General features: G+C 42.7%; 111 protein-coding genes, 6 tRNA genes, 1 other RNA gene and 1 pseudogene (2 of these 119 running past the window's edge). 46 read left to right on the top strand and 73 right to left on the bottom strand.

Features of this window, described 5'->3' with window-relative positions; genetic code table 11:
* The 4 genes from BHC43_RS07360 to BHC43_RS07345 all read left to right on the top strand — a co-directional run.
* Positions 1-199: the 3' portion of an HLGFF motif protein gene (locus BHC43_RS07360; protein WP_100156951.1), read on the top strand. The gene continues 128 nt to the left of window position 1, outside the view; the window shows 199 of its 327 coding nt (coding positions 129-327); the start codon falls outside the window, past its left edge; it ends in the stop codon at positions 197-199.
* A 31-nt stretch (positions 200-230) separates the two neighbouring features.
* Positions 231-1,556, top strand: a complete 1,326-nt coding sequence (locus tag BHC43_RS07355; protein WP_257378000.1) for an MFS transporter — start codon at positions 231-233, stop codon at positions 1,554-1,556.
* A 118-nt stretch (positions 1,557-1,674) separates the two neighbouring features.
* A complete protein-coding gene (gene uvrA / locus BHC43_RS07350) occupies positions 1,675-4,503 on the top strand; it encodes an excinuclease ABC subunit UvrA (RefSeq protein ID WP_100157083.1) in 2,829 nt (942 codons plus the stop codon).
* A gap of 144 nt (positions 4,504-4,647) precedes the next feature.
* On the top strand, positions 4,648-5,490 hold the full coding sequence (locus tag BHC43_RS07345; RefSeq protein WP_100156950.1) for a MetQ/NlpA family ABC transporter substrate-binding protein: 843 nt from the start codon (positions 4,648-4,650) through the stop codon (positions 5,488-5,490).
* A gap of 80 nt (positions 5,491-5,570) precedes the next feature.
* Here the strand turns inward: BHC43_RS07345 and BHC43_RS07340 are convergent, their stop codons facing one another.
* The 6 genes from BHC43_RS07340 to BHC43_RS07315 form a co-directional block, all read right to left on the bottom strand.
* Positions 5,571-6,140 carry a pseudouridine synthase gene (locus tag BHC43_RS07340; protein ID WP_100140243.1) on the bottom strand — a complete coding sequence of 190 codons (570 nt, stop codon included), beginning with the start codon at positions 6,138-6,140 and terminating at the stop codon, positions 5,571-5,573.
* Between the two features lie 69 nt (positions 6,141-6,209).
* On the bottom strand, positions 6,210-7,004 hold the full coding sequence (locus BHC43_RS07335; RefSeq protein WP_100140138.1) for an ABC transporter ATP-binding protein: 795 nt from the start codon (positions 7,002-7,004) through the stop codon (positions 6,210-6,212).
* Complete coding sequence (locus BHC43_RS07330; RefSeq protein ID WP_100140137.1) at positions 7,001-7,903, bottom strand: ABC transporter permease; 903 nt, start codon at positions 7,901-7,903, stop codon at positions 7,001-7,003. Before BHC43_RS07330 ends, BHC43_RS07335 begins: the two co-directional genes overlap by 4 nt.
* 99 nt (positions 7,904-8,002) lie before the next feature.
* On the bottom strand, positions 8,003-9,007 hold the full coding sequence (locus BHC43_RS07325; RefSeq protein ID WP_100156949.1) for an ABC transporter substrate-binding protein: 1,005 nt from the start codon (positions 9,005-9,007) through the stop codon (positions 8,003-8,005).
* 287 nt (positions 9,008-9,294) lie between these two features.
* On the bottom strand, positions 9,295-10,101 hold the full coding sequence (locus BHC43_RS07320) for a squalene/phytoene synthase family protein (protein ID WP_180297441.1): 807 nt from the start codon (positions 10,099-10,101) through the stop codon (positions 9,295-9,297).
* Positions 10,102-10,226: 125 nt separating this feature from the next.
* Entirely contained in the window at positions 10,227-10,892 is a 666-nt protein-coding gene (locus BHC43_RS07315; protein ID WP_100156947.1) for a DUF421 domain-containing protein, read from the bottom strand.
* A gap of 368 nt (positions 10,893-11,260) precedes the next feature.
* Here BHC43_RS07315 and rlmB point away from each other — a divergent pair, with 368 nt between their 5' ends.
* Genes rlmB through BHC43_RS07300 form a run of 3 tightly spaced genes read left to right on the top strand, consistent with a single transcriptional unit; the run spans position 11,261 to position 13,444 of the window.
* Entirely contained in the window at positions 11,261-12,010 is a 750-nt protein-coding gene (rlmB, locus tag BHC43_RS07310; protein ID WP_100156946.1) for a 23S rRNA (guanosine(2251)-2'-O)-methyltransferase RlmB, read from the top strand.
* A gap of 43 nt (positions 12,011-12,053) precedes the next feature.
* Entirely contained in the window at positions 12,054-12,488 is a 435-nt protein-coding gene (locus tag BHC43_RS07305) for an NfeD family protein (protein ID WP_100140132.1), read from the top strand.
* Between the two features lie 2 nt (positions 12,489-12,490).
* Entirely contained in the window at positions 12,491-13,444 is a 954-nt protein-coding gene (locus tag BHC43_RS07300) for an SPFH domain-containing protein (RefSeq protein WP_100152506.1), read from the top strand.
* 178 nt (positions 13,445-13,622) lie between these two features.
* Here the strand turns inward: BHC43_RS07300 and BHC43_RS07295 are convergent, their stop codons facing one another.
* Positions 13,623-14,000, bottom strand: a complete 378-nt coding sequence (locus BHC43_RS07295; RefSeq protein ID WP_100152505.1) for an Mth938-like domain-containing protein — start codon at positions 13,998-14,000, stop codon at positions 13,623-13,625.
* 139 nt (positions 14,001-14,139) lie between these two features.
* Between BHC43_RS07295 and BHC43_RS07290 the strand changes: the two genes are divergently transcribed.
* The 3 genes from BHC43_RS07290 to BHC43_RS07280 all read left to right on the top strand — a co-directional run bounded on the left by BHC43_RS07290 (position 14,140) and on the right by BHC43_RS07280 (position 18,282).
* On the top strand, positions 14,140-15,453 hold the full coding sequence (locus BHC43_RS07290; RefSeq protein WP_100156945.1) for a homoserine dehydrogenase: 1,314 nt from the start codon (positions 14,140-14,142) through the stop codon (positions 15,451-15,453).
* A 395-nt stretch (positions 15,454-15,848) separates the two neighbouring features.
* Positions 15,849-16,283, top strand: coding sequence for a type IV pilin protein (locus BHC43_RS07285; RefSeq protein ID WP_180297440.1), 435 nt, complete (start codon positions 15,849-15,851; stop codon positions 16,281-16,283).
* Positions 16,284-16,374: 91 nt separating this feature from the next.
* A complete protein-coding gene (locus BHC43_RS07280; RefSeq protein WP_100156943.1) occupies positions 16,375-18,282 on the top strand; it encodes an ATP-binding cassette domain-containing protein in 1,908 nt (635 codons plus the stop codon).
* Positions 18,283-18,337: 55 nt separating this feature from the next.
* Here BHC43_RS07280 and BHC43_RS07275 read toward each other — a convergent pair whose 3' ends face one another.
* From BHC43_RS07275 to pmbA, 3 genes are all read right to left on the bottom strand, one after another.
* On the bottom strand, positions 18,338-19,579 hold the full coding sequence (locus BHC43_RS07275; RefSeq protein WP_218966479.1) for a DUF1615 domain-containing protein: 1,242 nt from the start codon (positions 19,577-19,579) through the stop codon (positions 18,338-18,340).
* 50 nt (positions 19,580-19,629) lie between these two features.
* The gene (locus tag BHC43_RS07270; protein ID WP_100156941.1) at positions 19,630-20,127 is read right to left on the bottom strand and encodes a disulfide bond formation protein B; all 498 of its coding nucleotides are present in this window, start codon (positions 20,125-20,127) and stop codon (positions 19,630-19,632) included.
* 62 nt (positions 20,128-20,189) lie between these two features.
* On the bottom strand, positions 20,190-21,521 hold the full coding sequence (gene pmbA / locus BHC43_RS07265; RefSeq protein ID WP_100156940.1) for a metalloprotease PmbA: 1,332 nt from the start codon (positions 21,519-21,521) through the stop codon (positions 20,190-20,192).
* 163 nt (positions 21,522-21,684) lie between these two features.
* Here pmbA and yjgA point away from each other — a divergent pair, with 163 nt between their 5' ends.
* The 6 genes from yjgA (at position 21,685) to BHC43_RS07235 (ending at position 27,288) form a co-directional block, all read left to right on the top strand.
* The gene (gene yjgA, locus BHC43_RS07260; RefSeq protein ID WP_100152732.1) at positions 21,685-22,188 is read left to right on the top strand and encodes a ribosome biogenesis factor YjgA; all 504 of its coding nucleotides are present in this window, start codon (positions 21,685-21,687) and stop codon (positions 22,186-22,188) included.
* 85 nt (positions 22,189-22,273) lie between these two features.
* The gene (gene trpC / locus BHC43_RS07255; RefSeq protein ID WP_100156939.1) at positions 22,274-23,062 is read left to right on the top strand and encodes an indole-3-glycerol phosphate synthase TrpC; all 789 of its coding nucleotides are present in this window, start codon (positions 22,274-22,276) and stop codon (positions 23,060-23,062) included.
* Positions 23,063-23,107: 45 nt separating this feature from the next.
* Positions 23,108-23,887: a type I methionyl aminopeptidase gene (gene map, locus BHC43_RS07250; RefSeq protein WP_100140122.1), complete on the top strand. Its 780-nt coding sequence runs from the start codon at positions 23,108-23,110 to the stop codon at positions 23,885-23,887.
* 314 nt (positions 23,888-24,201) lie between these two features.
* Positions 24,202-24,486 carry a helix-turn-helix domain-containing protein gene (locus tag BHC43_RS07245; protein ID WP_100140121.1) on the top strand — a complete coding sequence of 95 codons (285 nt, stop codon included), beginning with the start codon at positions 24,202-24,204 and terminating at the stop codon, positions 24,484-24,486.
* Positions 24,487-24,603: 117 nt separating this feature from the next.
* Positions 24,604-25,476: a CAF17-like 4Fe-4S cluster assembly/insertion protein YgfZ gene (gene ygfZ, locus BHC43_RS07240; RefSeq protein WP_100156938.1), complete on the top strand. Its 873-nt coding sequence runs from the start codon at positions 24,604-24,606 to the stop codon at positions 25,474-25,476.
* 213 nt (positions 25,477-25,689) lie between these two features.
* Positions 25,690-27,288 carry a peptide chain release factor 3 gene (locus BHC43_RS07235; RefSeq protein ID WP_100156937.1) on the top strand — a complete coding sequence of 533 codons (1,599 nt, stop codon included), beginning with the start codon at positions 25,690-25,692 and terminating at the stop codon, positions 27,286-27,288.
* A gap of 250 nt (positions 27,289-27,538) precedes the next feature.
* Here the strand turns inward: BHC43_RS07235 and BHC43_RS07230 are convergent, their stop codons facing one another.
* Positions 27,539-27,757 carry a hypothetical protein gene (locus BHC43_RS07230; RefSeq protein WP_100156936.1) on the bottom strand — a complete coding sequence of 73 codons (219 nt, stop codon included), beginning with the start codon at positions 27,755-27,757 and terminating at the stop codon, positions 27,539-27,541.
* 252 nt (positions 27,758-28,009) lie between these two features.
* Here BHC43_RS07230 and BHC43_RS07225 point away from each other — a divergent pair, with 252 nt between their 5' ends.
* A complete protein-coding gene (locus BHC43_RS07225) occupies positions 28,010-29,311 on the top strand; it encodes a threonine/serine exporter family protein (RefSeq protein WP_100156935.1) in 1,302 nt (433 codons plus the stop codon).
* A gap of 274 nt (positions 29,312-29,585) precedes the next feature.
* On the opposite strand, the gene BHC43_RS07220 is transcribed toward BHC43_RS07225, so the two are convergent.
* Positions 29,586-29,672, bottom strand: a tRNA-Leu gene (locus BHC43_RS07220).
* A gap of 609 nt (positions 29,673-30,281) precedes the next feature.
* A tRNA-Leu gene (locus BHC43_RS07215) sits at positions 30,282-30,368 on the bottom strand.
* Positions 30,369-30,455: 87 nt separating this feature from the next.
* Between BHC43_RS07215 and rnr the strand changes: the two genes are divergently transcribed.
* Complete coding sequence (rnr, locus tag BHC43_RS07210; RefSeq protein ID WP_100156934.1) at positions 30,456-32,795, top strand: ribonuclease R; 2,340 nt, start codon at positions 30,456-30,458, stop codon at positions 32,793-32,795.
* Between the two features lie 430 nt (positions 32,796-33,225).
* On the opposite strand, the gene BHC43_RS07205 is transcribed toward rnr, so the two are convergent.
* From BHC43_RS07205 to BHC43_RS07170, 8 genes are all read right to left on the bottom strand, one after another.
* The gene (locus BHC43_RS07205; RefSeq protein ID WP_100140116.1) at positions 33,226-33,798 is read right to left on the bottom strand and encodes a 50S ribosomal protein L25/general stress protein Ctc; all 573 of its coding nucleotides are present in this window, start codon (positions 33,796-33,798) and stop codon (positions 33,226-33,228) included.
* 63 nt (positions 33,799-33,861) lie between these two features.
* Positions 33,862-34,848, bottom strand: a complete 987-nt coding sequence (locus tag BHC43_RS07200) for a ribose-phosphate pyrophosphokinase (RefSeq protein WP_100140241.1) — start codon at positions 34,846-34,848, stop codon at positions 33,862-33,864.
* A gap of 562 nt (positions 34,849-35,410) precedes the next feature.
* Positions 35,411-35,486, bottom strand: a tRNA-Gln gene (locus BHC43_RS07195).
* A gap of 30 nt (positions 35,487-35,516) precedes the next feature.
* Positions 35,517-35,592, bottom strand: a tRNA-Gln gene (locus BHC43_RS07190).
* A gap of 17 nt (positions 35,593-35,609) precedes the next feature.
* Positions 35,610-35,685, bottom strand: a tRNA-Gln gene (locus BHC43_RS07185).
* Positions 35,686-35,695: 10 nt separating this feature from the next.
* Positions 35,696-36,547: a 4-(cytidine 5'-diphospho)-2-C-methyl-D-erythritol kinase gene (ispE, locus tag BHC43_RS07180; protein WP_100140115.1), complete on the bottom strand. Its 852-nt coding sequence runs from the start codon at positions 36,545-36,547 to the stop codon at positions 35,696-35,698.
* Positions 36,548-36,566: 19 nt separating this feature from the next.
* Entirely contained in the window at positions 36,567-37,193 is a 627-nt protein-coding gene (lolB, locus tag BHC43_RS07175; RefSeq protein WP_100140114.1) for a lipoprotein insertase outer membrane protein LolB, read from the bottom strand.
* A gap of 185 nt (positions 37,194-37,378) precedes the next feature.
* Positions 37,379-40,225 carry a tetratricopeptide repeat protein gene (locus BHC43_RS07170; RefSeq protein WP_100156933.1) on the bottom strand — a complete coding sequence of 949 codons (2,847 nt, stop codon included), beginning with the start codon at positions 40,223-40,225 and terminating at the stop codon, positions 37,379-37,381.
* Between the two features lie 328 nt (positions 40,226-40,553).
* On the opposite strand from BHC43_RS07170, the gene mutM reads away from it, so the two are divergent.
* Both mutM and BHC43_RS07160 read left to right on the top strand, forming a co-directional pair.
* Positions 40,554-41,375, top strand: a complete 822-nt coding sequence (gene mutM / locus BHC43_RS07165) for a bifunctional DNA-formamidopyrimidine glycosylase/DNA-(apurinic or apyrimidinic site) lyase (protein ID WP_100156932.1) — start codon at positions 40,554-40,556, stop codon at positions 41,373-41,375.
* A 12-nt stretch (positions 41,376-41,387) separates the two neighbouring features.
* Positions 41,388-42,200 (top strand): lysophospholipid acyltransferase family protein, encoded by an 813-nt coding sequence (locus BHC43_RS07160; protein ID WP_100156931.1) that lies wholly within the window; start codon positions 41,388-41,390, stop codon positions 42,198-42,200.
* Between the two features lie 28 nt (positions 42,201-42,228).
* On the opposite strand, the gene pdxH is transcribed toward BHC43_RS07160, so the two are convergent.
* Positions 42,229-42,861: a pyridoxamine 5'-phosphate oxidase gene (pdxH, locus tag BHC43_RS07155; protein WP_100157082.1), complete on the bottom strand. Its 633-nt coding sequence runs from the start codon at positions 42,859-42,861 to the stop codon at positions 42,229-42,231.
* Between the two features lie 187 nt (positions 42,862-43,048).
* On the opposite strand from pdxH, the gene hemA reads away from it, so the two are divergent.
* Both hemA and prfA read left to right on the top strand, forming a co-directional pair.
* On the top strand, positions 43,049-44,311 hold the full coding sequence (hemA, locus tag BHC43_RS07150; protein WP_100156930.1) for a glutamyl-tRNA reductase: 1,263 nt from the start codon (positions 43,049-43,051) through the stop codon (positions 44,309-44,311).
* A gap of 81 nt (positions 44,312-44,392) precedes the next feature.
* Entirely contained in the window at positions 44,393-45,475 is a 1,083-nt protein-coding gene (prfA, locus tag BHC43_RS07145) for a peptide chain release factor 1 (RefSeq protein WP_100156929.1), read from the top strand.
* 42 nt (positions 45,476-45,517) lie between these two features.
* Here prfA and BHC43_RS07140 read toward each other — a convergent pair whose 3' ends face one another.
* Together BHC43_RS07140 and BHC43_RS07135 are read right to left on the bottom strand one after the other, a co-directional pair.
* Positions 45,518-46,402 carry a DMT family transporter gene (locus BHC43_RS07140; RefSeq protein ID WP_100152487.1) on the bottom strand — a complete coding sequence of 295 codons (885 nt, stop codon included), beginning with the start codon at positions 46,400-46,402 and terminating at the stop codon, positions 45,518-45,520.
* 50 nt (positions 46,403-46,452) lie between these two features.
* Positions 46,453-46,722, bottom strand: coding sequence for a DUF1289 domain-containing protein (locus BHC43_RS07135; RefSeq protein ID WP_100152486.1), 270 nt, complete (start codon positions 46,720-46,722; stop codon positions 46,453-46,455).
* 233 nt (positions 46,723-46,955) lie between these two features.
* Between BHC43_RS07135 and typA the strand changes: the two genes are divergently transcribed.
* From typA to mfd, 3 genes are all read left to right on the top strand, one after another.
* On the top strand, positions 46,956-48,770 hold the full coding sequence (typA, locus tag BHC43_RS07130) for a translational GTPase TypA (protein WP_100140106.1): 1,815 nt from the start codon (positions 46,956-46,958) through the stop codon (positions 48,768-48,770).
* Positions 48,771-49,136: 366 nt separating this feature from the next.
* The gene (locus BHC43_RS07125) at positions 49,137-49,625 is read left to right on the top strand and encodes a DUF456 domain-containing protein (protein WP_100140105.1); all 489 of its coding nucleotides are present in this window, start codon (positions 49,137-49,139) and stop codon (positions 49,623-49,625) included.
* Between the two features lie 190 nt (positions 49,626-49,815).
* Positions 49,816-53,226: a transcription-repair coupling factor gene (mfd, locus tag BHC43_RS07120; RefSeq protein WP_100156928.1), complete on the top strand. Its 3,411-nt coding sequence runs from the start codon at positions 49,816-49,818 to the stop codon at positions 53,224-53,226.
* Positions 53,227-53,336: 110 nt separating this feature from the next.
* Here mfd and BHC43_RS07115 read toward each other — a convergent pair whose 3' ends face one another.
* The 6 genes from BHC43_RS07115 to glyQ all read right to left on the bottom strand — a co-directional run bounded on the left by BHC43_RS07115 (position 53,337) and on the right by glyQ (position 59,131).
* Entirely contained in the window at positions 53,337-54,035 is a 699-nt protein-coding gene (locus BHC43_RS07115; protein WP_100156927.1) for a M48 family metallopeptidase, read from the bottom strand.
* Between the two features lie 249 nt (positions 54,036-54,284).
* Entirely contained in the window at positions 54,285-55,046 is a 762-nt protein-coding gene (locus BHC43_RS07110) for a lysophospholipid acyltransferase family protein (RefSeq protein WP_100140102.1), read from the bottom strand.
* Positions 55,047-55,052: 6 nt separating this feature from the next.
* Positions 55,053-55,628, bottom strand: a complete 576-nt coding sequence (gene gmhB, locus BHC43_RS07105; RefSeq protein WP_100140101.1) for a D-glycero-beta-D-manno-heptose 1,7-bisphosphate 7-phosphatase — start codon at positions 55,626-55,628, stop codon at positions 55,053-55,055.
* Between the two features lie 8 nt (positions 55,629-55,636).
* Positions 55,637-56,086 (bottom strand): DUF7832 domain-containing protein, encoded by a 450-nt coding sequence (locus BHC43_RS07100; protein WP_257377999.1) that lies wholly within the window; start codon positions 56,084-56,086, stop codon positions 55,637-55,639.
* Between the two features lie 41 nt (positions 56,087-56,127).
* The gene (glyS, locus tag BHC43_RS07095; protein ID WP_100156926.1) at positions 56,128-58,191 is read right to left on the bottom strand and encodes a glycine--tRNA ligase subunit beta; all 2,064 of its coding nucleotides are present in this window, start codon (positions 58,189-58,191) and stop codon (positions 56,128-56,130) included.
* 22 nt (positions 58,192-58,213) lie between these two features.
* The gene (gene glyQ / locus BHC43_RS07090; RefSeq protein ID WP_100152480.1) at positions 58,214-59,131 is read right to left on the bottom strand and encodes a glycine--tRNA ligase subunit alpha; all 918 of its coding nucleotides are present in this window, start codon (positions 59,129-59,131) and stop codon (positions 58,214-58,216) included.
* A 179-nt stretch (positions 59,132-59,310) separates the two neighbouring features.
* Between glyQ and trhA the strand changes: the two genes are divergently transcribed.
* The 5 genes from trhA (at position 59,311) to BHC43_RS07065 (ending at position 62,269) form a co-directional block, all read left to right on the top strand.
* Complete coding sequence (trhA, locus tag BHC43_RS07085; protein WP_100140098.1) at positions 59,311-59,934, top strand: PAQR family membrane homeostasis protein TrhA; 624 nt, start codon at positions 59,311-59,313, stop codon at positions 59,932-59,934.
* A gap of 77 nt (positions 59,935-60,011) precedes the next feature.
* Positions 60,012-60,878 carry a MetQ/NlpA family ABC transporter substrate-binding protein gene (locus BHC43_RS07080; protein ID WP_100156925.1) on the top strand — a complete coding sequence of 289 codons (867 nt, stop codon included), beginning with the start codon at positions 60,012-60,014 and terminating at the stop codon, positions 60,876-60,878.
* Between the two features lie 77 nt (positions 60,879-60,955).
* Positions 60,956-61,270 (top strand): DUF2288 domain-containing protein, encoded by a 315-nt coding sequence (locus tag BHC43_RS07075; RefSeq protein WP_257377998.1) that lies wholly within the window; start codon positions 60,956-60,958, stop codon positions 61,268-61,270.
* A 65-nt stretch (positions 61,271-61,335) separates the two neighbouring features.
* Entirely contained in the window at positions 61,336-61,740 is a 405-nt protein-coding gene (locus tag BHC43_RS07070; RefSeq protein WP_100140096.1) for a type IV pilin protein, read from the top strand.
* 100 nt (positions 61,741-61,840) lie between these two features.
* A complete protein-coding gene (locus BHC43_RS07065; RefSeq protein WP_100156924.1) occupies positions 61,841-62,269 on the top strand; it encodes a hypothetical protein in 429 nt (142 codons plus the stop codon).
* A 91-nt stretch (positions 62,270-62,360) separates the two neighbouring features.
* Here BHC43_RS07065 and BHC43_RS07060 read toward each other — a convergent pair whose 3' ends face one another.
* On the bottom strand, positions 62,361-63,176 hold the full coding sequence (locus tag BHC43_RS07060; protein WP_100152476.1) for an META domain-containing protein: 816 nt from the start codon (positions 63,174-63,176) through the stop codon (positions 62,361-62,363).
* 132 nt (positions 63,177-63,308) lie between these two features.
* Here BHC43_RS07060 and BHC43_RS07055 point away from each other — a divergent pair, with 132 nt between their 5' ends.
* Together BHC43_RS07055 and serC are read left to right on the top strand one after the other, a co-directional pair.
* Entirely contained in the window at positions 63,309-64,124 is an 816-nt protein-coding gene (locus BHC43_RS07055) for a competence/damage-inducible protein A (protein WP_100156923.1), read from the top strand.
* Between the two features lie 314 nt (positions 64,125-64,438).
* Complete coding sequence (serC, locus tag BHC43_RS07050) at positions 64,439-65,542, top strand: 3-phosphoserine/phosphohydroxythreonine transaminase (RefSeq protein WP_100140091.1); 1,104 nt, start codon at positions 64,439-64,441, stop codon at positions 65,540-65,542.
* Positions 65,543-65,973: 431 nt separating this feature from the next.
* Here serC and nadC read toward each other — a convergent pair whose 3' ends face one another.
* Both nadC and BHC43_RS07040 read right to left on the bottom strand, forming a co-directional pair.
* Complete coding sequence (gene nadC, locus BHC43_RS07045; RefSeq protein ID WP_100156922.1) at positions 65,974-66,822, bottom strand: carboxylating nicotinate-nucleotide diphosphorylase; 849 nt, start codon at positions 66,820-66,822, stop codon at positions 65,974-65,976.
* Positions 66,823-67,105: 283 nt separating this feature from the next.
* Entirely contained in the window at positions 67,106-68,062 is a 957-nt protein-coding gene (locus BHC43_RS07040; protein WP_100156921.1) for an NUDIX hydrolase, read from the bottom strand.
* A 220-nt stretch (positions 68,063-68,282) separates the two neighbouring features.
* Here BHC43_RS07040 and nadA point away from each other — a divergent pair, with 220 nt between their 5' ends.
* Both nadA and nadB read left to right on the top strand, forming a co-directional pair.
* Entirely contained in the window at positions 68,283-69,515 is a 1,233-nt protein-coding gene (nadA, locus tag BHC43_RS07035; RefSeq protein ID WP_100156920.1) for a quinolinate synthase NadA, read from the top strand.
* Positions 69,484-71,013, top strand: coding sequence for an L-aspartate oxidase (nadB, locus tag BHC43_RS07030; RefSeq protein WP_100156919.1), 1,530 nt, complete (start codon positions 69,484-69,486; stop codon positions 71,011-71,013). Before nadA ends, nadB begins: the two co-directional genes overlap by 32 nt.
* 3 nt (positions 71,014-71,016) lie before the next feature.
* On the opposite strand, the gene BHC43_RS07025 is transcribed toward nadB, so the two are convergent.
* The gene (locus BHC43_RS07025) at positions 71,017-71,535 is read right to left on the bottom strand and encodes a TlpA family protein disulfide reductase (RefSeq protein WP_100156918.1); all 519 of its coding nucleotides are present in this window, start codon (positions 71,533-71,535) and stop codon (positions 71,017-71,019) included.
* Positions 71,536-71,805: 270 nt separating this feature from the next.
* On the opposite strand from BHC43_RS07025, the gene arsC reads away from it, so the two are divergent.
* The 6 genes from arsC (at position 71,806) to BHC43_RS06995 (ending at position 77,454) form a co-directional block, all read left to right on the top strand.
* Positions 71,806-72,162, top strand: a complete 357-nt coding sequence (arsC, locus tag BHC43_RS07020; RefSeq protein ID WP_100140085.1) for an arsenate reductase (glutaredoxin) — start codon at positions 71,806-71,808, stop codon at positions 72,160-72,162.
* Positions 72,163-72,831 carry a YdcF family protein gene (locus BHC43_RS07015; RefSeq protein ID WP_100140084.1) on the top strand — a complete coding sequence of 223 codons (669 nt, stop codon included), beginning with the start codon at positions 72,163-72,165 and terminating at the stop codon, positions 72,829-72,831. It begins immediately after the preceding gene.
* A gap of 277 nt (positions 72,832-73,108) precedes the next feature.
* Positions 73,109-74,398 carry a glutamate-1-semialdehyde 2,1-aminomutase gene (gene hemL / locus BHC43_RS07010; RefSeq protein WP_100156917.1) on the top strand — a complete coding sequence of 430 codons (1,290 nt, stop codon included), beginning with the start codon at positions 73,109-73,111 and terminating at the stop codon, positions 74,396-74,398.
* A gap of 618 nt (positions 74,399-75,016) precedes the next feature.
* Positions 75,017-75,283: a hypothetical protein gene (locus BHC43_RS07005; protein WP_100140082.1), complete on the top strand. Its 267-nt coding sequence runs from the start codon at positions 75,017-75,019 to the stop codon at positions 75,281-75,283.
* A gap of 126 nt (positions 75,284-75,409) precedes the next feature.
* Complete coding sequence (locus BHC43_RS07000) at positions 75,410-76,072, top strand: response regulator (protein ID WP_100140081.1); 663 nt, start codon at positions 75,410-75,412, stop codon at positions 76,070-76,072.
* On the top strand, positions 76,048-77,454 hold the full coding sequence (locus BHC43_RS06995; RefSeq protein WP_100156916.1) for an ATP-binding protein: 1,407 nt from the start codon (positions 76,048-76,050) through the stop codon (positions 77,452-77,454). Before BHC43_RS07000 ends, BHC43_RS06995 begins: the two co-directional genes overlap by 25 nt.
* A gap of 193 nt (positions 77,455-77,647) precedes the next feature.
* On the opposite strand, the gene upp is transcribed toward BHC43_RS06995, so the two are convergent.
* The 6 genes from upp to murI all read right to left on the bottom strand — a co-directional run bounded on the left by upp (position 77,648) and on the right by murI (position 82,119).
* The gene (upp, locus tag BHC43_RS06990) at positions 77,648-78,280 is read right to left on the bottom strand and encodes a uracil phosphoribosyltransferase (RefSeq protein WP_100140079.1); all 633 of its coding nucleotides are present in this window, start codon (positions 78,278-78,280) and stop codon (positions 77,648-77,650) included.
* 74 nt (positions 78,281-78,354) lie between these two features.
* On the bottom strand, positions 78,355-78,666 hold the full coding sequence (gene grxD / locus BHC43_RS06985; RefSeq protein ID WP_100140078.1) for a Grx4 family monothiol glutaredoxin: 312 nt from the start codon (positions 78,664-78,666) through the stop codon (positions 78,355-78,357).
* 18 nt (positions 78,667-78,684) lie between these two features.
* Positions 78,685-79,947 (bottom strand): RsmB/NOP family class I SAM-dependent RNA methyltransferase, encoded by a 1,263-nt coding sequence (locus BHC43_RS06980; RefSeq protein ID WP_100157081.1) that lies wholly within the window; start codon positions 79,945-79,947, stop codon positions 78,685-78,687.
* A 9-nt stretch (positions 79,948-79,956) separates the two neighbouring features.
* Positions 79,957-80,631, bottom strand: coding sequence for a DUF3108 domain-containing protein (locus BHC43_RS06975; protein ID WP_100156915.1), 675 nt, complete (start codon positions 80,629-80,631; stop codon positions 79,957-79,959).
* A 16-nt stretch (positions 80,632-80,647) separates the two neighbouring features.
* Positions 80,648-81,280, bottom strand: a complete 633-nt coding sequence (gene purN / locus BHC43_RS06970) for a phosphoribosylglycinamide formyltransferase (RefSeq protein WP_100140236.1) — start codon at positions 81,278-81,280, stop codon at positions 80,648-80,650.
* A gap of 29 nt (positions 81,281-81,309) precedes the next feature.
* Entirely contained in the window at positions 81,310-82,119 is an 810-nt protein-coding gene (gene murI, locus BHC43_RS06965) for a glutamate racemase (RefSeq protein WP_100156914.1), read from the bottom strand.
* A 235-nt stretch (positions 82,120-82,354) separates the two neighbouring features.
* Here murI and tsaE point away from each other — a divergent pair, with 235 nt between their 5' ends.
* Positions 82,355-82,825, top strand: coding sequence for a tRNA (adenosine(37)-N6)-threonylcarbamoyltransferase complex ATPase subunit type 1 TsaE (gene tsaE / locus BHC43_RS06960; RefSeq protein ID WP_100156913.1), 471 nt, complete (start codon positions 82,355-82,357; stop codon positions 82,823-82,825).
* A gap of 2 nt (positions 82,826-82,827) precedes the next feature.
* Positions 82,828-84,147, top strand: a complete 1,320-nt coding sequence (locus BHC43_RS06955; RefSeq protein ID WP_100156912.1) for an N-acetylmuramoyl-L-alanine amidase — start codon at positions 82,828-82,830, stop codon at positions 84,145-84,147.
* Between the two features lie 89 nt (positions 84,148-84,236).
* Here BHC43_RS06955 and BHC43_RS06950 read toward each other — a convergent pair whose 3' ends face one another.
* The 25 genes and pseudogenes from BHC43_RS06950 to BHC43_RS06840 all read right to left on the bottom strand — a co-directional run bounded on the left by BHC43_RS06950 (position 84,237) and on the right by BHC43_RS06840 (position 106,302).
* Complete coding sequence (locus tag BHC43_RS06950; RefSeq protein WP_100156911.1) at positions 84,237-85,625, bottom strand: efflux transporter outer membrane subunit; 1,389 nt, start codon at positions 85,623-85,625, stop codon at positions 84,237-84,239.
* Positions 85,622-86,719, bottom strand: coding sequence for an ABC transporter permease (locus BHC43_RS06945; protein WP_100156910.1), 1,098 nt, complete (start codon positions 86,717-86,719; stop codon positions 85,622-85,624). Before BHC43_RS06945 ends, BHC43_RS06950 begins: the two co-directional genes overlap by 4 nt.
* Positions 86,719-87,846 (bottom strand): ABC transporter permease, encoded by a 1,128-nt coding sequence (locus BHC43_RS06940; RefSeq protein ID WP_100156909.1) that lies wholly within the window; start codon positions 87,844-87,846, stop codon positions 86,719-86,721. The genes BHC43_RS06945 and BHC43_RS06940 overlap by 1 nt, the downstream gene beginning before the upstream one ends.
* On the bottom strand, positions 87,843-89,597 hold the full coding sequence (locus tag BHC43_RS06935) for an ATP-binding cassette domain-containing protein (protein ID WP_100156908.1): 1,755 nt from the start codon (positions 89,595-89,597) through the stop codon (positions 87,843-87,845). Before BHC43_RS06935 ends, BHC43_RS06940 begins: the two co-directional genes overlap by 4 nt.
* 1 nt (position 89,598) lies before the next feature.
* Positions 89,599-90,588, bottom strand: a complete 990-nt coding sequence (gene hlyD, locus BHC43_RS06930) for a secretion protein HlyD (RefSeq protein WP_100156907.1) — start codon at positions 90,586-90,588, stop codon at positions 89,599-89,601.
* Between the two features lie 12 nt (positions 90,589-90,600).
* Positions 90,601-91,272, bottom strand: a complete 672-nt coding sequence (locus tag BHC43_RS06925; protein ID WP_100156906.1) for a CerR family C-terminal domain-containing protein — start codon at positions 91,270-91,272, stop codon at positions 90,601-90,603.
* A gap of 199 nt (positions 91,273-91,471) precedes the next feature.
* Positions 91,472-92,113, bottom strand: coding sequence for a hypothetical protein (locus BHC43_RS06920; protein ID WP_100156905.1), 642 nt, complete (start codon positions 92,111-92,113; stop codon positions 91,472-91,474).
* An 11-nt stretch (positions 92,114-92,124) separates the two neighbouring features.
* Positions 92,125-92,967 carry a phage tail protein gene (locus BHC43_RS11005; RefSeq protein ID WP_373885597.1) on the bottom strand — a complete coding sequence of 281 codons (843 nt, stop codon included), beginning with the start codon at positions 92,965-92,967 and terminating at the stop codon, positions 92,125-92,127.
* Between the two features lie 66 nt (positions 92,968-93,033).
* Positions 93,034-93,219: pseudogene (locus BHC43_RS10910) on the bottom strand (phage tail protein); the annotation flags it as partial.
* A gap of 2 nt (positions 93,220-93,221) precedes the next feature.
* Positions 93,222-93,788 carry a YmfQ family protein gene (locus BHC43_RS06910; RefSeq protein ID WP_100156904.1) on the bottom strand — a complete coding sequence of 189 codons (567 nt, stop codon included), beginning with the start codon at positions 93,786-93,788 and terminating at the stop codon, positions 93,222-93,224.
* Positions 93,785-94,837, bottom strand: coding sequence for a baseplate J/gp47 family protein (locus BHC43_RS06905; RefSeq protein ID WP_100156903.1), 1,053 nt, complete (start codon positions 94,835-94,837; stop codon positions 93,785-93,787). The genes BHC43_RS06910 and BHC43_RS06905 overlap by 4 nt, the downstream gene beginning before the upstream one ends.
* Before the next feature lie 25 nt (positions 94,838-94,862).
* Positions 94,863-95,213, bottom strand: a complete 351-nt coding sequence (locus BHC43_RS06900; protein ID WP_100152461.1) for a phage GP46 family protein — start codon at positions 95,211-95,213, stop codon at positions 94,863-94,865.
* Between the two features lie 77 nt (positions 95,214-95,290).
* Positions 95,291-95,971: a phage baseplate assembly protein V gene (locus BHC43_RS06895; protein WP_100156902.1), complete on the bottom strand. Its 681-nt coding sequence runs from the start codon at positions 95,969-95,971 to the stop codon at positions 95,291-95,293.
* A 42-nt stretch (positions 95,972-96,013) separates the two neighbouring features.
* On the bottom strand, positions 96,014-97,153 hold the full coding sequence (locus tag BHC43_RS06890) for a phage baseplate assembly protein (RefSeq protein ID WP_100156901.1): 1,140 nt from the start codon (positions 97,151-97,153) through the stop codon (positions 96,014-96,016).
* Positions 97,143-98,471: a DNA circularization protein gene (locus BHC43_RS06885; RefSeq protein ID WP_100156900.1), complete on the bottom strand. Its 1,329-nt coding sequence runs from the start codon at positions 98,469-98,471 to the stop codon at positions 97,143-97,145. The genes BHC43_RS06890 and BHC43_RS06885 overlap by 11 nt, the downstream gene beginning before the upstream one ends.
* Entirely contained in the window at positions 98,471-101,002 is a 2,532-nt protein-coding gene (locus BHC43_RS06880; RefSeq protein ID WP_100156899.1) for a hypothetical protein, read from the bottom strand. The genes BHC43_RS06885 and BHC43_RS06880 overlap by 1 nt, the downstream gene beginning before the upstream one ends.
* A gap of 129 nt (positions 101,003-101,131) precedes the next feature.
* Positions 101,132-101,278 carry a hypothetical protein gene (locus BHC43_RS10730; protein ID WP_180295877.1) on the bottom strand — a complete coding sequence of 49 codons (147 nt, stop codon included), beginning with the start codon at positions 101,276-101,278 and terminating at the stop codon, positions 101,132-101,134.
* A 71-nt stretch (positions 101,279-101,349) separates the two neighbouring features.
* A complete protein-coding gene (locus BHC43_RS06875) occupies positions 101,350-101,727 on the bottom strand; it encodes a hypothetical protein (protein ID WP_100152456.1) in 378 nt (125 codons plus the stop codon).
* Positions 101,727-102,113, bottom strand: a complete 387-nt coding sequence (locus tag BHC43_RS06870; protein WP_100140057.1) for a phage tail protein — start codon at positions 102,111-102,113, stop codon at positions 101,727-101,729. Before BHC43_RS06870 ends, BHC43_RS06875 begins: the two co-directional genes overlap by 1 nt.
* Before the next feature lie 59 nt (positions 102,114-102,172).
* Complete coding sequence (locus BHC43_RS06865; protein ID WP_218966482.1) at positions 102,173-103,603, bottom strand: phage tail sheath subtilisin-like domain-containing protein; 1,431 nt, start codon at positions 103,601-103,603, stop codon at positions 102,173-102,175.
* Positions 103,603-103,782 (bottom strand): DUF2635 domain-containing protein, encoded by a 180-nt coding sequence (locus tag BHC43_RS06860; RefSeq protein WP_100156897.1) that lies wholly within the window; start codon positions 103,780-103,782, stop codon positions 103,603-103,605. The genes BHC43_RS06865 and BHC43_RS06860 overlap by 1 nt, the downstream gene beginning before the upstream one ends.
* A gap of 40 nt (positions 103,783-103,822) precedes the next feature.
* Positions 103,823-104,416, bottom strand: a complete 594-nt coding sequence (locus BHC43_RS06855) for a phage protein Gp37 (RefSeq protein WP_180297439.1) — start codon at positions 104,414-104,416, stop codon at positions 103,823-103,825.
* Between the two features lie 665 nt (positions 104,417-105,081).
* A tRNA-Ser gene (locus tag BHC43_RS06850) sits at positions 105,082-105,172 on the bottom strand.
* Between the two features lie 66 nt (positions 105,173-105,238).
* Complete coding sequence (locus BHC43_RS06845) at positions 105,239-105,688, bottom strand: DUF441 domain-containing protein (RefSeq protein ID WP_100156895.1); 450 nt, start codon at positions 105,686-105,688, stop codon at positions 105,239-105,241.
* 116 nt (positions 105,689-105,804) lie between these two features.
* Entirely contained in the window at positions 105,805-106,302 is a 498-nt protein-coding gene (locus BHC43_RS06840) for a DUF1841 family protein (protein WP_100156894.1), read from the bottom strand.
* 214 nt (positions 106,303-106,516) lie between these two features.
* On the opposite strand from BHC43_RS06840, the gene ssrA reads away from it, so the two are divergent.
* Positions 106,517-106,877, top strand: a transfer-messenger RNA (tmRNA) gene (gene ssrA / locus BHC43_RS06835).
* Between the two features lie 641 nt (positions 106,878-107,518).
* Here ssrA and BHC43_RS06830 read toward each other — a convergent pair.
* The 4 genes from BHC43_RS06830 to BHC43_RS06815 all read right to left on the bottom strand — a co-directional run bounded on the left by BHC43_RS06830 (position 107,519) and on the right by BHC43_RS06815 (position 109,982).
* The gene (locus BHC43_RS06830) at positions 107,519-107,950 is read right to left on the bottom strand and encodes a M15 family metallopeptidase (RefSeq protein ID WP_100156893.1); all 432 of its coding nucleotides are present in this window, start codon (positions 107,948-107,950) and stop codon (positions 107,519-107,521) included.
* A 53-nt stretch (positions 107,951-108,003) separates the two neighbouring features.
* Positions 108,004-108,342: a hypothetical protein gene (locus tag BHC43_RS06825; RefSeq protein ID WP_100156892.1), complete on the bottom strand. Its 339-nt coding sequence runs from the start codon at positions 108,340-108,342 to the stop codon at positions 108,004-108,006.
* A gap of 3 nt (positions 108,343-108,345) precedes the next feature.
* On the bottom strand, positions 108,346-108,834 hold the full coding sequence (locus BHC43_RS06820; RefSeq protein ID WP_100140049.1) for a hypothetical protein: 489 nt from the start codon (positions 108,832-108,834) through the stop codon (positions 108,346-108,348).
* Between the two features lie 248 nt (positions 108,835-109,082).
* A complete protein-coding gene (locus BHC43_RS06815) occupies positions 109,083-109,982 on the bottom strand; it encodes a phage antirepressor N-terminal domain-containing protein (RefSeq protein WP_100156891.1) in 900 nt (299 codons plus the stop codon).
* 364 nt (positions 109,983-110,346) lie between these two features.
* Between BHC43_RS06815 and BHC43_RS06810 the strand changes: the two genes are divergently transcribed.
* Together BHC43_RS06810 and BHC43_RS10725 are read left to right on the top strand one after the other, a co-directional pair.
* Entirely contained in the window at positions 110,347-110,937 is a 591-nt protein-coding gene (locus tag BHC43_RS06810; RefSeq protein ID WP_100156890.1) for an XRE family transcriptional regulator, read from the top strand.
* Positions 110,938-111,306: 369 nt separating this feature from the next.
* Entirely contained in the window at positions 111,307-111,450 is a 144-nt protein-coding gene (locus BHC43_RS10725; RefSeq protein WP_180296713.1) for a hypothetical protein, read from the top strand.
* A 122-nt stretch (positions 111,451-111,572) separates the two neighbouring features.
* On the opposite strand, the gene BHC43_RS06805 is transcribed toward BHC43_RS10725, so the two are convergent.
* A complete protein-coding gene (locus tag BHC43_RS06805) occupies positions 111,573-112,001 on the bottom strand; it encodes a hypothetical protein (RefSeq protein ID WP_100156889.1) in 429 nt (142 codons plus the stop codon).
* Positions 112,002-112,377: 376 nt separating this feature from the next.
* On the opposite strand from BHC43_RS06805, the gene BHC43_RS06800 reads away from it, so the two are divergent.
* Positions 112,378-112,995, top strand: a complete 618-nt coding sequence (locus BHC43_RS06800) for a LexA family protein (protein ID WP_100156888.1) — start codon at positions 112,378-112,380, stop codon at positions 112,993-112,995.
* Positions 112,996-113,236: 241 nt separating this feature from the next.
* On the opposite strand, the gene narI is transcribed toward BHC43_RS06800, so the two are convergent.
* The 3 genes in view from narI to narH are tightly spaced (at most 13 nt apart) and all read right to left on the bottom strand, a layout consistent with a single transcriptional unit that may run on beyond the window.
* The gene (narI, locus tag BHC43_RS06795; RefSeq protein ID WP_100156887.1) at positions 113,237-113,926 is read right to left on the bottom strand and encodes a respiratory nitrate reductase subunit gamma; all 690 of its coding nucleotides are present in this window, start codon (positions 113,924-113,926) and stop codon (positions 113,237-113,239) included.
* Between the two features lie 13 nt (positions 113,927-113,939).
* Positions 113,940-114,575 (bottom strand): nitrate reductase molybdenum cofactor assembly chaperone, encoded by a 636-nt coding sequence (narJ, locus tag BHC43_RS06790; RefSeq protein WP_100156886.1) that lies wholly within the window; start codon positions 114,573-114,575, stop codon positions 113,940-113,942.
* An 11-nt stretch (positions 114,576-114,586) separates the two neighbouring features.
* Positions 114,587-115,343 carry the 3' portion of a nitrate reductase subunit beta gene (narH, locus tag BHC43_RS06785; protein WP_100156885.1) on the bottom strand. The gene runs 794 nt beyond the window's last position, so 757 of the gene's 1,551 nt are visible here — the last part of the coding sequence; the start codon falls outside the window, past its right edge; the stop codon is at positions 114,587-114,589.

The following is a 115,343-nucleotide window of genomic DNA, read 5'->3' as shown; positions in this document are numbered from 1 at the left end:
AGCAGACCGTCAAGCCTGTGCGGCTCAATGGCAGCTACTGGAGCAACTATCAGAGCAAGAAAGCCTGAAATGGTACCGGCAGTCGGATTACGTTCAATTGTGTGATGCACAAGACCACATTATTGGACGTTTAAAGCAACAATACTTGAATCTCTGTGACCAGCATTTTTTGCTATACGATCTAACTGGCACCCTGTAATTAATCAGATCACCCTTTTACAAGGTTATTTATGTCTACACCTGATATGTTGCCTTCTGGCAGTCAGTTTGCTTTTGCCCGCACCCGCAGGTTTCTGCCACTCTTTGGTACCCAGTTTTTCGGCGCTTTTAACGATAATCTGTTTAAAACAGCATTATTTGTATTAATAAGCTTTTACGGACTGGGAACTCGTTCTTGGCTGCCAGCCAGTCAAATGCTCAACGCCGGTGCGTTGTTGTATATCCTGCCCTATTTTCTGTTCTCAGCCTTATCAGGTGAATTATGTAATAAGCTGGATAAAGCAATATTGGCTCGCTGGATTAAAGCAGCTGAAATTGCCATTATGCTGGTAGCTGGAATTGGCTTCTGGTTAGAGTCAGTATCTCTATTAATGCTATGTCTGTTTCTAATGGGTACCCATTCTACCTTGTTTGGCCCGTTGAAATATGCCATCTTGCCGGAATATTTACCACGTTATGAATTACTTAATGGCAACAGCCTGATTGAAAGTGGTACATTTCTTTCCATATTGTTCGGACAAATATTCGGCACCATTCTGGCCGGTACCAATACCGCATGGCTGTTTGGTATTCTATTGTTGGTTGCCATACTTGGGCAACTTTCAAGCATGTTCATGCCTCGAGTACCGGCTCAGATTCCACAGCAATATATCAATGTAAATATCTGGCACAGCACCATACAGCTACTCCAACAGACTTATCGGCAAAAAAATGTTTGGGTTGCCATTATCGGTATTTCTTGGTTTTGGCTACTTGGTTCAGTGTATATTACCCAGCTTCCCACGTTTACTCGTCTGAATCTAGGCGGTAATGAGGCTGTGTTCAATCTGATGCTTACGCTATTTTCACTAGGCATAGGATCTGGTTCCATTGCCTGCGCTCGTCTGAGCCGCCATCAACTGCATCTTGGTCTGGTCGTGCTCGGCACTCTGGGAATGACTATATTTGGTCTGCTGCTGGTGTGGTTTACACAAACACCTCACCAGTCAATAGGTGGTATTAATGAATTTGTGAGCCGCTCTCACAGCTTTTCTATCATGTTGTGCATTATTGGCATTGGATTCTGTGGTGGTTTCTTTTCACTGCCTTTGTATACGTGGCTGCAAACGGCCAGTACTGATGCATTCCGTGCTCATGCTATAGCAGCCAATAACATTATCAACGGTTTATTTATGGTCTGCGCTGCCCTGTTGAGTGCTGTACTTATCTGGCTTTCTGACAGTATCAAAATACTATATCTGCTAGTGGCACTCGGCAATTTACCGGTACTATTCTACTTATGGCGCTGCGAAGAATTAAACCTTGATTTTAAGAGATTTATTTTACGCAAACATTAAAACGTTTACCGGATAGCGTTAAATTCAAGTTTTAAAATGGGTATAATACCGGATGGTTTTAATAAACAGCAAATTGATTAAAGCCAGCATCCCATTCCTTTTGCTCGGGAAAGGCATTATGTCAGATAACGATACCATTCATATTCGCGGCGCACGCACACACAATCTAAAAAATATTGATCTGGATATACCTCGCCATCAGTTGGTCGTGATTACCGGCCTTTCTGGTAGCGGCAAATCTTCACTGGCATTTGATACATTATATGCAGAAGGACAACGACGCTATGTAGAGAGTCTGTCTGCTTATGCTCGCCAGTTTCTGCAAATGATGGAAAAACCAGATGTCGATTTGATAGAAGGTCTTTCTCCAGCTATTTCTATTGAGCAAAAAGCCACCAGCCACAATCCCCGTTCTACAGTGGGTACGGTCACCGAAATTCATGATTATCTGCGTTTACTGTACGCTCGCATCGGCACTCCATATTGTCCAGAACATAACCTTCCGCTTTCAAGTCAGACAGTTTCGCAGATGGTAGACCATATTTTGGCACTTCCAGAAGAGAGTCGAGTAATGATTCTGGCACCTGCCGTGCGCGGACGCAAAGGTGAATTTGTCGATTATTTTGCTGACTTACAAGTTCAGGGCTTCGCACGAGTTCGGGTAGATGGCGAAGTCTACGCCATAGAAGAAGTACCCAGTTTACAAAAAAACATCAAGCATGATATAGATGTGGTTGTCGACCGTGTAAAAGTACGTTCAGATATCAAACAGCGGCTGGCTGAAAGTTTTGAGACTGCATTGAGACTGGGTAATGAGCGTGCACTTGCTATTGAAATGGACTCCGGTCAAGAACATTGGTTTTCTGCCCGTTTTGCCTGTCCTGTATGTTCCTACAGCTTACAGGAACTTGAGCCACGTCTGTTTAGTTTCAATAATCCAGTAGGCGCCTGCCCGAGCTGTGACGGTCTGGGAAGTATGGATTATTTCGACCCTGAACGTGTAGTAATGCATCCAGATTTATCACTGGCTGCAGGCGCCATTAAAGGCTGGGACAAACGCAATACGTTCTATTTTCAGATGATTCAGTCTCTGGCTCATCACTATGATTTTGACATTGATAAACCATTTAGCCAGCTCACTGAAAAAATTCAGAATATTATTCTGTATGGTTCGGGTAAAGAACAGATTGAATTTACTTATCTATCTGAACGTGGCACCCACACTCGCAACCATCCATTTGAAGGGATTATACCTAATCTGGAACGACGCTACCGTGAAACTGACTCCACTACTGTACGCGAAGAATTAACCCAGTATCAAAGTCATCGTGCCTGTCCTGCTTGCGACGGTGCACGTCTGCGTACCGAGGCACGCTACGTATATGTAGGTGGTAAACCATTGCAGGTAATTAATTCCTGGCCACTGACTACTACACTTGATTTTTTCCAAAACTTGAACTTAGAAGGCAACAAAAAACAAATTGCCGAAAAAATTCTTAAGGAAATTAACGAACGCCTTGGGTTCTTGATTAATGTCGGTCTGAATTACCTCAATCTCGCTCGTAGTGCCGAAACACTGTCTGGAGGCGAAGCACAACGTATTCGTTTGGCCAGCCAGATTGGTTCCGGCCTCACAGGTGTAATGTATGTGCTAGATGAACCTTCTATTGGTCTACATCAGCGCGACAATGACCGCTTACTGGATACGCTTAAGCACCTGCGTGATTTAGGCAACAGCGTTATCGTAGTTGAGCATGACGAAGATGCGATTCGAGCAGCTGATTTTGTTGTTGATATGGGACCGAGTGCCGGTGAACACGGGGGTAATGTGATTATTGCTGCGCCACCCGCACAAGTTGCCGCCTGCAAGGAATCGGTAACAGGCCAGTATTTAAGCGGTAAAAAAGCCATCAGTATACCTAAGCAGCGTACTCCCATAGACAAAAAACGTTTGTTGGTATTAAGCGGTGCTAGCGGTAACAATTTGAAAAATGTTAACCTAACCTTGCCATTGGGTTTGATTACCTGCATCACCGGTGTATCAGGCAGCGGTAAATCCACTCTGATCAACGATACCTTGGCCAAAATCACCGCTCGGGAACTAAATCGGGCTAGAGAAGAACCGGCACCTTATGATGATATCAAAGGACTGGAACATCTAGATAAAGTTATCAACGTTGATCAATCACCTATTGGCCGCACACCGCGTTCTAATCCCGCTACCTATACCGGCCTTTTTACCCCCATCCGTGAGCTGTTTGCCGGTGTACCCCTCTCTCGTGAGCGCGGGTATAACGTCGGCCGTTTTTCCTTTAATGTAAAAGGTGGACGTTGCGAAGCTTGTCAGGGTGATGGTGTCATCAAGGTAGAAATGCATTTTCTGCCCGATATCTATGTGCCATGTGAAGTCTGCCATGGCAAACGGTACAACCGCGAAACACTTGAAATACAGTATAAAGGTAAAAATATCAGTGAAATTTTAGAAATGACGGTAGAAGAAGCATGTACTTTTTTTGATGCTGTACCAACGGTCAAACGTAAATTACAAACGCTATTGGATGTGGGGTTAGGCTATGTACGTCTAGGGCAATCTGCTACCACGCTTTCCGGTGGTGAAGCACAACGCGTTAAACTGGCACTGGAGCTGTCTAAACGCGATACCGGCAGAACACTGTATATTCTAGATGAACCAACCACCGGTTTACACTTTGCCGATATTGCCTTGCTGCTGGATGTAATCCAGCGCTTAAAAGGCAAAGGCAATAGCATAGTAATTATTGAACATAATCTAGATGTGATTAAAACTGCTGACTATATTGTTGATCTTGGCCCTGAGGGTGGTGATGGCGGCGGTACAATAATTGCAGAAGGCACACCAGAAGAAGTAGCGGCCAATAGCAAAAGCTATACCGGCAAATATCTTAAACCCATGCTGAAAAATAAATAAATACCAAAATTATCTGACCAATACATTCTGGAACGACCATAATAAATGCTTATGGCTTTACTATGTGTAAAAACCACCAGATATAAGCATTTTATGTTAAGGTAAAGCTCTGCATTTTATTGTGTATCTTCATTAAGGTTAAATATGAAAAAATTGTTATTTGCATTATTATCTGTAGCCGCTATCAGTACAGTTTTGACTGCATGCGGCCAGAAAAACGAAGCTGAACCAGCCGCCAGCACCGGTAGCGCTCCGACTCCTGCTAAAGAAAAAGTTTTGAAAGTAGCCGCATCGCCCGTACCTCATGCAGAAATTCTACAAGTGGCCAAACCGCTACTGCAAAAAGAAGGTATTGATTTACAGATAGTGCAAATGACGGATTACGTCCGCCCTAATATTGCTCTGGCAGAAAAAGATGTAGATGCCAACTTTACCCAGCACAAACCCTATTTGGATGATTTTGTTGAAAAACACAAAATGCAGTTAACCGCTATTGCTAATATTCATGTAGAACCCATGGGAATTTACTCGAAAAAAGTAAAATCTCTGAATGAAGTTCCGGATGGCGGTTTAGTAACCATTCCCAATGATGCCACCAATGGCGGCCGCGCCTTACTATTGCTTCAGAAAGCAGGTTTAATCAAACTGAAAGCTGATGCGGGTATCAGCGCCACCGTACGTGATATTGTCGACAATCCGAAACATCTGAAAATCACCCCCATGGATGCGCCACAATTGCCTCGTACTCTGAATGACGCCACCCTGTCTGTGATTAATACGAATTTTGCCATGGAAGCCAAGCTAGTACCCACTAAGGATGCGCTGTTTATCGAAGAAAAAGATTCTCCCTATGCAAACATTCTGGTTGTACGCACAGGGGATGAAAATCGCGAAGAAATTCAGAAGCTAAAACAGGCCATGACTTCCCCTGAAGTGAAAAAATTTATTGAAGAAAAATATCAGGGCGCCATCATCCCTGCATTCTAAACTTTAAAATTTGCATATCAATAAAATAAACCCTCAGACGTCTATTCTGAGGGTTTATTATGTCAGTAATATAAAAAATCTTATAAATCTTCAGGCCTTACCGCTTGCCATTGCCCTAAAGGCAAATCAAGAGAAAAAACATTCAGACGGCCGATACCCACCCGCACCAAACGCAAACAAGGCCAGCCTACTTTAGCACACATGCGACGTACCTGACGATTTTTGCCTTCGCTGATACCAATCTGCAACCAGAAGTCAGTTACTGTTTTGCGCTCACGAATAGGTGGTACTCGTGGCCACAGATGTTTGATTTCTGCTGCATCTAGCACACGCACTTGAGCCGGAGCAGTCACAAAATCACCAAGATTTACTCCACGTGATAAGTGCTGCAAAGCCTGCTTATCTGGTTTACCTTCAACTTGTGCCCAATACGTCTTGATCAGCTTGTATTTCGGTTGCGCAATTTTGGCCTGCAAGCGCCCGTTTGCTGTGAGCAAGAGTAATCCTTCACTATCCGTGTCCAGCCTGCCGGCAGGATAAACATCCGGTACTGGCACATATTGCTTTAGAGTAGGATATTTTTCATGAGCACTGAATTGGCAAATCACTCCGTAGGGCTTATTCAGCACAATCAAATCCGGTACCGACATAATATTATCCAATCAAACAAAAAAGGCTGCCAAAACCCATCTTAGCAGCCTGTATTCTCAGCACAAAATTCAACTCAGCAATAACGCATCATCAGTGACTTTCTCACCTTGTGTATGCTCGAACATTTGTAATAAATCAGTCACACCCATGCCTGCGCGCTTTTCGCCGTCCACATCCAGCACTACCCGCCCCTGATGTAGCATAACAGTACGGGTACCATGATCCAAAGCCTGCTGCATAGAATGAGTCACCATCATTGCCGTTAATTTGTTTTCACGCACGATACGATCCGTCAACTCAAGTACAAAGGCAGCAGTTTTTGGGTCTAGTGCAGCAGTATGCTCATCCAGCAACAAAATTTTTGAGCTCTGTAAAGAAGCCATCAGCAGACTGACTGCCTGACGCTGTCCGCCTGAAAGCAAACCAATTCGATCACTGAGCCGATTTTCCAACCCTAAATTAAGCATAGCCAATTTTTCGCGAAATAATTCGCGATATTGCCCCTTAATAGCTGAGCGTAAACCTCGGCAGCTTCCCCGCTTCAGTGCCAGAGCCATATTTTCTTCTATTGTCAGCGCCTCACAGGTACCAGCCAACGGATCTTGAAACACCCGTGCCACAAGAGGTGCACGTTTATAGGCAGGCTCATTGGTAACATTTTTATTATTAATAGTGATTGTGCCGGAATCTACCTGAATATCGCCACTGATAGCATTAAGAAAAGTAGATTTACCAGCACCGTTACTGCCGATTACAGTGACAAACTCACCTTCAGCAATATTCAGGCTCATGCCACGCAAGGCAGGATTTTCTATCGGAGTCCCCGCATTGAATGTCAGGCGTAAATCATCCGCGCGCATCATGATTTTAGTTTCCTTTTAAAATAACGTTTAATCACCGGTAGGCGCAGTGCCAAAACCACCAGAATAGCCGTTATCAGATTCAAATCCTGCGGACCGAAGCCAATGTGTTGCAGTGTATCACTGCCCAATGCTAATGCAATAAAGGCTCGATAAAGCACAGCCCCCACAATTACCGCCAGCGTAATCACAATAAAACGTTTGGCGGGAATCAACGTTTCACCAATAATCACCGCAGCCAAACCAACCACAATGGTACCGATACCAATTGAAATATCAGCTCCGCCCTGTGTCTGCACAAACAGCGCGCCACCCAAAGCAATAAAAGCATTAGAAAGAGCCATACCAAGCAATAAAATACGCGAAGTATTGACACCCTGAGCACGAGCCATACGTGCATTCACGCCGGTCGCACGCATGGACAAACCGATTTCGGTAGCAAAAAACCAGTCCAGAAAAAACTTAGCTACCAATACAAAGCCAAAAATAACCAGCGGCTGCACCCAATACTGATTACTGTCGTCAGCGTTAAAAAACGGCGTAAACACACTAGGCTGATCCAGCAATGGCAAATTCGGCGCACCCATAATACGCAGATTCACGGAATATAAGGCTACCATCACCAGAATACTGGCCAAAAGCTGCATGATTTTTAATGATACATGCAGCCATGCAGTTATCAGGCCTGCACAGGCTCCAGCTGCCCCCGCAAGCGCGGTAGCCAGCCAAGGATTCATCCCATGAGTGACGCATACAGCAAACACTGCTCCACCAAGCGGAAAGCTGCCATCTGCTGTCAGATCCGGAAAATCCAGAATACGAAATGAAATCAGCACACCCAAAGCAACAAGGGCATAGATCAGACCACTTTCTAAAGCACCAAATAAAGCTATAGAAGACATATAAACGAATGTTTCATTATAGTTGGAAATAAAAACAACATCGGCAAAGCTTATGGCAGCCTGCCGATGTCACGGTTTTCAGCCCTCGGGCTGATCATCTTAATCAATAATTTTAGCATCTTTAAGCAATTGCGGCGGTAAAGTAATTCCCTGTTCAGCAGCATGCGATTTACTTACCATCAAATCCAGCTGTTCCGCCGACATACGCTGTGGAGCAATATTGCCCGCTTTTTCGCCTTTCAGAATCTTGCCGACAATTTTACCTGTAGCCATACCCAGCTCATGGTAATTCACGCCCAATGCCACAGCTGCACCTCGTTTTACCGAACCAGTATCCGAAGCCACCAACGGCATTTTCATGTCTTTCGCTACTTTATACATGGATTCATAAGCTGAAACCACATTATTGTCCAGCGAAGTGTAAATCAGATTCGCCTTGCCCTGCAGGCTTTTAGCCGCCATAGGTACATCAGTGGTGCGCTGTGCTGGTGCAGCAGCTACATTAATACCGTCTTTAGCCAATAATGATTGCAGCTGACCCAGTACCACAGTGGAATTCACCTCTCCCGGACTGTATACATATCCTACCGTTTTCAGATTTGGCACAACCTGCTTCATTAAAGCAATCTGTGGCTGCAAAGGCAGCTCATCAGATACGCCGGTAACATTTGTCTTGCTTGGCTCCCAGCTAGGTACTAGCTTAGCAGCCACAGGGTCAGTTACGGCAGCAAATACCACCGGTATATTACGTGTTGCAGCCACCATGGACTGCGCACTAGGCGTTCCGATTGCCACTATCGCATCAGGATTACTGCCAGCAAATTTTTTCGCAATCTGGCCAGCAGTAGCTGTATTACCCTGCGCACTCTGGAAATCAAGCTTTAAATTCTTACCCTGCTCATAACCTTCTGCACGCAATTCATCTATTACCCCCTGACGCACCGCATCCAGCGCCGGATGTTCAACAATTGCCGTAATGGCTACCTTTTTCATACCATGATTATCAGTACCGGCTTTTTCACTCTGACCAGAAGGCGAACAAGCTGTTAGCAGACAGGCAGCAGTTAAGCCCAGAATCATTAAGGTTTGTTTTGCTCTGAGCATAGTAATTTCCTCAGCACAGGGTTATTCAAAAACTTTTCGCAATAAAATTGCCATCACCCACTTAATGAAGCAGATGATGGCATAAATTATACAAAAATCCAGTCTGATTGCGTATCGAAATTACCAAAGCAAACTATTTTATACTGAAATAAAAATTCATAATTTAATTTATTTAAGCAATAAAATATCAACAATTAGATTAAATAAAATAAACTATGCTTAAAGATAGCAATTTGTGCCATTTCTCACTTTTCTAATCCTACAGCCATGATAACTATTCAGGCAACTTAGCCTACAGGATTGAAGCCAAACAACCATGTTTTCCATGCCAGCCGCTGCTGACGTGCACGCGGAACAATTAATTGATAATTCATTATATTTTCCACTCCATCCAGCCTAATCTCTTCCAGCAAAGCTGCTATCGTTGCCAGAACAGCCAGACTGGCGCGCTGACGGCGCCGATCTGCCGATGGCAGCATGGCTACAACCGATTTTATCTGCTGTTGCAGCTCAGCCATCGACATATTCAGTAAATTTTTAAACTCCGCCCCTCCTTGTCTGTTTATTACCAGATGCGCCGGTACATTAAAAGCCTGTAATGTTTCTATCGGAATATACAATTTTCCTTGTCGTGCATCCGCTCCAATTCTGGAAAACAACCTAACTAATACGGCTGTTTCACCTACCTTGCCGGCAAAATCCAATGTTTGGGGATCAGAAAATCCTAATACCCTGCTACTTAAACGCCCTTGTACCATCCCAGCTGCCGCTGCATATCTGCTCAACTGAACCATATCATGGAATCTCGCCTGAGTTAACTCAGTACGATAGGCATCTATCAGTGCCTGTAATTCCGACTGCGGCAGACAATATAATCCAATCAGAGGTAGCAGCGCTTGCATCAGTGGATGTTCGGGTTTATCTGTTGCTGCAAACAAACCGTTTATCTGCTTCTCCCACCAGCTGAGAGTAGTCAAAGCCAGATCAGCTTGCGAACAATCCTGTACCACATCTTGCAACTCCTGCTGCAAAGCATAAAGTACGATCAGTGCCTGACGCTGACTACGAGAAAGAAAAGGAAAACGAAAAGCCATGACATTTCTGCCATGGCTTAACTTCTGATAACAATATTCTAATGGCTGCACAGCAATAAAAACTTTAATCAAAATGCTATTGTAACCTCTTCTGTGCATTTCTCCAGCATTACCATGCAATTCAACTATCTCTCCTGTTTTTCCTTTTTCACTTCACCAGTCTTTAAAATATAATTCAGCTGCCCATTCCAAAACTCAACCATAAAGATATCGTCTTCTGCCAGATGCTCCTGCTGAATTTTTTGTTTCAGCCATTCCTCATCCTCATGAATTCGCTTTAACTCGGATTTGCGAAACTCTCCGTCCTTAAATAAAATCAATGAAGGGTATTTTCCTTTATCGGTCAAAATAGTCAGATCACCTCTGGGTTCAATCTGGGCATAATTCACCTCCTGAAAAGAAGTCACACCCTGTGCATGCAATAAAGAAGCAATATTCAGAATATCAACTTTATTTCTTTTATCTAAAATATTATCCATCAGAAAGCGTCCATCTTTCATAATCGGAATCGGCTCACCAATAGCAAACATTCTTAAAAATGAAATATGCTTACACGACCAATTTAAAATTGAAATCAGCACCACACCCATCAACAACACAATAATATATTGATAAAATGGAATATCCTGATTATAAATTACCCCGCCGATAATACCGCCGAGGACGAAGTTCCCAATAAAATCCACCGGAGTCATCTGATTTAATTGAGTTTTACCAGTAAAATTCAGATGAAGAATAACAATCAGAAAGCCAGAAACAAACTTTGCCAACACCCACAGATAGTATGCCATAGATACTCCTTACGGTTATTTAGGTTATTCATTAACCAAAAAATTGGCTATGCCATTTAGTTTTGATAATCTAAATGCCACAACAGACCGTTTACTGCTTTAATATTGCAAACAGAACCACTCACTTTAACGCCATTACAACCCATTGAATCACAATAATAATTTGTAATTACAATTTTTACAAAATCATGTAATTTCTTGCAGCTTTTATACATATCAACGCTAGCACACTTTTATCAAAGCAACCCCACCACAGCCAGATAAAATCAAATTACATTAACATATTAATATTATATTTATCAGGTACAATCAGATTGATACCACGTTTTCCGCTATAATTGTCCACTTTACATATTGAAGTAATATCTATGTCTAATCAGCGTCTCATCATCGGGTTTCACGCAGTTAATGCACGTCTATGGCAAAACCCTAGTAGCATTATCGAACTATATGTACTCGAAGGAAAACATGATGCCCGTATGCGCGACGTCATAAATAAAGCTGAAGCAGAAAATGTACGCATTATCAGCGTTGATCAGGCTCGCCTTGATACCTTAAGCAAACACGCGCGCCATCAAGGTGTAGTTGGATTTATCGATGCCTCCAAACAACATATAGACATAGAAGACGTACTAGATAATCTGAATGAACCACCTTTATTGCTTATTCTGGATGGCATCACCGATCCGCATAATCTAGGTGCCTGCTTGCGCGTAGCCGATGTAATGGGCGTGCACGCTGTCATCGCTCCCAAAGACAAAAGTGCCGGCCTCAATGCCACCGTTAGCAAAGTAGCTTGCGGAGCAGCAGAAACTGTACCTTACATTACCGTAACCAACTTAGCACGTACCATCCGTGAATTGAAACAGCGTGGCATCTGGATCGTTGGAACAGCCATGGATGGCAGTGATGATTTATATCATTTTAATGCACCACAAGCAGTAGCCTGGGTGATGGGCGCAGAAGGCAGCGGCATGCGCCGCTTAACGCGTGACCTGTGTGATACACTCGTCTCTATCCCCATGTTTGGTACGGTTGAAAGCCTCAATGTCTCTGTCAGTACTGGAATCGTTTTAAGTGAAACGCGCCGGCAACGGGTATATGCAGCTCATGAATAATTAACAATTCCCTAAAAAACCAATACAAAAAAAGGAGATTTTAATGATATGGTGCATTCTTGCCCTAGTACTGTTTGTACTTGAAATGTTTAGCGGCACATTTTATTTACTTGTTATCAGCGCTTCATTCTTAAGCGCTGGTTTAGCTGAATGGCTGCTACACACCAGTAACAATACCAACGCAATTTTAGCCACGTTTTTTTCTCTTATCGGTATTATTATTGTACGAGTATGGCAAAAGAAGCATCCGCGTGAAAACAAAGCCAAAGCAAGTGACAGTCCTGACTATGGCCAGATTGTTACCCTGTCCAAACCACTTACCGATGGCTTGTGGCAAGTACAATACCGCGGCACCATTTGGCAGGCACGTTTTACTCAGCCTACCCATGCCAAAGCCGGTGACACTGCTCATATCATCAGTCATAACGGAAATATTTTAAATCTCACTCTATCTGCATCTACCAACCATCAGGAATAATCATGATTCTGACCTTTATCTTTCTTGCTGCCATAGTCGTTTTTATTTGCATGGCATTTAAAGTAGTACCACAACAAGAGGTTTACATTGTCGAACGTCTGGGACGCTATCATGCCACCCTCGAAGCAGGTCTGAATTTTATTATTCCGATTATTGACAGAGTAGCTTATAAACATACACTGAAAGAAATCCCGCTGGACGTACCCAGCCAAGTATGCATCACTCGGGATAATACCCAGCTTACAGTAGACGGCATCATCTATTTTCAGGTAACAGACCCTAAGCTTGCCTCCTATGGTTCCAGCAACTTTGTCGTAGCCATTACCCAGCTGGCACAAACCACATTGCGCTCAGTTATCGGCCGTATGGAGCTGGACAAAACATTTGAAGAACGTGACGACATCAATCGTACAGTGGTAGCCTCTCTGGATGAAGCAGCCGTATCATGGGGTGTAAAAGTATTACGTTATGAAATCAAAGATTTAGTACCACCGCAGGAAATTTTACGTTCAATGCAGGCACAAATTACCGCTGAACGAGAAAAGCGTGCCCGTATTGCCCAATCTGAAGGTATCAAGCAAGAGCAGATTAATCTGGCAGCCGGTCAGCGTGAAGCCGAAATTCAGAAATCTCAAGGTGAAGCACAAGCTTCAATCAATGAGTCTCAGGGCGCCAAAGTCGCTCAAATCAATCGTGCAGAAGGTGAAGCTGAAGCCCTGCGTTTGGTGGCTCAGGCTACCGCTGAGGCCATTCGTCAGGTTGCTGCCGCAGTAAAAGAACCTGGCGGTACCGAAGCTGTTAATCTTAAAGTTGCGGAACAATATGTAGATGCCTTTGCCAAACTGGCAAAAACCAACAATACACTGATTATGCCGGCCAATGTGGCCGATATTGGCAGCCTCGTTAGTGCCGGTATGAGCATAATCAAAGGCCAGAATACAACAATCGTAAAATAAATAGCTGATATAAATAAGATACAGGCTGCCATTCATTCTTACTGGCAGCCTGATTTTTATACTCAAAAGATAATGCCAAGCATTCAATTAAACAAACACTATCTAGCCAGTATAATAAACATATCTACACCCTTGGCGACTATTCCATCCATACAGAACTCTGATTCCCAAAAAAACTCTAATTTTCCATTAATGGCCACAACCAAGCCCAAACACTACGGCCTTCACTGCGCAATACCATATATGTACGACAGGCAGCCGCAGTAGTCATGCTTTCTACACCAATTCCTTTGGCTGCCAGCTGAGCAGTCAGCCGCGGATGGATAAATACATGCTGACTACCCGTACCAATCAGAATAACTTCTGGATGTTTCTGCAAGGCAAGAGCAAAATCTTCAATACTTAATTCTGCTGCATTATTTTTAGCTAATGGCAATACTTCAATATCTGTAATACAAACAGGCTCTGAATATTGCTTTCCATTAATAGTAATTAGTCCCGTATCAATTTCTTCAATCCACAAACCCTGTTTGTCACGGATTTCATCAATCTGCATTAAATATTCCTTACGCCTAAGACACATCTTCAGATAGTGCAGTAGTAGTCAAAAAAGCGGTTTTCCGCTAGCATAGTAGATTATTTACGTAAAATTGCAAGCATCATACAATCATATTCGTCTAATTTAAGGAGTAAAAATGCAGCCACTTCGCATTGGTTTGCTGGGCGTAGGTACAGTTGGTGGTGGTACCGTCAAACTATTACAGAATAATGCACATGAAATCACCCGCAGACTGGGGCGGGAGCTGATTATTACACATGCAGCCAGCCGAAATCTTGAGCGAACGCGAACAATATGCGGCCCCGATACCAACATTACAGACAATGTATTTGATGTAGTTACAGCTCCTGATGTCGATGTGGTAGTAGAGCTGATTGGTGGTTCAACCATTGCCAAAGATGCAGTGATTCAGGCGATCAAAAATGGCAAACATATCGTTACAGCAAATAAAAAGCTTCTGGCTGAATACGGCAACGAAATTTTCCGGTTGGCCTCTGAGCACAACGTAATGGTGATGTATGAAGCAGCAGTGGCCGGAGGTATCCCGATTATCAAAGCATTGCGTGAAGGGCTAGCAGCCAACCATATCGAATCTATTGCCGGCATCATCAATGGCACCAGCAATTTTATTCTCAGCGAAATGCGTGCTAACGGAAGCACCTTCCCTGAAGCACTGGCACAGGCTCAAGCTTTAGGTTATGCCGAGGCAGACCCGACTTTCGATATCGAAGGACATGATGCAGGCCATAAACTTAGCATCATCTCTGCATTGGCCTTTGGTACCCCGATTAATTTCAGTCAGTGTTATCTGGAGGGCATCAGCCAGCTGCAAAGTCTGGATATTTGCTATGCTGAAGAACTAGGCTATCGCATAAAACTCCTTGGTATTACACGCAAAACTCCAGAAGGTATTGAGCTAAGGGTACACCCTACTTTGATACCTGAAAGCCGCCTACTAGCAAAAGTGGAAGGCGTAATGAATGCCGTATCAGTTCAGGCTGATATGATCGGGCAGACATTGTATTATGGTGCCGGTGCCGGTGCGGGCCCTACAGCTAGCGCCGTCATGGCAGATATTATGGATGTCACCCGACTACAGAACGCTGAAGCCAGCTATCGGGTACCTTATCTGGCATTTCAGTCTAGTTCACTACAAAATATTTCCATTCTGCCCATGGATGAAATCACCAGTAGTTATTATTTACGCGTATCTGCCTGCGATGAACCAGGTGTTCTGGGTGAAATAGCCAATATTCTGGCTGCAGAAAATATATCTATCGAAGCACTCATTCAAAAAGGCATTATCAATAAAGAGACTGCGGAAATTGTAATCCTGACCCATTCGACTAAAGAACGCTTTATCAAACAAGCGATGTCACAGATTCAAGCCTTACCGCGCGTATTGTCGCCTGTAACGATGATTCGCATGGAAAGTTTACATCCTCGCTGATAACCCGAAAAAGTATTTAACATATTACAAAACGGGCAATATAGCCCGTTTTATATTTTTAGTACAAAACAAAAAAACAACTAAAAATATTCAATTCTATTAATCTACTATTTAAGTAAGTAGATTTATTTCTGTGAAATCAGCCAAATAATAAACAAAAATTCAAACAAATCAAATAAAAATAACTTTTTGTTTATATTTTGATTATTACTTTATTAACCACATTCAATCCCAAAGCACAATGTTTTATTCGAATAAAATATATTCCATATATATATGTTGTTATAATATAATGCCGATAGTATATAATTTTTTATTAAATCATGGTACCTCGTCGATTCCCATTCAGACATCAACTATATTTATCCACACGATACTCATTGGGATTTAGTTTATTGAATTTATTAATCACGCTTTCCATTATTATAATATTAGCCGCCCTAGCCTATCCTTTCTACCATAAACACATTCTACAAGCCCGACTTCATCAGGCTCAGGCAGATTTGCTCATCAACGGACAGTATTTAGCTAAACACTATCAGCATCATATCAGCTACCGAAAAAATGGAAACAGCTGGCCAACCCTACCTATCACACAAAATCAATATTTTTGCTTCCGCTTTCAAGGCAATCCTCGCTTTACTCGAGAAGAGCACTTCACCCTTAAAGCTGTTGCTCTAAATACCAATGAAGAACCACGTATACTTAAACTTAATCAGGATGGCCGAATTATTATGTGCCAAACCAGCAGCAGCCGTTGCGATGAAGAAGAAAATTTTTTTCATGCTAGCCGCCAGCCCGACCTAAATTGCCAAATTTTTAACCAGTAGCCATACAGGACAACAGCAACATTTCAATAATTAAACTGTTACAATACCCAGTCTTTCTATCACAAATATCCTAACGTAGTCTGGTTGAAATATGAGTATTCTGTCACTGGATAATGCCTGCTTTGCAGTTGGCCATCACCCAATATTAGATCATGCATCTCTGCAAATGGATGCGGGAGAAAAAATCGGATTCATCGGCCGCAACGGTGCCGGTAAATCAACATTGCTAAAAATTCTCGCCGGAGTACAAAAACTGGATGATGGAATACTCACCATTCAAAACGATCAGAAAATCGTTTATGTACCGCAGGAATCGTTTTTCGATCCACAGGCAACTATTTTCGATACCATTGCTCAGGGATTAGGCGAATTACAAAACCTACTGCATGAATATCACGAACTTAGCCAGAATATAAGCGATGAAAAAAGCTTAAACCGTTTAACGGAACTACAAAACGAACTGGAAAACCGTAATGGCTGGCAATTTGATGCGTTGATTGCCCAAACTTTGAGCGAACTTAACCTACCTGAAAATGAAATTATCGCTAATCTCAGTGGCGGTCAGAAAAAAAGAGTCGCACTCGCACAAGCATGGGTGCAAAAACCGGATATTCTCTTACTAGATGAACCCACCAACCATCTAGACATCGAAGCAATTGAATGGATGGAAAATCTGCTGAGTAATTTTGCCGGCAGTCTGATTGTCGTCACTCACGACAGACGGTTTCTAGATAAAGTGGCTACTCGTATCGTAGAGCTTGACCGTGGACATCTGCGCAGCTATCCGGGCAGCTTCAGTGCTTACAGTGAAAAAAAAGCACAAGAGCTGGCTGTTGAAGCCGAACACAATCGCCTATTCGATAAATTCCATGCGCAGGAAGAAGCGTGGATACGAAAAGGGATAGAAGCTCGTCGCACCCGTAACCAAGGGCGGGTAAAACGACTGGAACAACTACGGCGAGAACGTGCCGCACGTCGCGAAGTTCAGGGGCAAGTCAGTTTCAACCTTAACCGAGGCGAAGCCAGCGGCAAAATCATCGCCGAACTTGAGCATGCAGGATTTGCCTATGGTAACCACATCATCATGCGCGACTTCTCCGCTGTTATTCAGCGTGGCGATAAAATTGGCCTTATCGGGCCAAATGGGGTGGGTAAAACCACTTTTCTGAAGCTGATTTTAGGAGAGCTACAACCCACAACCGGTAAAATCCGTTTGGGTTCACGTCAGGAAGTAGCTTATTTTGACCAATTCCGCAGCGCATTGAATGAAAACGATACCGTTTTCGACACCATCGGCCAAGGTAACGATTACGTAGAAATTGGTGGTCAGCGCAAACATGTTATCGGCTATCTGGAAGAATTTCTGTTCTCACCTGCGCGAGTGCGTAGCGAGGTAAAATCATTGTCTGGCGGAGAACGTAACCGCTTGCTACTGGCTAAGCTGTTTACCCGCGCTGCCAACATTCTAGTACTTGATGAACCTACTAACGATTTGGATATCGATACACAGGAATTGCTGGAAGAATTATTACGTGATTATACAGGCACGGTGTTTTTGGTCAGTCACGACCGTACATTTTTGGATAATGTAGTCACTCAATCCATTGTATTTAGCGGAAATGGCCAGCTAAAAGAGTATATTGGCGGCTATCAGGATTATATTAATGCCCAAAAACGTGAGCAAAGCCTGCAAGCACCTTTAAATATTACAAACAAGGCCAATAACAACACCGCTGATAAAACACGCCCTAAAAACCGGCGCAGTGAAAAACTTTCTTTCAATGAACAACGTGAACTGGACAGCTTACCCGATACAATAGCTGCTCTGGAAGAAGAACAAACAGAATTAAATAATAAACTTTCTGATCCTGAAATCTTTAAAAACGATTACAAACAGGCTGCACAATGGCAGGCACGTGTTGCAGAAATTGAAGAATTATTGCTAGAAAACCTTGAACGTTGGGAAACACTGGAAGCAAAACAGAAACCCCAAAATTAAAATATACAAAAAATGGCTAGTGCATAAACACACTAGCCATCAATTTAAACCTGATTCATTTCTTTGGATGGCGTCCGCCACCGAGTCGCATACATGCCTCATAGCGACGGTTAACATTATTCGCATACCAGTTAGTATTGTAATCCTTGCTTAATTTAGGCCCGCTAATCACAACTTGCGGCATAATTGCATACGGAGGATTTTTATTAAACTGACGTTTATAGATTGCTATCACATTCTGATACGTGGACGTATTTTCAAACTCAGCCTGTTTTTCATGCAACAAATCCGAACGAATATCTTCCGGTTTCATTGAAATACCATGGTCAGCAAATAACTGATTCAAAGCAGTTTCAGTCTGACTTGGCATAGATTGAGGGTTATCATCCTTATCATAAACCAATAAATCCCCATCCAAAGCCATATCAAGATTCAATAATTTATTAATATCCTGTTGAAAAGCAGCGTTACGGCTCGAATACATACCGGAATTATAATCAGCAAACCGATACTGTGCATTATCATAGGCAGCAGGATATTTCATCAGTCGATGAATACCGTAATACAAGCCGCCCTCTCGGGTATACATATAATCCCTCAACTCATTAACAGAAGCGTGGTCACGCTGATGATCACGCGCATATTTTACAGATACCTGCATTGAGCCAATGGTGGTAATGGGATTATTTTCCTCCCCCAAATCCTTGCCCATGAATTTAGCTGCTGCATTAGCTATCGAATCAGCATAAAATTGTTTGGAAACATAAGCAAAAATCTGCCGGTATATCCAGTCTAGCTGCTGCTCGGTTTTTACCGAACGCATTTGTATTAGAAAACTGTTGTCTTTACTGGGTTCATTAATCAATACATATGTAAAGTAGCGCGAAACAGCTGGGCCAAGAGCCGGACCAAACTGTTTCACAAATTTCTGCGGTACTTCAGTCTGAAAAGCTTTAATCGCCTTATTTCCTAAGTCAGGTACAGTGGGATTAGCAACAAAATTTGACTCTTGGTCTACTACCGCTACCACACTACATACATTTTCTTTGGTTTTACTGATTTTCAGCTCATCCATAATCTGGCTGATATCAGCTGCCCATGCATCCCGCTCAGCAACACGTGCAGGTATCAGCCGACTTATTTGCGCAGGCTGAGTCAATATTCTACCGTTATCATCCGGAGAATCATCATCCGCTCCACTCCAGCTACCATGCTCCTTACACGCAGATAAACCACACAACAAAAATCCAGTCAGTGTCAACCTAGCTGCCGTTTTTAGTAAAAATCTAGCTTTCATACCATATACATTCATTCAGGCAAATCAATTACAGAATACACAGAGCATTATCATTTTCTGGAGCGAGTACGACAATGCCATAACCATCCCCATACCCATAGCAATACCGCTACAAAAAATAAAACACTCCATACTGGTAACGGTATCCACAATATATGCTGCACCTCACCACAATTACCGGTACCACGGATAATCGGTTCATACCAGTGAAATAACGGCGCATCACGCAACCGAAACGTCCATGGAGCTCCGCAAGACGGCTGGTCAATTAAAGGTAAATGCTGAATATAAATCTGATAAATCGCCACACACAGACCGCCAATCGGAGCCAAACTAACCACAATTGCATTAATCACTTTTTCAATACAGTTGCGATTAGGGCAACAAGCACATAACAGAGCCAGCAATGCAGTAAGGATCACTGCCACTCGTTGCACAATACACAATACACAAGGATTCATACCCAAAACATATTGGCCGATAAACGAAGCAGCAGCACACAGTACAGCCAGAAAAAACACACACCATAATGCTTTACGGAAGCTCATCTTAAGTCCTTTCAAACTGACCCAAATCCGTCATTTCCATCATCTGATACATAAATAGACACTTATGAACCAGCAATAGTCATATCCCCAATGAGAATAGAACCCACCTTGTGCGTACTGCGTTTCAATGCATCGTCTGCGGCACCTATCATCGCCATAAACATATCCTGTAAACGTGACGCAATCGTAATACCTTCTACGGGATATGTTATGACTCCATTTTCTACCCAGAAACCAGCCGCGCCACGAGAATAATCACCCGTAATACCATTTACACCCTGACCCATCAACTCAGTAACCAGCAAACCCGTACCCATAGTCTGCAACAGCTCTGCCTGAGATTTATGCGTATGATTAAGATATAAGTTATGTACACCACCGGCATTACCCGTCGTAGTCATGCCTAGCTTACGCGCACTGTAACTACTCAGAAAATAGCCCGACACATATCCATTTGCAATAATAATGCGATCATGTGTGGCCACACCTTCGGCATCGAAATAAGTACTGGCAAGAGCTTTTTTTACATGCGGTCTTTCATGTAGACACACCCATGGTGCCAAAATCTGTTTACCCAGAGAATCAACCAGAAAACTAGTCTCTCGATATAAAGCGCCACCACTAAGCGCTCCCACTAGATGTCCAATCAGACTTCCTGCCACCGTCGTATCAAATACTACAGGATATTTGCCCGTCGCTACAGAGCGACCATCCAACCGACGCACAGTACGAGAAGCAGCTGTCTTACCGATCATCTCAGCCGTATCTAAATCCTTAGGGGCACGCGCCAAATCATACCAGTAGTCGCGCTGCATACCAGACGCATCAGAGGCCACTACACTGCAGGATATGCTATGCCGGCTGCCACGCTGATAAGCACAGAAATCATTACTATTGGCATAGACATACTGATAATGGTCTGTCTGAACCTCAGCACCCTCAGAATTGCTGATGCGTGCATCTGTATCCAGTGCAGCCCGTTCTGTTCGTTTACCAATAGCGATAGCTTCATCAGCAGACAACGGCCAGGGGAAATAACTATCCGTATCACCCACATCAGTAGCCAATAAGTCAGCATCAGCCAGTCCTGCACATTCGTCCTGTGCCGTATAGCGCGCTATATTCAATGCTGCAGTAACCACCTCATCAATGGCGCTATTATTAAAATCAGCACTACTAGCCCGGCCTTTGGCATGACCCAAATAAACCGTCACATCTAAAGATTTATCCTGTTGATATTCAATATGTTCAACATCCTGCTGGCGTACTTGCACATTCTGTCCAACTGATTCACTGATATCAATTTCAGCCGCGCTCGCACCTTGCACCCTAGCTTTATACAATGCCTGCCGGCACAATTCTTGTAACTGTTCAGCACCGTGATGAAACATAATTTACCTTCTTGCCAAGAAGTATGCATTCTAGCATGCTGAATTCAGCACTGGCAGCCGTAAAACAGCCATGCCAACTGAAATAATATGGATTTTTTGCTAAAATACACAAATAAAATTCAGATACACTAGTGATACCTAACATATGAACAGCCATACTGAAAACATACTTCAGACAGAAGAAGAATGGGTCAGCAAAACCCGTATGAAAAAGCAAATGAATGATTTGCAGCAACTGGGTATGCAACTAACCAAACTATCCGCAGATACTCTTAAAAAAATCAATCTGCCCGAAGACTTATTACAGGCTGTATTAAGCTATCAAAAAATCAGCTCTAACAGCGCCCTCAAACGTCAGGCACAATATATTGGCCGCCTGATGCGGGAAATTGATACCGCACCGATCAGCGATTTTCTATCACGTCTCAAAGGCGAAAACAGTGCGCATAATGCCTATTTACAGAGACTCGAATACCTGCGAGAGCGTCTAATTGCAGACGACAATAGTCTCACAGAAGTTATCAGCCAGTACCCACATATTGACATCAACAACCTGCGCACACTGATACGCAATGCGCGTAAAGAACAGGCCGCTGGTAAAGCGCCTAAGGCATTCAGATCTATTTTTCAGTTATTAAAAAACGAAATTACCGAAGACACACAATCCTAAAATTCATAAGTCAGACTTAAATTAGATTTATGAATATAGCGGTCATATCTTGTAAACAATCAGCATCCTAGTCCGGACCAAAACCATGAGCGATATCCTAAATAAAATCATTGCTACCAAAAAAACCGAAATGGTTGCAGCCAAGTCCGCTGAAACACTGTCCGAAGTACGTGCCAAAGCTTATGATCAGGCACCGGCAAGACCATTTTTGGAAGCCATACATCATAAACATCAGCAAGGCAAAGCAGCCATCATTGCCGAAGTAAAAAAAGCCAGCCCTTCCAAAGGACTGATTCGTCCCGATTTTTCACCCGCCGATATTGCTCATGCGTATCAGCAAGGTGGCGCCGCATGCATGTCCGTCCTGACCGACGTAAGTTACTTTAAAGGAAGTCTGGAATACCTGAATATTGCCCGTAATGCCTGCAGCCTGCCGGTATTACGAAAAGACTTCATCATCGACATCTATCAGGTGTATCAATCACGAGCACATAATGCAGATGCCATACTTCTGATAGCAGCAGCACTCAGCCGTACCCAGTTAAATGAATATGAAGCCATAGCCCACGAGCTCGGTATGACCGTATTGCTTGAAATCCATCATGAAGATGAATTAGAGAAATGCATCTCCATGTCTACCCCACTCTGGGGCGTCAATAACCGTAACTTGCGCACTTTCGAAGTAGACCTACAGCAAACCATCAAACTTCTGCCTGCACTAAATGGCAAAACAGTCGTTACCGAAAGCGGCATTTTTACCACAGATGATATACACATGATGCAGCAGCATCAGGTAAATACTTTTCTCATTGGAGAAAGCTTGATGCGCAAACAAAATATAGCAGAAGAACTAAGCTTTCTAGTAAATGCTTAAAGCATAACCATCATTTAAACATTATAAATTAGCCTAAAAGGAAAAATCATGGGCGTGATAATTAAAAATGCAGAAGAAATTGCCGCAATGCGCGTAGCCGGCCGGCTGGCAGCTGAAGCACTAGACTATATTGGCCAATTTATCAAACCAGGTGTCACCACCAACGAAATTGACAAACTGATACATGATTACCACATTAACGTACAGGGTGGTTATCCCGCACCACTGGGATATGGCAATCCACCCTTTCCCAAATCTTGCTGCACATCCGTCAATCATGTTATCTGCCATGGTATCCCAGATGACAAACCTTTAAAAAACGGCGACATCATCAACATCGATGTCACCATCATTAAAGACGGTTTCCACGGAGATTCCAGTCGCATGTATGCTGTAGGCGAAATCAGTCCACAAGCACGCCGCCTAATTAATGTCACCCATGAAAGCATGATGGCCGGTATATCCGTTGTCAAACCAGGAGCAACACTGGGAGACATTGGCTATGCCTGTCAGCAGGTAGCAGAAAATGCCGGTTATTCCATGGTTCAAGAATTCTGCGGCCACGGAGTGGGAAAAGGTTTTCACGAAGAACCACAAGTGTTGCATTATGGTCGCCGCCATACCGGCTTAAAACTACAGCCGGGAATGATATTTACAGTAGAACCAATGGTTAACCAAGGAAAACGCCATTTGCGTATTCTTGGTGACGGCTGGACAGTAGTTACTAAGGACCATAAACTCTCCGCCCAGTGGGAACATGAAGTACTAGTAACAGATAATGGCTACGAGATACTCACAATCAGCCCACTGACAGGAAAACCTTAAAATACCAAAAAAAACGTAAAACTTTACATTAATACAACATCTATATCTGATTTAAGGCAATAAATTTTAAAATAGTTTAATTAAAATAAAAATACATCATTCAAAATCACCTTAAATAGGTAAACCATTAGCAATATTGTATTGAATGTAAAAAATATTGTGATAATATTGAAGTCCATAGATAATTATGCATATTGATAAGTAGGGTTTATTACAATAAATGACCAAACTTACCAAAACAACTAATATTTATGAATGATCATATTAATTAATTTTACTTAAACATAGACAACCCGTTTTAAGGTATAAAAATTATGAAAGCTTTTAAACCTATCAACAATGTGCGCGAAATCCGTAAAAAACTCGGTTTGAACCAGATTGAATTTTGGAGTCAGGTAGGTGTTACACAATCCGGCGGTTCTCGGTATGAAGCAGGCCGCAACATTCCGAAACCAGTTCGCGAACTGGTACGGCTGGTACATGTTGAACAGCTGGAATTAAGCAAGCTCAATCGCATAAATATGGAAGTTGCCGAATTACTGAAAAACGAGCATCCAGATATGTATCAACAACTTAAAGCAAAAGTAGAAGGAAAATAAATCCTTCATTAAGCCCCTTAAACAAAGCTCCGCACCAGATATTGGGCGGAGCTTTTAGCTTGTTAGCTAAGCATTCAGTATTATAATAAAGGCCTGCAAAACAAACAGGATTTTTCCATGACACACACAGCATCTTCCCTGATGCCTTATTTCGGACTGATACGTGTAAGCGGCGAAGATCGAGCAATCTTTTTACACAACCAATTATCAAATGATATCAATCATTTGCCTATCAACCATGCTTGTTTGGCTACCTACAATACAGCCAAGGGTCGCGTAATAGCCAATATGCTGGTACTTAATAGGGATAATGATATTATTATATTAACCTCAGCCAGCCTCACCGATACCTTGCAAAAAAAACTGCAAATGTACATCTTGCGCAGTAAAGTAAAACTGGAAATCATGGCAGACTGGGGTGCAGCAGTCAGCGTACCCGAAACAATATCCACAGCATCAGAACCACAGTATGTATTGCCAACTAGCCAGACCAATCAAATCTGGTCCATCACTTTGCCAGATGGCTCAATAATCCAGATTGGACAAACCAGCCAACTGCCCCCGTTTAATGCAGAAGTTACAGAATCATGGAAATTACATGAAATTACCAGCGGTAATCCATGGATTAGCAAAGAGACCACAGAAACCTGCGTTGCACAAATGCTTAATCAGCAACTAATAGGTGCTGTTCATTTCAAAAAAGGCTGCTACCCCGGTCAGGAAATCATCGCCCGCGCTCAATACCGTGGTCAGGTAAAAAGAGGGCTAGCACTTATGGAAATAAACGGTTCAGTTTCAGCAGGTAAACCAATTTTTGACGACCATAATGAAGAAGTCGGACTAATAATCAATCAAGTATCGCAGCAAACTTCTACTTTGGCTTTGGCAGTAATCAAACACAGTGCAGCCGAATCAGAACTAAAATGTGACAATAATATTATTGCTATAAAAAAATGTTTTTTTAATCCTGCTAATACAGAAAATTCTTAAGCATTAAATGATGCCCTAAACTTCTGATTATGTACTGACTTAAAATACAAGGCTAAACATTTCAAAGCATCTATTCATGCATAAATATTAATTTGTTTTTTTTCACTAAACCACACAATTAACAGTTCTAATATTAATCTGTGCTACAATATAAACATTCTCACAAGACGGCCGTAGCCGTCTTGTTTTATTGTTTGCAGAATTCATAAAATCATGAGCCAGATTGCCCAAGAAGCGGCACGCCGCCGTACATTTGCGATAATATCCCACCCTGATGCCGGTAAAACCACCCTCACCGAAAAACTATTACTGTTTTCTGGTGCTATTCTTTCAGCAGGTACTGTAAAAGGAAAGAAATCTGGCAAATTTGCCACTTCAGACTGGATGGAAATCGAAAAGCAACGCGGCATATCTGTAGCTTCTTCAGTGATGCAATTTGACTACCGCCAACATGTGGTCAACTTACTTGATACACCTGGACACGAAGATTTTTCTGAAGATACCTATCGTGTACTCACTGCTGTTGATAGCGCTCTGATGGTAATTGATGCCGCCAAAGGTGTTGAAGCACAAACCATCAAGCTTTTAAACGTCTGTCGTTTACGTGATACCCCTATCGTCACCTTCATGAATAAATATGATCGTGAAGTGCGTGACTCATTAGAATTGTTGGATGAAGTAGAGAATATTTTGCACATCCGCTGCGCTCCGATTACTTGGCCAATTGGAATGGGCAAAAACTTCAAAGGTGTATATCACATCCTTAACGACGAAATATATCTGTTTGAAGCTGGCAGTGAAAAACTTCCTCATGAATTTGACGTTATCAAAGGCATTGACAATCCGCGTTTAGATGAACTTTTTCCCATTGAAATCCAGCAATTACGTGAAGAAATCGAATTGGTACAAGCAGCATCAAACGAATTTGATTTAGATGCCTTTCTGCGCGGGGAACTGACACCAGTATTTTTTGGTTCTGCCATTAATAACTTTGGTATACAGGAAATTCTTAATGCTTTGATAGACTGGGCGCCTGCGCCACAGCCACGCGAAACCTTAGAACGCGTTGTCGAACCAACTGAAGCCAAATTCACTGGTTTTGTCTTCAAAATTCAAGCTAATATGGATGCTAAGCACCGCGACCGTATTGCTTTTCTGCGCGTTTGCTCCGGAGAGTTTACTCGCGGTATGAAAATCAAACATCTGCGCCTGAACCGTGATATTGCTGCTTCCAGTGTGGTGACTTTTATGTCTCACACCCGCGAATTAGTTGAAGAAGCATTTGCTGGCGATATCATTGGAATTCCCAATCATGGCAATATCCAGATTGGTGATAGCTTCACTGAAGGCGAGCGTCTTACCTTTACTGGTATCCCCTTTTTCGCTCCCGAGCTGTTTCGCGCTGTGCGGATTAAAAATCCATTGAAAATGAAACAGCTACAAAAAGGATTACAACAGTTAGGCGAAGAAGGTGCTGTGCAGGTATTCCGCCCCCACAACGGCGGCGACCTTATACTCGGCGCCGTTGGCGTATTGCAATTTGAAGTAGTCACTGCCAGACTAGCCAATGAATATGGCGTCGATGCCGTATTTGAATCTGTTAGCATCTGGTCAGCACGCTGGGTATCCTGTGCAGATCGGAAAAAACTGGCCGAATTCGAAAAGGCCAACGTACTCAATCTTGCTACTGATGCCGGTGGCAACCTTACTTATCTCGCGCCCAACCGTGTTAATCTATCTTTAACTGAAGAACGCTGGCCAGATATCCGTTTCCATGAAACAAGAGAATTAACAGCGCAAATAAACGAATAAATTTTTTATTTTTAATTATGAAAAAGCAGCTTGTCAGATACATTACAAGCTGCTTTTTTTATCACTAAAATAAATCTGAAAATATATATCTGAATTGCTAGTATTTATTTTAAAATTTGATTATAAAAATGATTTAATTTTATTGAAGATGAATCTAATAAACCGGCTAAAACCGGTTAAATATAAGTAATGGTTCTGTAGTGAAACAATATCAACCATTTTATTTAAAAGTAATTGTTTATAGTTTGTTTCAATCCCATTCCTTGGGTTTGAGTTCGGGATGCTCCTTAAATGCAGGCTCTAGAAAATCAAGCATTTCTCCCATAATTCTTCCGACTACTCTTCTGTAAGCTCTGAATTCTTCTTCAGGACAACAATCCTGGACTTTAAAAAGTGTCTGGTTTAAATCGTTGGTTATTTTAAACATTAAATCTCTGATTTCTTCAGCAATTACTGGATCTTTTATCATATTAGAATACCATTAGTATATTATTATAAGCGCTAAGTAGTTTAACTCAATTTTATATAAAACGTCATATACTATTGGGATTTAATTGGACTTATTGAACATTTATGCTTTATTACATAGATATTTTTGGAATGAATCAGCAGAATTTTTTTCAGCCCTACAATCAATATTAACAAGAATAATTAACCCTAATACTTTCTATAATTACAAGCGTTATAATATCGACTTACATTCTTATCAAATAAAAACATCATGCCACTACCCCTATCTTCCGATGAACTTCAGCTAAACATAAAATCTGATCTGGTATTACGTGTAGGCAAAATATGTCTGGCAGCAGGTACCGGCAGCTACCGTATCAAACAATCCATGCGCCATGTAGCCATTATGCTGGGAGTAGAAAATCAGGCGCATATTACACTAACCGAAATCAATTCCACCTGTCGTAGTGGCAAACAGTTTAAAACCGAGGTAACCAACATACAAAGTGTAGGCATTAATACCAATAATATTCAATTACTGGAAACACTATTAATCGACATACAAAACCGTTACCAACAAATGAGCGAAAGCGAATTGATTCGCTATCTCGACCAATCTCTGGCGAAAATCGAAAATCAACCGGCTTTATATAATCTTCCACAATCTGCATTATTTGCAGCTATTGCCTGCTCATCATTTACTTTTTTAATAGGCGGAGGGCCCGTAGAAATGCTGGGCGTATTTATTGCATCTGGCTTCGGGCAGGCTCTACGGCGTACGCTGTTACACAAGCACCTAAATCAGTTTGTGGTAACCATGCTGGCAGCTGCTGTGGCTTCAAGTTTATATTTTATGATTATCGGCATCAGCTACATATTATTAAAAATCAATATTCAACATACAGCCGGTTATATAGCTTCAATGCTGTTTCTGATACCCGGTTTTCCACTAATTACTGGTGTACTCGATTTAGCCAAACAAGACTTTTCTTCTGGTATCCAGCGTGTGGGTTATGCGGTAACAGTGATTTTTTGTGCCACTTTTGCTGCCTGGATTGTAGCTGCCGGCATACACATGGCACCAGAACCCATGCTGACTCCTACTCTGTATCCCATTTGGACAGCCTTTTTTCGTTTGCTTGCCAGCTTCTTTGGCGTGCTGGGCTTTTCATTATTGTTCAATAGTCCGATTAAAACAGCTTTGACAACTGCATTTATCGGCATGTATGCCAATACTTTACGCCTAGAATTAATCGACTTTACCAACATTCCGATACAGGGAGCTTCATTAATAGCTGCTTTCATTGTTGGTCTCAGTGCGTTTTATTTTAGCCATCACAGTAAATCCCCACGTATAGCTTTGTCCGTACCGGCAGTATGTATTATGGTACCAGGAATTTATATGTTCCGAGCTATGTATTTTCTCCAGCAAAACGACATCATTAACGCCATTAACTGGGGGGCACAAGCCATGCTTATCGTACTTTCTCTGCCCCTAGGTTTGGTATTGGCACGTGTTTGCACAGATAAAGAATGGGCATTTAATCAGTTACCAGTTAATGTGAGAAAGTAGTTCAAATCTTGGTATTGTTTTAATTTTATCAAACTTAATAAATATTATTTTGCAAGGAAAAAATTATTGGAATCGGTTACTGGGCATATCACATCAGAGACTATTTTAATTAATCATTGAATATTCGATTTATCACCCTATTTTACTTTAATCTGAATCTGCATATACTCATTGATTAATAGATAAGGCAATCAATGTGCCCAAAATTTTATTTATTACTAAATAGTTAAAAAAAAGATATCCAATCGCTTGGATATCTTTTTTTTTGGAATTCTGGTGCCCAGGAGAAGACTCGAACTTCCACACCATTGCTGGCACATGGACCTGAACCATGCGCGTCTACCAATTCCGCCACCTGGGCTTCTTTCACAACACTAAGCGCTGTGAGTCACATCAGAGAAGTTGTGCATTATATATTCTCAAGAGCAATTGTCAAGAGTATTATCTTTATGGATTGGCTGAGATTGATTATCATAGGGTAGTTTGTTCAGCTTGATAATACCTACAAAATTCCAAGACACTTAATTAATTATCTGTATCGAATGCTTAATTAAAATATAAATTGTAAAAATATAGTACTTCAAATCCGTATTGCATTCATCGTAGCCGGTAAATTTTTTATTTTTCTACATTAGCTGGTTATCGTGAAGCTTATTATTTTTTATTTAATACGCTTTAAATAAAAATTGGGTATCTCTGTTAAAAGTTTTTTATAATCTGAAATAATTGTTTCATAAACAATTTTGTACTTTATTAGGATATATGTTTCATGCTACTTCGTTTTTTTGTAACCAAATAAATTAACACAGTAATACTATTGATTATTTTAAATCGCAATTAGAATATTTCAACGTAAATAATATCAGAATCAGACTACAGCATCATTAGGTTACGTACCCAGCAAAATAATCGAATATCGAGACATAAAAAAAAGATATCCAATAATTTGGATATCTTTTTTGCAGAATTCTGGTGCCCAGGAGAAGACTCGAACTTCCACACCATTGCTGGCACATGGACCTGAACCATGCGCGTCTACCAATTCCGCCACCTGGGCTTTTGCATATATTGCAACTTTCAGTTAAAGTATGTCTTTAGCTGAGGAAATGCATTATATATTCTCTAAAGAGATTGTCAATACTATATGAAAAAAAAATCAGATTTACGCCATCAAGACCCTTATTTAGAACGAGAATTACAGAGATATTCTAATCCTTTACCCAGCCGTGAGTGGATAATTGCCGTTTTGGAAAAAATCGGCATTCCTGTCAAAATCAATGAGCTGGTACAAAAACTCACAATTACTGAGGATGAAAAAGAATTTTTTGAACGCCGCCTGACTGCTATGGCACGTGACGGACAAATTTTAATTAATCGTCGCGGTGCCGTCTGTGTCGCTAATAAGCTGGCTTTAGTAAAATGCCGAGTGGAAGTTCACAAGGATGATTTTGGTTTTGCAGTACCTTTAAATCCAGGTGATGGCGGTGACTTTGTACTCTATACCCGCCAGATGCGTGGGTTGATGAACGGTGACATTGTTACGGTACGACCAGCAGGCACAGATAGACGCGGTCGGCGTGAAGGTCAAGTATTGGATGTGATAGAGCGTGCCAATCGAGACGTAGTCGGCCGCCTGACTATAGAGCATGGTGTCGCAATGCTGGTGCCAGAAGACAAGCGATTAGGAGCCAGTATTGTGCTCCAGCCTGATTCATTGGGTAAAGCGAGAACTGGACAAGTGTTGGTAGCCAGAATTGAATCTTATCCTAACGCGACACAGGCTGCTGTGGCGCGGGTAATAGAAATTTTGGGGGATTATGCAGACAGCGGAATGGAAATTGAAATTGCTGTCCGCAAACATCATTTACCTTACCAATTCAGCTCAGAATGTCTGACGCAGGCAGCTAAAATACCCGATCACGTGAAGCCTACTGAGCGAAAAAACCGAGTTGATTTGCGCGAGTTGCCTTTAATCACGATTGACGGTGAAACCGCCCGAGATTTTGATGATGCTGTATATGCTGAAAAAATTGGACGTAACTATAGGCTTCTGGTTGCAATTGCTGATGTCAGCCATTATGTTCAGCCCGATGATGCAATAGACCGTGATGCTCAGGAGCGCGCGACCAGTGTTTATTTCCCGCGCCGTGTCATTCCCATGTTACCTGAAAATCTTTCAAACGGAATATGTTCACTTAACCCTAATGTTGAGCGTTTGTGTCTAGTCTGCGATATGGTTATCACTTATGCGGGCAATATAAAAAGTTATGAGTTTTATCCAGCTGTTATGCGTTCTCATGCGCGCCTAACATATACGCAGGCTTGGGACTGGATTAGTAATGATCAGTTTGACGATCCGCTTAAATCGCATGTAATGAATTTATATCGGCTGTATAAGATATTATTGAAAAAACGTCTGCAACGTGGTGCTGTAGAATTTGAAAGTATTGAAACGCAGATGGTTTTTAATCAGCAGGGTAAAATTGAACGAATTGTCCCAGTTGAGCGCAATGAGGCTCATCGGCTGATTGAGGAATGTATGCTGGCAGCAAATGTTTGCGCCGCAGAATTTCTCAAACAGCACAAGCACCCTACCCTGTATCGTAATCACGCTGGTCCAACCAGTGAGCGTTTAAATACATTGCGAGAACAACTGGCATTGCTTGGCTTGAGTCTGAATGGTGGCGATCACCCAACACCTAAGGATTATGCTGAGCTGAGCGAAAAAATTAAAGACAGAGCGGATCGCAATGTTATCGGTGTGATGCTATTACGCTCAATGCAGCAGGCAGTATATGAGCCTCAAAATATTGGCCATTTTGGTTTGGCATATCCTGCTTATACTCATTTTACTTCTCCTATTCGGCGCTATCCCGATCTGACTGTACATCGTGCCATCAAGGCTGTTTTACAGCATCAGCAGTATCAGCCAAAATCATGGACTGAGCTTGGAGTACATTGCTCTTTGGCTGAGCGTAAAGCTGATAATGCGAGCCGTGATGTTGAAAACTGGCTTAAAACTTACTATATGCGTGACAAAATTGGAGAGGTATTTTCCGGTACAATTTCCGGCATGGCCAATTTTGGATTGTTTGTTACGTTAGATAATGTCTATATTGACGGTATGATCCATATCAGTGATTTGGGTGAGGATTATTTCAATTTTCATCCAGAATTAATGGCCATTATTGGAGAACGTAGCGGTATTCGATTCAAACTGGGCGATAAGGTTACCGTAAAAGTAGCACGAGCCGATCTCGATACCAGCCGAATTGATTTGGTATTAATCAGTGCCAATAGCGGTAGGCGACGCCAGAAAAATAGTGCCCAGAAAATTCAGAATAAACTGAATGTCTCTTCTTCTGGAAAGACACAAAAAGTAACTAATAAAAAGCAAAAGACAAACAAACTAAATTTAGGCAAAAGCCAGCATTCAAAGTCTGAAAAACGTACACGTAGACAATTCGGCAGCAAAAAAACCTAATTTTAACTTTATCTCTTATCCTTTTATTTTTTAAATAATTATTCTTAGCTGAAAAGCAGTTTAGTTGATATTGCATTTATGATAGAGCTTCTATTGTTGAATCTATGGAAGCTTTTATATTATATGTTCAAACTTTCTATATTTAATGGTTTCTTGGTTTTTTTATTACCAATACTAGATAATAGAAAAGATGGATAATTTTAATGCTTCAATTTATCACAGAATATTTTGTATCTAACTCTTAAAAGTAAATTTTTTAAGGCCAATGATATTGGTTTGAACTTTTGATAATACAAAATCATCGGGCATTTTTATTCTGTCAGGAATACATTGATTAGAATAAGAATAATAAAGAAAAAGCCTAAGTCTGTCTCAACAGATTTAGGCTTTTTATAGATATTAAGATTCAACAGATTGAATTCTTAACAACTTATTTGTTTTTACCAGTGGCTGAAGCAATGGCCAGATTTTCTTTACGACTCAGAGCAACGCAAGTTACGCCTTCCGGTAACACCAAATCAGACAAATGGCGGATTTCACCAGCACTAATAGTAGCGACATCCAGTTCCAGCACTGCAGGAATATTTTTCGGCAAAGCATTTACTTCTACACTGGTAGCCAGTAGAGAGACACGGCCACTCTGCAATTTTTCTGCTGGAGAAATAGCAGCGTTCAGCAGGTGTAGTGGTACGCGGATATTGATGGCTTTATTGGCATCAACAGCCTGAAAATCGATATGTTGTACCTGTTGTTTAAAGGGATGCATTTGGAAATCACGTACGATAACGTCGTAGGCCTTACCATTTACGTCCAGCTTGATAATGGCAGTATGGAAAGCTTCTTTTTCTAGAGCATACCATAAGGTGCGGTGATCTACAGTAATGGCTACCGGCTCGGTGCCTTCACCGTACAATACAGCTGGTACTTTACCTTCGCGACGCAGGCGGCGGCTCGCACCAGTGCCCTGAGCTTCACGGATTTCTGCTTTAATTTCGTAAGACATAACTACTCCAAGGTTAATCATGCCGTCATCGGCCGCGACCAGCTTAAGACGACATCTGGGGGATTAAGGGAGAAACATCGCTCCCGGTATGGCCACATCTTCGTTAAAGAGATATGACACGGATTCTTCGTTGCTAATACGACGTACTGTTTCAGCCAATAAGCCTGAAATGCTTACCTGACGAATTCGTTCACAATTCTGAGCAGCTACGGATAATGGAATGGTATCGGTTACCACCACCTGATCGATTTCTGATGATGCTATACGCTCAATGGCTTCACCAGAAAATACCGGATGTGTAGCATAGGCCAATACGCGTTCGGCACCACGTTCTTTTAGTGCAGAAGCTGCCTTACACAAGGTATTGGCCGTATCAATCATATCGTCAATAATCAGACAGGTACGATTCTGGATTTCACCAATCACATTCATGACTTCTGCTACATTAGCTTTGGGACGACGTTTATCAATAATAGCTAAGTCAGTACCCAAAGTTTTGGCCACAGCGCGCGCACGAACTACTCCGCCGATATCAGGGCTGACTACAGTGAGATTATCAATGCGCTGTTTTTCAATATCATGCACCAGAATCGGGGTAGCATAGATATTGTCAACTGGTATATCAAAAAAACCCTGAATCTGATCGGCATGCAAGTCCACGGTGAGCACGCGATCGATACCTGCAGAATACAGCATATTAGCTACCAATTTGGCTGAAATCGGTACCCGCACTGAACGTGGACGACGATCCTGACGAGCATAGCCAAAATAAGGAATGGCAGCGGTAATTCGGCCAGCAGAGGCACGTTTGAGTGCATCAGCCATGGTAAGGATTTCCATCAGGTTGTCATTAGTTGGCGCACAGGTGGACTGTACGATAAATACATCGCGCCCACGTACATTTTCCAGTAATTCAACTGCGATTTCGCCATCTGAAAACTTTCCTACAGAGGCTCTTCCCAATGAAATGTCCAAATGTCTGGCTACGTTGTTAGCCAGCTCTGGGTTCGCGTTGCCGGTAAACACCATCAAACTGTCGTATGCTGCCATTTCTGTTGTACCTGAATCCTGTTTTGGTTTGCTTTGGTTTGTGTGAGGTAGATTAAACATTAATCTATGGCTTTCTTCGCACCTAAAATACAGGTGCTTTGTCATCAAATAAGTAGGGCATAATTTTCAGATCAAGCAATTTTACTTACTCTATCAGCTATTATGCTTTCTCGTTACCTCTAATTTAAAAGTAATCACCACTTCTTTTGAAAATATTTGCCGGTATGTAATGGTTTGCTGCAGTATCAGGTGTAAATCAGGTTTCATCAGCGAATATTAGTCATTGCAGATAGCAGCATGATAAACAACCATATCCCTATCACGGTAACTGAACCTATACTGTGTTATGCAATCCTTTAACCGGTTTGTCTACCACTAAATTATAAACGTTTATTCCTTGATGCAATTTTGTTGCGTCTAATCGATGCCTGTTTTGCATCAACCAGACTATGCAAGCAGTAGATTATACCACTTTTGGCGGTGTAATCATGCTTTTACTCAATGGTTTGTCATTTAAACATTAAATAAGCGTGTAAGTAGACCTTACACGCTTATCTTAATTTGGCTGGGGAGGTAGGATTCGAACCTACGCATACCGGAATCAGAATCCGGGGTCTTAACCACTTGACGACTCCCCAAAATGGTTTACTACTATATTATTCCAAGTGTGGCTGGGGAGGTAGGATTCGAACCTACGCATACTGGGATCAAAACCCAGTGTCTTAACCACTTGACGACTCCCCAGTGTTTATATTAACAACTGGCTGGGGAGGTAGGATTCGAACCTACGCATACTGGGATCAAAACCCAGTGTCTTAACCACTTGACGACTCCCCAACAACACACATCATTGATAAAACGGATGCCTCGTCAGGGAAGCAACACAATACGCCTGATGCGCGTCAGAAACTTTATTGTAAACAGCTTGAGCGGCACTTTCAGAATCAAATGACAAAAACACACATGCTCCAGAACCACTCATCATGGGTGAACCATACTCAGCCAAAGCTTCAAATGCTTCCCTTACCGCTGGATACTCAGCTAAAACAACGCTCTGCATATCATTGCGCCAGTGCTGTCCTGCTTGGAAGTCTGGCATTATGCGTGGCTTGGAATTTCGTGTCAAGTCTTTATGTGCAAAAATTTTCGCTGTACTGATATGCACTGGTGGCTTGATAATCACATACCATTGTTTTGGCAAGCATATAGGTACCAAGTCTTCACCAATACCGCGTGCGAAAGCATTCTGTCCGAAAATAAAAAATGGCACATCAGCACCTAGTTGTACGCCCAAATGTAGTAACTGGTCTGTGGTTAGATTCAGTTGCCACAAGCGATTGAGTGCCATTAACACCACTGCCGCATCAGCGCTACCCCCTCCCAGTCCTCCACCTATGGGAATCTTTTTGTTTAGCCAAATGTCTGCTCCTTGCTCTGTGCCGGTATGGCTGCGCAGCAATTGTGCAGCACGTACACATAAATCCTGCTGCGGTTCGACACCAGTTACGGGCGTATGCATGGTTATGCTGCCATTGGTGTTTTTTCTAAGCCAGATGTGGTCATACAGTGCTATTAAGGTGAAAATGGTTTCAAGCAAATGATAGCCGTCTGCACGGCGACCGATAATGCGTAAATCTAGATTCAGTTTGGCGGGTACCAAAAAATGGCTGGCATCAGCCGCTGGCTGAAAATTATCCATATTATGCTAATTCCTGCGTTCAGGATGGTTTATGCCGTAATTCACATTTGGCTGATGACTGGCTTGGAGTATCAGTATATTCATCAAAAACTAACCTGATATCAAAACGTGCATTATTCAGCTCTACAATATGGGGACTACGGCTATTTATTTGCGGCTGACGCTGAATAATCCAGCCAGACTGTTTGAGTTTGCCGTCGGGTAGTAGCTGGTAGGGTTCATTCTCAATCCAGTACCCTTGTACCCATTGGTTGAGATGATCAAAGGGTAGTACAAATCCAAGCATACGTTGGCTTAATTCTTCAATGCTGCTGGCAGAAAAAACTTGACCTTTGCTGTCTTCAGCAATAACGCCGTCGCTGTCCTGACATAAAACCCCTACGCTATTGCCCAGAGGTGTTTTTACTTCGATGGTTTGTACTAAACCTAAATTCTGCCAACTGAAGTTGGCATAGGTTCCTTTGCCCTGATCTTTGATGGCAAGCCGGCCTGAACTATCAAATCCGGATAATGTCTGTTCGTGACCTGCCTGCCAGTCTGAGGTAGAGGTAATTTTCTCTGGTGCCATGCTGCTACAGGCGCTTAAAGCTAAGCTTATAACGGCTGCTGATAGCTGAAGACACGGTTTGCGCAGCAATGAATACATAATATTCCGTTCTGGTTCCTAGTATCGTTTATATATCAATATGGTTTGATTACTAAGTTGATATTCTGGATACAGTCTGCCTGTTCATCAATTGCTACCGCATATATTGCCATTGCGGTAGCTTCTTAAAAAGTTCAATTAAAATCCGGTTTTCAGACTCATGTAATTAATAGTCTGATTAAGGTTTATTTACTTTGCTCTGTCTTTTCTGATGTTGCTTTGTCAGACAGGCTGGCTGGATTGACAGCAAATTTTTTTAAGGTCTGCTGTAAATCTTTTTGGTCAGAATCCTGATAAGTCAGGCCTTGTGCCCAAACCTGCTTTGCCTGCTCCTGCTCACCCATTTGCCATAGAACTTCTCCCAAATGAGCAGCAATGGCACTTTCTTTTGTATTGCCATAGGCTGTACGCAGCAAAGGTAAGGCTTTTTTGGAATCACCATTAAGGTAATACGCCCAGCCCAAACTATCTTGAATAGCGTAAGATTCAGGTTCAATCTGATAGGCATGTTGCAGAATGGTTAACGCCTCAGCCCAATGACGTTTTGACATACTCAGCATGGTATAGCCTAATGCGTTGTAGCCTTCTGCATCATCCGGTTTCAATTCGGTATAGGCACGAAAATCCTTGATTGCTTTTTTTGGCTGATCAAGTTTTTCTGCATAAGTTATTCCGCGGAAATAGAGTATAAGCACTACCGGCAGATTGTTTTTTGTAACGATGGCCTTTTTCTGTGCCTCTTCTAGTTGCTGAGTCAGTTTACGCACATATGCTTTAGGTTCAAGCGTTTTAGAATCAATGTATATGGATAGAGCCTGTGGTAAGAATACGCCTTCAAAATACAGCGGTTGTTTACTCTGATTCATGCGCTGAAGCCACTGCTGAGCTGCAGACAAATTATTTTGTTCCACTTCAAGCATACCCATCAGATATGCTTTATCAGTGGCAAATTTATTATCGGTAACTTTACTTAGCCATTCACGTGTAGCAGGAAGATTTTTTTCAGAAAAATAGCGTGAGGCTGCCATATATGCTGCTTCACTGCGCTGAATTGCATTTCCTGTCTGCATTACTTTGTTGATGTTGTCGATAAATGCGGCAGATGTACGTTCGTCATTAGAATATAAAGCACTGGCTTGTTGCAGATGAAAATCCACATTTGACTGTGATGCTTCTTTTTTTGCTGTATTTAGCGGTAGGCTGTCTGGCTTGATACCATGTTTATTTAGAATCTGACTCAGTATTTTACGGTCGCTTTTAGGCTTAAGCCAGCCTTGAGACCATATTCGACGAGCATCTGATTCTCTGCCCAGATGCCAGTATACTTCGCCCAAATGGGCAGCCACTTCACTTTCCGGCTGCTGCTGATAGGCATACTCAAGCAAAGGCAAGCCTTTCTGAGCATTACCATTTAAATAATACGCCCAGCCCAGACTATCGTTGACAGCAGGAGACTGACTACTTAAGGCGTAAGCGCGCTCAAGCAGTACCTGAGCTTCGTGCCAGTTTTCTTTCGGCAAACTCAGTAAGGTATAGCCTAACGCATTCAGGCCATCTACTTGATCTGGCCGCATTTGTACAAAACGGCGCATATCGGCAACGGCTTTGGCTGGCTCGTTAAGTTTATCTGCGTATAACAAGCCACGCAGAAGTAATAAAGGTGGCACATTTTCTGTGCGCTCTTTTGAATTCCCCTGCTCTGCTTTGACCAGCATTTTATTCAGATATTGTTCGTACTGTCGGCTGGTGAGTGAAGAGCTGTTAACGAATGTTTGTAGTCGTAATAAATCGGTCGCGCTGAAGAAAATCCCTGGATTTTTGCTTGCCTGAGCTTTGTTCAACCATTTCTGTGCAGCTGACCAGTGTTTTTCTTCCGCTTCGAGTGAACACATCATAAGCGCTTGATCAAAAGCAAATTGGGGATCATCAGCTTTTGCCACCCATGAACGTGATGCTGCTAGGTTGTGTTCATCATAATAGCGCATAGCTACCATGATTGCCGCTTTACTGCGCTGATTGCGGTTACCCAGTTCAGCTATTTTTTCAGCATAAGAAGCAATGGTAGCTGTGTCCGCTTTCTGGCTAACGGCGAGGAATGCAGCCTGCAAATAAAGATCGGCACTTTTGCTTCTGGCCAGCAAAGGTTGCAGGGTCTGATAGGCTTGCTGCAATTTGTTATTTTTAATCAATAATTCTATATATAGACTTTGCCATTTAGAAGGCATACTATCTACACCGGTTTGCTGATAGAAATCCAGCAGATATTGTGGCTGTTTAATATTTATTAAGTTTAGAGTGAGCTGGCTGGCCGGAAAAATATCACTATCTAAACGCACCAGTGCCTGTAATGCTTTGATGGTCTGCTCTTCATGTGCACCGGTTACCCCATAGATGGCATCAGCAATCATAGCTTCGGCCATCTCAGGATGTAATACTGCGGTTTTGTGGATTGGTGCATTCAGTTCATCCGAGGCATTCAAGTGGTTCAAGCGAAATTGTGCCAGTTTTAAAAACAGGCGACGCAGCTGGTAATCGTTGGCATGAGATAAAACGGCGTCTGTGTTTTTGACAACTTGCGGGAAATCGTTTTTGGCCAATGCCAGCTCCCACAACAGGCGCTGTCTAGCAGGAGTTTCATTTGGTTCAATTTGCTTCCAGCGCTCAGCAATAGCTTGCGCTTCGGCTATTTTATTGGTTCCAAGAGCCATTTCCATAGCACGTTCAGCTACTTCAGGCTCCTGTGTATGTTCGAGCATACGCATGTCTGTTGCCAATGCGATATCGCTTTTTCCCTGCGAATAAATTAGCTCGCTAGCAAAGAGGGTGAAGATGTCATTAGCACGGCTAGAAATAGTAAGACGCCTTTGTAGTGATTCAGCATCATCGGGTGAAGTAATTTGGTTTACCCGCTCTATTCTGGTTTGAATCGATGGTATTGATGTCGGCCGTTCTTGAGTATTGCCCGCATTAGCCGCACTGATGGCGATTAAGCTCATAACAATCGGGGTAAGGCGATGAATCCAACGAGGCATTAAACTTCTCCAAATATGCTGATCAGTTGTTGTATAGACTGATTTTAAACTAATAACAATTCTATTACGGTATAGGCAGTTTCGATTTATTCAGCTAAATCAGATGTCTTTTCATTTATGTTATGCAGACAATCTTGAGAACCAGCCATTGCCCGCTTAATAACTATTTTTCATTGCGGTAAAGTAATTTGCTACTTTACCACAGACAATTTTGGCTGCGCATACATCTACCAGTTTTATCATACTGCTCAAGTCAAAGATATATACTTTCAAATTTATTTTCATGATGATATTGTGTCGATTTTATTCTGAATTTTATCATTAAATTATGCCAGAACTTCCTGAAGTTGAAACCACTCTGCGAGGAATTGCGCCTTATATTGTGAATCAGACTATTGACCGTGTTGAAGTGCGACAGCCACGGTTGCGTTGGCCGGTGATGGAGAATCTGAGTGCGCAACTTGAGGGGGAAATAGTTGTTTCGGTGAAACGGCGGGCAAAATATCTGTTAGTTGGATTAGTTTCAGGAACCTTAATTATTCATTTAGGTATGTCTGGAAGCCTGCGTATTTTTACTGACTCCAGCGCGCCAGCAGTGAAAAAACATGACCATCTGGATATTATGTTTACTAATGGCACTTTGCTACGCTTTCATGATCCCAGACGCTTTGGAGCGGTTTTGTGGTTTGTTGGCATGATTGAACAACATCCTCTATTGGCTAATTTAGGACCAGAACCTCTAAGTGAAAAATTTAATGAAGAATATTTGCAGCAAAAACTGGCTAAACAAAAGCGAGCGATTAAACTGGCAATTATGGATAATCATACGGTGGTGGGAGTAGGCAATATTTACGCCAATGAGGCACTATTTCGCTCTGGAATTCATCCTGCAGCCGCTGCCATGAGCTTAAACAAAATTCAGGTTAATGCACTGACTATAGCTATCAAGCAAATATTGGAGGAAGCAATTACTGCTGGTGGGAGTACGCTGCGCGATTTTGTAAACAGTGCTGGTAATAGTGGCTATTTTCAGTTACAACATTATGTATACGGACGAGCTGGAGAACCGTGTTTACAATGCGGCCACCCGATTGAGAAAATGGTATTGGGGCAACGTAGCAGTTTTTATTGCCCTCATTGCCAAAAATAACGATAAATAACAATGACATCATTAAAATCTACTTCTTTTTTTACCCGCTATAAACGTATTTTTAAATTGGCATTGTGGCTACGACAAACCATCAGACGGGTTAATAATTTTGAGCAACTCAGTGCAACAGAACGCAATGGAGAACTAGTTTCCATTGGAAGAAATTTGCTCAACATACTTCATATTAAGTTAGAACCGCAACAACCTCTACCAAATACAGCCAGTATGCCGTGGCTGACTGTGGCTAATCATGTGAGTTGGTTAGATATATTTGTGCTGATGGCCTATATACCAGGCGGGTATATTGCCAAACAAAGTATTCAGTCGTGGCCTATATTGGGCAAACTTGCTACTAATGGTGGTACCGTCTACATTAATAGGCTGTCACGGCAGGATATTAGCCCAGTAATTAAAGCTATCAAAGAAGCTTTGCTGCAAGGCAGAAATGTGCTCTTTTTTCCCGAAGCCTACACCTCTGAAGGCTTGACTACCTTACCTTTTAAAGCTGCTCTATTTCAAGCCGCCATTGATGCAAATCGACCCGTAATGTCTGTTGCCATACGTTATTACGATACTCAGGCCAAACGCACAACTAAAGTAGCCTTTGCCGGTAAAACCAGTTTGCTGCGCAGTCTGTGGAACATCGTTTCGATACCTGAAATTACAGTAAAAGTGGATTTTGCTGAACCACTAATGATTACAGAAAATCAAAATACAGATCGTTTTCAACTTAAAACGATGGCTGAAGAATTTATTCAGCGGAAAGTTCTGAGCGACAGCCCGCTGGCTACAACTTTCGCAAACAAAATGAACCGTGACCAATAGTACTAACTAGAAAAAACGTCAGCAAATGCTAAGGTGCCAATCGCTGCTTAATCCATAAGCCTTTTTCTTGCAGATACTGAACACGGTCATGCAGACGGCTAGGTCTTCCCTGCCAAAACTCCACAAGCTCAGGCTCGACCAGATACCCACCCCAATGCGGAGGACGTGGTACGTTCAACAAGTATTTTGCTCCAAACGTAGCTGCACGAGTCATCAACACCGCTTTACTACTGATAACCGAACTTTGCTCACTTGCCCAAGCTCCGATACGGCTGCTGTAGGGACGGGAACGGAAATAAGCATCAGAATCTTCAGCAGCTAGCTGCAGTACTACACCCTCTACCCGCACCTGGCGTTCCAGCTCTGGCCAAAAAAAAGTCAGTGCAGCATAGGGGTGCTGGCTTAAAGCACGACCCTTACGGCTATGATAATTGGTAAAGAAAACAAAGCCCTTTTCGGTCACTTCTTTTAATAATACGACGCGCGCATTGGGACGGCCATGTTGATCCACTGTAGCCACATTCATCGCAGTAGGCTCATTCACTTTGGCATGTATGGCTTCTGTTAGCCACTTTTGAAACTGTTCTAGTGGATGAGCACAACAATCGGCTTCACTAAGTGACTGTTGGCTGTAATCCTGACGTATGTCATGCAAATCCAGATTATTCATAGTATAAATTTATACACGCAAAAATGATGATAGCAGTGCCAGACCGTCTTGCTGATTTTTCGGTACTAATAGCGTATAATTGAGCACTTTAACAGCTTTATATTTAATCGTAATATAAAGTCTGCTTGGCAATTATCCTACCCGCCGCAGCGGGTAAACGCAAATAACTTCAGGCAACATGTCTTTAACCGTTATCGGACTTAATCACCAAACCGCTCCTGTTTCAGTGCGCGAACGTCTGGCCTTTCCGGCGGCTGTACTGTCAGAAGCACTTTGTTCACTCGGCTGTCAGACAAATATTGCTGAAGCGATGATTTTGTCCACCTGTAATCGCACCGAAATCTATTGTATTGGAGATGCTGATGCTGCCATACAGTGGTTGGCCAGTTATCATCAGTTACCATTCACAGAATTCGCACCTTATCTGTACAGACTGCACGATGTGCAGGCCATACAGCATGCTTTTCGGGTAGCCTGCGGTCTGGATTCCATGGTACTGGGTGAACCACAGATTCTGGGACAGCTTAAAGAAGCGGTGCGCATAGCACGCTGTCAACATACTTTACACCAGCACCTGAATGCATTATTTGAAAAAACCTTTGCAGCAGCCAAAGAGATTCGTAATGAAAGTGCCGTTGGTGAAAATTCAGTGTCCATGGCGGCGGCAGCGGTGAAAATGGCTGCACAGATATTTCCTGATATTGCCGCGTTGAATGTATTAATGGTGGGTGCCGGTGAAATGATTGAGCTAGTGGCTACCTATTTTGCTGCCGAGCATCCTCGACGCCTTACGGTACTTAATCGCACGCTAACCAGAGCCCAGGAGTTGTGCAGCAAATTAAATAACGGTGCCAATGCCCGTATTCTGACGGACTTACCTGATATCCTGCCTGAATATGATGTGGTGGTGTCCTCCACTGCCAGCCCGTTTCCGGTCATTGGCAAAGGTTTGGTCGAGCGTGCACTTAAATTACGGCGCGGTATGCCTGTATTTCTGCTTGATTTAGCTGTGCCGCGTGACATCGAAACAGAAGCCGGTGAGCTCAACGATGCTTATCTATATACTGTGGACGATATGGTCAGTATTGTGCAGCATGGACAGGCTGCCCGACAGCAAGCTGCCGCAGCTGCAGAAAAAATGGTGGCCTCCAAAGTGGCAGAATTTATCGCCTGGCAGCAGACACGCAGCAGCGTACCCTTGATTTGCGCTTTGCGTAGCCAAGGCGAAGAACAGCGCTGCAAAGTGGTAGCTAAGGCTATGCGCCGCTTGCGTAATGGCACAGCAGTTGAAGAAGTATTGCAACGTCTGAGCCATGAACTTACCAATACTCTCCTGCATGCACCTACTCGTGCACTGAATAAAGACAGCCAGCAACATCCTGAGCTGGCAAAGGCCATTAGTTTGATTTATCACCTGAATGACTCACATTTACAGCAGTAAATGTAATTCAGCAATAGGTTTGCAGTAGTACTCACCAAAAATTTCAATTGATTAAAAGTTTAAATAATTACGGGATTCCAGATGAAACCTTCATTGATAGAAAAGTTACAGCACCTGACAGAACGTCTGGAGGAAGTAACCGCATTGCTGGCTTCTCCTGATGTTACCAACAATATAGACGAATATCGTCGCCTCACTCGTGAACATGCAGAACTCACGCCCGTGGTAGATACATACCGCCAGTACACACAAGCGCAAACTGATCTGACAGCTGCTGAAGAAATGCTGACAGACCCAGAATTAAAAGAATTTGCAGCAGAAGAAATTAATCATGCGCGCAATCAGATTGCTCAGTTAGATAGTGAACTGCAAAAATTGCTTTTGCCCAAAGATGAAGACGACGATAAGAATATATTTATCGAAATCCGTGCCGGTACCGGCGGTGATGAAGCAGCTTTGTTTGCAGGTGATTTGATGCGCATGTATACCCGTTTTGCCGAACGTATGGGCTGGCAGGTAGAAATTGTATCAGCCAGTGAAAGCGACTTGGGCGGATATAAGGAAGTGATTGCACGTATTGCCGGCATGAATGTATACAGCCAGCTCAAATTCGAATCAGGCGGACATCGAGTACAACGTGTACCGACTACTGAAAGTCAAGGCAGAATACATACTTCAGCCTGCACCATAGCCATCATGCCCGAAGCTGACGAAGTTGCGGAAGTACAATTGAATCCGAATGATTTGCGTATTGATACTTTCCGTGCATCCGGCGCCGGCGGACAGCATATCAATAAAACCGATTCGGCCGTACGTATCACCCATCTACCCACCGGTATGGTAGTAGAATGTCAGGATGGCCGTTCACAACATGCGAATAAAGCACAGGCAATGAAGGTACTAGCTTCACGCTTATACGAACAGCAGAAACATGCAGCTCATGCCAAAGAAGCGGCCGAGCGCAAAAGTCTGATTGGCAGTGGTGACCGCAGTGAGCGCATACGCACGTACAATTACCCTCAGGGACGGGTCACAGACCATCGCATAAATCTTACTTTACATAAACTTGATTTTATTATGGACGGTGATTTAAGCGAATTGACACAGGCACTGATAGCCGAGCATCAGGCTCAGCAGCTGGCGCAGCTAAGCAATGCCAGCTAAAGCATAAAAAAGCTGTTCTAGATCACCAGAACAGCTTTTATTTTACATACCTGGCAAAATTGAATGGAGACTGCTGCCGTAAAACAGAAACCAGATAGCAGCTATGGCCAGCACAATACCCGCTAGATTCAAGCCATTAATTTTTTCTTTAAATATCAAAGCACCAATTACTGTAGCTAGCGTAATCACACCTAGATTCATGCCAGCAAATACCAGTGACGGGTTCTGCTGAAACTGCTGATGAGCACGAATATAAAACAAAATATTAGCAAAATTCAGACAGCCCAGTAGTAAACCGGCCAGAATACTGGCTGCATTCCAGACCGTTCGGCGTAAAAGCAAATAGCCTATAATCAGCACAGCAGCCAAAATAAATGCTATCAGCAAAGTAGGAGCAAAAGCTGTGCCGCTTTTAGCCATCTGCTTAAATAAAATATCTGTTGTGCCATAACACAGCCACACCCCAAAAAGACAGCCTGCGGTACTGAAAAATCCACCCTTTTGCTTACTTTTAGTAGATTTTTCGCGATAAAGTAACGCCAACAAAGCCATCAGAGCTAGTGCAATCCCAATTATTTTATTATTACTCAGGCTTTCACCAAACCATATAAAAGCTGCCAGGATAGGTAAAAATAACGAAAGGCGCTGTGCCGCATCTGTTTTAACCATACCGGCCTGCTCAATGGCTTTGCCCAACACAATAAAGCCAAGTGGCAGCCCGATACCCAGTGCAAGAAAAATTATCCAGTGGTGGGCATAGACTTGCCAGTCTGACAACTGTGGGTGCAGAAACAACCAACTGCATAAAGCGGCTACTGGATAACCCACTGCTACCGCCTGAGCAATAACCACTCCATTTCTACGTGCTACTTTCAGCAATACGGATACAGCCACACTACATAAGATACTGATAATCAGAAAATGCATTTTTTCCCCTAAAACAAAATTTAGCGCAGATTAACAGCTTATTCAGAATTTTAAAAATCAAAATCCGCCTGTATCCATAATTTTTCTATTAAACTGTCCTTGTCTTCACCAATTTGTCGTGACTGCTGCAACAATTGTTCAAGCTTACGCCGGCGCAATTGACATAAACGCAGTACCTGCTGCTTCTGCCTATCAGAAAACTTTAACCAATACAGACGCTCATCCCTACTGCGCAGGCAACCTTTGCAATAGCCTTTATGATTACTTTCACATACGCCGCGACAGGGGCTCGGAATAACAAAAAATTCCAACTGTTCCATTACGCAGATTCCTATGTATAAAACAATACAGCATTCGTTGATAACCTCTTTAGCCGATAAAGCACAATAGACGCTTCATGGCTATAACCCTAGCAGCAGTCGAAACAAATCCGCGCGATTAAGATTAGCAGACAGCCTGATTTTGCTAAAAATTCCACGAAAAGCAGAGTAAATGTTATAATTCAAGGTTAATTTACCTCTGAATAGCAAATACAACTAGGTTACACACCCCCATGAGTAAAAAAATTCGCAATATTGCCATTATCGCACACGTCGACCACGGCAAAACCACACTGGTAGACCAGTTACTACGCCAGTCTGGTACATTTCGTGCCAACCAGCAAGTAGACGAGCGGGTAATGGACAGCAACGATCTAGAAAAAGAGCGTGGCATTACCATTCTGGCTAAAAATACAGCCATCGAATATGAAGGCTATCACATTAATATCGTCGATACCCCTGGGCACGCTGATTTCGGCGGCGAAGTAGAACGCGTACTGGGCATGGTAGACTGCGTACTACTATTGGTTGACGCACAGGAAGGCCCAATGCCGCAAACCCGCTTTGTTACCAAAAAAGCACTGGCACTGGGATTGAAACCGATTGTGGTTATCAACAAAATTGATAAGCCTAGTGCACGTCCAAACTGGGTAATCGACCAGACATTCGAACTTTTTGACAAACTGGGTGCCACAGACGAACAGCTCGATTTCCCCATTGTTTATGCTTCCGGTTTGACTGGCTTTGCTAAACTGAATGAAGAAGACGAATCCAACGACATGCGTCCGCTGTTTGAGACCATTCTCAAATATACACCTGAACCGGCCGGCGATGCCGACAAACCTTTGCAATTGCAGATTTCCCAGCTGGATTATGACAATTACACCGGCCGTCTCGGTATTGGCCGCATTCTGAACGGACGCATAAAACCCGGTCAGGTAGTGGCTATTATGAATGAAGACCAGCAGATTGGTCAGGGAAGAATCAATCAGCTACTTGGCTTTAAAGGTCTAGAGCGCATTCCACTACAGGAAGCAGAAGCTGGTGATATCGTCACCATTTCCGGATTAGAAGATATTGGTATCGGCGTCACCATCGCAGATCGCGAACAGCCACAAGGCTTACCAATGCTCAGCGTGGACGAACCTACTCTTACCATGGACTTTATGGTAAACACCAGCCCTCTGGCCGGTACAGAAGGCAAATTCGTTACCAGCCGCCAGATTCGCGAACGTTTGCAAAAAGAACTGCTGACTAACGTTGCTCTGCGGGTGGAAGACACCGCCGACGCCGATGTTTTCCGCGTTTCCGGCCGTGGCGAACTGCATCTAACCATTCTGATTGAAAACATGCGCCGCGAAGGTTATGAGCTAGCCGTGGGCAAACCACGCGTGGTATTCCGCGAAATCGACGGCGTAAAATGCGAACCCTACGAAAATCTGACTGTCGATGTTGAAGACAACACTCAGGGTGCTGTCATGGAAGAGTTGGGCCGCCGCCGTGGTGAACTTACCAATATGGAAAGTGATGGTAAAGGACGCACTCGCCTAGAATACCGTATTCCAGCTCGCGGCCTGATTGGTTTTCAGGGCGAATTCATGACCATGACTCGTGGTCAGGGACTGATGAGCCATGTGTTTGATAACTACGCACCGGTGAAAGCAGAAATTCCCGGCCGTCGTAATGGCGTACTGGTTTCACAAGAACAAGGTGACGCTGTTGCCTACGCACTGTGGAATCTTGAAGACCGCGGCCGCATGTTTATCAATCCGGGCGAGAAAATTTACGAAGGCATGATTATTGGCATCCATAGCCGTGACAACGACCTAGTAGTCAACCCGCTGAAAGGCAAAAAACTGACCAATGTCCGTGCCTCCGGTACCGATGAAGCTGTACGCCTTACTCCGCCGGTTTTAATGTCTTTGGAAGCAGCAGTAGAATTTATTGATGATGATGAACTAGTAGAAATCACTCCTCAGACCATTCGCCTGCGTAAACGTTATCTAAGCGAGCAGGAACGGCGCAAACACTTTAAAAAATTGGATTGATTCCGACCTTTCCAGCACAACAGGCAGCCACAAAATGGCTGCCTGTTTCAGCATTTACACAATATAAAAACGTTCGCATACCATTATATGGGATTCACCTTCATCGCTGATTGCTGATCACAGCTTCAACAGCAAAATAAGTTTAAGAAGAGAATCATAAAGTTTTCATATATGCATACTTTACCAATGGCCACTGCGTCCGGAACAGACATCAATATACAAATACCATTTCCAACTGCTACAATTATTGGTTAGTCCTAACCGATTACATAACTTTTACCTTCACAACATAATTTACTCTTGAGTGTGACAGCAGCATCCCCAATCTACAAATATTCTCCCTTTTTTCGCGAGGACTTATCTGCCATGACCTCAGTTTTGGTGATATTGGCTATTGTTTTATTACTTATCGGGCTGTTAGGTACATTTATGCCCGCCCTACCCGGATTGCCACTTATGTTTGGCGGCGCATGGCTATTGGCTCTAAGCAGCGATTATCAGATTATGGGTACAGGCACACTGATTACGTTGGCAATTCTCACCGCCTTAGGATGTGGTATGGATTACATGGCTGGCGTACTCGGAGCCAAGCATAGTGGTGCCAGCAGAAAAGCCATCTGGGGGGCTTTTATCGGTGCTATTATCGGTATGTTCTTTGCCCTTCCAGGTATGATATTAGGCCCGTTAATCGGAGCAGCAATCGGTGAATTCATTGCTAGACGTAATTTGGTGGCCGCTGGAAAAGTAGGATTCGCCACCTTAATTGGCCTTGTTCTCGGCGTTGTTGCCAAAATTGGCTGCGCATTTGCTATTCTGATTACCATCGCCGTGATGTATCTGTATTATTTATATTAACTAAATATTTAACAAACCACCAAGAGCAAAGGCTACTGTATTTGTAATAGAATACATAGCCTTTACTTTTTAAAACTTTATCCATTCTCATGTATGCAGCTATGATTACTGGTCTGCGCAGGCTTGTCTTATCATAGCTTGCCCATAACTATTGAAAATCTAATTAATTATTACCTATAAAACAGAAACTATGTCCGCTGTTGCCCCTTTTGCGTTACCTAAAAGCAGTCAGATCGTACACTGGCCAGATTTAAATGCTGGTAGTCTGCCATTTCTTCTCAGCAAGCATTTGCCTGAAAAAAAACTAAAAATTGTGCTCACAGCGGATGCCGAGCAGGCTATTCGTATTCAGACAGCATGGCAGTTTTTCAACCCAGCTGCGCGTATTGTATTTTTTCCTGACTGGGAAACCTTACCATATGAACATTTTTCTCCCCATCAGGAGTTGGTATCCGAACGCCTTAGCACATTATGGCAATTAAAAAACGGACTGGTTGATGTTTTACTGTTGCCTCTAGCCACAGCAATGCAAAAAATCGCCCCGCCTTCATTTTTGCTGGGTCGTACATTCTGGCTCAAGACCGGCCAGCAATTGGACACTGATGCACTCAAACACAGCCTGATAGAAGCAGGCTACAACCATGTTACCCATGTCGTAGCCACCGGTGAATTCGCCACCCGTGGTGGGATACTGGATATATTCCCGATGGGTAGTGACACCCCATTCCGTCTCGATTTATTTGATAATGAAATCGACACCATTAAAACATTCGACGCCGATACTCAGCGCACCCTGAATAGTGTTGAAGAAATCCGCCTGCTGCCTGCACATGAATTCCCCACCGACAGCGATGCCCAAAAAATTTTTCGTAGCCGTTTTCGTGAAGAAATCAGCAGTGATCCCCGTAAAGCAACAGTCTATGCAGCTGTATCCGAAGGCCACTTCGGTGCCGGAGTGGAATATTATCTGCCTCTATTCTTTGAAGAAGAATGTGTCAGCATTTTTGACTACATCAATGAGGATGCTATTCTGGTCAATCTAGGAGATATACACAACGAAGCGGCACGTATCTGGCAGGATGTTAAACAGCGCTATACCATGGCACAAGGCGACCCAGCCTATCCACCGCTGGCTCCGCATTATTTATATATGAGTGAAGACCAGATTGGGGCACGCATCAAAGCATATGCGCGTGTAGTACCGGAACTAAGCAACCATAATAGCTACACCTTGCCTGGTGTTGCCGTCGATAGGCAGTCTGACGATCCTCTGCACTCTCTGAAAGCTTTTTTGCAGCAGTGGTCTGGTAAAGTATTAATCTGTGCTGAAAGCCTTGGCCGACGTGAAACCATGCTTAATTTCATGCGTGAGTATCAATTGCAGCCACATATTGTCAGCGGCTGGGCAGATTTTCTTCAAGCTAAGGCTGAGTTGTGTTTGACCATTGCACCATTAAGCTATGGCTGTCTGTTGGACGAACAAAAATTGGCCATCATCACCGAAGCCGACTTATACCAATATGTAGTACGTGGCCGCCGCACCCGCCGCAAACACAGCGCCGTTTCCGACGGTATGCTGCGTGATCTGGCAGAAATCAAAATTGGCGACCCAGTTGTACACGAACAGCATGGCATTGGTCGCTATCAAGGTCTGGTAACACTTGATCTGGGTGAAGGTGCCAGTGAAATGATGTTGCTGGAGTATGCCGAAGGTTCACAGCTATACGTACCAGTCAGCCAGCTGCAACTGATTTCCCGCTATGCCGGTAGCGCACATGAAAATGTTAGCCTGCACAAACTCGGACATGGTGCATGGGATAAGGCACGACATAAAGCTGCTGAAAAAGCCAGAGATACCGCTGCCGAACTCTTAAACCTCTATGCACGGCGTGAAGCACAGCAAGGCCATCGCTTCAGCCTAAACGAAATAGATTATCAGGCCTTCGCCAACGGCTTCGGCTATGAAGAAACTGAAGATCAGGCGGCCGCTATTGCCGCCACACTTAAAGATTTATGCGCGGAAAAACCGATGGATCGGCTTATTTGCGGCGATGTAGGCTTTGGTAAAACGGAAGTTGCCTTACGGGCAGCCTTTGTAGCCGCTATGGCTGGCAAACAAGTCGTGGTACTGGCACCAACTACTTTGCTGGTTGAGCAGCATGCCCAGAATTTTGCCGACCGCTTTGCAGATTTTCCCATTAAAGTTGCTCAACTTTCACGTTTTAATACCAGCAAACAGACTCAAGCCACGCTTGCTGGACTAGCAAATGGCACTGTTGACATTGTTATCGGCACACATAAACTGGTTCAGCCGGATGTCCATTTCAAAAATCTTGGTCTGGTCATCATCGATGAAGAACATCGATTTGGCGTTCGTCAGAAAGAACAACTAAAAAGCCTTCGCGCCAATGTTGACGTACTGACTCTTACCGCCACACCGATTCCACGCACCTTGAGCATGGCTTTAGAGGGTCTACGTGATTTTTCCCTGATAACCACCGCACCCAGCCGCCGTTTAGCCGTTAAAACCTTTGTCCGTCCGCTCAGCGATGGCCTGATACGTGAGGCAGTGATGCGCGAACTGAAACGTGGTGGCCAAGTTTTTTTTCTGCACAATGAAGTAGACACCATCGCTAATGCTTATGAAAAACTAAGTAGTTTATTGCCAGAAGCACGCATTGGCATTGCACACGGACAGCTACGAGAGCGCGAGCTGGAACAAGTAATGCGTGACTTTCTACAACAGCGCTATAACGTTCTGCTATGTTCAACCATTATCGAAACCGGCATAGACATCCCTAATGCCAATACCATTATCATTGAGCGTGCAGATAAATTCGGCCTGGCACAGCTACATCAGCTGCGCGGCCGTGTAGGTCGTTCGCACCATCAGGCCTATGCTTATTTACTTGTGCCCGAAGCCATGACTAAAGATGCTCAGAAACGGCTGGAAGCAATTGAAATGGCTGATGATTTAGGTGCCGGTTTCACTCTAGCGATGCAAGACCTGGAAATTCGCGGTGCTGGTGAAATTCTCGGTGAAGGTCAGTCTGGTGAAATGATTCAAGTAGGTTTCACCCTCTACACTGAAATGTTAAAACAAGCGGTACGCAATTTGAAAAAAGGCCGCGAACCAGATTTAGATGCGCCACTAGGCATTACCAGCGACATTAAACTACACAGTCCAGCTTTGTTGCCTGAAAGCTACTGTCCAGACATCCATGCACGCCTCGTTTTGTACAAACGGCTGGCCAGCAGTGAAACCGAAGCTGAAATCGACCAGATTCACGAAGAATTGATTGACCGTTTTGGCTTGCTTGAGCCGGCAGTATCCACACTGATTGCCAGCCACCATCTGCGCCTCGAAGCAGCAAATCTGGGTATAGATACCATAGATGCCAGCAGCGAAAGCATAACGTTCACATTTGGCAAGCATCACCGTATTAATCCGGCTACCATCGTTGCCATGATGCAAAATGATAAGAATTACCGCCTTGTCGGTGCAGACAAGCTCAGAGTGAATATCAGCATAGAAGACGTGCAACAACGAGTGCAAATAATCAAGAATATTATGAAACAACTCGCTGTAGATGCCAGCTGAAACAGAATGTATTCATATCTGACACCAGCGTTTTAACACACTCATTTAGATTTACTTGTAAATCATTCAGCGCAATTACAGCTTACTACAATTGCGCTGTTTGCCAAATTTTAACGCACATTATCCAGTGCAAACAATTCAGAACCATGCTGTTTCAACCATAAACGCGCATCATGCGTCTTTGCTGTGTATTTGGCCACCATTGCCCAAAAGTCCCTACCATGATTCGCATAGCGCAGATGACATAATTCATGAATACAAACATAATCAACGACAAACGCCGGAGCACCAATCAAACGCCAATTTAGACGGATACCGGTACGCCTGCGGCATACACCCCAAAATGTACGTGCTTGAGTTAACGCCATGGAGGCGGGTTGTTGCTGCATCACGAGTGCCCAATACTGTAAACGCGATATTAGCTCAGTCTGAGCACACTGCCTTAGCCACGTTTGCAGGATATCAAGCGCGGATGCTTCAGATGTCTCTGGTAACAAAAAGCCCTGTTGCTGATACCATTGAACAGCCGAGAGCCCTTTAGCAAAGGTATAAGAGAAGCGTTGCCCACGATACCAGATAGTGTTCGGTAACTCTGTTTTAATAGTTTTCGACTGCTGCCACAACCGCTTAAGTGCCGCTTCATTGGCACCAAACCATTGCTGCAATTGTTTCAGGGAGACAAAAGGCGGTATATTGACAGTCAGCATAGAAGCCGAAGCGACGCGTACAATGATATTTTTCCGCGCCGTCCGCCGCAAGTGAAACTTGATAGTACAACCATCTTGAGTAGTGTGAATAATCACAGACATATTTATGCTCAAGCAGAATTCTGATCGGCAAACGCGAATAAACGTAACAGATTTATCAATGTATGCACGACCTAGCCATCGCTTAATCAAAGCATTTATGAAAAATCAACTATCTCTTCTTTAAACAGCCATGTAGAAACCAGATTTTGATTACAGACAACTAAGCAACAATAAGTTGGCCAATTAAAAAACAATAAATCGTAATTAATGAATTGATTTTCAATCTATTATTTGGCCTAATTAAATTGATTAGTGAGGTAAGACAGGCGTGGGTACTTGAGGATTTTTCGGTGCAAAAGGTCCCACACCCTGAATTTCTATCTGTTTGTCTTCTATCCACTGCTCACAATGCTTAATTAGCTCTTCAGGATTATGTGCCTGTTCATAGTGTATTGGCGCACCAATCACTACGGTCACTTTACCTGGATACTTCAAAAAAGAGTCCTTAGGCCAGAATTCACCACTGTTTAAGGCTACTGGTATCAAATTAAGATGTAGCTCCTGTGCCATGCGCGCAGCGCCTTTTTTATAATGACCGCGATAGCCCGGTTTAATACGGGTACCCTCAGGAAAAATGCAAATCCACATGCCTTTCTGATGGCAAATTTTGCCCTGACTAATTATCTGCGCATTTGCTGCTTTGGGATTATTACGGTCTATCCCGATAGTACCACGCCATTTCAACGCCCAGCCAAATACCGGAATCCGAAAAAGCTCACGTTTTGCCACAAAAGCCAGATCTGGGAAAAAATACAACATAGCCAGCGTTTCCCAGCCCGATTGATGTTTACAACATACAATACCCGGTTCCTGCGGAATATTTTCCCGGCCAATTACTTCATATTTAAGGCCAATAATATGTTCCAGCATCCAGAACAGAGTTTTACCCCATGCAGTTGTCGTCCATGTCACGCCTTTAGGGACAAGCATGGAAACAATCACCACCATCAGCCAAACTAGCGAGAATACACACAAACAAAACCAGTAAATTAAATTACGTAACAACAGCATGTTAAATTATTCCTCGGCTGATTTTTCAGCCTGTGTACGACAGAATTTAGCAAAATCAAGCAAATCGTCATACACCTGCGTATCTTCAGGCAAAGTTTCCATTTTTAGCGTTTCTTTGCCTTTCCCCGTTAACACCAGTATTGGATGGCCTCCGATGGCTGCTATTGCTTCCATATCACGAATACCATCACCGACTAGCCATGTATCCTCTGCTCTCATATGTAACCGGTCGAGTATATCCAGCAATAAACCCGGCTGAGGTTTGCGGCAATGGCATTTTGCATTGCTGGTGTGCGGACAAAACCACACACCACTTAGCCGACCACCAGCTTTCTGAATATAATTGTGCATTTTTCCATGCACTTCATTCAGTTGTTCCATCGTGACTTGATTGCGCCCGATACCCGACATATTTTCTGCTACCACTACCGTGTATCCGCTTTGAGTTAGAAAGGCCACCGCATCCATGCTGCCGGGCAGAGGATGCCATTGATCTGGATCACTAATAGGCTGCGGCTGCATTGCATTGAGCACCCCATCTCGATCAAGAATAATTAGTTTGCCTTTTCCACTCAATATCATAAATATCCTTACTGCGCAGGTTTCAGACTTTGCCTCCACTGCATCAGGGCACTATCAAATACCCCATCCAGTAAAGCCTGATTTTCATCGGAAATTTCAACATGATAAAAGCTTTCCAGCGCAGGCGTATTCAGTGTTTGGACATAATCTTCCATAAAACGACCATACCCTTCCTCTTCATCATCATAGTAATACAGAGAAAAGCGGCATCCTTCTTCGTTAAAATCACTGTCTTCCAGACAGCCAGCCATATTATTTAGTACAAATTCAGCACCACTTATCGCCTGTGCCTTTAAAGCGCCCATGTCTTCTTCTGCTGCTTCATCCCATTCTGGATTGTACAGACCACGTCGCACAATCCAAGACCAATAATATCCCATGTGTGTGGCCGCATTGGCCAGAGCCAATGCCGGCGGATAATCTTCTTCAGTATGAAACACCACATTATCTAATATCATAATTCAGCTTTCATCTATTAAGGGAACGGGTTAAGGCGGTACTACTCATTTAAAAGCGCAATATCAGCCACAGCATTCATCTGGTGAGACAAAAACAGTAATAAAGCCAGACGATTATTTCTGATTGCCTCATTTTCATCCATTACCATTACATTAGTAAAGAATACGTCCACCTTTTTTTTAATTCCGGTGAGTTCGGACAGTGCCTGAATAAAGTCTTGTTTTCTCATAGCTGCCTGAATGCGCACAGCAACTTCTTCAGTAGCATGGTACAGATTCAGCTCATCCTCTTCTTGCAATTTTGAAGAATCAACAGCTGGCAAAGCTGATACATCCGTTTTTTTCAGCAGATTATGTACACGTTTATTCGCAGCGATCAGCGCTGTTGCTTCCTCAAGCTGCTTAAACTGGGTAACAGCGTCTAAACGCGCATCTAATTCACCCAAATCATCCACTTGTCCTGCCAGTACAGCTGCAACCACATCCTGCTCATAATTATTCTGCAACAGAATGTCCAGTCGAGCCTGCATAAATCCGGCCACTTCTGCTACAGTATTTTCCGCTAGTTTACCGGCAGGGAAAGTAGCAAACGCAGCTTCTAGTAATGGCAGCAGCGCCAAATGATGCTGCATGAGCATGCGCAAAATACCCAGAGCACTACGACGTAAGGCATATGGGTCTTTATCACCAGTAGGAATAAGGCCGATACCCCAAATACCCAGCAAGGTTTCAAGTTTGTCAGCCAGTGCCACTACCGTTCCCAACACATTATCCGGCAAAACATCATTGGCAAAACGTGGCCAGTAATGTTGTTCTATTGCGACAGCAACATTAGGATTTTCACCATCATGCAACGCATAATATTTGCCCATTGTGCCTTGTAATTCAGGGAACTCTCCTACCATATCAGTCAGTAGATCAGCTTTAGCTAGTTCTGCGGCACGTCCAGCCAGATTAACATCTGCATTTAACAACGGAGCAATTGTTTTAGCTAGCTGAATAATTCGCTGCACTCTTTCAGCCTGACTACCCAGCTTATTGTGGTAAACCACATTTTGTAAACGAGGTAGACGGCTGGCCAACGTAAATTTCTGATCCTGACGGTAAAAGAATTCTGCATCGGCTAGACGAGCACGCAATACTCGTTCATTACCATGAATAATGTGTACTGGATTTTCAGTCTGTAAATTAGACACTAGCAAGAAGCGGTTAATCAGCTTACCGTCACCGCTCAGTAGTGGAAAATATTTTTGATTCTGCTGCATGGTCAGAATCAGGCACTCTTGTGGTACCTGTAAAAAACGCTCATCGAAACTTGCCTGTAGTACCACCGGCCATTCTACCAGCGCAGTTACTTCATCCAACAGACCATCTGCATAAGCCACACGTGCGTGCAGCGATTCGGCCGCAGTGCTTAAATCTTGCTCAATACGAGCACGACGCTCGGCAAAACAAACCACTACTTTACCTTGTTCCAGCATTTGCTGTGCATAATCTTCAGCATGCTGAATAATAATTCTGCCTTCGCTCAGGAAGCGATGACCTAAAGTCCAATTTTGGCTACTCAGCCCCAACACACTACCAGCAACGATTTCACTACCATGCAACATAATCAGTCCATGCACCGGCCGTACAAAAGTAAACGTACTACTTCCCCAGTGCATAACCTTGGGAATAGGCAATTTTTTAATAGCCTGATTGAGAATTTCGCTTAAGAGAGCACTCAAAGGCTGGCCTGCCTGCGTATATTCATACGCATACACCATCTGTTTGCCATCATTTATCTGTGTAAGCTGACTAATTTCAATCTGATTGCTGCGTGCAAATCCCTGCAAGGCTTTAGTGGGCTCACCATCCTTCATACCGGCTGCCACACTAGGCCCTTTTTTGATAATGCGCTGGTCTGCCTGTACTGCTTTTACATTCTGAACCAGTACGCCTAAACGTCTTGGTGCAGCAAAGACCTGATAATCAGCCACACCATCTATGAGCTGTGCTTTTTCCAGTCCGTCCACAACACCGGCAGCAAGACTCTCGCCCAAATTATTCAGCGCCTTAGGTGGCAGTTCTTCAGTACGCAGTTCAATTAATAAAGGAGCATTCATGCAAATAGTACTTTCATTCGAATCAGGCTGTGTGGCCGGTAGATTTTTTGTTCAGTAAAGGGAAACCAAGTTTTTCACGGCTTTCCACATATTTATGCGCCACCGCACGACTTAATGCACGCACACGGCCAATATAGGTGGCACGTTCGGTCACCGAAATTGCACCACGCGCATCAAGCAGATTAAATGTGTGTCCTGCTTTCAGCACCAGTTCATAAGCAGGTAGTGCTAGACTAATATCTTCAACAGCCAACAGACGCTTGGCTTCAGCTTCATAATCATTAAACTGTGTCAGAAGCCAATCAGCATTACTGTATTCAAAGTTGTAGGTAGACTGTTCAACCTCATTCTGATGGTAGACATCACCGTAGGTCACAATCTGTCCGTCTAGAGTTTTCGCCCAGACCAGATCGTAAACATTGTCTACACCTTGTAAATACATTGCCAGCCGTTCAACACCATAAGTAATTTCACCGAGCACTGGCGAGCAATCCATGCCTCCCACTTGCTGAAAATAAGTGAACTGAGTGACTTCCATGCCGTTAAGCCAAACTTCCCAGCCTAATCCCCATGCACCAAGCGTTGGATTTTCCCAGTCATCTTCCACAAAACGGATATCATGCTGACGTGGGTCTATTCCCAGCTCCTGCAAGGAAGCCAAATACAATTCCTGAATATTATCTGGAGCCGGCTTTAACGCTACTTGAAACTGATAATAATGCTGCAGACGATTAGGATTTTCACCATAGCGTCCGTCTTTAGGCCGGCGGGAGGGTTGAACATAGGCAGCAAACCACGGCTCAGGCCCCAGCGCGCGCAGACAGGTGGCCGGATGGCTGGTACCCGCACCTACTTCCATATCCAGCGGCTGCAATACCACGCAGCCATGACGGGCCCAGTAGTTCTGTAATGTAAAAATTATTTCTTGGAAAGTCAGCATGAAAGGAAATTTCTGATAGTCTGCAAAATTATCTATTTTACTGTGCTTACTAGCAGTTGAACAGCCATCATTCAGTACCTAAACACCACCCCATAGCAAATAATAAACGAAAAAACACTTGCACCCTGACGCAGGTAGTGAAACGATAGACTCTTAATTAATTGCCAAGTTATTTCAAAATGTATTATGGCGAACGTTTTAACGCTTACTCTCACCTGACCGGCTTTATACTATCTATCATTGGAACGGTCTTTCTGCTGATAAAATCTGCACTGTATGGCGATGCTTATCGAATAGTCAGCTCGGCCATATATGGTGGTAGTCTGATATTTCTGTATGGTATCTCCACTTTGTATCATTCCATCCGCTCACATCACGCTAAAGCCGTACTACAAAAATTTGACCACTGCGCCATATATTTGCTTATTGCCGGTAGTTATACTCCTTTTACACTCACCACACTCAACGGCGGCTGGGGCTGGTCCCTATTTGGTATATCATGGGGACTGGCAATATTTGGTATCATTCAAGAAGTGACTATCGGGCGTAAAAGTGAAACTCGTATTCTATCCCTGATACTCTATTTATTGATGGGCTGGCTAATTATTGTTGCCATCTATCCACTGATACACCACATGTCCGCTCCTGGCCTCTTCTGGCTTATTAGCGGTGGATTGGCATACAGTATTGGCATATACTGGTTTATTAATGATGAAAAAATCCGCCACGGACATGGCATCTGGCATATTTTTGTGATGCTGGGCAGTCTAGCGCAATTTATTTGTGTCTATGCCTACATATGAGAACAAGAGTCAGATGCGTCTGACAAAAGACACTAAACAATCATTCTGCATACTAACAATTAAAAGAAAGACATTGTGTGAAAATAACTCTGAACACCCTCTTTGTTTGCCTGAGCCTTCTGTTCCTTTCAGCCTGTGGTGGCGAAAAAACTCAGCACTCCGCTGCTTCATCAGTTCAAACAAAAAAAGAAATTATCATCGGCACCACTGTAGGCGATTTTGCTGACATGGTGCGCGATCAGGTCAAGCCTGAACTGGAAAAACAAGGCTACCACGTTCAGCTATTGGAGTTTACGGATTATGTCCGTCCCAATCTTGCTCTGGCAGATAAATCTATCGACATCAATGTATTTCAGCATAAACCTTATCTGGATGATTTTGCCCAGTCTCGTCATCTGGCCATCATGCCCGTGTTTCAAGTACCAACTGGTCCGCTCGGTATCTACAGCGGCAAACTACATGAGCTGAGTGCAGTCAAAAGTGGTTCTAGTGTCTCTGTTCCTAACGATCCTTCTAATCTTGCCCGCGCATTGGTGATGCTGGATAAGCTCGGCTGGATAAGTCTAAAAAACAATATTAACCCGTTGAAGGCCTCACTGGCAGATATAGCCAGTAACAATAAGCACATCAAGCTGGTGGCGCTGGAAGCAGCCCAATTACCTCGTTCTCGTCATGATGTGGATTTTGCGGTCATTAATGGCAATTTTGCCACGAGCTCGGGACTAAAGTTCACATCTGCATTATTCCTTGAACCTGGCTACACCTATGTCAACTGGGCAGCAATTCGCACGGCTGATAAAGATACCCAATGGGTAAAAGACATTACTGCTGCATACAATTCAGCAGCGTTTAAACAATATGCGTTTAAACGCTTTGCCGGATATAAATATCCAGAATCATGGGGCATACAAAGCACTCCTCCTGCATCTCCTGCGTTACAATAATTTTTGAAGTAGTTTTAACAGGCATTTTGTTACCGGTATCTATAACAAAATGCCTTTTTAGCAAACATATGATAAACATGAAACCAGATGATTTAAGTATGAATACTGAAGTACCATTGGAACAAAAAATTAATCTGGAGACTGCCCGTATCAGCTGGCATGAACTCCAGCCCTATTTTGCCCGCGGCAACTGTATTTATATTGCACCTGAGCTGGATTTAGTTACCATTGCACATAAGATAGCAACAGACGACAGTGCTGCCATTGCACTTTTGATTCAGGAAGGTAAAATTAGCAAAGTCAGCGACATAATGGCACAGCAATTTTTTGATAATAATCAGTCGATGTGGGCTGTTGTGGTAAAACCTTATGTTCTGGTGCAGCCTGATTAAGCCCGTATCGAGAGCAGATAAATCATAAGCAATTAATCAGCATTCATAATAAGGAAGAGAATACAATGCATCGTCACCATTACGGTTTCACCATGATTGATATGATGATAACCATCGTTATTATTGCCATTCTGACTGCCATCAGCTATCCCACTTATCATAATTTTGTTCTTAAAGCCAGAGCAGAAAATGCACGCGCTGATATCTTATCCAATATAAACATGCTGGAAAGGTATTATTCCCAAAACAAAACATTTGTCGGCTACAACAAACTTGAGCAGAATCGAAGTAAAACTTTTTTTACTTTAACAGGTATATACAATCCTAGCAGCTATACACTAATTGCTACCCCAAAGGCAGCTAATAGCGGGGAAACAAAAAGTGTAGTCTATAGTAGTTTAAAGGGCATGCTGCTTTGTACTAACCAAAAAGATGATAATGGAAATTATACTGATTGCGATATTTTCTAGTTTTCAATAGTTAAATATTGATTTAAACCACTATATTTTTTCCAAATCACAGTATTCATAGAACCGTTGAATCACTCAACCAAGAAAATAGAGAAATCACATGCAAATATTGAAATCAGCCCTCTTGATCACCACAATATTTACACTGGCCAATACTGCTCTAGCTGCAAGCCATCAGCCTACAGACGAGAGTTATATTAATGATGATGCTGAAAGAATTATGAGCCAAATGTTGCATCAGCAACAACAGATTGAAAAAGAAATTGAGAACCTATCTGCCTCCATCCAACAAGATGAAAATCAGGTTAAACTGTTTAAGAATTGCAAACAACCTGAATGTCATCAATACAGTGAAACCACTTCTTTCCGTCTAGAACCGAACCATCAATTTACTTATCAAAATCAAGTCAGCAAAGATGGCCACAGCAAATCCATTAGCCGCAGTGGCAGACTGATTCAAAATAAAAATAATCAGACATTGATACTTGATAATGCGGCAGGTCAGCCAGAAATCTACTTGAATCAATAAATTCAGTTCAATTTCTAACGCACTGAAATACCAGCATAATAAAAGGCAATGAAATTTCATTGCCTTTTTCAGATTCACGAACGCGTACAGCTTATTTACGTTTGTGTTTGTGTTTAGTTGTATTCACAGCTGAGCGCTCAATAATCTGATCCAATTTATAAACATATTGGCTTTCTGCAGAGGCATCGGCTGGTTTAATTTCATAAACGTTCAAACGTAAAACTTGATTTTCGGACGGATTAAACTGCCAACCATCAATCGTACCAGCGAAATTACGCCATACACCATTTTTTACTTTGATACCCTGCTCGTTATAGGTCACTTCACGTACTTTCAGGCATTGAGCAGCACCCTGCGCCGTCTGACAAGCCTGAGTTTCTGGGCTAATTTCCCAAAATACCACTGTTGGTTGTCCATACTGTGCTGTTGCAGTAGGCACACCCCGCCACAACAAATGCTCACCTCGGCGATTTTCAATCCATAGCTTTGGCTCAGCATTCTGACTATCTTCAGTATTCAATAAACCAGCATGTAACTTCTGGCCGTTCATAAACGATACAACTGCTGCATCCTGCGCCATGACATCGGGAGCACACGCTTTCATCGTACTTACCGGCGCCTGAATGTGCATATCTTCTCCGTTCAGTTGGTAAACCGAACTGATATTATTACAGCCACCAGAAACATTTAGCCGCTGACCGTTAAAATTCAGTTTCAGATTGGTATTGCCTGCAAGGCTAGCCAAAGGTCGGCCGTGCCGGTCTGTAGCTTCTGCCAGCTGCCAATCGTAAGCACTAAGTAGCTGCGCATTCGCCGCACGCATATTCACCTTACGGTCAGATGTGTGGGCACAGGCAGCAAGACTACCTGCAACTAGGGCAGTGATGGCCAATTTTTTGATACTCATAATCACATCCTTGCTAAAATAACACGACACCTGCACATTAAAATAAATTTGAGCATAAAACAATAGCCACGTTTTATATCATTGAAATATATAGCCATACAGCAAAAACAAACACAACTCAGGAGAACCAGCATGCAGATCGGTATCATCATTATCGGCGATGAAATTCTGAATGGATCAAGACAAGACGGCCATTTTATATTTTTTAAACATTTATTTAAGCAACACGGCCTTCAAATGGCATGGGCACAGTATCTGCCCGATGACTGCGATATCATTACTCGCCAATTGAAACAGTCTTTTGAAGAAAAACTACCCGTATTTGTAACCGGCGGTATTGGCGCAACGCCAGATGATCACACCCGCCAAGCTTGTGCGCTTGCTTTAAATCTACCCTTGCAGGCTCATCCTCAAGCACTGAAAAATATTGAAGCAATTTCAATCAGACAAGGCGACACACTTAATAGTCCATCTCATTTACAGCGTGCCAAAATGGCTGAATTTCCAAAAGGGGCAGCGCTTATTCCCAATCCGTTTAATAATATTGCCGGCTTTTCTATTAAAGAGCATTATTTTTTCCCCGGCTTTCCCAAAATGGCACACCCCATGGCTGAATGGGTGCTGAATACCTATTACAGCAAGAATTTTTTTCAGCATCAGATCATGGCTAAAGCCGCGCTGGTTGACGGTGTACCTGAATCCAGAATCGCCCCCTTGATGGAGCAGATTGAGCAAAAATGGCCAGGTATCAAAACGTTTAGCCTGCCAACTATTCGGGAAGATTTACCTAACGATGAACAAATCCATCAATATCGTTTGGAATTTGGTTTAAAAGCATGGGACAAAGACTGCGAAAATCTACCTCAAGCATGGCATGAAGCTCTACACAGCCTAAAGCAGCTTGGGGCCACCAAAATTACCTTACTGGAAAACAGCAGTGAGGGCTGAAATCAGATTCTCTATGCGATTAAAGGGGTCTGACAACTAGATAAATCCGGTAATTTATAGAAAATTTACCTGAGCAAAAGCAAAATAAAAGGGTTTCAAACTAAATCTTTCTCGCTCACAGGCAGAAAAAACCATACTTTTGCTCCTTTACATGCAAAACGGTTTTGTATTTGCCTTTCAATTGGCAAACAACTAGAATTCCAGCAACTCAAAACTTCACCTGGTTTTGCGTTAAACCTCAACACGGTATGCAGCATTTCCAAGGGACGCAAAACCTCTATACATACAGATTAGCAACAGGTTTTAAATTATTCATGACAACACTGCACAAATACAATTTTTCTGCCGGTCCGGCCATTCTACCTGAGGCCGTATTACAGACAGCTCAGGCTGAAATGCTGGATTACAATGGTACCGGCACTTCAGTCATGACCATGAGCCATCGCTCCGATGCTTTTCTCAGTATCCTGCATCATGCAGAACTGGATTTGCGTCAGTTGCTGCATATTCCAGATAATTACAAGGTTTTGTTTATGCAGGGGGGCGCCAGTGCTCAGTTCAATATGGTTGTCATGAATTTAGCCAATGGTTTTAAACGGGTAGACTCTGTTGTGAGTGGCAATTGGAGCCGTATCGCCCACAGCCAGATGGGTAAACTATCTGATGCTGAGATTCATCTTGCTGCCCATGGTGGTGATCTGTATAACTATACTGACGTTCCGGCACCAGAAACTTGGGACGTTGATCCAGATTCAGCTTTCGTTCACTACTGCATTAATGAAACCGTGCATGGCCTGCAGTATCGCAATATCCCCAAACCCGATGGACTACCACCGATTGTCTGTGACATGTCGAGTGAGATACTGTCACGGCCAATTAATGTTGCGGATTTTGGCTTGATCTATGCCGGTGCACAAAAAAATATCGGCCCTTCTGGTGCCACCATTGTGATTATCCGTGAAGATTTGCTTGAACGCTGCTCCGATCGCATACCGGACGTATGGAATTACCATAGCCATATTATCCGTCAGGGCATGTATAACACACCAGCTACCTATCCGATTTATATTTCTGGTTTGGTATTCCGCTGGCTACAGGCCAATGGTGGTGTGGAACAGATGCAGGCTATCAATACCATGAAAGCAGAAACCCTGTACTCCGCCATAGATAACAGTAATGGTTTTTATATCAATAATGTAAAAGAACATGCGCGTTCGTACATGAATGTTATTTTCCACACACCTGAAAAAGAGCTGGATAAATTATTTGTGCAACAAGCTAATGCGCATGGATTATGTACGTTACAGGGCTACAAATCCATGGGAGGCATGCGTGCCAGTATTTATAATGCTATGCCTTTACAGGGTGTAGAAGCCTTAGTGAGCTTTATGCAAGAATTTCAACGCCGATACGGTTAATAGATTCTGTTTTGTATCAGTACGGTGCAGCCTTATTAGGCTGCACCTTTTTATATGAATCATTCTGTTTTCAATGCATGTGTAAAAAAATAAAACACAAATTTTTTATTACAGCCATATTTACAATTCAAACTAACACGCAATAAAACGATAGTATTCAGGATGCAGAAATATTTAAAAGCCGCTACTTGCCTCACTTTACTGTGTGTTATCATCAATAAAACTGATAGTGTTTTCTAACTCAAGCACTTCGGCCATTTCCTAAATTAAAAACGTTTGAAACCCACCTACTATGTTTTCTGGTTTTGTAACCTAATCCATTATTGTAATTTTGATACTTTCTATAACAAGCAGGCTTAAAAATTAGCAAAGTGGAAAATATCAAACATAATAAGAATTTCATCTTTCTGATCTGGGAAAGTCAATCAGATTTACTGATAATCCAGACCAATATCAAGATAACGCGCGCTATGCGTCAGATAGCCCATTGCCAGAAAATCTACACCGGTTTGTGCTGCAGCCAAAAGTGTATCAGGACGTAAATTGCCAGATGCCTCTGTTTGACATTGCCCTTTGCACCAGCTCACTGCTGTTCGCAATTCTTCCACGGACATATTATCCAGCAATACTAAATCAACACCTACATCCAGTACCCGACGCAGCTGTTCTAGCGTATCTACCTCCACCTCTATAGCAATAAGATGTCCTGCATAAGCTTTTGCTTGCCGTAGGGTAAAGGCAATATCACCTCCGGCCAGAGCAATATGATTATCTTTAATCAGAATAGCATCGTCCAGTCCCATTCGATGATTACGTCCTCCCCCCATGCGTACTGCATATTTCTGAATAGCGCGCAGGCCAGGCAAAGTTTTTCTGGTACAGGTGAGCAAGGCACCCGTAGGTGTAATCAGTGTCTGAAGTTCGTGTGTGGTAGTGGCAATACCGCTTAAATGAGTCAGAAAATTTAGGGCTGTACGCTCAGCAGCCAGAATAGCCCGAGCATTACCAGTAACCTGCGCCAGCACAGTATTTGCGGGAATGATATCACCATCATTTTGATATATTTCAAATTTTAGATTAGAGTCGATTAATGCAAAGCTTTGCCGTGCCAGTTCCAGCCCGCATACTACTCCTTCTGCCCGAGCCACGATGCTGAATTGTGCAAGGCTCTCGGCTGGGACAACTGCTTGGGAGGTAATGTCTCCGCGGCGCCCCAAATCTTCCACTAATGCTGCCTGTACTAATGGACGCGTAATAATTTCAGGTAAATCATTTATCATGATTTTCTCACTTGTATTTATACTCGTTTAGAGTATATATGAGATAAGACTTTTACGAAAAGGAAAATTTAGACAGGTCTTAATTTAATTTTTGATATAAGGTTGATGCGCGCCAGCAGTGTGTTCAGTGTTCACAATGCCAAAAGCAGGATTAGATAAACGCTAATTCTGTATTTTAATAAAGTAAGCGTCTTAGCTCTGCCGCAACATGTGCGGCATATGTATCCCTATGATATTAATGTCAAAAATTTTTGTTTAAAAATCTTGATGATACAGAAATTTATTAGATGTGATTACCAATCAATGGGAGCCGATAACCGGAAAGCAAGCTTTCTTGCAATACATTTTCATTAAAACGGTATAGTTGTGCCGGACGTCCACGCTCTGCCATCATAGTTTCACCAGTAGCTACAACAAGCTGCTGATTGTTAACCAAACGCCGAAAATTTTGTTTATGCAGCTCTACACCATTCAATACTTCAATACTGCGCTGCAACTGATACAGAGTGAATTGGGGCGGCATTAAATCAAAGATAACTGGCCGGTATTGTAATTTAGCGCGCAATCTCGACACTGCCGTAGCCAGAATTCGACGATGATTAAATTGCATGGGACGGCCGGTTAATTGTGGTGGTAGCTGATTATCATAATACGGGGACTCAGCAATAAGGCCTGTCTCATACATCAACTCATAGCGCAGCAGAGCATTTTCGGCAATCCAGTGCTGCCCGTTTATACCCCAACATAAATTCAGGCGTTGCTGCCGCTGATTACGGATTTCCTGATTGGGTGCGGCATCCACCCAGTTTTGCATCGGCAGAATCAGCTGGTTGAGAATATGCGCATGTTGCGGACGACGGCTGTCTTCCCATGGAAAATATTCGTACCAGTCTTGCCATTTTGCTTCCAGTGTTAGGCCACTTTCGGCTGTTTCTTTTACTAGACCAAGATAACTAATATTGATAACTGCCTGACCATTGTGATGGCTACGCTTCATGTCAACAAAAGTATATAGCTGTTCAATATAGCCAAGTGGCTGACCGGTCTGCTGATGTACCCATGTTCTTGCTCCAGCCTGCAAGGAGTGGTGCACTGGTTTTAACGGACCAAAAGGCAATAAGCTGCCATCGTGAATGGTAAGCACGCGGGCGCTAAAATCCGTTACTGCAAACAACACGGCCACCAGCTCAGCTGCACTATCGCTATAACTGGATGAGGGTAAATCAGCTGTTGTGTGCATGCAGGTAATACTCCTTAATCAACACTCATTAATTGTAAAGAAATTGTTGCAAAAAAACAAAACCTGCGCAGCCAGTTTTTATGAATCAGCCATTCATTCAGCTATTTAATGAAACAGCACCATAATCAAATCTATTTACTTTCTTCCCGCCACGTTCTTTACATGTTGCTTTATATACTCATATTGAGCATAATAATTTAATCCTGATTAAGGAGTGTCTATGCAAACTGTACCTGACCATAAACAATGGCGTGCTTTTGATTATGAAAAACCATCTGTACAGCTAAAAAAATATGCTACTGATGCAGCTACGAATGGTCAGCCTGCCACGTCCGTACTGGAATGTGCATGGGCGAAAATTCCATCGCAACCAACTAAAGAACAGAAGCAGGCTTATTCTGAGCAAATTACTACATTATTGCAGCAGCATCAGGCGGTAATGCTCGCACATTACTATGTTGAACCAGAATTACAGGATTTGGCACTTGCTAGCGGAGGTATGGTGGGCGATTCGCTTGAGATGGCGCGCTTCGGTGCCCGCCATCCGGCACAGACACTGCTGGTAGCCGGAGTGAAATTCATGGGCGAAACAGCGAGCATACTTAGTCCAGAAAAAACCATACTCATGCCGGATATGCAAGCAACTTGTTCATTAGACCTCGGCTGTCCGGCAGATGAATTCACAGCTTTTTGTAATCAGTATCCGGAACGAACTGTCGTGGTTTATGCCAATACCAGCGCTGAGGTTAAAGCCCGTGCCGATTGGGTTGTTACCTCTTCGATTGCGATTGAAATCGTATCTTTTTTACATGCTCAGGGTAAAAAAATTATCTGGGGGCCGGATAGGCATTTAGGCGAATACATTCAGAATCTGACCGGTACTGATATGGTGCTGTGGCCGGGCTCCTGTATGGTACACAATGAATTTAAAGGGCAAGAACTGGCATTGATGAAAGCCCGTTATCCGCACGCTAAAGTATTGGTACATCCTGAATCGCCGGCAGCAGTAGTGGCTCTGGCAGATGTGGTTGGTTCTACCAGCCAGTTGCTACAGGCAGCAATCAACGATACGGCCGATACTTTCATTGTAGCCACTGATCAAGGCATTCTGCATGAAATGACCAAACAGGCACCAGCAAAAACATTTCTGGCGGCGCCCACTGCCGGTAATGGTGCTACTTGTAAATCGTGTGCTTTCTGCCCATGGATGGCCATGAACGGTCTAGAGTCCTGTATCGATGCGCTAAACCACCAAGAGCAGCATCGCGTACAGCTTCCAGCAGCATTAAGCCAACAGGCCAGCTTGTCGATCCGGCGCATGCTTGAGTTCTCATCAGCCTGGCGTGAATTTCAAGCTTTTAGCTCTACATCTAATACTTTAAATATTTTATCCGATCAGTTTATTCCTTGGATCAAACAACATGACCACTTTGCCTCCCTGCTCAACTGCTGAGACAGATGTGCTGATTGTTGGTGCCGGTCTGGCCGGACTGACAGTAGCCTTGTCTTTACCTGAACATTTTCATATTACGGTTGTAGTCAGGCAAGACTTGTCAATATGTGCCAGCACTCTGGCGCAAGGCGGTATAGCCGCTGTAATCGATGAAGCAGACAGTGTGGCTGAACATGTAGCCGACACCCTTATTGCCGGAGCTGGAAGCTGTGATGAAACTCAGACAGCCACCATATTGAGTGAAGGTGCTAATGCAATTGAGTGGTTATGTGCGCATGGGGTGGAATTCACGCGTGAAAATGGGCAATTACATCTAACACGTGAAGGTGGACATGGCAAGCGGCGAATTGTGCACGCAGCCGACCACACAGGACGCAGCATCACCGAAACCCTTCAGCAACAGCTTCTGGTTCGCCCCAATATACAAGTACTCACCCATACTTTCATAAATGAGGTGATACTGGAAAATACTGTTTGCACTGGCGCCAGTGTCACGATGGCAGACAGCGGTGAAATCCTTCTCATTCGAGCTAAACATACTGTATTGGCAAGCGGTGGTCTGGGTCAGTTATTCTCGTTGACAACTAATCCACTTACCGCCACTGGGCATGGCGTCGCTGTAGCTGCGCTGGCGGGTTGCAGAACACGACAGCTTGCTTTTGTACAGTTTCACCCCACTGCGCTTGCACTACCAGCTAATCCGTGTTTTCTGATTTCAGAAGCAGTACGTGGAGAAGGCGGCATTCTGCGCAACAGCCAAGGGCAGCGCTTCATGCCTCAATATGATGAGCGCGCCGAATTGGCACCCCGCGATATCGTCGCTCGTGCCATCGCTGCTGAAATAGCCAAATCTGGCCATCATTGTGTCTATTTGGACATTACGCATTTATCTGCAGACTTTATCCGCACACATTTCCCGCAGATTTATCGGCATTGCCTACAGCAAGGGCTTGATATTACCTGCGAGTTCATTCCTGTTGCCCCGGCAGCGCATTATGCCTGTGGCGGTATTATCACCGACACGGCTGGCCGTACCGATGTGCCACAGCTATATGTTATTGGCGAAACCGCCAGTACGGGCTTACACGGAGCCAATCGTCTGGCCAGTAATTCTTTGCTGGAATGTGTCGTTGTTGGGCGGGCGGCCGCCGCCAGTATGGCCGCTTCAGATTCTCATACCCTGACTTGGCCTCAACATCTAAAGAAAGAATCGACCGAGCTATTGTGGCAACAGCCCGTGCAGACACCTGTTTCAGTGCCAGATATGTATATGCAGCCATTCAGCCTTAATGCACTGCAAAAACTCATGAGCCGATATTTTGGTATATGCCGACGCACTGAAGATATGCACACATTACACATGCAGTTACAGCAATGGTACCTGCATGCTGTCAGCCAGACAGATAAACTGACTCTGGTTACAGCACTACTGATGGTACAAGACGGTTTAAATCAAACAGAAAATCGTGGTGCACACTTTAATGTTGATTTTGCTTAAAATTTATATATGTATTTTACGTTGAGCACATTGTTTTTTAGCGGCTGCAAGCGCCTGATTAAGCTTGTCTTCAGTTAACCTACCTATCAAAGACTGTTGAAAACCGCATTCTGGCGCCCGTACCTGCGTGTAAGGTATGCCGCCAATACTATTGCCGAACTGCCTCATCCAAGCTCTGCTGTCCGCGCCGGTGTAGCGATATAGCGGGTAGCTGACTTTTATCTGACGGGTAAAGCGTTGTAAATTAGCCTCAGTGTCTAGTGCCACCCCTGCTACGTTTACCCTGCCTTTACCTGATTTCTGTTGCTGAAGATACCAGCGCGAAAGCATAGGCATTTCACTACGGCAGGAAGCACACCATGTCGCCCAGATATTAATCACTTGTACAGTACTATTTGCTGGCAATACTGCGGTATTACCTTGAGGCCAGCTTTTCAGCTCTGCTGCCTGCACGTGCAATCCGCCAGAAATCAATAAACTTAATACCACTGTTTTTTTCAAAACACGGATGAATTGAAACATAGCTTTTCCTAAATATTACGTTTCACAGCAGTAATTATAAAATATTTTATTTACAATTTCGGCGCCACCGCGGCAAGCTGTTTATTCACCATACTACTGTTAGTTTTAATACCTAAGCCAAGCATGTATTTTTATTCAAATAATTTATTTACACTCACTACTGAAACTTAGTCTGATCTTTAAAATAATTAATAATACTTGTCAAAATTTGAAGTTTCGTCCACACTTCCTATTTAGATTTTCCATTTATTTTGAAGTTCAGGGATAATCATGACAAATACCGTCATACTGTATCACAACCCTAATTGTTCTAAATCCCGTGCCGCCTTGTCTTTACTACAGGTTCGCAATGTCAACACTAAAGTCATTCCCTATCTGACCGAACCATTATCCGAGGCACAGATTCGCGCGCTAAAGCAGAAGCTGGCCATCCATTCTGCAAGGGAGATGATGCGCAGCAAAGATGATTTATATGCACAGCTCAATCTGGTAGAGGCAGATGAAGATACCTTGATTGCTGCTATGGCTGCCCACCCTATTCTCATTGAGCGTCCTATTGCTGTCTTTGGCGATCATGCAGCCATCGGCCGGCCGTTAACCAATATTGAAGCCTTATTAGAGCAATAAATGTCCAATGGCACACGATTCGGCTTCTGGTATTGTCTGCGTAGTGTGATTACTGCCGGTAGCTTGTTTGTTGCCGCCAATTACGCCATCAGTATGGCGACTGTCTATCAGTTTAGCCATCCGCAGCTGCTCAGTGAAGCCGATGCAGCCATTGTACTCGGTGCTGCGGCATGGGATAAGCGCCCTTCACCGGTTTTTCGCGAACGTATCAATCATGCCATCAATCTTTATCGCGCGGGAAAAGTGAAAAAAATACTATTCACCGGTGGTAGTCCGCGCAGCGGTTTTATGACTGAAGCAGCGGTAGGTCGTCGTTATGCTATTCGCAACGGTGTAGATGCCAGCGATATCATTTATGAAAATCATTCACGCGATACTTGGCAGAATCTGGTGAATGCTCAGGCACTTGCTGAAGATAATGATATAAACACTTTTATTATTGTTAGCGATCCCTATCATTTGGCGCGAGCCTGTATCATGGCCCGCGACTTAGGATTGGATGTACAGGTTTCTCCCACCCCTACTACCCGTTATACCGCTACCCAGTCCAAACTACGTTTTCTGGCTCAGGAAAGTTATACACTCATGGTCTACCAGTGGGTCAAGCATCTTGCTCACTTCCCCCAGTTGATTCAGTCATTCCGCAGCAAGTTTTCTTCTTTTTCCTAATCCAACCGGCACTGGCAGAGCAATGAAATAGCTGCTGGCTACAGGATATCCTTACGCGTTTCGTTATTTGCCAATCAGGATATCATTATTTTCTGTTGTTTGAATCTTTATTGCTATGTGTAGCAATTGAAACTTTTTATGCCAGCCTGTTTGGACATACTATGAAGCATCTAAGCAGCTGAATGATTCAAGTCCCTTATCGAGTGTGCACAATCAATAGTATGATTATCCCTAAATGCCATTCATCCGGCATCATTCTATAACAGAGGTTAAAATCATGGATCGAAATCAGCAATTATTCGAACAGGCTAAAACCATTATTCCCGGCGGTGTGAATTCACCGGTAAGAGCCTTTGGCAGCGTTGGTGGTATTCCCCGCTTTATTAAAAAGGCGCAGGGTGCCTATGTGTGGGATGAAAATGAAAGCCGCTATATCGATTATGTCGGTTCGTGGGGTCCGGCTATTGTGGGGCATGCACATCCGGAAGTAGTTGAAGCCGTGAGTCACGCAGCAGAAAATGGCCTGTCTTTCGGTGCACCCACGGAAAATGAAATCCGTATTGCCGAAGCAATCCGCCATATTATGCCGAGTATGGAGCAAATCCGGCTGGTTAGCTCCGGTACAGAAGCCACCATGAGTGCTATACGGCTAGCTAGAGGTTTTACTAAACGTGACAATATTATCAAGTTTGAAGGCTGCTACCACGGCCATTCTGACAGTTTACTGGTCAAAGCAGGTTCGGGTCTGCTGACTTTCGGCCATCCCAGTTCTGCCGGAGTACCTGAGGATTTTAGCCGCCATACGCTTGTGCTGCCCTACAACGATATCGAAGCATTAGAGCAAACTTTTGCCAGCAAGGGCGACAGCATTGCTTGTGTGATTGTGGAACCGATCGCCGGCAATATGAATATGATACCGGCTACATCAGAATTTGTGCAGGCCATGCGCAGACTCACTGACCAGTATGGCAGCGTATTGATTTACGATGAAGTTATGACCGGTTTTCGTGTCGCACTGGGTGGTGCACAGTCTATTCACGGTATCAAACCTGATTTAACCACCATCGGTAAAATCATCGGAGGCGGCATGCCGGTAGCGGCTTTTGGCGGGCGTGCAGATATTATGTCCTGCGTTTCCCCCTTGGGTCCTGTATATCAGGCTGGCACTTTATCTGGTAATCCAGTATGTGTAGCTGCAGGACTTAAAACGCTGGAAATTATCCAAAGACCAGATTTCTACAACACACTCAGCGCCCGTACTTTAGAACTGAGTAAAGGTTTGGCCGCCATTGCAGAAGAAGCAAATATTCCTTTTACTAGTCGCAGTATAGGTGGGATGTTTGGCTTTTATTTCACTGCCGAGCTTCCGACTTGTTTTAGCGATATGCAGCGGTGCAATCAGGTATTGTTTAAAGAATTTTTCCATGCCATGCTGGCTCGTGGCGTCGCTTTCGCTCCATCTGCTTATGAGTCCTGTTTTGTTTCTGCCGCTCATAACAGCGAAATCATTGCTGACACACTGGGACTGGCTGCTGAATCCATGACTGAAATTGCTCGTACTGTTTAACACAGTTATTTTTTATTTGTTACCGGCGTAACCTTTTTGGATACGCCTTTTTTATTCTGCAGAGAAAGTTTGAAACACAACAAATATAGGCTGCTTACACAAGTCTATGGTCTCAGTTTTAATCAGAAACTCATTAACATAACTTTTGAAATTCAGATAATTAATTGTGCTTTTGATATCTCCAATTTTATCTCTGACTTCTCGGAAAAGGTTTTTGCTATTCCGATGTATAAATAGAGTTTAACAATGAGATTTTTGACATTTTATTGCGTAATATGGCAATCGCAGATGATGTTTAATCTGGCTTTTCTACCGTTTTTTTAAAATTTTCTCGGGCATTGACGCTAATTTTCGTTTACATTTGTCAGATAGCAGTTAATAAGCGTCATTTTATTTCACTAAAAACGGCTACTATGCCCGCAAAACACCTAAAAACTTGAAGATTAAAAAGAAAATTAATTTAAACCTGTAGTATATACAATTTATTAACTTATAATTACATTTATTTAACAATAAAATACATTTATCTAAGTCTTGCCTAAGTATTGGCGACCATACTGTTCAGCAACAAGAACCGAGATGGTTATTGTCCTAAACTACTTAAATTGGAGATTTGTCATGAAAAAAATCACTGCTGCTGTTGTAAGCGCTATTTTTGGTTTAACTGCTGCTGCTTCTTTTGCTGCTCCTGCTGCAGCCACCACTACTACTACCACTAACACCACTGCTGCTACAACTACTGTAAAACCAGCTGCTAAAACTGTTAAACCGGTTGCTAAAAAAGCTCAGGTAAAACGCACTCACGCTAAAAAAGCACACGCCAAAAAAGCTGCTGCTAGCACTACTACTACCAAACAAACCACTACTACTACTGAAGCAAACTAATCAGTCTGCGGTTAACGTTTGAACAAAACCGTTTCAGGTATCCTGAAGCGGTTTTTGTTATCATAGGCAGCCTGAAGCCTGAAACAATATCGGCTCAACACTGTCTACGTGGAAAATTGTTAACCCATGCGAATTTTACTTCTTGAAGACGACAAGATGATAGCAGAAGCACTTAGCGATATGCTTCATGTTGCCGGTTTTGCAGTTGATTGCGTGACTGACGGCTTAGCCGCAGAAAACGCTTTACAGCCTAACATCTATGATATTGCTTTACTAGATATCGGTGTACCCAAGCAGGATGGTCTTAGTGTATTGCGCCATCTACGTGCAAAAAACTTTGATTTGCCTGTGATTTTGATTACTGCCCGTGATACAGTGGAAGAACGAATCAACGGTCTTGATAGTGGTGCAGACGACTACGTAATCAAGCCTTTTGCCCCTACGGAGTTACTAGCGCGAATCCGTGCACTTCTGCGCCGACGTAGCGGGCATGCCAGTCCTGTGTTGAGCAATGGCATTATCACCCTGAATCCGGCAACACGAGAAGTAAGTGCTAATGGACAATCTACTCGTTTATCAGCCAGAGAATATGCCTTACTGTACAGTCTGCTATTGCAGCCGGGTACAATTTTGTCAAGGCAGGAGCTAGAAGAAAAAATCTATGGCTGGAATGAAGAAGTGGAAAGCAACGCCGTAGAAGTAGTTATTCACGGTATTCGCAAAAAACTTGGCAGCAATGTCATTAAAAATGTGCGGGGTCTGGGATGGCTGGTGGATCAACGCGGATAGTATCATCGCTTCAATGGCGCTTATTATTGGTAATTACTATTGTTGTTACCTTCATTGCCATCATTGGCGATATTCTCGCCTATCAGACTGCTTTTCGCGAAACACAAGACTTGCAGGATGCGCAGCTGGAACAGATTGCCCATTTACTCGACCCACGCAGCTCCATTTTGCGTCGGGACACACAAGAAGATCTTAACTTTCCTGAAAGTGCACGCACGTTGCCCAAACCGCGTGTACTGGCACAAACGCTGGATTCGCCCTATCTTAATATACTGATGGGTGATGACAATGCAGTGCAGAACTTACAACAGTTACAGGATGGCTTTCACAATTTCACTACTGTAGCACGGCACTGGCGTGTATACATCCTTACTCGTGAGCGCGAACGTATCGTTGTCGCTCAGCGCACAGCCTACCGCAATCACATTGCCAAAGACAGCGCCCTGAGCGTGGTATGGCCGTTTTTGATTCTCATGCCCCTACTGTGGCTGTTTACTGCCATCTGGATTAGACGTCTATTTCGTGCTACGCAGGAAATGAGCACCGAACTGACTGCCCGCAATGCCAATGATTTATCGCCGCTGGACACCAAGCATGTACCCACAGAAATCCGTCCGTTTATTATTGCTTTAAACCGACTGTTTAGCCAATTGCAGGCGGCAATAGAGCATGACAAAAAATTCATTAGCCATGCTGCACATGAATTACGCACGCCCATCACTGCACTAACCATTCAGATAGCGCGTTTTGATGATCCAGATTTAACAAAGGACATACAGCATAAGCTTATCGGGCAAATTAGAGCCGGTATTGCACGTACTGAGCAATTACTCACCCAGCTGCTATCCATGGCACGGGCACAGCATCAGCAACAGCAGCACATACAAGCAGCCCATGTCAGCACCGACTTACTCCCTTTATTGCGTGACCTGATTGCAGAGATATTGCCACTGGCAGAACAAAAACAGCAAAATTTGAGTGTTGACATCAATGAAGACATCAAACTACCAATCAGCACCAATGATTTACATACAATTTTAAAAAATATTCTTTGCAATGCCATTAAATACACACCGGCCGGTGGCCACATCAGCATTCATACCCAACAAAATGCAGAAAATGAATTATCTATGTGGATTGAAGACAATGGTCAGGGCATCGCTGAATCAGAACGAAAACTGGTTTTCGAACCGTTTTACCGCATTCTTGGTAACAATGAAAACGGTAGTGGTCTCGGATTAGCCATCGTAAAAACGCTGTGTGAACAGTGGCATATAAGTATTAGTCTGGCTGATTCCAGCTTGCATAACCATGAAGATAAACCCGGGCTGGCTGTGATTCTACTTTTTAGCATTCCTGACATCCAAATCCAGCCACAATAACGGCCAAATAAAATAGAACTGTAGGAATGGCTGGTTATAATAATTTCCGCCGATTTAATTTACAGAATGTTCCCTGTTTACGGAAGTCTTTTTTCTTTTGGCATAAAAAAACAGAATACTTAGTCTAAGTATTCTGTTTTTAGTTTATGCATGTCTTACCCATTGTCAGCAGGTGAAAGAATCCGATTTCAGATTACCAGTGTTTGGTACCGAAAATCTTATCGCCGGCATCACCTAGTCCAGGAATAATGTAGCCATTTTCATCCAGATGATCATCCAGAGCAGCCGCATAGATGGTGACATCGGGATGAGCCTCATTAACGGCTTTCACACCTTCTGGAGCAGCTACCAGCACCAGTGCCTTGATATCCTTACAGCCTTTTTTCTTCAGTAGCTCAATGGTGGCATTCATAGAACCACCAGTAGCCAGCATTGGATCGATAATCAGAGCCGGACGTTTATCCATCTGGCTGACAAATTTTTCAAAATAAGGTACAGGTTCGAGGGTTTCTTCATCGCGCTGCAAGCCCACCACACTGATTTTAGCAGTTGGAATCAAATCCAATACGCCGTCGAGCATACCCAACCCAGCACGCAGAATTGGCACTACGGTTACCGTTTTACCTTTAATTTGGTAAGCATCTATCTCACCACACCAGCCCTGCATTTTGACAATTTCCACGTCAAAATCACGGCTGGCTTCATATGCCATTAAACGCGCCAGCTCTTTAGTCAGTGTGCGAAAACGATAGGTACTGCAATCCTCTTCACGCATCAATGACAGTTTGTGCTTTACCAGCGGGTGGTCAATCACATTAATATTCATAGCCTGTTCCAAAAAATAATTGCTATAACACCTGAATGAAATCAGCTAGTTGAAATCCTCTGAACCAATTCTGGTCAGACAGAGGCCAACAAAGTCTGCAATTCTCCTGCTTCATACATTTCCAGCATAATGTCAGAACCACCAACAAATTCGCCTTTCACATACAACTGCGGGATGGTCGGCCAGTCGGCATATTCTTTTATACCCTGACGGATTTCTTCATCTTCGAGTACATTCACAGTATAAAAGTCTTTTAAACCAGCTGCCTGCAGAATTTGTACTGCACGGGATGAAAAACCACACTGTGGGAATTGTTTTGTCCCTTTCATAAACAACACCACTGGATGTTCGGTAACAATGTTTTTAATTCTTTCCTGAGTACTCATTTACTTTCCTTGTTTCATTTACTTAATGCGTGTTAGCACAGCGGCAAAAAAGCCGTCTGTATGATGTTCACTGGTTGATAGTTGAAGATAATCACTGTGCATGGAAGACAGCGTATGGCTTTTAAGCAACGTATTCACCGGTTCGATGTGCCAGCCGTTATTGGCCGCCAGAAAATCATTCAACTGTTGCTGGTTTTCTGCCTCAAGAATACTGCATGTGGCATATACTAGCCGGCCGCCGGGACGTACCAACGCTGAAGCTGCTTGTAGTATAGATTGCTGCTGTTGCTGCAATGCAGCAACATTGTCACTGTTCTGGCGATATTTTAAATCAGGATTGCGGCGTAAAGTTCCCAGACCTGAGCAGGGTGCATCCACCAGCACGCAATCTGCCTTCGCTTTGAGACGGGCAATGCGGGCATCGTGCTCATTATCGATACGCTGTGGATGAATGTTGGTTAATCCAGCGCGCACCATGCGCGGTTTAAGATTAGCCAGCCTTTTTTCTGCCACATCTAAAGCATACAATCGTCCGCTACCGGCCATCATTGCGCCCATAGCCAGTGTTTTACCACCAGCGCCGGCACAAAAATCTACAGCAATCTGTCCGCGTTTTACACCGGTTAGTAGTGCCAGCAACTGGCTGCCTTCATCCTGAACTTCCAGTACACCATCCAGAAACAGTGGGTGACGGTTTAAAGCCGGCTTATCGGGAAAACGAATCCCCCACGGTGAATAAGGGGTGGCTTCTGCACGCAGACCTTCAGCCTGTAGCGCAGCCAAAATTTTATCACGTTTACCTTTCAGGGTATTGACCCGTACATCCAGCGGTGCTGATTGCATGACACTGCGGCCATAAGCAACAATTTGCTCATCATCCCAATCCTGCTGCTGGAGGCATTCGATCATCCATTGCGGCAATTCTGCTGCTGTGGTGAGCGTACTAGCAAATTCAGATTTGTGCGCTTTTAGCTCTACCAGCCAATCTTTCTCATCGGCATCGCATAAAGTCTCTACCGCATGAACACTGAGGCCTCGGCCTAAAACCAGCGCAGCCAGTGCCGCACGCCGAGGCTTATTATGCGGTTTTGGCAACATCTGCTGGATTTTCTGTAAATGCCGGATGGTGGCGAATACCGTTTCAGCTATTTCTTGCCGGTCACGAACACCAAGTTTGCGCTCACGGCGGAAAAAAGATGACAGCACGACATCTGCCGGCTGGCGGAATGTTAACACCTGCGCTAATGCGGAAGTGGTTAAATCTAGTTGTTGTGCATTGATCATAATTGTTTAAATAGCTTTTCCGTTTATCTGGCCAGCCTTCAGCTGCAATGTGTATACTTTACCATTGTCCATATAACTGATGCGTACCGGAATATTGTTCAGCTGCGGTGCAAATGCATATTCCACCCGATCATCACCACGACTGATGCTGTATTGGCTGATTTCGATGTGCTGCCCATTAACCATTATCTGAGCGGAGCCCAGATTTTTAACCGCATCCAGCGGGTATACTTTCTTGCCATTGGTTAAATACGTATTTACCGGAAGTTTTCCCTGATTAAAGCCAAGCTGCCAGGCCAATGCAAACATATCATACACTGGTCCATTTACTGCTAGATGTCTGCTGGTATCAGATACCCTGCCATAATTCACACTCTGCCCGTTAAACCGTGCCTGAGCGTAGAGTTTACCAAAACGACTGTCTGTGTAGGTAAGCGGATTGAGCATTGTCCCGCTTAACGTACCGCTAGAGACAAACTGCATTTGGTAAATCAGCAAGCTGAGATCAGTGCTAATCTGAAACTTCCCACCTTTTTGCTCAAAATCCATATTGACTGACAGACCATTATTGTCAACAAACTGTAATTGTGCCCGCTGCGGCAATTCTCCCGCATGAATTATAGAAGCCAGCATTAAACCAGCCCAAACCATCACTATTTTCGCCCACAATTTCAATTTCATACGCCACGTACACCAATCAATTTTTTAAGCAGACCAAACCATCAGTTATACCAGCTTCCAATCTGTTTACTCTGTTACCTTGTATTACCAGATTGCCTGCAACAAAATCGGCCACTGCCTGCGGCAAGAGCTGATGTTCAATCCGTAGCACGCGCTGAGCCAGAATTTCAGCTGTATCGCCATCCAGAACGGGAACGACACCCTGTGCAATAATTGGCCCACAATCCAGTTCAGCTGTAACAAAATGAATGGTGCAGCCAGCCACGCGGCAACCACTCTCCAATGCCCGCTGATGCGTATGCAGTCCGGGAAAAGCAGGCAGCAAAGAGGGATGGATGTTTATCAGCCGGCCCGCATAATGCATGCAAAATGCCGGCGTTAAGATCCTCATAAAGCCAGCTAAAACTACAAGGTCGGGCTGATACGTATCAATACGCTCCATCAGTGCCCTGTCAAATGCGTCTCGGCCTTCATAGTCTCGATGATTTAGGGCTTCAGTTGCCAAACCATGCTCAGCCGCCCATGCCAAACCTGCTGCATCACTCTGATTACTGATAACAGCCACAATTTCCGCCTGTGCAATATTAGATTTTACTAAGGCTTGCATATTGCTGCCACGTCCGGAAATCAGAATCACAATTCTTTTCATCATGTCAGTTTTTCCCTCTTGCTGAAGTTTTACCCCAAAGACACCATTTCCAGCAGCTCCAAACTGCGACCGAGAAACCGTTCTCCGATAGTCTGAAAGCGCAAGGGAATATCACTGACATAAAACCTGTATTGCGCGCCGGTATGATCTGGATTGGCCAGCTGATTTTCTTCCAGTGCTAACGCCGTGGCTTCTGCAGTAGTAATGGCTGAATCAACCAATTTTAGTCCCGGTGCTTCCTGTCGAATTAAGGGTTTGAGTAAAGGATAATGTGTACAGCCCAATACCAGTGTATCCACATCTTCAGCCAGTATCGGTTTTAGATATTCGCGTGCAGTCAAGCGAGTGACTTCATGATCTAGCCAGCCCTCTTCCACCAGTGGTACCAACAAGGGACAGGCCTGTGAGAAAACCCGTGTTTGCGGGTTTTGCTTGTGAATCGCCCGTGCATAGGCATTGCTGTTAACAGTGGTACTGGTAGCAATCACGCCGATATGATTATTGCGCGTGCTATTCAGTGCTGCCTGCGCACCGGCAGCTATCACATCCAGTACCGGCATACTGCCGGCCAACTGCCGGATTCTGTCACGTGCTACTGCCGCTATGGTATTGCAGGCCACCACTAGCGCCTTCACATCATGCTCTAGCAAAAACGAAACAATCTGTTCGGTATAGGCTTCGATGGTGTGTCTGGACTTCACCCCATACGGTACTCGTGCCGTATCCCCGAAATAAATAATATTTTCATTGGGCAGTCGTTCCATTAACGCCCGTACCACTGTCAGGCCGCCTACCCCGGAATCAAATACGCCTATCGGGCGCTGTTCAATTGCTGTCATCAGTCTCTTCATCTGTAGCCTAAACCATTCAGCACACCGTGCCCTGAACCGGTACAGACCCTTTAATTAAGGTAATTATAACATTGACCCGCGCTTATACTTACAGCAGAGCTATCATAGGCGTAGTAAAAATTCGGAATCAATTTGGCAAAATCACAAAACTGCTAAACTTTACTACTTTCACTCTTACAAACTTTATCGCATAATAAACCCGTTTTATTTATCTAAACTCATCATGTCTGCCTCTCACATCCAAGAAACTGTTCTGGCCGATGAAAACGATACCCTACACTTGGGCAGCCGTTTTGCTCAGCATATTAGCCCGCCATTAATCATCTGGCTGGAGGGAGATCTAGGTGCAGGCAAAACCACTTTTACCCGCGGTCTGCTCAGTGCACTGGGTCATCAGGGTGCAGTGAAGAGCCCTACATATAATATTGTCGAAACTTATTCCTTCAATCGATTTGATTTGCATCACTTTGACTTATACCGATTTCAAAGCCCTGAAGAATGGCTGGACGCAGGACTAGACGAACTAATTACTTCAGACAGCGTTGTTCTGATTGAATGGCCGCAGCTTGGCGGTGATCTGGCTCCGCCAGCAGACATTATTTTAAATATTAGAATAAACGAAAATGGCCGTACAGTACGAATGAGCGCCCTCACGTCCACTGGAAAACACACTCTAAACAAGATTACAGAATAACCATGCCTATTCACATTAGCCGCCGGAAATTATTGATTGCTTCCACCGGTTCGCTTTTAATTAGCCTTACTCCATTTGCCCGTGCCGCTCAGGCCGGTGCCGACATCGTGGCTTCTCGTATCTGGCCGGCCACAGCCTATACCAGAATGACCTTGGAATCTACCACACCTATCCAGTTCAAGTATTTTCAGTTAAAAAATCCGGACAGATTGGTCATTGATATTCAAGGTTCGGCCACCAATCAGGTATTGCGGGAGCTGAGCAGCAAAGTGATTCCGATGGATCCGTATATTGCCAGTGTCCGTATCGGTCAGTTTAATCCTGAAACCATCCGTATCGTGATGGATTTGAAAACCACCGTTAATCCGCAAGTGTTTTCGCTGGCGCCAGTGGCCAATTTCAAAAATCGTCTGGTCGTGGATTTATATCCTACCGCTACAGTGGCCATGGAACAGGAAAAAAACGACCCATTAATGGCACTGTTACAAGACTACAGCCACGGCAAGGTCAATAGCGATGGCACAACCCGTCCGCAGGCCACTGCCTCCACGCCGCCGGTACAAAAAACACCTGTAATCAAACCGCCGGTGACTAATCAGCCAGCACAGCCCGGCAAACCAAACAAGCTTAACCGCCAGCCGGTTATCATGATTGACCCAGGACATGGTGGTGAAGATCCCGGAGCAACCGGCCCATCTGGGCTGCATGAAAAGGATGTGGTACTCGCTATCGGTAGAGAAATAAAAAAAATACTCGATTCATATGGTTATAAAACCTATATGACTCGCAACGAAGATATTTTTATTCCGTTAGGAGTACGTGTAGCCAAAGCACGTAAACTGCAAGCTGATGTGTTTGTATCCGTTCATGCCGATGCCTTTACCAATCCATCTGCCAAAGGTACAGGGGTTTATGCCCTTAGCCCCAAAGGCGCCACCAGTGCAGCAGCCAAATATCTGGCGCAGACGCAGAATGCGGCCGACTCAATCGGCGGGGTAAATTATTCTACTGATAAAAATGTCAACAATACCTTGTTTGACCTTACCCAGACAGCCACTATTAACGACAGCCTAAAACTAGGAAAGGATGTTTTAAATCAATTAAGCCGAATCAATAATCTTCACAAAGGTAGTGTTGATCAGGCAAATTTTGCCGTCTTAAAAGCACCGGATATACCATCAATACTGGTTGAAACTGCTTTTATTTCCAATCCAACTGAAGAACGTTTACTATCCACCAGTGATTTCCGTCAGAAAGTGGCCAGCTCCATTGCCAGCGGCATAAAAGAATACTTATCTACCGCAATATTGGCTCGACGTTAACAAAATTTTTGTGTTAAGCCTCTACACGTGTACTCCACTTGCCACTTAGATAACGCTATTTTTAGCGGGCAGTAATTAGATCTGCATGCTCAAATGCCTCCGCCGAGTGCCTTGACCACATCTACCATGGCACTGCTGGCTTTACCTTGAACCAGTGCAAGTGAGTACTGTGCCTCGGCATACTGCCGTTGTGCTTCGAGTACATCTGCCATAGATATATCGCCGGCACTGAAGCGCCGCTGCTGGCTGCGGAAAACTTGCTGCGCCTGTACAGCTGCTTCCGTCCACTGCGCCACGGATTGCTGATAATAATGATAATTACTCATCGCAGTTTCAGATTCATTCAACGCTTTCAGCACTGTTTGCTCATAATCCACTGCCGCAATTTTCTGTCTTGCCTGCGCTGCATGTATTTCTGCTCTGATTTTGCCACCATCCATAACCCGCCATGAAATAAACGGAAATACTGACCAGCTTTCATTAGATGAGCGGACTAATTTAACTGGTGATAAAGCATCAAAACCACCATTGGCATTAATGGTGAGTTGCGGAAACTGTGCGGCAACCGCCACCCCCACCTCAGCATTGCTGGCTGCTAGTTGACGCTCAGCAGCACGGATATCCGGCCGCCTACGCAAAATATCTGCTGGACTACCTGCCGGAATAGCCGGCAAAGAGCGTATTGGAATAGCTGTGCTGACCAGGAATAACTCCTTATTTGGCTGACCACCGGTCAGAATACTTAGCGCTAATGCTTCGGCACGGATGCGGGCTTGTATTTCTGGAATAGCCGCCTGAGCAGACAATAGGCGTGCATCGATATTCTGAAGTTCTATTTGAGCCAAATCTCCGGCCTGCACTCGCCGCAACACAATTTTACGTGTCCCACGCAGTGCCCCCAAAATACTTTCTTGTGCTTGTAATTGAGCCTGCGCACTTCTCATATCAAAATAACTGCGCACAATTTCTGAAGCCACGCTCAGTCTAATGGCATCAGCATCTTCCTGTAGCTGCTCATAACGTGCCGTATCCGCAGCTACACTATTACGCACACGCCCAAACAAATCAATTTCCCATGTAATAGCGGTACCCACATAATTTCGTGTTTGATAGTGCTGATTGGGTAAGCTAACGCTGTCACTGTTGCGACTACGTGTACTACGTCCTTCTGCATCCGCTGTCGGCCAAAAGCCACTGCGCGTACCAGCCAGTACCGCACGCGCTTCTTCGATTTTGAGTACCGCATGGCGGATATCATGATTATTGGCCAGCCCCTCACTTATCAGCCGATCAAGTACCGGATCATGAAAATTTTGCCACCATTGATCCAGAGCCTCTGCCGGTTCATTATCTTTTTCAGACAACGTCCATTGCTTGGGCATCTGGACAGCGGGTGGTTCCTGATAATGCGGTGCACTGATACAGGCACAGAGTAATAAAGTACTAGAAAACAAAACGGATAAGCGCAATCTATTCATGTTAATTTTTTCCGTACTGAAATAATCGCAATACTCAGTGTTACACAGCCAATCAAGAGCATCGGCCACGTATTATGTAAAATCTCCTTTGCTGGCATATTTTTAAGAAACACACCATGCAGTATGATGAGATAATGTTTAAACGGCATCAGCTCTGCCAGCCATTGCAGCACCTGCGGCATATTTTCCACCGGCGTGGCAAATCCAGACATCATTACCATCGGTATCATGACCCCAAACACTCCTAAAATTGCCTGCTGTTGCGTGGAACAAAAAGCTGATATGGCCAGTCCGATGCCGATAATGGAAACAATGAATACCATCATCGCTATCAGTAACAGCAGCAATGAACCAGTAAACGGAATGCCGAAAATCAACACTGCCGCTAGAATCATCATTAAAGACAACAGAATACTGATAATGAAACCGGGAACACATTTAGCAATGATGATTTCAGCCGGCGTACAAGGCGAAACCAGAAGCTGATCAAAGGTGCCCAGCTCCCGCTCACGCGCAATCGATAGTGCAGCCGTCATAAGCGCAATCACAAATATCAGAATGCCAGATAATGCTGGTACAACAAACCAACGATAAATCAAATTCGGATTAAAGAAATTTCTAGCCGCAATCCGTTCCGTCTTCTGTGCCTGCACGCCCATATTCTGGACTATTCTCTCAATATAAGAATAGGCAATCTGGCCGGCATTGGCACGACGTCCATCTATAATCACCTGCAAACTAGCTGGTTGACCGGCAGCAATATCGCGAGAAAAATCTTCTGGAATAGAAATCGCCAACAACACCTGTTTTCGGTCTATATCGGCATGCAACGAAGACGGATTGTCTGTCACCAGCACCTTTTTTACAAAACCAGCATGTTCTATGGTTCGCACCAGCTCCTGCGACCAATAACCATTGTCACGGTTATAAACCGATACTGTGACATTGCGCACATCCAGAGTAATCGCGAAAGAAAAAATCATTAACTGCATAATCGGCGGCACAATCAGAATAAATCGCGCCCTTTTGTCACGCAGCAAGCACAGAATTTCCTTGATAATCTGGGCGCGCAATTGAAGCGAAAACAGCATCATTATCCCTCCAGACTTTTATGACATTTTGCTCGTGCCAGAACAAACAACAGTGCCCCGATTAATAGCATGGCTAGCATATCGGTCAATAAGAGCGACCAAACGTTGCCTACCAGAAAAACCGTTTGCAGTGCCTCAACAAAATAACGCGTTGGAATAATATGAGTGATCAACCGGATCGGCCATGGCATACTGTCTATTTCAAATAGGAAACCGGACAACATAAACGCCGGCAAAAAACCCGTGAAAGCAGCCAACTGCGCGGCAATAAACTGATTTTTAGCTAATATCGATATCACCAGCCCCTGTCCCAGAGCCGGAATCAAAAACACTGCAGCCAGCATCATCAGCACCAGCCAACTACCCCTGAGCGGCACATCGAAAGCAAATACGGCCAGTAGCGCCGAACCAAGCGTTGCCAGCATACCCAGCACAAAATAAGGCAACAATTTGCCCAGCAGTATTTCCGTAATCGTAGCGGGGGTAGATAGCAATCCTTCCATCGTTCCACGCTCCCACTCTCTGGCCACCACCAGCGCCGTCAAAAGCGTACCAATCATAGTCATAATAATGGCAATAGAACCCGGAATTAGTGAACGCCGGCTTTCCAGTTCTGCGTTAAACCAGAAACGAGGCTGGACTGATACCGATGAAACAGCACTCTGACCATGCTGAGCTAACCACAGCGAAGTAATCCCTTGCGCATAAGCTGTAACAAAATTTGCGGTATTAGGTTGCGACCCATCGGCAATCACTTGAATCAGCGGATCATTAGTACGGCTATGTAAACGAGTTTCTACGTCAGCAGGAATCACAACATAACCTCTAATTTTACTGGCTATGATTGCTGCTTTTGCCTCCTGAGTATGGCGCATAGGCAAAACAGTAAAGTAACGTGAACCAGAAAAAGCTGCTGCCAGAGATTGTGCCGTCGGCGTATCTGAGCTTAGTACCACACCTACCGGCACTTTACGCACATCCAGCGAAACAGCAAAAGCAAACAGCAGCAACAAAATAACCGGCAATACAAAAGCGACGAATATTGCCGAAGGGTCGCGTACAATTTGTAGGCTTTCTTTATAAATAAGTGCACCAAGACGGTTCTTAACAGCACTTTTCCCCTGCTTCATACGGCCTCCGTGCAGCGATTACGTTCAGCAGAGTTTGCACAATCCGCCGCATCAATCAATCGGATAAATGCCTGCTCCATCGTTGGTTCCTCTCCTGCACTTGTACGTACCTTTTCTTTCAACCGGTCGGGTGTATCCAAAGCAATCAACCGTCCTTGATACATCAGAGCCACACGGTCACAATATTCTGCCTCATCCATAAAATGCGTCGTTACCATCACCGTCATCCCTTTCTGCACCATTCCGTTAATATGAATCCAGAATTCCCGACGCGTAATTGGATCTACACCAGAAGTGGGCTCATCCAGAAATAAAACCGGCGGACGATGCATCAGCGCACAAGCCAATGCCAGCCGCTGTTTGAAACCTAAAGGCAACTCATCAGGTGAATGTCTGAGATAAGGTGTCAGCTGAAAAATCTGAATCATTTCCTCAATGCTCTGCTGCTTGGTGCACCCACTTAAACCATACATACCAGCAAATAAATTCAGGTTTTGCTCCACATTCAGCAAGCCATAAAGTGAAAACTTCTGCGCCATATAGCCCAGTTGCAACTTGGCTTTTTTAGTAGCATGGCGTAGATCCAGTCCGGCCACATGCGCCTGTCCACTGCTCGGACGCAACAAACCACACAACATTTTAAATGTGGTGGATTTACCTGCTCCATTGGGACCGAGCAACCCGAAAATCTCACCTTGTTTTACCTGAAAGCTGGAATCATAGGTGGCTATAAAATCCCCAAATTTTTTAGTTAGATGAATACATTCCACAGCGGCCGTGGGTAAATTAGGAAAAGAAGACATCTTTGCTGCCAGTGCCGACGTCCCTTTCGGACCTCCACCAAGTAAATCAATAAACGCATCTTCAAATCGGGGCGCTAAAGGACGGATCGAGCCCCCTGTGTCCGCAGCCAGCGCCTCAATTTCTCTCGCATCATGACCGTGTCTGAGAACCAGTCGTAAAGAAGTCCCTTGAATTGTGCCATCACAGACACTATCCAAATTCAATGCCCTACTCAAAAGAGACCGCCGGTTTTCATTAAAACCATTTAATCCAAAACTTCTCCCCTGTAGTCTGGCCGTCAAGTCTGACGGTCTACCATCAAATACCAGTTTGCCTTCATTTAGCAGCAGCACCGAATCACACTTCTCTGCCTCATCCAAATAGGCTGTTGCCCATACCACAGCGACCCCGTCACCAGTCAGCTTTGCCACCATCTGCCACAAATCCTGCCGGCTTAAGGGGTCTACACCAACACCAGGTTCGTCCAGCAATAAAACATCAGGGGCAGCCATCATCGCACAGGCCAATCCCAGCTTCTGTTTCATCCCACCGGAAAGCTGTCCTGCAAGACGCTGCGAAAAAGGTTCCAAACGAGTAAATGCCAGCAGCTTATTGAACGTTTGCTGACTTTCCTGCGCATTCAGACCACGCAATCTAGCATAAAGCTTCATGTTTTCCAGTACAGACAAATCCTCATACAAACCAAAACGCTGCGGCATATAACCCACATTAAAAGCAATTTTGTCCGCATCCTGAACTGTATCCAGCCCAACAATATTAATATGCCCACTAGCAGGTGCCAGCAAACCAGTCATCAGCCGCATTAGCGTTGTTTTTCCTGCGCCATCTGGACCAACCAGTCCTGTGAGCCGGCCGGGATAAATAACCGCACTAACATCATGTAGCGCCCAGACCTCACCAAAACATCGCGAAACCTTATCCAGCACCACCGCAGGCCTCTGCGCCATTTCAGACTCCCTTATCGCTCAGCCGAATCGTCACCGGCATACCCTGTTTCAACGCATCATCATCATTCAATACAGTAATTCTGAGCCGGTAAACCAAATCAGTACGCAAATCCGTGGTTTCAACAGATTTAGGCGTAAATTCTGCACGCGGTGAAATAAAACCTATCTGGCCGGAATAAACTTTAGCTGAAGAATCCGTGTAAATAAAAACACGCGTCCCTTGTGCAATTTTCCCCAAAGCCGGTTCATCAACATAGGCACGAACATATACCGGCTTGCGCAGCGACAGCGTATACACTGCATCTTGCGTACTTAGCATACTGCCCGGCTCCCGCACTCGGCTCATCACCACAGCATTATCTGGTGCCCGTAGCACCGTATCATTTAAAGCAGTACGCGCCTGTGCCAAACCTGCTTGCGCGCCCCGCAACTGCGCCCTCGCTGCCGTAATTTCTTCAATTCTCGCACCTGATTTTTGCAGCGATAAAGTCTGCTGTGCCGAAGCCAGTGAAGCCACCGCTACATCTCGATCCCTACGTACTTGTTCGAGCATTTTTTCACTTGCATCGCCTGCTTTGACTAATTGCTGCTGACGCTTTAAATCCGCTTCGCTCTGCTGCAACACCGCCTGTGCTTTTGTTACTGCAGCAGCTGCTACTTTTATATCCTGCTGCCTGTTTCCGGCTTCAAGTTTTTGCAGCTCTGCCTGTGCTTTTGCCACTTCAGCCTCAGCCTGTGCTAATGCATGACGATAAGGCACATCATCCAGCAATGCCAATATTTGCCCTTTTTTAACCTTATCACCCTCTTTCACTTTTACAGATAACAATCGGCCTGACTGACGAAAACCCATATCAACTTCGCGGATATCAACATTCCCATACAGCGTCAACGGCTGTCTGGCTGCCTGATAAAAATGCCATCCTGAGTACAACGCAATTAAAGCAATAACGACAACCATAACAGTCAATATTCGTTTTCTGCTAATCATGCTCCCTCTCCCTTAGGCAAAGACCACCGAGATGATATTGCGATGCACAACTGGCAATATTTTCTGCAATTCTTCTTCACCAATTGTTGTCCAGTTCATTCGTCTCAAAATACCAGTACGAACCACCCGCCAGACAGCTAGCAACCCAAAAACACTGAAAGTGATCATCGCAGCCTCTTCTTCATCAGTATTACGCAAAACTTTTATCAATCTAATAATTTGCGTCAGCATGGGCCTGATAAATGTTGAAAACACATATTCAAAAGCAGCTGTAGGCTCCTGCTGTTCACGCATAATCAATTGCGCCCACTCTTTGGTTTTATCACTGGTCAGCAGTTTTAAAAATGTATTTGCCATCTCCAGCAACAAGGGCAAAAGAATTTCCTTTCTTCCATCCTTATCCAATGTCGACCAATCATATTTCTCGAGACAGAGACGAATCTTGTCTTCTACCGGCACTATTTCACTTTTTATCTGGGTGGTAATTTCCTCAAAAGCCGCTAAATACAGCCCTTGTTTTCCTTTGAAGTAGTAGTTAATTAGTGCCAAATTCACATTGGCTGAATTAGCAAGCTCCCGTGTACTAGCCGCATGAAAGCCATCACGGGCAAATACTTTAATAGCAGCATCAATCAACGCTCGGCGTGTTAAATCACCCCGCTCCGATTCTTTAAATTCATTCATAAAAATGTTCACAAAATTTATCAAAGTTATATTTTTAATTAAACGACTGATTAAGTCAATCGTTTAATTAAAATTTAAATAAAATTTTAAAATAAAAAAACAAATCAGAATATAAAGCATGATGGCGCAAACTTTTAAGTTTTCAGGCTTATCAATTTAAAATGCGCCGAGAGTTCCCAGCGCATATTTTGAATCTTAATTAATAGTTTTTCTTCGCTTCATCCCAGAGCACAAAAATCTGCTCGTTGCTGATATTTAACGTTTGCGTAAGAAAATCCCACATATCGTCATTCATCAGCGTAAAACTTTGTGCTTCCGATATCACATTTCTTACCTTGATTAAATGGTCGCCGACTAGCTCGCGCTCAGCAATATTTAGCAATTCCTTTTTATTTTTGCCAAATTGCAATTCAATTGCAGTTAAAAGCTGGCTGCGGGTGATCGTTCCTGCTTTTTCCTTTTTATCTTGCAGACGTAATTTATCGGCATTAACCACATCCACCCAAGCGGCGGCCTCTTCTGACCATTCAGTAAAAGGTGCTGGAGCAAAAGTAGTTACATCATCAGGTAGTTTACCAAGCGCGACAATAATTTGTTTTATACCCGTATTTTTAAAATACACGGTTTCGCCGCGATGGTCTTCTATATATTCCCACTGTCCATTATTCCATTGCGGAATAAAACCTTTTTTTTGTTCGGGCTCATCAGTCTGAATACACAAGCGTGGGATTAAATAATGACCCCCTCCCTCAAGAGGGTCTAAATCAGCGCAGGTTATTCCCGTAAAAAAATTGTTTTCATCAAGCTGACAAACAGGAATTGCTAACGGATAATTTTTCATAACATCGATCCTTAAATTTTGATACAAGCCAATAACGCAATGTTACGAGGTCGGGCCTCATTACCTCCGCTCACATCGGTGGCAAAATCATGGGTGTGGTTTCCGTTGACATCAGTGACAAAATAATGGCTGTGAATACCGGAATTATTAGTAGATCCCCATCTTTCGATATTGCCGCCGTTTGATTCAAAATTAGACCCAGCGCCATTAGTGCTAATTGGGATCCCATGATTGTGATCGCCATTGTTATGAGTCCAACCGGTATGGTTGTGGGCTCCAGATTCCCACGTTCTGCCATTGTGCATGTGGCTAAGATTTTGACTATCTTGCCATGAACCAAACTTCCGGCCCCCATCAATATTGCGCCCGTCGTCCCACGAGCGAATAAATTCAGCACGCAAATCCGGCAAATTAAATGTCGTATTACCATCGCCTGTTCCGTACATCGTGCCGATAGCGGCAAACAGATTCGCATATGTTGTGCGTGACAAGGCCGCACCGTTTGCTTTTAACCAGCCGGTAGGAGCCGTGCTCTGGGAAAAAAACATGATTGCGCCAGAAGGTGTCGTATTTATGTCCTTAGAACCGTCAAAAGGGACACCATTAACTAATCGTGCAGTCTTTAGTCTAGTAGCTGAATCTGCATTCCCTGAAGTATCTTGATTACCTGCTATATTAACTCCGGGTAAATCAATATCACTCTTGGCATTGAATGTCACACCACCGATTTTGCGCGCCGCAATTTGCGCTGCATAAAGTGCAGTCTTAGCTACTCCATCTTTATCCAGTTTGCCGTCAAACAATGCTTTACCTTGCCGTGCTGATAAAGCCGCCAATGCATCATCTGAATCCAGACAATCAATAATCCTAGTTATGCCGGCAACTTTATCTGTGGCACTTGCAGGAACATTTGCTGCTATTAATTTTTTAATTGCAGTAATAACTTGTGTCTGATTTGCTTTTTCCGGTTTGATACCCGCTGCGGTCAGGATGGCTATTAGTTCAGCCTGAACCTGATTCAGCCAGCTAGCAGGTAGAACTGTACCCAGTTCACTAATACCATCGCCATCGTGAAAAAATCCGTCTTGTGTATCTATAGGATACATATTTATTTGTCCTTATATGTAAAACGTATATCAGTAAATGCCGGTTTTAAATTTTTTAATACACTTTCAATTACGACATCACCATATGCTGTTAATCTGTCACCGGCAGTAGACATACCTGCACGGAATCGAGTTGCACGACTGTCTGCATTTTTGATATTTACCCACCATACCCACATAATGTCTTCACGTGCCAGCCTGTGGCCTACTCGACTAATACCGACTCGAAAAGGCTGTGGCTCTGTTATAGAAATGTCATAACCAATGGATGCAGCCATTTGCATAAAATAGGGAATACTCAAGCCGCCTGTTTCGTTGATTTTCGTGATAACCGCTTGTATTCGTTGTTGACCATTCTTCCCAGTACTCTCTAGATTGAGCATTTCCTCCCAGCGTACGATGTAGTTACCAGACGTACGCGGGTCAATAACGCCAAGCTTGCGGCGTGCCGCATTCTGGACTTCATCCAGACAAGCACCATCAACGGCGGCTGCATTTCTGATTGAGGAAGCCGTACGGTTGTAAGCGACTGGAGGTAATAATCCTAATAAGGTATCTTTGTAATTCATAGCAAGCCCACATCAACCTCACCAAGCATAAACCACTCTATTTTTTTGTTTGTTTCAGCCACCAGATTACCCTTAGGCAAAGTCATTTTTCGGTCTATAACGCTTGTTACATCACTGATTACCGCCTCCAGCTGAGAGGCAATCACACTATCCCCGGGTTTTAACGCGCTGAAATGTTCTTGTAGTGCTTGTTTAATATCGTTAGCAGCTTTGTCAAAAGCCCCTCCCGACAGGCTTACTTTCACTACTATGTCTACCTTGGTTACATCAGGTTTGATTACCATACTGTTTTTAGCAGTAACAGGTCGCACAGAATCAATATAATTTTGTACTTTGCTAACTATGTCATCACTGGGTACATTATCACCACTGGTAATAACCACATCGACCGTACCTAATCCGCGGCGTAAGGGATAAACATAAGCACTGGTCACCCCATCCACACTCAAAGCCCAAGCTTTATAATCATATTGATTACCTCCGGCCGGTGGACGACGCAATAAATCAAGCAAACGATTTAATAAAGAATTGTCACTTTCAACATCAGTACCACCAGTCACATCAAGGTTTTCCAGATCACTGGATACACCCACAGGAGCAGCCATAAACTGTGCTGTCTTATTATGTTGATTTGATATGACACCAGGCTCAAGCGATCGTATGCTCAAAACAACAGTACCATCTTCTTTAATGTAAGCTTTTTCCAAAACCGTATATAAATGTTCTCCACATTTAATTTGCAAATCAGCATCAATTGATGATTGCGGAATACCATGTGCGATAACAGTACCAATGGCCGAAGTCGCATTTTTACGGCGTATGCCACGCAGATTACAATGTCTTTCCAGAAAATCTGTATCTGCTGTATCTGGAAAAAACTGTTTTAATATCCATGCTTGATGGGCATACTGACCAGTGGCACAACTGGCCAAACTACTAGCACGTATATAATTATCACTATCTGAAGAAACATCTGTTTCTGGATTTAATGAAACCATATCACGCAAAATAGCCTGACGGATCTCTTCAAAGGTAGGAATATTATGCATATTTAAAATCCATTTAATTATTCTTTCAGATTACTTTAACCGGACATTCAAATATAAATTTTTCTCCTGTCATCTCCGTTACCTGTATATTCAAATGAAGCTGGCCATTATGTGTCTGCAAAGTTGCCACAAAAATATCTGTTGCACGTCCATCATCAATAATGGGCTGTAATGCTTGCTGTGCATACTGTTGAGCAAGTAAGCTAACAGATTGCACATCTTTCTCACGCTCCAATGTATAAAGCAACGAACCCAATTTTTTATCTCCCCAATAGCTGCCCAACGGCGTCATCAGACGCAGATAAACAGCGTTTTGCAGATTATTGATGGTTTGTCCGCTGTAATCACCATTTCGGGTATTAATTTCTCTGTCCATAAATCATTCCATTTATATATTTTTATAATTTACTTTGGTTACAGCATTAAAATAAAGCTGAACAGCTTCAGCAGATTTCAGACAGGTTTGCCTACACTTACAGTATGATCATGTTCAGTCAGACTGATACCATCAGCTTTAACATCACCTACCGTAGTAAAGCTGCCTTCAGTTTGAACAACATTGCCAGAAAAGGTTGCACCCTGCCCCCCTTTAATTTCCAATCCGCCATTTCCATTAATCTGGCCCGCAGCAGTAATTTCCTGAGAACAACTAACATTACAAGCAGTAATATCCACACCAGCCTGAGCATCAATACTAATCCCGGCAGCTGCTTCAATTTTCACACCAGCTGGAGCCTTAATATTCAAAGTCTCACAGTCAATTTCTATCAATCTGCCATTTTTTAATGTAATAGATGCGCCAGACTGGTTATAAACAGCCACCTCACCAGAAGCCAAAGCTTTTATACGATATGCCCCATGCTCAGTTCCAATAATAATGCCATGGGTGGTTTGTCCGCTTAGCGGTAAAATAATAGCTTCAGAACCAACCGGCGGATTACTGGTAAAACCGAATTGCTGCATATGCTCCACATCCTGTAACAACTCATCAGCTAGAGCAGAAATTTGTGCAGATTGAATCGGCTCAGTAGCATTGACACGTGTCAACCTGCCTCGAAAAGCCTGCCGCACAGAACTAGTTGTATTAGAAATGGTTGTCCGGGTTTTATTAACTAATTTTGCAACATAACTCATTTAATACACCCATTATTGTTATAAATTTATTTCAACGCATTACTAACGTTTCAATTGATTAACTTGCCGGTTAGTCACCCCTTTACGTTTACCTTTGCGCGAACGTGCAGCAGCAGACTTTTTCACATAAGCATCCGGAGTCCAAATTCCATCTTCTTTTAAGCGAAGTTCTGTCATCGTTCCTCCGCTGCGGCTAAGAGAAAACCGACGTCCCATGATAAAAAAAATAGCATCTATCTGTTGATCTTCATCGATAACATGCACCCTTTGCCCGGGTTTCCATAAAACACCATTTTGGGTTTTATGATCAGCAACAGTAACAGTTAAGGTAAAACCTTCAAGGCGCCAGTCAGAAAGCATTTTCTTAGCCTGAACTTTGAGCTGTTCCAGATTTTCAGCATCACCAATGACAACCGTTTTAGGTTTATATAACGTCATGGTTTCATCTTTATATACCCATTTCAGATCATGCTTAGATGAGTTGGCATAGCGTGTATGGCTTTGTCCAAGAAAAGTTACTTCCGAATAGCGATTTTCCGTACTGTACTCAATTTCAATACTTTGAATATTACGCCGATTGTCATTTTTACTATGACACAATGAAGCTACAGGCTGGCTAGCATAATCGGCCCCTCCAACTACCAGCGTACCATCGGGTTCAAGCCAGACATGCAACCCAACTTTATAGGCAATTTTGCTCAGCGCCTGCCAAGCCGTTTCCCCCGGCTCTATGTCAATCTTGTCCAATACCGGATTCTTTTCTGCTTTTAAAACCACATTTTTAATCTGCGGCCATGGTTTGACAATTTTTTGTGCAGCACTTAAGACATTCATTCCTTTGACATTAATTTGTGCCACACTGCAATCAACCAGTAATCCGGCAAGGTCGCGGCCATTAAAAGCGATACTGTGATTATTTTTATCTATCACTTCATTCTGATGGCCAATAATACCTGTCATCACCAGCTGCTGATTAATCAACACCTCACATTGCAAAGAACTATAATCCGCTAATAAAGCCTGATTTTGTGACACATTAGTAACAAAACTGAACGCATCTGCCGGTATCAAAAAGTCACTGTCAATATCATAACTAAGCCAATCTTTATGTTCTTTACCGCCAACCCGCACCACCACTTCATTACCATAAGGATAAGGTACCAAATCACTTTCATTTAACATAATAATTAATCCAGTCATTACGCTTAATGAAAGAAGGGTGGCACAAATGAGGATTGAGACGCATCAACTCACTAGCCCGGTTTAAATCTTGGTAAAGTAAATAAGCCAATTGATGAATCGTTCCACTTATTTCGGCTTTACGTGTACGCATAGGTGGCTTTTGATTAATGACAGACAAAATATAATCATTAAACTGAGCAGCTATATTGGCCAGCATCTGTATTAAAATTGTCGTCTGCGTATAAAAAGCAGCAGCATTAATACTTTTTATATTTTCAGCATAATCATAAGTTCCACGTAAACTATTAATTAAACCTTGTATACGTAGCCGTAAATTATTATTAATAAGTTGCAGCTCATTAGCTGTAACATGATCACTATTTATTTCAATGATATTAACTGTAATCTGAACCAAATACACAGTACTCAGAAATTGTAGAATCTGAGCAACCGGTTTCATCTGAATTTCCGCAATTCTTTGTACATGATTAATAGCTGCCTCCTGAGATTCCTGCGCATTCTGATTATGAAGAATATTTTCTGGCAATTGGTTCAAAATATCTACACGATTACCTATCAAATCAAAAGCTTGTCTGCTGCTTAAACTACCTGTACCGAAATTACTTTCGTTATTCAAACCAGAACACACCATACTGGACATAGTATCAATTAGTCCCCTGACATCCTGACTAAAAGTAATTGAAGAATAATTTTTAGAAGTCTGATAGAGCAAAGGATCAAGATCAAAAAAACGTCTCACACTCCCAGCTACCCCACATAAAGCAGCAAACACACCATTACTACTCCCCCAAATAGAGGCCCCCCCCTCACGTACCGTTAACAATACGTTGCTATATGCCAATAACTGCTGCGTAAACTGATCAAGAGAATTCTGAATCTGTTCTAATTTGACCAGCCATTGATTTTCAAATAAAAATAATGGTGCTGATTCTTTGGCTTCAAAAAACGTTATATCCAGTGCAACATAATTAACTGCTTCAGCCTCAGTACGAAAAGACCAGCTGGCAGCAATCATATTGGGCAACAAACCCAAAACCGGATGAACCAGCGTACCAGCACTAGGTTCTTCAAGCACGGTAAGAAGCTTGATCAACTGCGAATCAAAACTTGAACCAAAGTAAACAGCCGCAATCTGACATTGCCGCCCTTGTGCACCCAAGTCTTCAATATCAGAGCCATTGGCGAAAGGTCGGCCATGTCTTACCAGCGATTTTTCATTTTTATCATTAATAGAAATGACATCAAAAGCAATATTTTTATAACTGGCTTTTTGCAGATTATTTTTCCACATAGTCATTATTGTGCTCCCCCTCGGTTATACATTTCCACTTGATTACGTGAAACTATATTACTGATTACTCTCCCATCCAGCGTCAAAGTTACATTATTCTGTATAACCTGTTGCTGACTCGAAAGTATGGTAGCTATTTTGTCTAAACGTATACCCAGTTCCAGTACAATAGATTGGAAAGCATTTTGAAATTGCTCATTCTGCTGTACCAACACAGATTGCCCAGCAGGCAACTGATTTTCATCAGCATGCATATTGGCAGGAATATTTTTATACGACATCATCATCGCTGTGGATGTCATCATATAATTGCCATTCAGCATCTGCTCCCTATCACTAGTCAATTTGAATTGGCTAGACAAAGCAGGATTGACGCCATAAGCATCATGCCAATCCGAAGACATCCTCTGTCCACTGAATGTATTTGCTGCTGTATGTATATTTTCATTTTCGTTGGTTTGGGTAACCTTATCGCCTATTTTATCGCCCAACATACTGCCGCCGATGCCACCAATCAAACCACCAACTAGCCCACCTAGAACAGTACCTACACCGGGAAATATAAATGTGCCGATTGCCGCACCAATCTCTCCACCTGCCCATGCACCAGCCATACTTCCCGTTGTTGAGGATGCATTTTTTATTTGAGCGGTCTTTTTCTGTTCAGCAGTTAAACTGTCATCATTTGCAATTGCAATTCCATTAGCTACACCACCAATAGCAGATAAAGCTAAATTACCCCGACCCATCACTTTACCAGCCATTTTTGCCGGAAATTTTCTGGATTTCAAAGTTGTCTTAGAAGATGATGGCGTTTTACTACCTTTGTTTTTACTGTTTTTATTTCTTTTTTTATCAAAATCGTCACCACCATCAATCTCGATATCATTTTTCTGTCCAGATCCGGATAGTGAACCCAACGTTTGCAATGCAGTAGCAGCACTGCCTGCTGCTGCAGCTAAAGCAGTTACCGCTAAAGTCAGTACCGGAAACTCCGCTGACAATTCAGTTAATTTAGTTTGAAAACCAACAAGTGGTTCTACAGCCTCACTTCTACCCAATATTGTCAGCGCATGATTTTTTTCTTGCTGAAATTCTGGATTAGCAGCTAAAACAGCTGCATGTCTATCTGATGAACTTTCACCAGATTGCGTAAATAATTTTGTTTGCGGTTGTAACAGATTCTGGTTACTTAAATTAGCATGAACAGCATCTTTCGCCTCTTCTGGTATAAATGATAGAAGCTTATCTTGTCTAGCCTGCATCAGCTGACTGGAATACAAATCTCCAGAGTCGGCTTTTTGCTTTAAATTCTGATAATTTTTATCTTTAGCTAAGATTTCAGTACAAACCTTAAGCAAAGATTGAACATCATTTAGGCCTTGCTTGCCACCCTCTTCTCTTATTTTATTCCAGTCTAAATGTCTGTTTGGTGAATTAGGATCTTTAACACGACTCAGTTTCTCTGTAAGACTAGGATCAGCCAGAGCCCCAAGCAAAGCCTTAACACTCTTACCAGCATCCTCATTCGAATCAGAATGGGTAGAAGTAGCTTGTAAACTAGAAATCAAATAATCAATACCACGAATATCTGTTAACCCAGCTTTTTTTCCAGATGATAGTAATTCTGGTAGCTCACCACTAAGCTCAGCTATCGAAAACTTACCCTGCTTAGTTGAATCAATAATATGATCAGAAACCTGATGATAATCTTGATTTTTTAAACCATAATCTGCAAAAGATTTAAACAGTTTAGCCGTATTTTCATGATCATATTTACCCACTTCAGTGGATGAATTTATCATACTACGATGGGCATAAGGAATAGTGGCTTTAACTTGATCAAGAGTCATGTTTTGTTGCAACATATCATTGATCAAATCTAGAGCAGCTTGTGAAGTCCCACCATTTGAGGCAACCAGTCCTTTCACCAAAGACTGAATTTCTTTTACACCCTCAGTTTTAATCCATTCAGTTGATTTACTTTTATCGGATACATAAGCTTTAGCAGCAGTTTGTAACACACCCGAACGTAATTTTTTTTCATCATCAATTGATGGACTAACAGCATCATATACAGCTTTGCCACCTTTAATAATAGCACTACCTGCCGACTTAGCTGTATTCCATCCGGAATTTTTTGAAACCCCCGAATTTTTCTGAATTTTAGAGCTTTTTTCTAACTCTTTATTTAATTCGCGAATACTATTGCGTGATGCCTTACTAGCATTCTGAATCTGTTTTTGCGCAGCACTGGCTGTGGCCGCAAAATTTTTATAAGCATTCCCACTTTTGATGATTTCACGCTGAATCTGCTGCTCAGCACGCAACTCCTTGCGTAAACGTACTTCAGCTGTTCGTTGCTGTTCTCTCTGAATTTGCTGAATAATGCGAATTTGTGATTTACCCGCCTTTTCACTTTCCCGAATAGCAACTGCTGCCGTTCGTTTTATCTGCTGTTCAAGCTTTTTTACTTCTTCTGTCATTTTCACGATAGAAGCCTGCTGTTTTGCCAACGAATCCTGATTGGAAGACATATCAATACTCTCTCTTAATTATAGTTATATTAATTCCAAATGATTAAATGAATTGAAAGAAATGAATAGACTTCAGCAGTATCAATGCATAATCCCTGCCACAAGACAGGGATTATGCATTTAATCAGGCTAATTAGCGGCCAAACTTTCTTTAACCGGCTGAAAAGGTTTTGGTTTTCTCTGACGTAAAGAAATAATTACATTATCATCATCATTTTTGATGCCCATACTTTCCAGCACCGTCTCAATCCACACTGATACTTCTGAATGACACATCCTGCTTACCATTTCAGGAGTAATCAATGATTTGGCCAGTAATATACATGCCTGTCTATAATTTTTATGCGCTACTTCAAAGCTTCGTTGCTCTCGGCTTTTTCGGATGCCGCTGGGTCTGACCGGCCAGCGGCAATCGATTTTGACCGAAGTGATTCCATACTTGTTAAAATTGACTGATAATCTTCAGATGCCAGATTATTAAAAAGAAATTCAACACTTAGATTTTCTGGTTCTATACCTGGCACTTGCAACTGTTGCGCCCAATAAGCCAGAGTAGTAATAATCGCTTTTTCTGCATCTGGAACATCAGTGATTAAACCAGTATCCTCCAATAATTCCAGTGCCTTAAGTTCATCGGCCAAAGTCAATGGCTTAACAGTATAATCAAAATACATCTGCTGATTGTATTCCAGACCATAAACCAGTTTTCCAGTCTCTTTTAACATTATTCAATCACTTTATCCAATGCAAACATTTCAATATCACGACGTGCTTCATTTTCTACACTGTATTCTTCCGAGCATTTTGTACTGGTACAGCCAATATAACTAATGCGAGCTTCATCAGCATTACGCGGATAAATAGTAATTTTGGCGTTAGTAATATTGTCCCAATCAATGCCACTTTCATCCAAAGGAATAGCCGCACTAACACTCATGGTATATTCAGTCACACCATCCGCATAACCACGAACCTTACCGGATTTATTCATCGTTTTTACCACCTTGCGTCCGGTAGTTACTTCCGGCTTAAAGCTAATAATTTCCACTTCACGGCCGTTTACTTCCATAATTACCGCACCTGCATATTTAGCACCTGTTTTATTTGCCATATAATTTCCTTTATATTTAATAAGGTGTTAATGAAAAATTAACACCTTTAATAATTAATTTATAAATACAGATCCACACGTGCAGCCAATACATGCAATCCATTAACTACATCAGCCGGTATCACTGCATCCAAACGATTTGGATCGCTGGGATTACGCTGTACAATCAATTTTTCTTTATTTTCCATTACCTGTTCCAGAATTTCTGCGCTTTCACATTGATTTAAAACATCCAGAATTTCGGAACGGACTTTTAAAGGTGTACGTTCAGACAGTTTTTCTCGTGGAAAACGTAAAGCTATGCGTTGATTAATCGCATCTCGAACATAATCAAGAGTACGGATAGTAGTAATATCCAACAATGCCGGATCATCAGTACCAGTTGCATTTTTTACATATGTTGAGACTGCTCGCATAATCTGTACGCGGTTAGATACAATATGCAACGGTGAAAGACCATTGTATAAAGCACTATTAAACTCAGCAAATAAAGGCCAGCTGGCATCAGACGTAATACTTAGACCTTTTATTTCAAGAGTATTTAATGGGCGGGCGGGATCAGTTTCACTGGCAATTACAGCCGCATAGCCAGCAGCAATAATGGCATTACCTTCTACAGCATTTTTATACCATGCTACAGTAATACGTCCACTGTTGATGTTATTAGCAAAAGTTGTTCCTGTACTTAGGGTACCTCGCCAGCCCATTACACCTATACAGCCGCGCTTTTCAATTGCATTTGATACCAGATCTATATGATCCGATAATTTTTTAGCATTCAGACTATCAGTAAATGCATTACAAATAATCTGATAATGCTTACCGGCTACTCTCTGCAGAGCAGCACTGATATCGGGATTAAGCTGTCCACCTTCAAATGGTTTGATATCCAGCACTACACTGCTGGCGCTGGATGTGTCTGTATTAAATGATGCCGACAAAGTAATTTCATTACCAATCGAACCTTTATTTTTAGCGGTTAACTGAATTTTATCGCTTACAACCTCTGCTGTAGCTAATGTGTTTACATGGTTAATTATATTTGCCAGCCGGTTATAAACTTCTGCGTTAGTATCACCATTATTGACTGTCAGCTGACATTCCGTGCCGCCGATATTAATCGTAAGGATACCTGAGTTAGCACCTGGATCTACAATCGTAATGGCTATGCTGGCTTTAGCAGCAATACTTTGTTCAGCATCATTTACACCAATAATAGTTAAATCCAAATATGGATTATTAGTAAATGCCTGTTTGACACAATAATGAGCCCATGACCCCTCACCAAAGAGATTAGCAGCATCGGCGTCACTAAATAATTGTACGGGTGCTAATGCCGGCTGTCTGCCTGTTGGTAGCATAGGTGCAATCAGCAGCATTTTCTGCGGATTAGCGGGCAATCCTCTTACTGCTGTCCGGGTATTGAATTCAATATACCGTCCTGGTACACGAATATCATTTCGCACAGTATCAAACTGGATATTTTCTATCATTCATTCACTCCTGTTTTATTTTCTTCGAAATTTTCAGTTATCATTATCAGATCGCCATCAGCCACCAAACGACGGTAGTAGAGAGTGTCCGGTACGTTAACCAATTGAGTTGTTATATAAGAATTAACGCGTTTTTCTTTTGGTACGCGCAAACCATCTGCTGCTTTAACCTTCATCTTCTTTCTCATGAATAGTTAGAACTTAATCCTGCCAAACTTAATTTTCTATTTCTTCTATATTCACCGTCAGTGAAGTAAATGGAGCATGTGGTTCGGAATGACTACCATTACATTTACTAAATAAATAGTCAGGATTACTTACATCGTTGGTATATTCGGGATATTGATCACTTTCCAGCCCATAGATATCAAAACCTGCCTCAAATTCAATGGCATAAATATTCAAATCTTTATTATTGGCATCAGGAGGATTAAAAAAAACTGGACGAACCGATTTCGGCTGCAAACCTAAACTATTTAAGTGTTCATTTAATCTCTGTCCACTCAGCAGACGTAATACGGCATAAATTAAGTCATTGATATTGGTATTCTGCAAAGATTCTGAATCATTAATCTCATTATTTACACAAACTACATAAAAATTAGCTATTAATTCGAAACGTTGGCGTTCAGAACTCTTTATTTTTATATGTGCTTGATTAAGAGTTAATAACACAGATGTTTTTTTTTCTTTGTTGGTGAACGCATCTCTATTTTCAAGCCCACCAAAAAAAACTTCTATATCTGTGACTAATGATCCCAACCCCTGATGTAATCGATCAATAATTGCATTTTGGATTTGATTAAGCACAATAAATACATTTCTCCTTTCTTTTTATATATATTTATCATAAATATTATGTATTACATTCACTCAACTATCGGATTAAATATTAAATATCATGTTTCTTTTAGTACAAAAAACAATTTTTGTATTTCACACTTCTTATACATAATTCATCAATATCTTCTCGAAAGAGATATAACTTCACGTAATTATCCTGCAGTCAGTCAAAGATATGATTAAAACAACACAAAATGCTTAATCATATTTATGAAGCATTACTCAATGAATAAAATTTTAATATACGTTTGGTTCAACAAACTTTGCGTGTTTATTCAATTTTTTTAATACAAATAACCACAGTGACCCATTAATAATTTAGTCAATATCGGCTACAGTAGTAATTTTATATAGCAATTTAAATTCAAATATTTTTTGAACTATGTCATTCACTCGCACTAATCTTGATCAGTTTCTATAACACTATTTTTATTTTCTTTATCTTGTATTTTCCATTAGTGCATTTATTAGTATAGATTTATCACTTAATTTAGTGAGATTCATTGATTTAACTTGGAAATAAAAACAAATTCAGTACAAAAAGCTATACGAAATAAATACATTTAAATAATATAACAATATCATATAAACATATATAAAAAAAGCCGCATAAGCAGCTTTTATATAGAAACTGGCGGAGAGGAAGGGATTCGAACCCTCGATACGTTATTCACGTATACACGCTTTCCAGGCGTGCGACTTCAACCACTCATCCACCTCTCCAAGAAATGGAAGTGGGCGCATTATAACGAGCGGACCTCATTCTGGCAAGAACTTCAGGCAATATACCTATAGAATTAACGACAGTAATCCAGCTGCAATCAAAGGTCCCACCGGCACTCCACGTAAGAAAGCCACTCCGATAATCGTACCAATCATCAAACCTGTCACAATGGTGGGATTCATTTGCATTAGTTGTACCCCACGGCCACCCAGCCACGCAACGACAATGCCTACTACTACAGCAGCAATGGTTTTCCAGCTACTGGCCAAGGCCGCAATCTGCGCAGGCTGCACCTTACCTGTAATCAGCGGTGCCAATACACCGATCATCAGCAGCATAATTCCAAGCTGCAGCCCATATTTTTCTAATAGCGGTGCATATTTCAATAACGGCGTTTGCTGCACCAGTAGGATAATCAATGCAGAAATCGTTACTGAAGGATTATGTCCGAAAATACCCAACGCCACAAACAACAGTAGCAACAAAGCATTTGCATTACTTGCCCAAAAAGACATATCCATCCCTTAATTAAAGCTTACAGATTCCAAAATATTATGTACCACATTTAATCTAATAAAGTAAATCGGTACAAATGGTTAAACAATAAACTATAATTTATACTAGAGCAAATTCAATCTTTTTTTACGGCAGCTGTTTCGATTTCATGCGGATTCAGACGCGGGTTGTCTTCCTGTCCGAGCCCAACCAAACTACGCAGACGCGTCATATAAGCATTCACATCCAGCCCCTGCCCATAACGCTGTGCCAGCCAGAGGGTTTCCGCCAATGCTTCTATCATATCGTGCTCGGCTTTGACCCAGTCACCTGCATATTTTTTACATAACTGCTGATGGATGGCAGCAATACCAAATGGCTGATCAATCGCAACCTGCTCCTGTACTGACAAATGTAATGACAAATGCAAAAAAGGGTTAGTCTCCCCTTCTTCTGGCCGCCATGTACGGTTAAGGTATTGTTCGACATTTTCTAAATAAGGCGCATATTCACTATGCGCCGCAATAATTCTCAATGCCTTCTGCTGTAGAGCATTAAGCAACTGAGGCTGCTGACGCTTCTGCCAGATATCTGCAAAAAAATGACGTACATCATCAGTATTGACATCGTACATATTAACCAAGATTTCAAATTAAACCTGTAGATTATAAATCAATACGTTTGGCAACGATATTGCATCAACAGATTTACATTCTGCTCTAATTGTATATATGCAAATTAATAAAGATAATTTAATATTTTAATCCAGCAGCCAACTTAGTTAGTATATAGCAATTCAGAATAAGTTTGCATATATCTCAAATAAACGTATAATTGACAAACTATCTGGGGGCGACCTTGGTTTCGACGGGGGTTGCAAAGCAGATGCGTGCATACCGGGGTCTCAGATTCCCGTTAAACCCTGAAATTATATAGTCGCAAACGACGAAACTTACGCTTTAGCCGCTTAAGGCTAAACGTTGCAACGGTTCGCCAATGGGCCGTGTGAGGCAACTCACCGCAACGACATTTACATTGGCTGGTTTAATGTCGTGTTGTCTGGCATTAAACGAGATTTATGGCAACTGGTTTACAAACAGCCTGTCTGTCGGCGGTTTGTGAATAAGATTCGAAGTTGGCAAGACTAAGTATGTAGATCGCTCTGTAGAGGACTTTCGGACGGGGGTTCGATTCCCCCCGCCTCCACCATCTCTACAGTATTTCTCTTTTAAAACTATTTAATTCATTTCCATATCACCTGATTTTCAATCTGATTTTATTAAACTGTTTTTAAATTTGTTTCCCTAGAACGCAAAAAAGCTCCCATTTAGGGAACTTATCTATTCAGCTGTTTAAGGTAAAGCATACCTGTGATTTGAATTTATTATAGCATTTATTATGTATAAGTCAATAAAATATTTTTAACCAATTGAAATAATAATATATTTGAATTTTCTTCATTCGATTATTATATTTTCATCCAGCCAGACTTAATACTGAAACAATTTGCCCATACAGATTTTATCATTCGTTTTTAAATGTTGATGAGATAAATATCAAGCCATTCTTATGTAAATTGAGTAAATTTTTTCGATTATCACTCGAGTAATAAATTTGGGAGGCAGATATTTAGCTTCTTAGAATAATCTGACTAATAGAATGGTTATATTTCTCAACCATGAATGTTTGCTATATTATTTTATATTATCTCAGAGTCAAATTTTAGTCTGATCGCAGCATAATGATGAAATTATATAGACTATCCATTCTATGACAAATTTAATAAATGTATTGATTACCAATAAATAATGACAACAACACAACAATTCCATTAGTGCTATTCAGTGGAGTTATACCTCAAAATGAGGATAGTCTTTGCTAGTTTTCCAATCCCCACCCCAGACAATTTTTACATTTAGTTCTGCTGCTGCTTGCTTCATTGCCAAAGCAATGGTGCGAAATTTATGCAAATCGTTCCAGTCTACTGGATACGGTACCAGATCAATTGCCTTACCAGTAACATGTTTACTGGCAAACGGATTATTTAACCAGGTAACTTTACTTATGGCTGGCTGTGCATATTTTGCTGGCACACCTTTTAGTATACATTGCTGTTCGGTGCGGCCTTTACCGTAATTAATGCAACATTGTTCTCGTGTGCGTAGGCCTTCTGTTACCATAAAATCTTGAGTGGTCAGTTCTATTGCCCTTTTTACCACTCTAACTAGACCGTTATCTACTCCATATAGTCGCTGCAATGAGCGATTACTTAATTTATACATTTTTAATTTCCAAAAAAAGCAGCCTTTCGGCTGCTGATACTCATTTATAATTATTATTTTGTTGTATCATCGTGACCAACAAATTGTTCTGCTTTTCTAGTTACAATATCAATAATGCGCTTTGCCAGTCCTGGCGCGGCGGCTTTGAAGGCATCAAGAAAGGATGTTGTAGACATACCTGCAAATACTCCTACACCAGCAAAAAGCCATGGGCGGTTTGGCGGAAAAAAGTAATCGGTCACTGCTGCTGAAAAAATCATTCCCAGTAATACAAACAGTATGGTCATAAACCAACCGTAGCGTTTATAATCTGTGACCAATAAAGAACCAGCTAGCCCGCCTATCAGCGCAAATAAAATACAGACGGAAAAAGCATTTTTTATTAACTCCATACTTTATCGTCCTTTGTGTTTCAAATCTTCAACCCGTTTTGTGTAGTTGATCTGATTACGTCCGGCTAGCGCACACACAACAGCTAATACCGGATAAGTTGTCATTCCGGTGGTCAGTGGTGGATATGAAGCCCAAAACGTAGCCGATATGACTGCCCATATCAGTGCGGATAAAATCAGTAAATAACCACAAAGCACGTTGCAACGATTAGATTTAAATATGGTTACAAGCAATTGCAATACGGCCATACCAATCAACAGTACCGAAAGAGTCAACGGATGTAATAACAAAAAGCCTTTATACAGTTTGAGATTAAAAACCTCGCTACCGCCCAGCAGAAATATGCCGGCAAAACCGATCATTATCAGTGCGCTGGTTACGGTAATAACGCGTGTACCTGTATGAAACAACCATTTTTGTAATTTATCCGGCAAAAATCTTAAATCCAGCAGTGAATAAAGTAACTGTAATACCATTTCCACATTTTTCATAAATCAACCATCAAATCCTCAGAAAACAAAAAAACCGGCAAATGCCGGTTTTTGTACCCATTAATAATAAAATTTTCATATTTAATTTATCGTATAAATATTTGTTTTGTTTTTGCAATATTTCTCCTTCTGTGATTTAGTCATTAATTCAAGATTTTCTACCAGTTTCATCAAATGAAAACTGTTTATTATCATATTCTGTGCAAAGCAGTGTGTAAGTTTCGCTTAGTACCAAACTCTTGGGAAAATTACATCAGCTTAGCCAGATGCTTGCGCGCAGATTCTTTAATTTCTGATTCGGGCATTTTGTCAAATAAGGGTAGAAAAGCCTTATAGCAGTTATTAAAGACATGCTCTATTTCATAGGCATATTTATGGACCTGATTTTCGTATTTGCTGCCAAAAATATGCAATGCTGGCAGTAAATGCTCAAACATAAGGCGCATATTCTGTGAGCATACAAATGATTCATATAGATTATCTAGTTGAGCAGGTGGTACCATTATGTCAGTAAAACCATTGTTATCTGGTTGTGCATTACCAAGACTAACCTTTTTTACAGCTACGCGGCTGAGTAGACACAGCACTTCACTAAATTTGGATGCGGGTACATGCTCGTAGCTGACACCATAGCGGGTTTGTACTGCCTGCCATAATGTCATGGCCAGTTCTGCCTGTTTTTCTTTGGCAACGGATAATACAAGTTGCCGATGCAGTGCTTTTATCACAGCAATCTGGTCAGGTTGTAAGCCGGATTTATTTTTGTCTACTGGTTGTGGACAGCACGGCTTTTTTAACGTACGAGGTTTACGCCAGTAAGCCTGTATAGCTTCTGCACACTCGTTCTGATAAATTACTACGGTGTCTTTAAGGCTATCTTTCACTTTTTTGGGATTGATGCTCTGCAGCCAGTTACTTAGCTTTTTTAATGGAACTGCTAATATTTTTTTGGTGCCATTTTTAATTGGGATGGATAAAAATCCACAACCATACTTTTGATAACAGCCTCTGAGTTTTCGATGCTGGGTCGACCAGTCTAGACCGATTCCGCTGACTACAGATTTCATGCACACGTAAACTGTATTCTTGATTTTAACTGTAGCCAGACTACTCCCATTAAAAGAAACAAATGTGATACTATTATTCATTCAAAACTCCTTAATTTGAACTTGGGATTTTGTTTACTTAATACCTCAAAGGTGGCAGCCTTTGAGGTATTTCCTTTTAAGTTGCTATACTAATTAAATATATTTAATTTTTTTTATTTTCACCTTGTATTAGTTTATTGTTAATTTAATTTTAAATAACTTAAAACTACTTTGGGTTAAACTTAATGACAGTTTTGACTCAATATAAATTCAGGTAATATACCTCTTACGGTTATTAAATATAGCCATTTATGGCTATATTAAAATCTACAAAAGATAATTACAAGCATTTAATGGCTATTTTTAACCATTCTTTGTCATTTTTTGATTAAATTTTTATTTATTAATATCTTATGTTTTTACCATGAAATTTGCCATTCAACTTAAAGCTGCCAGATTGGCTGCTGGGCTTTCTCAAAAAGAGCTTGCCTTTAAAACTGGCATTACGCCTTCTCTAATTTCCCGTTACGAACTGGGTAAAGTTGCGCCCAGACTGGAAACGGTTAACCGGATTATGCAAATCCTTAATTTTCAGCCCAGTGAAAGCATATCGGATGGCCTGTTTAATGATGATGCGTTTATTCCGATTCCCCCTCTACCGTCTCAAAACACTCATTCAGAAACTTCTCAGCTTCAACTGTACCGAGAGGATATCAAGCTAAGTAATTTGCAGATAGACAATCTGGTTAGTATTACCATGAGTGGTGATTCGATGCATAATTTGTTAAAAGATGGTGACAAGCTTGTTGTGGATATTTCCAAAAAAATACCTGTAGACGGTAAGATTTATGCATTTAATCAGGGTAGTCTTCTCAGAATCAGGATACTGCAAAACTTACCTGATGAGCGGGTAAGAATGAAAAGTTATAATAATCATGAATACCCAGATGAAACTGTTGGATTAAATCAGATAGAAATTATTGGACAAATTGTATACAAAGCCGGTTTTATATAAATGTTCCAAGATTCAACTTTTGCTACTCAAAATATTCAGTTTTTTGTTTGTGCACAGCCGAATACGCTTTCAAGTATTCGGCTGATATAGTAAATACAGTTGTTGAGTTCTGTAATATAGATATCATTCATTTTAAGAGAATAATGAGATAATTTTTACGTTTGTTATTTAACATATGAGATTAGTTTAACATAGCCAGATTCCAAGCCATTTTATCTGAAATCTGACCAATTACGAATTTTCCTGACCATTTTTATTCTTCCTGTTTCCATTAAAGATATTTTTTGGTAGTTTTTACCTGAATATGTTCATTTATGGTGTCTGATTTTATTTACTTAACAACTCAGATACTGTTGTTAATATAAGCTCATGTCTGCTTTGTTAAATATTATTAGTTATGGTCTGTTTGACCGCATCTTCACTGCCTATAAAGGTATAAAAAAACGGATTTCTGTACGCAAAATCCGTGCTGATGATAAATCTCTTATTTTTGTTACTTATGCGCTGCCATAATTTAACCGGTTTCGTAATCACCAGATGCAAAAAAGCTCCCTTGCGGGAACTTTATCAAACAGCTGTTTAAGGTGAAGCATACCTGTAATTTATAATTTATTATAAGCTGTGATGTGATTATGTCAAGTATTATAGCGAAAATATTTTTCAAATTGTGGCTGAAGTTTCATTTCCTGCCAAAAGCGCCATAAGCTTTGTTCTATTGCTTGATTCCATTCTTTGCTGGAGTAGCGTCGGCGCTGGTTGCGTTTAACGGAGTTTTGATTCTGGCGTTTATATAAAGGGCTGAGTTTGCAATATTTACTAGACAGAGTGGCAAAGGCTTCGCGGTCTTTGTAAAACAGATTGCCCATAGTGTTTTTTACCATGTCATACACTTCGGGCTGATAGGTAGGATAAAAAGCTTGCTGAGTGCTTTTATTAGGTGCGTCTGGCTGATATTTCCATTCTATACTTCGGCAATGTCCCTTTTTGATGCTATCTTTCATGCAGTACTCATACGCGCGCAGTACTTTTTCTGCAAGATCAATTTCTGATTTATAGTCTGTCATAGATTCACCTTGTGTAAGTGATGTGCCAAAACCATTAGGCGATACTTAATTAATGTATTGTTTAAGGAAAACTAGTTATTTGCTTTTTTTAAGTTGCTCGCCATATTATGAGATAAATGTTTATTTTTAAATTTTCTTTTGAATCATATTTTTAAAATTTCAGAGTTTCTAAAATTTGAAATCAATCCTTTGACTGAATACTAAATCACTATGTGAAGATTATTTTCTAACACCTTATCAATTAACGATAATAATTAACAAAATACTTTATTTCGTTTTAATACGAATATAATATTAAGCTAATATCTAATAAAATGCAAATCATTGCCTAATTATAATAAGTCTAAATAAGATTAGGTAAACACTAAGGATAGTTATGTACACTGGTAAACAATTAGGTGATGCAATTAAAACTGCTATTGAGCTTAAGGGTGTGCGAAAAGCTGATGTGGCGCGCGCTTTTGCGATAAAACCTCCCTCGGTAACGAGCTGGATACAGACTGGGCGAGTTGATAAAGCTCATATTGATAAGTTGGTATCCTATTTTGCCGATGTTGTGAAGCCGGAACATTTTGGAATCGGTGCATTTGAAGATAATGAAGTTTTGTTTAATGGCTTTAAAGTACCACTGTTGTCATGGATAGATGCATCTAAGCAATTGGATAGAAAAACCTTACTGGTTGCCAGTAATATTTGGGTACCTGCTTTGCGCAAGCCCAGTGCGCAGGCGTTTGCATTGGAAATCAAGGGCGACAGTATGGAACCAGAGTTTACGGCAGGCGACAAAATTGTAGTAGAACCAGAGCTGCCGGTACAACATGGCAATTTTGTGGTGGTGCGAGAAAGTGGTAATGAGGCGATGTTTAAACAATATGTGAGTGAGGGTAATCGCCATTATCTGAAGCCGTTGAATAATCGCTACCCGATTATCGAAATGTCGGAGCAATTCCATATTTGCGGCATTGTGACTGAGAAATTTAAAATTTATATTTAAGATGTTACACAATATTCTTACAGGTGAGTTGAGAGAAGCTGAAGAGTGACAATTCTGACTGGATGTAATAGCCATTTGGTGGATTACGCATTTAGAATGCGATGATTTCTAGCCTATTATGCTATATAAGTCTATGGTAAATCAAATTTTTTGGTGGATTTATTTTTGCTACGGTTTGGCTGTCATAAATGTAAGGCAATACTGAATATCAGTATTGCCTTACATTGTTCTAAGCGATTGTTTAATAACGTCTGCTTCTGACCAACTGGGCTTGTCGTTTTAAGTACACTAATGCGCCAAATCCGCTCCAGATATGTACTAGCCGAGTGAATGGAAAGATTACAAATATGCTCATGCCCATAAATAGGTGAAGTTTGAAAATCGGATGTGTATGAGCAATGATGTCAGCTGCTCCGCTGCGGAATGTGACGATATGTTGCGCCCATTGCATCAGGCTAATCATTTCTTCCCCATCCAGATGGTGCGCGGAAACGTGAATGGTTCCTAGCCCAAGACACAGGGTAATAAGTAGCCAAATTAATACCAGTTTATCGCGCCATGTACTGTTAGCGAGTAAACGTGCACTGCTGAAACGTCGATAAATCAGCATCATCAGACCGATTAAAGCCAGTGTTCCCATGATGCCACCGGCAATCATGGCTGTGAGCTGCTTAGCTTCATGGCTGATGCCCAGTGTGTCCCAAACAGCAACTGGTGTCAGTAATCCGATCAAATGGCCAAAAAACAAGCCCAGTACGCCAATGTGAAATAGGATATTACCCATGCGCAGTAGGCGCGGATACAGTAGCTGGCTGGATTCGGATTTCCACGAATACTGGTTGGTATCAAATCGAATCAGGCTGCCCAGAAAAAAGATACTGGCGGCAATGTAGGGAAAAATGCCGAATATGAATTGATTAAGATAATACATGCTGTCTCCCGGCTTAGCTGAGTTTTTTCTGGCGGAAAAATTGCACTTCCTGTACGGATGGCTGGTTTAACAGAGGTTCAAGTCCTTCTGCGGTGGGACCAAATTTTTCCAGGGCTTCATCCATATTACGTACCGGTGCTGCCTTTAATGGCTGCGGTGCCACTGGCGACAAGGCCACTACTGCATCCATTACCGGTGCATAAATGGACTGGCTTTTATGCAGATTGGCCGCAATGTATGCAATGACATGCACAGCATCAGCTAGCAACTGCTGCGCCTGCTGGCTGTCGATGCCGGATAGAAACTCCAGAAATAAGGGCAGATAATCCGGCAGTTCGTTATTTTCTGGTTCCAGACCATGTGCCTGATATTCTGCTAGCAAGTCAACCATTGCCTGCCCACGTGCTTTGTCTTCACCATGCAGATGTTCAAACAGATGCAGAGCATGGTTGCGGTTGCGGTCGAAAGTATCGACATACACTTCCTGAAGGCTGATTTCATCGTATGCACGCAAATGATTAAAAAATGGTTCCAGCGCTGCGGACTGTTCCAGTGCAGCATACTGGTTGACAGCTGTATGCAGTTCTTCAATATGGCTCAGCCATTGTTGCCGCGGATAGCTCAGTAAAATGGATAATATCTTATACATTTTCTGTCTCCTTATACTGACTGGCGTTCGTTTTTCTTGCGCAGACCATGAAATACTATCGGTGCAGCTTTACGAGTGCCAAACAAGCTCTCTTTGCTATGGCCATTGTGGCAGCCATCACCAAAGGTGAAGCCACATCCAGCTTTTTCTTCAAAGGTATTGCTAACCAGTTCTTTATGAGCGCTAGGGATAACGAAACGGTCTTCATAGTTGGCAATGGCCATAATCTGATACATTTCTTCGATTTGCTGCGCGCTCAGTCGGTGGCCTGACAGCTCCTGCAAAGCCTGTTCACCAGAATGGATTGTTTTAGTACGCATGTATTTACGCATATCAATCATGGTTTGAAGGGCATTGACAATTGGTTCTGTTTTGCCGGCTGTGAGCAGATTGGCCAGATACTCGAGCGGAATACGCATTTCTCTGAGCTCTGGTATGAGGCCATGCTCACCAATCACTCCAGATTCCAATGCTGACTGAATCGGAGATAATGGTGGTATGTACCATACCATCGGTAAGGTGCGGTATTCTGGATGCAATGGGAACGCTACTTTCCATTCAACGGCCATTTTATATACCGGAGAATTCTGTGCTGCCTGTATCCAGTCAGCTGGAATGCCTTGAGCAAGCGCTTCGCGGGCAATTTCCGGGTCGTTTGGATCAAGGAAAACATCTAGTTGCTGTTCGTATAAATCCTGCGGATTTTCTACAGCAGCGCTAGTGCTGATACGGTCGGCATCATACAGCATTACCCCTAAATAACGGATA

The sequence above is a fragment of the Snodgrassella alvi genome (assembly GCF_002777855.1).
GTDB classification, from domain to species: Bacteria; Pseudomonadota; Gammaproteobacteria; order Burkholderiales; family Neisseriaceae; genus Snodgrassella; species Snodgrassella alvi_E.
Note: the sequence above shows the minus strand (reverse complement) of the source record. Positions and strands in the feature narration are given on the sequence as shown.

Excerpts from the sequence above, each read along its gene's own strand:
- BHC43_RS07355 (WP_257378000.1), top strand. The coding sequence starts at position 231 with ATGTCTACACCTGATATGTTGCCTTCTGGCAGTCAGTTTGCTTTTGCC.
- uvrA (WP_100157083.1), top strand. The coding sequence starts at position 1,675 with ATGTCAGATAACGATACCATTCATATTCGCGGCGCACGCACACACAAT.
- BHC43_RS07345 (WP_100156950.1), top strand. The coding sequence starts at position 4,648 with ATGAAAAAATTGTTATTTGCATTATTATCTGTAGCCGCTATCAGTACA.
- BHC43_RS07340 (WP_100140243.1), bottom strand. The coding sequence starts at position 6,140 with ATGTCGGTACCGGATTTGATTGTGCTGAATAAGCCCTACGGAGTGATT.
- BHC43_RS07335 (WP_100140138.1), bottom strand. The coding sequence starts at position 7,004 with ATGATGCGCGCGGATGATTTACGCCTGACATTCAATGCGGGGACTCCG.
- BHC43_RS07330 (WP_100140137.1), bottom strand. The coding sequence starts at position 7,903 with ATGTCTTCTATAGCTTTATTTGGTGCTTTAGAAAGTGGTCTGATCTAT.
- BHC43_RS07325 (WP_100156949.1), bottom strand. The coding sequence starts at position 9,007 with ATGCTCAGAGCAAAACAAACCTTAATGATTCTGGGCTTAACTGCTGCC.
- BHC43_RS07320 (WP_180297441.1), bottom strand. The coding sequence starts at position 10,101 with ATGGCTTTTCGTTTTCCTTTTCTTTCTCGTAGTCAGCGTCAGGCACTG.
- BHC43_RS07315 (WP_100156947.1), bottom strand. The coding sequence starts at position 10,892 with ATGGCATACTATCTGTGGGTGTTGGCAAAGTTTGTTTCTGGCTTTCTG.
- rlmB (WP_100156946.1), top strand. The coding sequence starts at position 11,261 with ATGTCTAATCAGCGTCTCATCATCGGGTTTCACGCAGTTAATGCACGT.
- BHC43_RS07305 (WP_100140132.1), top strand. The coding sequence starts at position 12,054 with ATGATATGGTGCATTCTTGCCCTAGTACTGTTTGTACTTGAAATGTTT.
- BHC43_RS07300 (WP_100152506.1), top strand. The coding sequence starts at position 12,491 with ATGATTCTGACCTTTATCTTTCTTGCTGCCATAGTCGTTTTTATTTGC.
- BHC43_RS07295 (WP_100152505.1), bottom strand. The coding sequence starts at position 14,000 with ATGCAGATTGATGAAATCCGTGACAAACAGGGTTTGTGGATTGAAGAA.
- BHC43_RS07290 (WP_100156945.1), top strand. The coding sequence starts at position 14,140 with ATGCAGCCACTTCGCATTGGTTTGCTGGGCGTAGGTACAGTTGGTGGT.
- BHC43_RS07280 (WP_100156943.1), top strand. The coding sequence starts at position 16,375 with ATGAGTATTCTGTCACTGGATAATGCCTGCTTTGCAGTTGGCCATCAC.
- BHC43_RS07275 (WP_218966479.1), bottom strand. The coding sequence starts at position 19,579 with ATGAAAGCTAGATTTTTACTAAAAACGGCAGCTAGGTTGACACTGACT.
- BHC43_RS07270 (WP_100156941.1), bottom strand. The coding sequence starts at position 20,127 with ATGAGCTTCCGTAAAGCATTATGGTGTGTGTTTTTTCTGGCTGTACTG.
- trpC (WP_100156939.1), top strand. The coding sequence starts at position 22,274 with ATGAGCGATATCCTAAATAAAATCATTGCTACCAAAAAAACCGAAATG.
- BHC43_RS07245 (WP_100140121.1), top strand. The coding sequence starts at position 24,202 with ATGAAAGCTTTTAAACCTATCAACAATGTGCGCGAAATCCGTAAAAAA.
- ygfZ (WP_100156938.1), top strand. The coding sequence starts at position 24,604 with ATGACACACACAGCATCTTCCCTGATGCCTTATTTCGGACTGATACGT.
- BHC43_RS07235 (WP_100156937.1), top strand. The coding sequence starts at position 25,690 with ATGAGCCAGATTGCCCAAGAAGCGGCACGCCGCCGTACATTTGCGATA.
- BHC43_RS07230 (WP_100156936.1), bottom strand. The coding sequence starts at position 27,757 with ATGATAAAAGATCCAGTAATTGCTGAAGAAATCAGAGATTTAATGTTT.
- BHC43_RS07225 (WP_100156935.1), top strand. The coding sequence starts at position 28,010 with ATGCCACTACCCCTATCTTCCGATGAACTTCAGCTAAACATAAAATCT.
- rnr (WP_100156934.1), top strand. The coding sequence starts at position 30,456 with ATGAAAAAAAAATCAGATTTACGCCATCAAGACCCTTATTTAGAACGA.
- BHC43_RS07205 (WP_100140116.1), bottom strand. The coding sequence starts at position 33,798 with ATGTCTTACGAAATTAAAGCAGAAATCCGTGAAGCTCAGGGCACTGGT.
- BHC43_RS07200 (WP_100140241.1), bottom strand. The coding sequence starts at position 34,848 with ATGGCAGCATACGACAGTTTGATGGTGTTTACCGGCAACGCGAACCCA.
- ispE (WP_100140115.1), bottom strand. The coding sequence starts at position 36,547 with ATGGATAATTTTCAGCCAGCGGCTGATGCCAGCCATTTTTTGGTACCC.
- lolB (WP_100140114.1), bottom strand. The coding sequence starts at position 37,193 with ATGTATTCATTGCTGCGCAAACCGTGTCTTCAGCTATCAGCAGCCGTT.
- BHC43_RS07170 (WP_100156933.1), bottom strand. The coding sequence starts at position 40,225 with ATGCCTCGTTGGATTCATCGCCTTACCCCGATTGTTATGAGCTTAATC.
- mutM (WP_100156932.1), top strand. The coding sequence starts at position 40,554 with ATGCCAGAACTTCCTGAAGTTGAAACCACTCTGCGAGGAATTGCGCCT.
- BHC43_RS07160 (WP_100156931.1), top strand. The coding sequence starts at position 41,388 with ATGACATCATTAAAATCTACTTCTTTTTTTACCCGCTATAAACGTATT.
- hemA (WP_100156930.1), top strand. The coding sequence starts at position 43,049 with ATGTCTTTAACCGTTATCGGACTTAATCACCAAACCGCTCCTGTTTCA.
- prfA (WP_100156929.1), top strand. The coding sequence starts at position 44,393 with ATGAAACCTTCATTGATAGAAAAGTTACAGCACCTGACAGAACGTCTG.
- BHC43_RS07140 (WP_100152487.1), bottom strand. The coding sequence starts at position 46,402 with ATGCATTTTCTGATTATCAGTATCTTATGTAGTGTGGCTGTATCCGTA.
- BHC43_RS07135 (WP_100152486.1), bottom strand. The coding sequence starts at position 46,722 with ATGGAACAGTTGGAATTTTTTGTTATTCCGAGCCCCTGTCGCGGCGTA.
- typA (WP_100140106.1), top strand. The coding sequence starts at position 46,956 with ATGAGTAAAAAAATTCGCAATATTGCCATTATCGCACACGTCGACCAC.
- BHC43_RS07125 (WP_100140105.1), top strand. The coding sequence starts at position 49,137 with ATGACCTCAGTTTTGGTGATATTGGCTATTGTTTTATTACTTATCGGG.
- mfd (WP_100156928.1), top strand. The coding sequence starts at position 49,816 with ATGTCCGCTGTTGCCCCTTTTGCGTTACCTAAAAGCAGTCAGATCGTA.
- BHC43_RS07115 (WP_100156927.1), bottom strand. The coding sequence starts at position 54,035 with ATGTCTGTGATTATTCACACTACTCAAGATGGTTGTACTATCAAGTTT.
- BHC43_RS07110 (WP_100140102.1), bottom strand. The coding sequence starts at position 55,046 with ATGCTGTTGTTACGTAATTTAATTTACTGGTTTTGTTTGTGTGTATTC.
- gmhB (WP_100140101.1), bottom strand. The coding sequence starts at position 55,628 with ATGATATTGAGTGGAAAAGGCAAACTAATTATTCTTGATCGAGATGGG.
- BHC43_RS07100 (WP_257377999.1), bottom strand. The coding sequence starts at position 56,086 with ATGATATTAGATAATGTGGTGTTTCATACTGAAGAAGATTATCCGCCG.
- glyS (WP_100156926.1), bottom strand. The coding sequence starts at position 58,191 with ATGAATGCTCCTTTATTAATTGAACTGCGTACTGAAGAACTGCCACCT.
- glyQ (WP_100152480.1), bottom strand. The coding sequence starts at position 59,131 with ATGCTGACTTTCCAAGAAATAATTTTTACATTACAGAACTACTGGGCC.
- trhA (WP_100140098.1), top strand. The coding sequence starts at position 59,311 with ATGTATTATGGCGAACGTTTTAACGCTTACTCTCACCTGACCGGCTTT.
- BHC43_RS07075 (WP_257377998.1), top strand. The coding sequence starts at position 60,956 with ATGAAACCAGATGATTTAAGTATGAATACTGAAGTACCATTGGAACAA.
- BHC43_RS07070 (WP_100140096.1), top strand. The coding sequence starts at position 61,336 with ATGCATCGTCACCATTACGGTTTCACCATGATTGATATGATGATAACC.
- BHC43_RS07065 (WP_100156924.1), top strand. The coding sequence starts at position 61,841 with ATGCAAATATTGAAATCAGCCCTCTTGATCACCACAATATTTACACTG.
- BHC43_RS07060 (WP_100152476.1), bottom strand. The coding sequence starts at position 63,176 with ATGAGTATCAAAAAATTGGCCATCACTGCCCTAGTTGCAGGTAGTCTT.
- BHC43_RS07055 (WP_100156923.1), top strand. The coding sequence starts at position 63,309 with ATGCAGATCGGTATCATCATTATCGGCGATGAAATTCTGAATGGATCA.
- serC (WP_100140091.1), top strand. The coding sequence starts at position 64,439 with ATGACAACACTGCACAAATACAATTTTTCTGCCGGTCCGGCCATTCTA.
- nadC (WP_100156922.1), bottom strand. The coding sequence starts at position 66,822 with ATGATAAATGATTTACCTGAAATTATTACGCGTCCATTAGTACAGGCA.
- BHC43_RS07040 (WP_100156921.1), bottom strand. The coding sequence starts at position 68,062 with ATGCACACAACAGCTGATTTACCCTCATCCAGTTATAGCGATAGTGCA.
- nadA (WP_100156920.1), top strand. The coding sequence starts at position 68,283 with ATGCAAACTGTACCTGACCATAAACAATGGCGTGCTTTTGATTATGAA.
- nadB (WP_100156919.1), top strand. The coding sequence starts at position 69,484 with ATGACCACTTTGCCTCCCTGCTCAACTGCTGAGACAGATGTGCTGATT.
- BHC43_RS07025 (WP_100156918.1), bottom strand. The coding sequence starts at position 71,535 with ATGTTTCAATTCATCCGTGTTTTGAAAAAAACAGTGGTATTAAGTTTA.
- arsC (WP_100140085.1), top strand. The coding sequence starts at position 71,806 with ATGACAAATACCGTCATACTGTATCACAACCCTAATTGTTCTAAATCC.
- BHC43_RS07015 (WP_100140084.1), top strand. The coding sequence starts at position 72,163 with ATGTCCAATGGCACACGATTCGGCTTCTGGTATTGTCTGCGTAGTGTG.
- hemL (WP_100156917.1), top strand. The coding sequence starts at position 73,109 with ATGGATCGAAATCAGCAATTATTCGAACAGGCTAAAACCATTATTCCC.
- BHC43_RS07005 (WP_100140082.1), top strand. The coding sequence starts at position 75,017 with ATGAAAAAAATCACTGCTGCTGTTGTAAGCGCTATTTTTGGTTTAACT.
- BHC43_RS07000 (WP_100140081.1), top strand. The coding sequence starts at position 75,410 with ATGCGAATTTTACTTCTTGAAGACGACAAGATGATAGCAGAAGCACTT.
- BHC43_RS06995 (WP_100156916.1), top strand. The coding sequence starts at position 76,048 with ATGGCTGGTGGATCAACGCGGATAGTATCATCGCTTCAATGGCGCTTA.
- upp (WP_100140079.1), bottom strand. The coding sequence starts at position 78,280 with ATGAATATTAATGTGATTGACCACCCGCTGGTAAAGCACAAACTGTCA.
- grxD (WP_100140078.1), bottom strand. The coding sequence starts at position 78,666 with ATGAGTACTCAGGAAAGAATTAAAAACATTGTTACCGAACATCCAGTG.
- BHC43_RS06975 (WP_100156915.1), bottom strand. The coding sequence starts at position 80,631 with ATGAAATTGAAATTGTGGGCGAAAATAGTGATGGTTTGGGCTGGTTTA.
- purN (WP_100140236.1), bottom strand. The coding sequence starts at position 81,280 with ATGAAAAGAATTGTGATTCTGATTTCCGGACGTGGCAGCAATATGCAA.
- murI (WP_100156914.1), bottom strand. The coding sequence starts at position 82,119 with ATGACAGCAATTGAACAGCGCCCGATAGGCGTATTTGATTCCGGGGTA.
- tsaE (WP_100156913.1), top strand. The coding sequence starts at position 82,355 with ATGTCTGCCTCTCACATCCAAGAAACTGTTCTGGCCGATGAAAACGAT.
- BHC43_RS06955 (WP_100156912.1), top strand. The coding sequence starts at position 82,828 with ATGCCTATTCACATTAGCCGCCGGAAATTATTGATTGCTTCCACCGGT.
- BHC43_RS06950 (WP_100156911.1), bottom strand. The coding sequence starts at position 85,625 with ATGAATAGATTGCGCTTATCCGTTTTGTTTTCTAGTACTTTATTACTC.
- BHC43_RS06945 (WP_100156910.1), bottom strand. The coding sequence starts at position 86,719 with ATGATGCTGTTTTCGCTTCAATTGCGCGCCCAGATTATCAAGGAAATT.
- BHC43_RS06940 (WP_100156909.1), bottom strand. The coding sequence starts at position 87,846 with ATGAAGCAGGGGAAAAGTGCTGTTAAGAACCGTCTTGGTGCACTTATT.
- BHC43_RS06935 (WP_100156908.1), bottom strand. The coding sequence starts at position 89,597 with ATGGCGCAGAGGCCTGCGGTGGTGCTGGATAAGGTTTCGCGATGTTTT.
- hlyD (WP_100156907.1), bottom strand. The coding sequence starts at position 90,588 with ATGATTAGCAGAAAACGAATATTGACTGTTATGGTTGTCGTTATTGCT.
- BHC43_RS06925 (WP_100156906.1), bottom strand. The coding sequence starts at position 91,272 with ATGAATGAATTTAAAGAATCGGAGCGGGGTGATTTAACACGCCGAGCG.
- BHC43_RS06920 (WP_100156905.1), bottom strand. The coding sequence starts at position 92,113 with ATGAAAAATTATCCGTTAGCAATTCCTGTTTGTCAGCTTGATGAAAAC.
- BHC43_RS06910 (WP_100156904.1), bottom strand. The coding sequence starts at position 93,788 with ATGAATTACAAAGATACCTTATTAGGATTATTACCTCCAGTCGCTTAC.
- BHC43_RS06905 (WP_100156903.1), bottom strand. The coding sequence starts at position 94,837 with ATGCATAATATTCCTACCTTTGAAGAGATCCGTCAGGCTATTTTGCGT.
- BHC43_RS06900 (WP_100152461.1), bottom strand. The coding sequence starts at position 95,213 with ATGGACAGAGAAATTAATACCCGAAATGGTGATTACAGCGGACAAACC.
- BHC43_RS06895 (WP_100156902.1), bottom strand. The coding sequence starts at position 95,971 with ATGAGTTATGTTGCAAAATTAGTTAATAAAACCCGGACAACCATTTCT.
- BHC43_RS06890 (WP_100156901.1), bottom strand. The coding sequence starts at position 97,153 with ATGTTAAATGAAAGTGATTTGGTACCTTATCCTTATGGTAATGAAGTG.
- BHC43_RS06885 (WP_100156900.1), bottom strand. The coding sequence starts at position 98,471 with ATGACTATGTGGAAAAATAATCTGCAAAAAGCCAGTTATAAAAATATT.
- BHC43_RS06880 (WP_100156899.1), bottom strand. The coding sequence starts at position 101,002 with ATGTCTTCCAATCAGGATTCGTTGGCAAAACAGCAGGCTTCTATCGTG.
- BHC43_RS10730 (WP_180295877.1), bottom strand. The coding sequence starts at position 101,278 with ATGTGTCATTCAGAAGTATCAGTGTGGATTGAGACGGTGCTGGAAAGT.
- BHC43_RS06875 (WP_100152456.1), bottom strand. The coding sequence starts at position 101,727 with ATGTTAAAAGAGACTGGAAAACTGGTTTATGGTCTGGAATACAATCAG.
- BHC43_RS06870 (WP_100140057.1), bottom strand. The coding sequence starts at position 102,113 with ATGGCAAATAAAACAGGTGCTAAATATGCAGGTGCGGTAATTATGGAA.
- BHC43_RS06860 (WP_100156897.1), bottom strand. The coding sequence starts at position 103,782 with ATGAAGGTTAAAGCAGCAGATGGTTTGCGCGTACCAAAAGAAAAACGC.
- BHC43_RS06845 (WP_100156895.1), bottom strand. The coding sequence starts at position 105,688 with ATGTCTTTTTGGGCAAGTAATGCAAATGCTTTGTTGCTACTGTTGTTT.
- BHC43_RS06840 (WP_100156894.1), bottom strand. The coding sequence starts at position 106,302 with ATGTACGATGTCAATACTGATGATGTACGTCATTTTTTTGCAGATATC.
- BHC43_RS06830 (WP_100156893.1), bottom strand. The coding sequence starts at position 107,950 with ATGTATAAATTAAGTAATCGCTCATTGCAGCGACTATATGGAGTAGAT.
- BHC43_RS06825 (WP_100156892.1), bottom strand. The coding sequence starts at position 108,342 with ATGGAGTTAATAAAAAATGCTTTTTCCGTCTGTATTTTATTTGCGCTG.
- BHC43_RS06820 (WP_100140049.1), bottom strand. The coding sequence starts at position 108,834 with ATGAAAAATGTGGAAATGGTATTACAGTTACTTTATTCACTGCTGGAT.
- BHC43_RS06815 (WP_100156891.1), bottom strand. The coding sequence starts at position 109,982 with ATGAATAATAGTATCACATTTGTTTCTTTTAATGGGAGTAGTCTGGCT.
- BHC43_RS06810 (WP_100156890.1), top strand. The coding sequence starts at position 110,347 with ATGAAATTTGCCATTCAACTTAAAGCTGCCAGATTGGCTGCTGGGCTT.
- BHC43_RS10725 (WP_180296713.1), top strand. The coding sequence starts at position 111,307 with ATGTCTGCTTTGTTAAATATTATTAGTTATGGTCTGTTTGACCGCATC.
- BHC43_RS06805 (WP_100156889.1), bottom strand. The coding sequence starts at position 112,001 with ATGACAGACTATAAATCAGAAATTGATCTTGCAGAAAAAGTACTGCGC.
- BHC43_RS06800 (WP_100156888.1), top strand. The coding sequence starts at position 112,378 with ATGTACACTGGTAAACAATTAGGTGATGCAATTAAAACTGCTATTGAG.
- narI (WP_100156887.1), bottom strand. The coding sequence starts at position 113,926 with ATGTATTATCTTAATCAATTCATATTCGGCATTTTTCCCTACATTGCC.
- narJ (WP_100156886.1), bottom strand. The coding sequence starts at position 114,575 with ATGTATAAGATATTATCCATTTTACTGAGCTATCCGCGGCAACAATGG.